Origin of the sequence: Priestia taiwanensis (genome assembly GCF_014638355.1) — a bacterium.
GTDB classification, from domain to species: Bacteria; Bacillota; Bacilli; order Bacillales; family Bacillaceae_G; genus Priestia_D; species Priestia_D taiwanensis.
Genome location: NZ_BMFK01000001.1, coordinates 263160 through 378502, shown reverse-complemented (window position 1 = coordinate 378502; position 115343 = coordinate 263160). Strand labels below are relative to the sequence as shown.

General features: G+C 38.2%; 127 protein-coding genes, 2 other RNA genes, 1 pseudogene and 1 riboswitch (1 of these 131 only partly in view). Of the genes and pseudogenes, 22 read left to right on the top strand and 108 right to left on the bottom strand.

Annotated features, from left to right (window positions below; genetic code table 11):
• Positions 1 to 281 carry the 5' end (the start) of a solute symporter family protein gene (locus tag IEV41_RS01960; protein WP_188386773.1) on the bottom strand. It extends 1270 nt beyond the left edge of the window, so 281 of the gene's 1551 nt are visible here — the first part of the coding sequence; its start codon is at positions 279 to 281; its stop codon lies beyond the left edge, outside the window.
• Positions 278 to 625 carry a DUF485 domain-containing protein gene (locus IEV41_RS01955; RefSeq protein ID WP_188386772.1) on the bottom strand — a complete coding sequence of 116 codons (348 nt, stop codon included), beginning with the start codon at positions 623 to 625 and terminating at the stop codon, positions 278 to 280. The genes IEV41_RS01960 and IEV41_RS01955 overlap by 4 nt, the downstream gene beginning before the upstream one ends.
• A gap of 343 nt (positions 626 to 968) precedes the next feature.
• Here IEV41_RS01955 and cspD point away from each other — a divergent pair, with 343 nt between their 5' ends.
• Both cspD and IEV41_RS01945 read left to right on the top strand, forming a co-directional pair.
• Positions 969 to 1166, top strand: a complete 198-nt coding sequence (gene cspD, locus IEV41_RS01950) for a cold-shock protein CspD (protein ID WP_188386771.1) — start codon at positions 969 to 971, stop codon at positions 1164 to 1166.
• A gap of 127 nt (positions 1167 to 1293) precedes the next feature.
• The gene (locus tag IEV41_RS01945; RefSeq protein ID WP_188386770.1) at positions 1294 to 1542 is read left to right on the top strand and encodes a DUF2564 family protein; all 249 of its coding nucleotides are present in this window, start codon (positions 1294 to 1296) and stop codon (positions 1540 to 1542) included.
• Between the two features lie 129 nt (positions 1543 to 1671).
• Here IEV41_RS01945 and IEV41_RS01940 read toward each other — a convergent pair whose 3' ends face one another.
• From IEV41_RS01940 to IEV41_RS01930, 3 genes are read right to left on the bottom strand one after another with little or no spacing between them, the layout of a single operon-like run.
• Positions 1672 to 2955 carry an alkaline phosphatase gene (locus IEV41_RS01940; RefSeq protein WP_188386769.1) on the bottom strand — a complete coding sequence of 428 codons (1284 nt, stop codon included), beginning with the start codon at positions 2953 to 2955 and terminating at the stop codon, positions 1672 to 1674.
• Between the two features lie 16 nt (positions 2956 to 2971).
• Positions 2972 to 3148: a zinc-finger domain-containing protein gene (locus IEV41_RS01935; protein WP_188386768.1), complete on the bottom strand. Its 177-nt coding sequence runs from the start codon at positions 3146 to 3148 to the stop codon at positions 2972 to 2974.
• A 17-nt stretch (positions 3149 to 3165) separates the two neighbouring features.
• Positions 3166 to 3825, bottom strand: a complete 660-nt coding sequence (locus IEV41_RS01930; RefSeq protein ID WP_188386767.1) for a reverse transcriptase-like protein — start codon at positions 3823 to 3825, stop codon at positions 3166 to 3168.
• A 139-nt stretch (positions 3826 to 3964) separates the two neighbouring features.
• On the opposite strand from IEV41_RS01930, the gene IEV41_RS01925 reads away from it, so the two are divergent.
• The 3 genes from IEV41_RS01925 to IEV41_RS01915 all read left to right on the top strand — a co-directional run bounded on the left by IEV41_RS01925 (position 3965) and on the right by IEV41_RS01915 (position 6034).
• Positions 3965 to 4651, top strand: coding sequence for a queuosine precursor transporter (locus IEV41_RS01925; protein WP_188386766.1), 687 nt, complete (start codon positions 3965 to 3967; stop codon positions 4649 to 4651).
• Positions 4652 to 4757: 106 nt separating this feature from the next.
• Positions 4758 to 5627 carry an aldose 1-epimerase family protein gene (locus IEV41_RS01920; protein ID WP_188386765.1) on the top strand — a complete coding sequence of 290 codons (870 nt, stop codon included), beginning with the start codon at positions 4758 to 4760 and terminating at the stop codon, positions 5625 to 5627.
• A gap of 17 nt (positions 5628 to 5644) precedes the next feature.
• Complete coding sequence (locus tag IEV41_RS01915; protein WP_188386764.1) at positions 5645 to 6034, top strand: reverse transcriptase-like protein; 390 nt, start codon at positions 5645 to 5647, stop codon at positions 6032 to 6034.
• A 297-nt stretch (positions 6035 to 6331) separates the two neighbouring features.
• On the opposite strand, the gene IEV41_RS01910 is transcribed toward IEV41_RS01915, so the two are convergent.
• The 8 genes from IEV41_RS01910 to IEV41_RS01875 all read right to left on the bottom strand — a co-directional run bounded on the left by IEV41_RS01910 (position 6332) and on the right by IEV41_RS01875 (position 16164).
• Entirely contained in the window at positions 6332 to 7201 is an 870-nt protein-coding gene (locus tag IEV41_RS01910; RefSeq protein WP_188386763.1) for a 5'-3' exonuclease, read from the bottom strand.
• 102 nt (positions 7202 to 7303) lie between these two features.
• Positions 7304 to 7484: non-coding RNA, 6S RNA (gene ssrS, locus IEV41_RS01905), on the bottom strand.
• Positions 7485 to 7547: 63 nt separating this feature from the next.
• The gene (locus IEV41_RS01900; protein ID WP_188386762.1) at positions 7548 to 8384 is read right to left on the bottom strand and encodes a sulfurtransferase; all 837 of its coding nucleotides are present in this window, start codon (positions 8382 to 8384) and stop codon (positions 7548 to 7550) included.
• Positions 8385 to 8397: 13 nt separating this feature from the next.
• Positions 8398 to 8661, bottom strand: coding sequence for a DUF2533 family protein (locus IEV41_RS01895; RefSeq protein WP_188386761.1), 264 nt, complete (start codon positions 8659 to 8661; stop codon positions 8398 to 8400).
• A 48-nt stretch (positions 8662 to 8709) separates the two neighbouring features.
• On the bottom strand, positions 8710 to 12126 hold the full coding sequence (locus tag IEV41_RS01890; protein WP_188386760.1) for a dynamin family protein: 3417 nt from the start codon (positions 12124 to 12126) through the stop codon (positions 8710 to 8712).
• 226 nt (positions 12127 to 12352) lie between these two features.
• On the bottom strand, positions 12353 to 13657 hold the full coding sequence (locus tag IEV41_RS01885) for a nucleobase:cation symporter-2 family protein (RefSeq protein ID WP_188388642.1): 1305 nt from the start codon (positions 13655 to 13657) through the stop codon (positions 12353 to 12355).
• A 17-nt stretch (positions 13658 to 13674) separates the two neighbouring features.
• Positions 13675 to 14244 carry a xanthine phosphoribosyltransferase gene (locus IEV41_RS01880; protein ID WP_188386759.1) on the bottom strand — a complete coding sequence of 190 codons (570 nt, stop codon included), beginning with the start codon at positions 14242 to 14244 and terminating at the stop codon, positions 13675 to 13677.
• 121 nt (positions 14245 to 14365) lie between these two features.
• A riboswitch (purine riboswitch) is annotated at positions 14366 to 14468 on the bottom strand.
• 184 nt (positions 14469 to 14652) lie between these two features.
• The gene (locus IEV41_RS01875) at positions 14653 to 16164 is read right to left on the bottom strand and encodes a carboxypeptidase M32 (RefSeq protein WP_188386758.1); all 1512 of its coding nucleotides are present in this window, start codon (positions 16162 to 16164) and stop codon (positions 14653 to 14655) included.
• Between the two features lie 131 nt (positions 16165 to 16295).
• Between IEV41_RS01875 and IEV41_RS01870 the strand changes: the two genes are divergently transcribed.
• A complete protein-coding gene (locus IEV41_RS01870) occupies positions 16296 to 16679 on the top strand; it encodes a YkvA family protein (RefSeq protein ID WP_188386757.1) in 384 nt (127 codons plus the stop codon).
• 517 nt (positions 16680 to 17196) lie between these two features.
• Here the strand turns inward: IEV41_RS01870 and IEV41_RS01865 are convergent.
• The 7 genes from IEV41_RS01865 to IEV41_RS20230 form a co-directional block, all read right to left on the bottom strand.
• Complete coding sequence (locus tag IEV41_RS01865) at positions 17197 to 19134, bottom strand: ATP-dependent DNA helicase (protein ID WP_188386756.1); 1938 nt, start codon at positions 19132 to 19134, stop codon at positions 17197 to 17199.
• A 67-nt stretch (positions 19135 to 19201) separates the two neighbouring features.
• Positions 19202 to 20344, bottom strand: coding sequence for a THUMP domain-containing class I SAM-dependent RNA methyltransferase (locus tag IEV41_RS01860; RefSeq protein ID WP_188386755.1), 1143 nt, complete (start codon positions 20342 to 20344; stop codon positions 19202 to 19204).
• A 102-nt stretch (positions 20345 to 20446) separates the two neighbouring features.
• Positions 20447 to 20840: RNase P RNA component class B (gene rnpB, locus IEV41_RS01855), an RNA gene on the bottom strand.
• A gap of 80 nt (positions 20841 to 20920) precedes the next feature.
• The gene (gene gpsB, locus IEV41_RS01850) at positions 20921 to 21223 is read right to left on the bottom strand and encodes a cell division regulator GpsB (protein ID WP_188386754.1); all 303 of its coding nucleotides are present in this window, start codon (positions 21221 to 21223) and stop codon (positions 20921 to 20923) included.
• A gap of 78 nt (positions 21224 to 21301) precedes the next feature.
• The gene (locus IEV41_RS01845) at positions 21302 to 21859 is read right to left on the bottom strand and encodes an SLOG family protein (RefSeq protein WP_188386753.1); all 558 of its coding nucleotides are present in this window, start codon (positions 21857 to 21859) and stop codon (positions 21302 to 21304) included.
• 58 nt (positions 21860 to 21917) lie between these two features.
• A complete protein-coding gene (locus tag IEV41_RS19910; RefSeq protein ID WP_188386752.1) occupies positions 21918 to 22316 on the bottom strand; it encodes a CotD family spore coat protein in 399 nt (132 codons plus the stop codon).
• A 130-nt stretch (positions 22317 to 22446) separates the two neighbouring features.
• On the bottom strand, positions 22447 to 23559 hold the full coding sequence (locus IEV41_RS20230) for a YppG family protein (protein ID WP_188386751.1): 1113 nt from the start codon (positions 23557 to 23559) through the stop codon (positions 22447 to 22449).
• Between the two features lie 227 nt (positions 23560 to 23786).
• On the opposite strand from IEV41_RS20230, the gene yppF reads away from it, so the two are divergent.
• Positions 23787 to 23984, top strand: coding sequence for a YppF family protein (gene yppF, locus IEV41_RS01830; protein WP_188386750.1), 198 nt, complete (start codon positions 23787 to 23789; stop codon positions 23982 to 23984).
• Positions 23985 to 24079: 95 nt separating this feature from the next.
• Here the strand turns inward: yppF and IEV41_RS01825 are convergent, their stop codons facing one another.
• The 4 genes from IEV41_RS01825 to IEV41_RS01810 form a co-directional block, all read right to left on the bottom strand.
• Positions 24080 to 24292: a helix-turn-helix domain-containing protein gene (locus IEV41_RS01825; RefSeq protein ID WP_188386749.1), complete on the bottom strand. Its 213-nt coding sequence runs from the start codon at positions 24290 to 24292 to the stop codon at positions 24080 to 24082.
• Positions 24293 to 24301: 9 nt separating this feature from the next.
• A complete protein-coding gene (locus IEV41_RS01820) occupies positions 24302 to 24781 on the bottom strand; it encodes a DUF2975 domain-containing protein (RefSeq protein WP_188386748.1) in 480 nt (159 codons plus the stop codon).
• A gap of 177 nt (positions 24782 to 24958) precedes the next feature.
• Positions 24959 to 25198, bottom strand: coding sequence for a hypothetical protein (locus IEV41_RS01815; protein ID WP_188386747.1), 240 nt, complete (start codon positions 25196 to 25198; stop codon positions 24959 to 24961).
• Between the two features lie 160 nt (positions 25199 to 25358).
• Positions 25359 to 26315 carry a DUF2515 family protein gene (locus IEV41_RS01810; protein ID WP_188386746.1) on the bottom strand — a complete coding sequence of 319 codons (957 nt, stop codon included), beginning with the start codon at positions 26313 to 26315 and terminating at the stop codon, positions 25359 to 25361.
• Positions 26316 to 26430: 115 nt separating this feature from the next.
• On the opposite strand from IEV41_RS01810, the gene recU reads away from it, so the two are divergent.
• Both recU and IEV41_RS01800 read left to right on the top strand, forming a co-directional pair.
• On the top strand, positions 26431 to 27042 hold the full coding sequence (gene recU, locus IEV41_RS01805; protein ID WP_188386745.1) for a Holliday junction resolvase RecU: 612 nt from the start codon (positions 26431 to 26433) through the stop codon (positions 27040 to 27042).
• A 64-nt stretch (positions 27043 to 27106) separates the two neighbouring features.
• Positions 27107 to 29632, top strand: a complete 2526-nt coding sequence (locus IEV41_RS01800) for a penicillin-binding protein 1A (RefSeq protein ID WP_188386744.1) — start codon at positions 27107 to 27109, stop codon at positions 29630 to 29632.
• Between the two features lie 10 nt (positions 29633 to 29642).
• On the opposite strand, the gene IEV41_RS01795 is transcribed toward IEV41_RS01800, so the two are convergent.
• The 8 genes from IEV41_RS01795 to dinG form a co-directional block, all read right to left on the bottom strand.
• Positions 29643 to 30164: a YpoC family protein gene (locus tag IEV41_RS01795; protein WP_188386743.1), complete on the bottom strand. Its 522-nt coding sequence runs from the start codon at positions 30162 to 30164 to the stop codon at positions 29643 to 29645.
• Positions 30161 to 30811: an endonuclease III gene (nth, locus tag IEV41_RS01790; protein ID WP_188386742.1), complete on the bottom strand. Its 651-nt coding sequence runs from the start codon at positions 30809 to 30811 to the stop codon at positions 30161 to 30163. The genes IEV41_RS01795 and nth overlap by 4 nt, the downstream gene beginning before the upstream one ends.
• A gap of 78 nt (positions 30812 to 30889) precedes the next feature.
• A complete protein-coding gene (locus tag IEV41_RS01785) occupies positions 30890 to 31594 on the bottom strand; it encodes a DnaD domain-containing protein (RefSeq protein WP_188386741.1) in 705 nt (234 codons plus the stop codon).
• A 130-nt stretch (positions 31595 to 31724) separates the two neighbouring features.
• A complete protein-coding gene (gene asnS / locus IEV41_RS01780; protein WP_188386740.1) occupies positions 31725 to 33017 on the bottom strand; it encodes an asparagine--tRNA ligase in 1293 nt (430 codons plus the stop codon).
• Between the two features lie 139 nt (positions 33018 to 33156).
• Entirely contained in the window at positions 33157 to 34356 is a 1200-nt protein-coding gene (locus IEV41_RS01775) for a pyridoxal phosphate-dependent aminotransferase (RefSeq protein ID WP_188386739.1), read from the bottom strand.
• 30 nt (positions 34357 to 34386) lie between these two features.
• Complete coding sequence (locus IEV41_RS01770) at positions 34387 to 34824, bottom strand: hypothetical protein (RefSeq protein WP_188386738.1); 438 nt, start codon at positions 34822 to 34824, stop codon at positions 34387 to 34389.
• Positions 34825 to 34909: 85 nt separating this feature from the next.
• Positions 34910 to 35080 carry a YpmA family protein gene (locus IEV41_RS01765; RefSeq protein ID WP_188386737.1) on the bottom strand — a complete coding sequence of 57 codons (171 nt, stop codon included), beginning with the start codon at positions 35078 to 35080 and terminating at the stop codon, positions 34910 to 34912.
• A 235-nt stretch (positions 35081 to 35315) separates the two neighbouring features.
• The gene (gene dinG, locus IEV41_RS01760) at positions 35316 to 38102 is read right to left on the bottom strand and encodes an ATP-dependent DNA helicase DinG (RefSeq protein ID WP_188386736.1); all 2787 of its coding nucleotides are present in this window, start codon (positions 38100 to 38102) and stop codon (positions 35316 to 35318) included.
• Between the two features lie 231 nt (positions 38103 to 38333).
• Between dinG and IEV41_RS01755 the strand changes: the two genes are divergently transcribed.
• On the top strand, positions 38334 to 38897 hold the full coding sequence (locus tag IEV41_RS01755) for a nucleoside/nucleotide kinase family protein (RefSeq protein WP_188386735.1): 564 nt from the start codon (positions 38334 to 38336) through the stop codon (positions 38895 to 38897).
• A 48-nt stretch (positions 38898 to 38945) separates the two neighbouring features.
• Here the strand turns inward: IEV41_RS01755 and panD are convergent, their stop codons facing one another.
• The 34 genes from panD to ndk form a co-directional block, all read right to left on the bottom strand.
• Complete coding sequence (panD, locus tag IEV41_RS01750; RefSeq protein WP_188386734.1) at positions 38946 to 39329, bottom strand: aspartate 1-decarboxylase; 384 nt, start codon at positions 39327 to 39329, stop codon at positions 38946 to 38948.
• Positions 39314 to 40198, bottom strand: a complete 885-nt coding sequence (gene panC, locus IEV41_RS01745; protein WP_188386733.1) for a pantoate--beta-alanine ligase — start codon at positions 40196 to 40198, stop codon at positions 39314 to 39316. Before panC ends, panD begins: the two co-directional genes overlap by 16 nt.
• Positions 40189 to 41034, bottom strand: coding sequence for a 3-methyl-2-oxobutanoate hydroxymethyltransferase (panB, locus tag IEV41_RS01740; RefSeq protein WP_188386732.1), 846 nt, complete (start codon positions 41032 to 41034; stop codon positions 40189 to 40191). The genes panC and panB overlap by 10 nt, the downstream gene beginning before the upstream one ends.
• A gap of 334 nt (positions 41035 to 41368) precedes the next feature.
• Entirely contained in the window at positions 41369 to 42778 is a 1410-nt protein-coding gene (locus tag IEV41_RS01735; protein WP_188386731.1) for an HD domain-containing protein, read from the bottom strand.
• A 93-nt stretch (positions 42779 to 42871) separates the two neighbouring features.
• On the bottom strand, positions 42872 to 43855 hold the full coding sequence (locus tag IEV41_RS01730) for a biotin--[acetyl-CoA-carboxylase] ligase (RefSeq protein ID WP_268235137.1): 984 nt from the start codon (positions 43853 to 43855) through the stop codon (positions 42872 to 42874).
• A complete protein-coding gene (locus tag IEV41_RS01725; protein WP_188386730.1) occupies positions 43840 to 45036 on the bottom strand; it encodes a CCA tRNA nucleotidyltransferase in 1197 nt (398 codons plus the stop codon). Before IEV41_RS01725 ends, IEV41_RS01730 begins: the two co-directional genes overlap by 16 nt.
• Complete coding sequence (gene bshA, locus IEV41_RS01720; RefSeq protein ID WP_188386729.1) at positions 45029 to 46165, bottom strand: N-acetyl-alpha-D-glucosaminyl L-malate synthase BshA; 1137 nt, start codon at positions 46163 to 46165, stop codon at positions 45029 to 45031. The genes IEV41_RS01725 and bshA overlap by 8 nt, the downstream gene beginning before the upstream one ends.
• A complete protein-coding gene (gene bshB1 / locus IEV41_RS01715; protein WP_188386728.1) occupies positions 46162 to 46869 on the bottom strand; it encodes a bacillithiol biosynthesis deacetylase BshB1 in 708 nt (235 codons plus the stop codon). The genes bshA and bshB1 overlap by 4 nt, the downstream gene beginning before the upstream one ends.
• A gap of 13 nt (positions 46870 to 46882) precedes the next feature.
• Positions 46883 to 47269, bottom strand: a complete 387-nt coding sequence (locus IEV41_RS01710) for a methylglyoxal synthase (protein ID WP_188386727.1) — start codon at positions 47267 to 47269, stop codon at positions 46883 to 46885.
• Between the two features lie 9 nt (positions 47270 to 47278).
• Entirely contained in the window at positions 47279 to 48079 is an 801-nt protein-coding gene (gene dapB / locus IEV41_RS01705) for a 4-hydroxy-tetrahydrodipicolinate reductase (RefSeq protein WP_188386726.1), read from the bottom strand.
• A complete protein-coding gene (locus tag IEV41_RS01700; protein ID WP_188386725.1) occupies positions 48072 to 48416 on the bottom strand; it encodes a nucleotide pyrophosphohydrolase in 345 nt (114 codons plus the stop codon). The genes dapB and IEV41_RS01700 overlap by 8 nt, the downstream gene beginning before the upstream one ends.
• Positions 48417 to 48547: 131 nt before the next feature.
• On the bottom strand, positions 48548 to 49228 hold the full coding sequence (locus IEV41_RS01695; protein WP_188386724.1) for a zinc metallopeptidase: 681 nt from the start codon (positions 49226 to 49228) through the stop codon (positions 48548 to 48550).
• A gap of 94 nt (positions 49229 to 49322) precedes the next feature.
• Positions 49323 to 50087 carry a sporulation protein YpjB gene (locus IEV41_RS01690; RefSeq protein WP_188386723.1) on the bottom strand — a complete coding sequence of 255 codons (765 nt, stop codon included), beginning with the start codon at positions 50085 to 50087 and terminating at the stop codon, positions 49323 to 49325.
• A gap of 111 nt (positions 50088 to 50198) precedes the next feature.
• Positions 50199 to 50966 carry a menaquinol-cytochrome c reductase cytochrome b/c subunit gene (locus tag IEV41_RS01685; RefSeq protein WP_188386722.1) on the bottom strand — a complete coding sequence of 256 codons (768 nt, stop codon included), beginning with the start codon at positions 50964 to 50966 and terminating at the stop codon, positions 50199 to 50201.
• A gap of 60 nt (positions 50967 to 51026) precedes the next feature.
• The gene (gene qcrB, locus IEV41_RS01680; RefSeq protein ID WP_188386721.1) at positions 51027 to 51701 is read right to left on the bottom strand and encodes a menaquinol-cytochrome c reductase cytochrome b subunit; all 675 of its coding nucleotides are present in this window, start codon (positions 51699 to 51701) and stop codon (positions 51027 to 51029) included.
• A gap of 5 nt (positions 51702 to 51706) precedes the next feature.
• Entirely contained in the window at positions 51707 to 52210 is a 504-nt protein-coding gene (locus IEV41_RS01675) for a QcrA and Rieske domain-containing protein (RefSeq protein ID WP_188386720.1), read from the bottom strand.
• Positions 52211 to 52352: 142 nt separating this feature from the next.
• Positions 52353 to 52808: a YpiF family protein gene (locus IEV41_RS01670; RefSeq protein ID WP_188386719.1), complete on the bottom strand. Its 456-nt coding sequence runs from the start codon at positions 52806 to 52808 to the stop codon at positions 52353 to 52355.
• Between the two features lie 173 nt (positions 52809 to 52981).
• On the bottom strand, positions 52982 to 53536 hold the full coding sequence (locus IEV41_RS01665) for a ReoY family proteolytic degradation factor (protein ID WP_188386718.1): 555 nt from the start codon (positions 53534 to 53536) through the stop codon (positions 52982 to 52984).
• 66 nt (positions 53537 to 53602) lie between these two features.
• Entirely contained in the window at positions 53603 to 54862 is a 1260-nt protein-coding gene (locus tag IEV41_RS01660; RefSeq protein WP_188386717.1) for a tetratricopeptide repeat protein, read from the bottom strand.
• Positions 54855 to 56159 (bottom strand): 3-phosphoshikimate 1-carboxyvinyltransferase, encoded by a 1305-nt coding sequence (gene aroA, locus IEV41_RS01655; protein WP_188386716.1) that lies wholly within the window; start codon positions 56157 to 56159, stop codon positions 54855 to 54857. The genes IEV41_RS01660 and aroA overlap by 8 nt, the downstream gene beginning before the upstream one ends.
• 98 nt (positions 56160 to 56257) lie before the next feature.
• On the bottom strand, positions 56258 to 57346 hold the full coding sequence (hisC, locus tag IEV41_RS01650) for a histidinol-phosphate transaminase (protein WP_188386715.1): 1089 nt from the start codon (positions 57344 to 57346) through the stop codon (positions 56258 to 56260).
• Between the two features lie 4 nt (positions 57347 to 57350).
• A complete protein-coding gene (gene aroB / locus IEV41_RS01645) occupies positions 57351 to 58433 on the bottom strand; it encodes a 3-dehydroquinate synthase (RefSeq protein WP_188386714.1) in 1083 nt (360 codons plus the stop codon).
• The gene (gene aroC, locus IEV41_RS01640; protein WP_188386713.1) at positions 58433 to 59605 is read right to left on the bottom strand and encodes a chorismate synthase; all 1173 of its coding nucleotides are present in this window, start codon (positions 59603 to 59605) and stop codon (positions 58433 to 58435) included. The genes aroB and aroC overlap by 1 nt, the downstream gene beginning before the upstream one ends.
• Before the next feature lie 250 nt (positions 59606 to 59855).
• Positions 59856 to 60629, bottom strand: a complete 774-nt coding sequence (locus IEV41_RS01635; protein WP_188386712.1) for a CheR family methyltransferase — start codon at positions 60627 to 60629, stop codon at positions 59856 to 59858.
• Between the two features lie 94 nt (positions 60630 to 60723).
• On the bottom strand, positions 60724 to 61038 hold the full coding sequence (hisE, locus tag IEV41_RS01630) for a phosphoribosyl-ATP diphosphatase (RefSeq protein ID WP_188386711.1): 315 nt from the start codon (positions 61036 to 61038) through the stop codon (positions 60724 to 60726).
• A gap of 12 nt (positions 61039 to 61050) precedes the next feature.
• Complete coding sequence (gene hisI / locus IEV41_RS01625; RefSeq protein WP_188386710.1) at positions 61051 to 61356, bottom strand: phosphoribosyl-AMP cyclohydrolase; 306 nt, start codon at positions 61354 to 61356, stop codon at positions 61051 to 61053.
• A complete protein-coding gene (gene hisF, locus IEV41_RS01620) occupies positions 61353 to 62108 on the bottom strand; it encodes an imidazole glycerol phosphate synthase subunit HisF (protein WP_188386709.1) in 756 nt (251 codons plus the stop codon). Before hisF ends, hisI begins: the two co-directional genes overlap by 4 nt.
• Positions 62102 to 62821, bottom strand: coding sequence for a 1-(5-phosphoribosyl)-5-[(5-phosphoribosylamino)methylideneamino]imidazole-4-carboxamide isomerase (gene hisA / locus IEV41_RS01615; RefSeq protein WP_188386708.1), 720 nt, complete (start codon positions 62819 to 62821; stop codon positions 62102 to 62104). Before hisA ends, hisF begins: the two co-directional genes overlap by 7 nt.
• Positions 62794 to 63423: an imidazole glycerol phosphate synthase subunit HisH gene (gene hisH / locus IEV41_RS01610; RefSeq protein WP_188386707.1), complete on the bottom strand. Its 630-nt coding sequence runs from the start codon at positions 63421 to 63423 to the stop codon at positions 62794 to 62796. The genes hisA and hisH overlap by 28 nt, the downstream gene beginning before the upstream one ends.
• Positions 63420 to 64013, bottom strand: a complete 594-nt coding sequence (hisB, locus tag IEV41_RS01605; protein ID WP_188386706.1) for an imidazoleglycerol-phosphate dehydratase HisB — start codon at positions 64011 to 64013, stop codon at positions 63420 to 63422. Before hisB ends, hisH begins: the two co-directional genes overlap by 4 nt.
• Positions 63976 to 65310, bottom strand: a complete 1335-nt coding sequence (gene hisD / locus IEV41_RS01600) for a histidinol dehydrogenase (protein ID WP_188386705.1) — start codon at positions 65308 to 65310, stop codon at positions 63976 to 63978. Before hisD ends, hisB begins: the two co-directional genes overlap by 38 nt.
• Positions 65311 to 65319: 9 nt before the next feature.
• Positions 65320 to 65955, bottom strand: a complete 636-nt coding sequence (gene hisG / locus IEV41_RS01595; protein WP_188386704.1) for an ATP phosphoribosyltransferase — start codon at positions 65953 to 65955, stop codon at positions 65320 to 65322.
• On the bottom strand, positions 65909 to 67177 hold the full coding sequence (locus IEV41_RS01590) for an ATP phosphoribosyltransferase regulatory subunit (RefSeq protein ID WP_188386703.1): 1269 nt from the start codon (positions 67175 to 67177) through the stop codon (positions 65909 to 65911). Before IEV41_RS01590 ends, hisG begins: the two co-directional genes overlap by 47 nt.
• Before the next feature lie 138 nt (positions 67178 to 67315).
• On the bottom strand, positions 67316 to 67762 hold the full coding sequence (ndk, locus tag IEV41_RS01585; RefSeq protein ID WP_205181455.1) for a nucleoside-diphosphate kinase: 447 nt from the start codon (positions 67760 to 67762) through the stop codon (positions 67316 to 67318).
• Positions 67763 to 67952: 190 nt separating this feature from the next.
• On the opposite strand from ndk, the gene IEV41_RS01580 reads away from it, so the two are divergent.
• On the top strand, positions 67953 to 68486 hold the full coding sequence (locus IEV41_RS01580) for a DinB family protein (protein ID WP_188386701.1): 534 nt from the start codon (positions 67953 to 67955) through the stop codon (positions 68484 to 68486).
• Between the two features lie 37 nt (positions 68487 to 68523).
• Here IEV41_RS01580 and hepT read toward each other — a convergent pair whose 3' ends face one another.
• From hepT to IEV41_RS01535, 9 genes are all read right to left on the bottom strand, one after another.
• Positions 68524 to 69486: a heptaprenyl diphosphate synthase component II gene (gene hepT, locus IEV41_RS01575; protein WP_188386700.1), complete on the bottom strand. Its 963-nt coding sequence runs from the start codon at positions 69484 to 69486 to the stop codon at positions 68524 to 68526.
• A 45-nt stretch (positions 69487 to 69531) separates the two neighbouring features.
• A complete protein-coding gene (locus IEV41_RS01570; protein ID WP_188386699.1) occupies positions 69532 to 70242 on the bottom strand; it encodes a demethylmenaquinone methyltransferase in 711 nt (236 codons plus the stop codon).
• 30 nt (positions 70243 to 70272) lie between these two features.
• Positions 70273 to 70998 carry a heptaprenyl diphosphate synthase component 1 gene (locus IEV41_RS01565; protein WP_188386698.1) on the bottom strand — a complete coding sequence of 242 codons (726 nt, stop codon included), beginning with the start codon at positions 70996 to 70998 and terminating at the stop codon, positions 70273 to 70275.
• Between the two features lie 245 nt (positions 70999 to 71243).
• Positions 71244 to 71810 (bottom strand): GTP cyclohydrolase I FolE, encoded by a 567-nt coding sequence (gene folE / locus IEV41_RS01560; RefSeq protein ID WP_188386697.1) that lies wholly within the window; start codon positions 71808 to 71810, stop codon positions 71244 to 71246.
• A 90-nt stretch (positions 71811 to 71900) separates the two neighbouring features.
• Positions 71901 to 72173 (bottom strand): non-specific DNA-binding protein Hbs, encoded by a 273-nt coding sequence (hbs, locus tag IEV41_RS01555; protein WP_188386696.1) that lies wholly within the window; start codon positions 72171 to 72173, stop codon positions 71901 to 71903.
• Between the two features lie 279 nt (positions 72174 to 72452).
• Positions 72453 to 73931: a stage IV sporulation protein A gene (gene spoIVA / locus IEV41_RS01550; protein ID WP_188386695.1), complete on the bottom strand. Its 1479-nt coding sequence runs from the start codon at positions 73929 to 73931 to the stop codon at positions 72453 to 72455.
• A gap of 203 nt (positions 73932 to 74134) precedes the next feature.
• Positions 74135 to 74854 (bottom strand): YphF family lipoprotein, encoded by a 720-nt coding sequence (locus IEV41_RS01545; protein ID WP_188386694.1) that lies wholly within the window; start codon positions 74852 to 74854, stop codon positions 74135 to 74137.
• 47 nt (positions 74855 to 74901) lie between these two features.
• Positions 74902 to 75090, bottom strand: coding sequence for a DUF2768 domain-containing protein (locus IEV41_RS01540; protein WP_188386693.1), 189 nt, complete (start codon positions 75088 to 75090; stop codon positions 74902 to 74904).
• Positions 75091 to 75343: 253 nt separating this feature from the next.
• The gene (locus IEV41_RS01535; RefSeq protein ID WP_188386692.1) at positions 75344 to 75610 is read right to left on the bottom strand and encodes a stage VI sporulation protein F; all 267 of its coding nucleotides are present in this window, start codon (positions 75608 to 75610) and stop codon (positions 75344 to 75346) included.
• Between the two features lie 227 nt (positions 75611 to 75837).
• On the opposite strand from IEV41_RS01535, the gene IEV41_RS01530 reads away from it, so the two are divergent.
• Positions 75838 to 76917, top strand: a complete 1080-nt coding sequence (locus IEV41_RS01530; protein ID WP_188386691.1) for a DUF3900 domain-containing protein — start codon at positions 75838 to 75840, stop codon at positions 76915 to 76917.
• A gap of 167 nt (positions 76918 to 77084) precedes the next feature.
• Entirely contained in the window at positions 77085 to 77624 is a 540-nt protein-coding gene (locus IEV41_RS01525) for a CatB-related O-acetyltransferase (RefSeq protein ID WP_188386690.1), read from the top strand.
• 353 nt (positions 77625 to 77977) lie between these two features.
• Here IEV41_RS01525 and IEV41_RS01520 read toward each other — a convergent pair whose 3' ends face one another.
• Complete coding sequence (locus tag IEV41_RS01520; RefSeq protein ID WP_188386689.1) at positions 77978 to 78622, bottom strand: Type 1 glutamine amidotransferase-like domain-containing protein; 645 nt, start codon at positions 78620 to 78622, stop codon at positions 77978 to 77980.
• 278 nt (positions 78623 to 78900) lie between these two features.
• On the opposite strand from IEV41_RS01520, the gene IEV41_RS01515 reads away from it, so the two are divergent.
• Entirely contained in the window at positions 78901 to 79398 is a 498-nt protein-coding gene (locus IEV41_RS01515) for a preprotein translocase (protein WP_308420321.1), read from the top strand.
• A gap of 190 nt (positions 79399 to 79588) precedes the next feature.
• Positions 79589 to 80092: a preprotein translocase gene (locus tag IEV41_RS01510; protein WP_188386688.1), complete on the top strand. Its 504-nt coding sequence runs from the start codon at positions 79589 to 79591 to the stop codon at positions 80090 to 80092.
• A 40-nt stretch (positions 80093 to 80132) separates the two neighbouring features.
• On the opposite strand, the gene IEV41_RS01505 is transcribed toward IEV41_RS01510, so the two are convergent.
• From IEV41_RS01505 to IEV41_RS01485, 5 genes are all read right to left on the bottom strand, one after another.
• Positions 80133 to 81152, bottom strand: a complete 1020-nt coding sequence (locus IEV41_RS01505) for an NAD(P)H-dependent glycerol-3-phosphate dehydrogenase (protein ID WP_188386687.1) — start codon at positions 81150 to 81152, stop codon at positions 80133 to 80135.
• A gap of 23 nt (positions 81153 to 81175) precedes the next feature.
• Positions 81176 to 82486 carry a ribosome biogenesis GTPase Der gene (gene der / locus IEV41_RS01500; RefSeq protein WP_188386686.1) on the bottom strand — a complete coding sequence of 437 codons (1311 nt, stop codon included), beginning with the start codon at positions 82484 to 82486 and terminating at the stop codon, positions 81176 to 81178.
• Between the two features lie 244 nt (positions 82487 to 82730).
• Positions 82731 to 82916, bottom strand: coding sequence for a capping complex subunit for YIEGIA (locus tag IEV41_RS01495; protein ID WP_188388640.1), 186 nt, complete (start codon positions 82914 to 82916; stop codon positions 82731 to 82733).
• Positions 82906 to 83847, bottom strand: coding sequence for a YIEGIA family protein (locus IEV41_RS01490; RefSeq protein WP_229722113.1), 942 nt, complete (start codon positions 83845 to 83847; stop codon positions 82906 to 82908). The genes IEV41_RS01495 and IEV41_RS01490 overlap by 11 nt, the downstream gene beginning before the upstream one ends.
• A 3-nt stretch (positions 83848 to 83850) precedes the next feature.
• Positions 83851 to 84444 carry a YphA family membrane protein gene (locus IEV41_RS01485; RefSeq protein ID WP_188386685.1) on the bottom strand — a complete coding sequence of 198 codons (594 nt, stop codon included), beginning with the start codon at positions 84442 to 84444 and terminating at the stop codon, positions 83851 to 83853.
• A 119-nt stretch (positions 84445 to 84563) separates the two neighbouring features.
• On the opposite strand from IEV41_RS01485, the gene IEV41_RS01480 reads away from it, so the two are divergent.
• Positions 84564 to 84698 (top strand): YpzI family protein, encoded by a 135-nt coding sequence (locus IEV41_RS01480; protein WP_188386684.1) that lies wholly within the window; start codon positions 84564 to 84566, stop codon positions 84696 to 84698.
• A gap of 48 nt (positions 84699 to 84746) precedes the next feature.
• Here IEV41_RS01480 and rpsA read toward each other — a convergent pair whose 3' ends face one another.
• The 4 genes from rpsA to IEV41_RS01460 all read right to left on the bottom strand — a co-directional run bounded on the left by rpsA (position 84747) and on the right by IEV41_RS01460 (position 87816).
• Positions 84747 to 85892, bottom strand: a complete 1146-nt coding sequence (rpsA, locus tag IEV41_RS01475; RefSeq protein WP_188386683.1) for a 30S ribosomal protein S1 — start codon at positions 85890 to 85892, stop codon at positions 84747 to 84749.
• 225 nt (positions 85893 to 86117) lie between these two features.
• Entirely contained in the window at positions 86118 to 86792 is a 675-nt protein-coding gene (gene cmk / locus IEV41_RS01470) for a (d)CMP kinase (RefSeq protein ID WP_188386682.1), read from the bottom strand.
• Positions 86793 to 86900: 108 nt separating this feature from the next.
• Positions 86901 to 87083 (bottom strand): DUF5359 family protein, encoded by a 183-nt coding sequence (locus IEV41_RS01465; protein WP_188386681.1) that lies wholly within the window; start codon positions 87081 to 87083, stop codon positions 86901 to 86903.
• A 79-nt stretch (positions 87084 to 87162) separates the two neighbouring features.
• Positions 87163 to 87816: a flagellar brake protein gene (locus IEV41_RS01460; protein WP_188386680.1), complete on the bottom strand. Its 654-nt coding sequence runs from the start codon at positions 87814 to 87816 to the stop codon at positions 87163 to 87165.
• 116 nt (positions 87817 to 87932) lie between these two features.
• Between IEV41_RS01460 and IEV41_RS01455 the strand changes: the two genes are divergently transcribed.
• Complete coding sequence (locus IEV41_RS01455) at positions 87933 to 88901, top strand: asparaginase (RefSeq protein ID WP_188386679.1); 969 nt, start codon at positions 87933 to 87935, stop codon at positions 88899 to 88901.
• A gap of 60 nt (positions 88902 to 88961) precedes the next feature.
• On the opposite strand, the gene IEV41_RS01450 is transcribed toward IEV41_RS01455, so the two are convergent.
• From IEV41_RS01450 to IEV41_RS01420, 7 genes are all read right to left on the bottom strand, one after another.
• The gene (locus IEV41_RS01450) at positions 88962 to 89405 is read right to left on the bottom strand and encodes a hypothetical protein (protein WP_188386678.1); all 444 of its coding nucleotides are present in this window, start codon (positions 89403 to 89405) and stop codon (positions 88962 to 88964) included.
• 120 nt (positions 89406 to 89525) lie between these two features.
• Positions 89526 to 90479: a TRM11 family SAM-dependent methyltransferase gene (locus IEV41_RS01445; protein WP_188386677.1), complete on the bottom strand. Its 954-nt coding sequence runs from the start codon at positions 90477 to 90479 to the stop codon at positions 89526 to 89528.
• Between the two features lie 538 nt (positions 90480 to 91017).
• Positions 91018 to 92004 carry a YpdA family putative bacillithiol disulfide reductase gene (locus IEV41_RS01440; RefSeq protein WP_188386676.1) on the bottom strand — a complete coding sequence of 329 codons (987 nt, stop codon included), beginning with the start codon at positions 92002 to 92004 and terminating at the stop codon, positions 91018 to 91020.
• 88 nt (positions 92005 to 92092) lie between these two features.
• Entirely contained in the window at positions 92093 to 93382 is a 1290-nt protein-coding gene (locus tag IEV41_RS01435; RefSeq protein ID WP_188386675.1) for a histidine--tRNA ligase, read from the bottom strand.
• A gap of 445 nt (positions 93383 to 93827) precedes the next feature.
• Positions 93828 to 94757, bottom strand: coding sequence for a manganese-dependent inorganic pyrophosphatase (locus tag IEV41_RS01430; protein WP_188386674.1), 930 nt, complete (start codon positions 94755 to 94757; stop codon positions 93828 to 93830).
• A 133-nt stretch (positions 94758 to 94890) separates the two neighbouring features.
• Positions 94891 to 95559 carry a GntR family transcriptional regulator gene (locus tag IEV41_RS01425; RefSeq protein ID WP_188386673.1) on the bottom strand — a complete coding sequence of 223 codons (669 nt, stop codon included), beginning with the start codon at positions 95557 to 95559 and terminating at the stop codon, positions 94891 to 94893.
• A 144-nt stretch (positions 95560 to 95703) separates the two neighbouring features.
• Positions 95704 to 96615: a DMT family transporter gene (locus IEV41_RS01420; RefSeq protein WP_188388638.1), complete on the bottom strand. Its 912-nt coding sequence runs from the start codon at positions 96613 to 96615 to the stop codon at positions 95704 to 95706.
• Between the two features lie 274 nt (positions 96616 to 96889).
• Here IEV41_RS01420 and IEV41_RS01415 point away from each other — a divergent pair, with 274 nt between their 5' ends.
• The gene (locus tag IEV41_RS01415) at positions 96890 to 97474 is read left to right on the top strand and encodes a kinase (protein WP_188386672.1); all 585 of its coding nucleotides are present in this window, start codon (positions 96890 to 96892) and stop codon (positions 97472 to 97474) included.
• 227 nt (positions 97475 to 97701) lie between these two features.
• Here IEV41_RS01415 and IEV41_RS01410 read toward each other — a convergent pair whose 3' ends face one another.
• From IEV41_RS01410 to IEV41_RS01395, 4 genes are all read right to left on the bottom strand, one after another.
• Positions 97702 to 98166, bottom strand: a complete 465-nt coding sequence (locus tag IEV41_RS01410; protein WP_188386671.1) for a 2-thiouracil desulfurase family protein — start codon at positions 98164 to 98166, stop codon at positions 97702 to 97704.
• A 51-nt stretch (positions 98167 to 98217) separates the two neighbouring features.
• Entirely contained in the window at positions 98218 to 98745 is a 528-nt protein-coding gene (locus IEV41_RS01405) for a peptidoglycan recognition protein family protein (RefSeq protein ID WP_188386670.1), read from the bottom strand.
• A 107-nt stretch (positions 98746 to 98852) separates the two neighbouring features.
• Complete coding sequence (locus IEV41_RS01400; protein ID WP_188386669.1) at positions 98853 to 100124, bottom strand: Glu/Leu/Phe/Val family dehydrogenase; 1272 nt, start codon at positions 100122 to 100124, stop codon at positions 98853 to 98855.
• A 261-nt stretch (positions 100125 to 100385) separates the two neighbouring features.
• Positions 100386 to 102575 carry a YhgE/Pip domain-containing protein gene (locus tag IEV41_RS01395; protein WP_188386668.1) on the bottom strand — a complete coding sequence of 730 codons (2190 nt, stop codon included), beginning with the start codon at positions 102573 to 102575 and terminating at the stop codon, positions 100386 to 100388.
• Positions 102576 to 102723: 148 nt separating this feature from the next.
• Between IEV41_RS01395 and IEV41_RS01390 the strand changes: the two genes are divergently transcribed.
• A complete protein-coding gene (locus IEV41_RS01390; RefSeq protein WP_188386667.1) occupies positions 102724 to 103392 on the top strand; it encodes a lysozyme family protein in 669 nt (222 codons plus the stop codon).
• Positions 103393 to 103531: 139 nt separating this feature from the next.
• On the top strand, positions 103532 to 104560 hold the full coding sequence (locus IEV41_RS01385; protein ID WP_229722112.1) for an endonuclease/exonuclease/phosphatase family protein: 1029 nt from the start codon (positions 103532 to 103534) through the stop codon (positions 104558 to 104560).
• A 47-nt stretch (positions 104561 to 104607) separates the two neighbouring features.
• Here IEV41_RS01385 and IEV41_RS01380 read toward each other — a convergent pair whose 3' ends face one another.
• Together IEV41_RS01380 and IEV41_RS01375 are read right to left on the bottom strand one after the other, a co-directional pair.
• Positions 104608 to 105078 (bottom strand): GNAT family N-acetyltransferase, encoded by a 471-nt coding sequence (locus IEV41_RS01380; RefSeq protein ID WP_188386666.1) that lies wholly within the window; start codon positions 105076 to 105078, stop codon positions 104608 to 104610.
• Positions 105078 to 105992, bottom strand: a complete 915-nt coding sequence (locus IEV41_RS01375) for a Nif3-like dinuclear metal center hexameric protein (RefSeq protein ID WP_188386665.1) — start codon at positions 105990 to 105992, stop codon at positions 105078 to 105080. The genes IEV41_RS01380 and IEV41_RS01375 overlap by 1 nt, the downstream gene beginning before the upstream one ends.
• A gap of 199 nt (positions 105993 to 106191) precedes the next feature.
• Between IEV41_RS01375 and IEV41_RS01370 the strand changes: the two genes are divergently transcribed.
• Positions 106192 to 106989 (top strand): PP2C family serine/threonine-protein phosphatase, encoded by a 798-nt coding sequence (locus tag IEV41_RS01370; RefSeq protein WP_188386664.1) that lies wholly within the window; start codon positions 106192 to 106194, stop codon positions 106987 to 106989.
• A 74-nt stretch (positions 106990 to 107063) separates the two neighbouring features.
• On the opposite strand, the gene IEV41_RS01365 is transcribed toward IEV41_RS01370, so the two are convergent.
• The 9 genes and pseudogenes from IEV41_RS01365 to IEV41_RS01325 form a co-directional block, all read right to left on the bottom strand.
• Positions 107064 to 107891 (bottom strand): DUF2785 domain-containing protein, encoded by an 828-nt coding sequence (locus IEV41_RS01365; RefSeq protein WP_188386663.1) that lies wholly within the window; start codon positions 107889 to 107891, stop codon positions 107064 to 107066.
• A 15-nt stretch (positions 107892 to 107906) separates the two neighbouring features.
• Positions 107907 to 108386, bottom strand: coding sequence for an NUDIX hydrolase (locus IEV41_RS01360; protein ID WP_188386662.1), 480 nt, complete (start codon positions 108384 to 108386; stop codon positions 107907 to 107909).
• 63 nt (positions 108387 to 108449) lie between these two features.
• Positions 108450 to 109199, bottom strand: a complete 750-nt coding sequence (locus tag IEV41_RS01355; protein WP_188388636.1) for a class I SAM-dependent methyltransferase — start codon at positions 109197 to 109199, stop codon at positions 108450 to 108452.
• 261 nt (positions 109200 to 109460) lie between these two features.
• Positions 109461 to 109682, bottom strand: a pseudogene (locus IEV41_RS01350) (helix-turn-helix domain-containing protein); the annotation flags it as partial.
• 127 nt (positions 109683 to 109809) lie between these two features.
• The gene (locus IEV41_RS01345) at positions 109810 to 111564 is read right to left on the bottom strand and encodes a M4 family metallopeptidase (RefSeq protein WP_188386660.1); all 1755 of its coding nucleotides are present in this window, start codon (positions 111562 to 111564) and stop codon (positions 109810 to 109812) included.
• Between the two features lie 337 nt (positions 111565 to 111901).
• Positions 111902 to 112900 carry an MFS transporter gene (locus IEV41_RS01340; RefSeq protein ID WP_188386659.1) on the bottom strand — a complete coding sequence of 333 codons (999 nt, stop codon included), beginning with the start codon at positions 112898 to 112900 and terminating at the stop codon, positions 111902 to 111904.
• A 54-nt stretch (positions 112901 to 112954) separates the two neighbouring features.
• Entirely contained in the window at positions 112955 to 113365 is a 411-nt protein-coding gene (locus tag IEV41_RS01335) for an NUDIX hydrolase (RefSeq protein WP_229722111.1), read from the bottom strand.
• Between the two features lie 16 nt (positions 113366 to 113381).
• Positions 113382 to 113843 carry a DinB family protein gene (locus tag IEV41_RS01330; RefSeq protein WP_188386658.1) on the bottom strand — a complete coding sequence of 154 codons (462 nt, stop codon included), beginning with the start codon at positions 113841 to 113843 and terminating at the stop codon, positions 113382 to 113384.
• A 1-nt stretch (position 113844) separates the two neighbouring features.
• Positions 113845 to 114342, bottom strand: coding sequence for a tetratricopeptide repeat protein (locus IEV41_RS01325; RefSeq protein ID WP_188386657.1), 498 nt, complete (start codon positions 114340 to 114342; stop codon positions 113845 to 113847).
• Positions 114343 to 114449: 107 nt separating this feature from the next.
• On the opposite strand from IEV41_RS01325, the gene IEV41_RS01320 reads away from it, so the two are divergent.
• Positions 114450 to 114953 (top strand): hypothetical protein, encoded by a 504-nt coding sequence (locus IEV41_RS01320; RefSeq protein ID WP_188386656.1) that lies wholly within the window; start codon positions 114450 to 114452, stop codon positions 114951 to 114953.
• A gap of 37 nt (positions 114954 to 114990) precedes the next feature.
• Here the strand turns inward: IEV41_RS01320 and IEV41_RS01315 are convergent, their stop codons facing one another.
• On the bottom strand, positions 114991 to 115206 hold the full coding sequence (locus tag IEV41_RS01315; RefSeq protein WP_188386655.1) for a hypothetical protein: 216 nt from the start codon (positions 115204 to 115206) through the stop codon (positions 114991 to 114993).
• Positions 115207 to 115343: the final 137 nt, after the last annotated feature.

Here is a 115343-nt window from a genome sequence, read left to right as displayed (position 1 = left end):
GGTTCTGCAACTAAATATAATACAACAATATATCCTACAAGAAATCCTACACTATAGAAGAAGCCATCAAAGCCATTTAACGCTACCATACCAGCTATACCAAGGAACGAAGCTGCTGACATGTAATCCCCGGCGATAGCAAGTCCATTTTGAAAACCTGTCAATCCACCCCCAGCTGTATAGAATTCTGTCGCATTTTTTGTCTTCTTCGATGCCCAGTATGTAATGTATAGCGTCCCTAATACGATAGCAAGAAAAAGTGCAAAGGCTGTCCCATTCATTTATACGAGCCCCCTTTTTCTAACTTCTCCAAAATCTTATCTGATTTCTCATCAAACGATGTAGCTTTCTTTGAATATAGAATACAAAGTGTCCACGTCATGATGAACTGTGCAAATGCAAATAACCATGCCCATGTAATAGAACCAACTGCTGGGGTATGAAGAATTTTTGTATAAGATGTTAATAATGGCAATGCGAGATAAAAGCAGAAAAAGAAAATACTAATTGGAACAATGAATTTCTTCTTAGTACGAAGCAATGACTGGAATTCTTCGGACTCGACAACTTTTTTGTAATCGGTTTCATTTTCTCCTACACGTTGAATCGATTGATTTCCTCCCATATGACACTCCTCTTTTCATTTTTGTCTACTTATTCGTATTCCATAGCATAATAAAAAACACATGCTACATATACTATTTACAAGATTCAATACATAAATGTTACAATTTTCTGAATCTTAAAATAATAATATATCCCTTTCCCACAAAAGAAAAGAAATAACTTTAGACACACTTCGTCAGTTTCTATAAAACATAAACCGCTTACTTGACAGAATTATCTAACGGGTGTATAGTTAATTTTGTTATTTAATGGATATGGATAGGAGTTAATTCCCACTATTTCTGTTAAATGATAGTATCATAATGCACATAGTATGTGGCGTTCTTAGGAGGAAAAGTAATATGCAAGGTAAAGTTAAATGGTTTAACAACGAAAAAGGTTTCGGATTTATCGAGGTAGAAGGTGGAGATGATATCTTCGCTCATTTCACAGCAATCGCTGGTGACGGCTTCAAGTCATTAGAAGAAGGCCAAGAAGTTTCTTTCGACGTTGTAGAAGGAAACCGTGGACCACAAGCAGCTAACATCGTGAAATTATAATTTTATTTAATATCAAAAAAGGGGCTATCAGCGTATAGTCTCTTTTTTATGTACATTACTCCTTCATGTATAGTAGACACAATGATGGAAAAACTACTTTCGAGCACACGAAAGGAGTTTTTTGACTATGTCGGGACATACAAATGAATTCGAACAAGCAATGTACAAAGTACAAGCCGCACAAAAGATGGTTGGCGCTTCAACAAGTAGCATGGACGATGCTTACTTAGAGCGAGCAACTACAAGTGTGGAAGAAGCAAGAACGCAATTAGAAAAAGTAAAGAGCAATGCCACTGATTTAGATGAAGTGTTTCTTCAAGAGCAAGAGCAACTACTTTCTCACGTAGAGGAACAATTACGAGAAGCAAAGCAATAATTGTATGTTACATACGAAGAAAGCGTACATCGGTTTATTCCATGTACGCTTTCTTCGTAGTATGCGATATAGTGCTACCTATTTTTCGGAACTTTATTAATTAGTAATTCATCAGATTTTTATCTTTCGTCACGTTTTCTGTAAAGAAACTCCCATCAATTTCGCAAGATGTAAGGCAACATCTGTATTTTGAATAAGTCCTCGAAACAACTCTCTACCCGGTCCATATGCATACACAGGGACATCTACACCTGTATGCACTGTACTTGTCCATCCAAGCAATAATTTTTTACTTATTGCTGTGTTCAATGCAATATCTTCTTTCTCTGCTCGAAGAATGGCATCAACTTCTTTTTTAGAGAACGAGATATTCGTATAGTGTTTAATAATCTCTTTTGCATGATTTTCATCTCGCTCAATCTCTTTCATCATACTATGTCCTGTCTTCTTCACTGTATGAAGAAGCTGAGGATTTGCTTCATATTTCCCATACCCTCCAACTGAAAAGCCACCCGTATCATGATCCCCTACTACAACTACTAACGTTTCACCGTCTTGCTTCGCAAATTCAATTGCCTTTTCTACTGCATCTTCGAATGCCTCAATGTCTTTCATTGCCCAAGCTGCATCATGATGATGTCCTGCTTTATCAATTTGGCTTCCTTCTACCATTAAGAAAAACCCTTGAGGATGTTTTGATAATTTCGTAAGAGCAGCAGACGTCATTTCAGCTAAGCTAGGTTCAATAGTATTGTCACGTTCTAACTCAGGTGCCATATCTTTTTCCGCAAATAATCCTAATACTTTCTCTTCTTGTGCCGCTAAGAGTTGGTGCTTATTGCGAACAAACGTATATCCCTTTTTCTTTGCTTCATCGATAAGATCCGTCTGTGACTCTCCTCCCTCTTTCTTCGGTATGAAATAAGCCAATCCTCCTCCTAATAAAACATCAATCTGTTGCTGTAACATCTGCGGTGCTATATCCTCTTCTTTCCACCTTGACGGAACATGTGCAGCGAAAACAGCAGGCGTTGCATGGGTAATTGTTGCTGTTACAACTAGTCCTGTCGCTTTTTTTTCTTCCTTCGCAGCTTCTAGAATCGTCTTTAGCTTCTTCCCATCTGGAGACATACTAATCATCCCGTTAGTTGTTTTTACTCCTGTTGCCATTGCCGTACCGGCAGCAGCCGAATCCGTTACTTTGCTACTTGCAGAATATGTACGTGCCATCCCTACTAAAAATGCATCCATTACGGTATTCCTTCCTTTATACCACCGGTAATTTGTTGCGTACGCTGTAGAGAACCCGTCTGGAATCATGAGAATTACATTTTTCACACGCGATTGTTCCGCTTGAACGTGTGGCGTATAGAAATAACAAAGCATTATACATAGTGCGATAATCTTTCTCATATGTTGTCAACTCCTCTTACGATAAGTACTTGCCATACTGCTGTAACTTCTCTCCGATTGTACAATGTTTCATACAAAAATTTTGAGCATAGTTTTGACTATGTACTTTACGAAAATGTTGATAGACAAAACATCCTTCACAATATGTTTCGATCATATCATTAACTTCCATGATGACTTGTTTACGCTCCATTCCGGATTCACCACCTATTATTCTTGTAGGGGGCTATGACTTTCAATTGTAGTCCCTTCTAACGCTTGTGTTGCTAATTGATGCGCTTCTCTATTTTCTTTGCGTGACAATACTTCATATTCGAAATCAAGGTGCTGCTTCTTTGCATATCGTTCAATCCGATTAATATAACGCTGAAAGGATTCCTCATAACAAGCCCACTCTCCCGACAACTGTTGCAGAACGACTTGGGAATCACCTTTTAACGTAACACGTTGATTTCGTACATTTAACACCACGAGCTCCTGCACCGCTAATTCAAGTGCTGCATACTCTGCCTCATTGTTGTTATCTAGCCCTTCTAATTGTGCATTTTTGCGGATACGGTAAGTTTCCCCATCTTTCTTATAATAGATACTACATCCTATACCTGCGATTCTCGTTTGCCTGTCAAATCCACCGTCAAAATAAACAATAATTTCATGCGGCTCTTCTTCTATTTTTGTTATTAATTTTTTTAATTCTTTCATTGACCATGTAGCACCTTTTTCATCTGTAAATACGAGGTCAGTTGCTCGCTTGGTACTTTCTACATCTTCCGCAAAATGTACTGCTTCTTCTAGTGATACTAAGTCTGATGTAAATGTGAAACTTTTCTTTTTCTTTGTTTTATACGTCCACTGAATATATACTTTCATGCTCATCCACCTTTTTTTGAATTTTTATACTTTAACAAAATATATTGTCATGTTTCCGCTTTCTATTTTATACTTTTATTTTTACACGAAATTTTTCTTACTATATATCATACTATTTTTCAAGAAGGAGCTAACGTTTATGTCAAACGAACTATTAGGTTTATGTTTTCTTATCGTTAACTTCCTATGCGTAGTAGCTGTATATCGATTTTTCGGTGTACAAGGTTTATTCGTATGGGTTGGTTTCTCTACTGTTATTGCGAACATACAAGTAGTGAAGACGATTGAAATATTTGGTTTAACTGCAACAATGGGAAATGTCATGTACGGTACACTTTACCTCGTAACAGATATTATGCACGAGAAATATGGAAAAGACGCAGCCCGTAAAAGTGTATGGCTAGGTTTCTTCACATTAGTTGCAACAACACTTATTATGCAATTTGCTCTGCAATTTACACCACACGAAACAGATATTGCACAACCCGCATTCGAAACAATTTTTGGGGTATTACCACAAATCGCTGCTGGTAGCTTATTAGCTTATATGATTAGCCAAAATACAGACGTGTATTTATACGGTTGGTTCAAGAAGAAATTCCCGAAAGACAACCAATTATGGATCCGTAATAATGGAAGTACAATGATTAGCCAATTCATCGATACACTCGTCTTCACGACTGTTGCCTTCTACGGCATGTTTGAGATGGATGTATGGATTGATATCTTCATTACAACGTACGCAATTAAATGGATTGTCGCACTAGCAGACACGCCTTTCGTCTACCTAGCAAAAAAATTCCATCCAACAAAATCCGTATCATAATGTAATTCGCCTCAAAAAGTTCCAAAACAACTTTTTGAGGCTTTTTTTATGCCTTTATATATTGCTATAATGAAGGAGAATATAAAACGAAACGAGGGAAAGTACGATGATTCAATTAGAAAATGAATACATACTTGTAAAAGCAAAACAAGCAGGTGCTGAGTTAACAAGCCTGTGCTTAAAAGAGGACGGTACAGAATATTTATGGCAAGCTGATCCTACTTATTGGGGACGCCATGCTCCTATTCTCTTCCCTATCGTCGGACAAATCAATGATAATACTTGCTATGTAGACGGCAAAGAATTTCACATGACACAACATGGTTTTGCACGTGATATGACGTTTGATATTGTAAAGCAATCAAATGACAGTGTATCATTTATCTTACATAGTAATGCAGAAACGAAACAAAAGTATCCATATGACTTCGCTCTTACCGTTACGTATACATTACAAGAGAAATCTGTTATCGTAACATACGATGTACAAAATAAACAAGATAGTACGATGCACTTCTCTATCGGCGCACACCCTGCTTTCAATGTCCCATTAGTAGAAGGAGAAACATTTGAAGACTATGTGCTAACCTTCCCACAAGAAGAAAAAATAGAAACGCATTTATTAAACGGTAGCAAACTCTCACTAGAAAAACGTACGTTAATGAATGATACGAAGAAACTTCCGTTAAATCGTGAATTATTTGATATCGATACAATCATTTTAGAAAATATGAGAAATGACGAAATAACACTTTCTTCTACAAAGAGCAACAAGCACGTTCGCATGCAATTTGCTGGATTCCCGTACCTTGGTATTTGGACACAGGCAGGGAACGCACCTTTTCTATGCATCGAGCCATGGTTTGGTGTAGCAGATGTAGTCGGTAAGCCTCGTGAATTGAAAGATAAAAAAGGTATTGAAATACTCGCTGCGAACGAAACTTTCTCTTGTACGTATACAATTACAATTGGCTAATAACGGAGGCAACTCGTATGATTGAAGTATATATTGACGGTGCAACAGCTGGTAATCCAGGTATATCAGGAGCTGGTGTCTTTATTAAAGGACACGGCTCTGCCGAAAACTACTCCATTCCACTTGGCAATATGTCCAATCACGAAGCGGAATATCATGCATTATTACATGCCTTACGCATATGTATCAAACAAAATTACAAAGTCGTTTCATTTCGTACCGACTCTCAACTAGTAGAACGCGCCGTCGAGAAACAATTCGCGAAAAACAAAGCATTTGCTCCGCTACTAGAAGAAGCGCTACAGATGATTGAAACATTTGATCTCTTCTTTATCAAATGGATCCCAAGTAGCCAAAATAGCGTAGCTGATGCCTTAGCACGAAAAGCAATTGAAGCTCAAAAATAAAACAAGCCATATGAGTGATGATTCACTCATATGGCCTGTTTCTTCTATTTATATATGTCCCTTCACTCAACAACACTTTTAAATCCAGCTTTCGTTTCGACTCTCTAATACTCTGTTAATACATTAACTTCTATAAAAAATAATACCTTCATTATCAAAAGATTAGGTGACTTATCACAGGGATTATTTGTGGCGGCCTATCACTCATGTTCAAATTCAAAAGAAAATACCAATAATTAAAGGTTATTCCATACAAAAAGCACCCCGTCTACAGTGTAACGAGATGCTTTTCTTCATTTATAATAGTTGTAAAAACTGCTCTCCGCGCTTCCACTCCATAGCACGAATCACCGCTTCTATACGTTCTTCATCCACTTCATGTACAGCTTTCTCTAGCGAACATTCGATTGGCACTTCACAATAAATAGCCGCTAATTCTCTCGACATGTGTAAATCATCTAAGCACTCGAGAATTTTCGTACGCTGTCCTTTCGTTAACGAATCTACATTTTCAAGTAAGGTATCAACTGTACCATGCTCCTGAATAAGCTTGTACGCCGTTTTCTCTCCAATACCTTTTACACCGGGATAGTTATCGCTACTATCTCCCATTAGTGCTTTTACATCTACTAATTGAGAAGCGTTAATACCTTTTGCTTCAACAAACGTTGCTGGGTCGTATACTTCGTAGTTACCAAGACCTTTTCTAAGCAAGGCAACATGTACTGTCTCGTCTACTAACTGCAGTAAGTCTGTATCCCCTGTCAAAACAAGCACATCATGAGCTTCCTTATATGCTGCAGCAAGTGTACCAATACAGTCATCTGCTTCGTATCCTTTGTAGCCAATGTTTGGAATATTTAATTGAGCTACTACTTCTTTCGCTAAATCAAACTGTGGAATTAATTCTTCAGGCGGTGCCCCACGATTCGCTTTATAGTTTTCATATGCTTCTGTTCGGAACGTTTCACTTCCCATATCCCAACAAATAATCGTATGTGTTGGCTTAAAATTCTGGCTTGCATATAATAAATGCTTCACTAAGCCGTGAATACCATTCGTCGGTGTGCTATCGCTTCTTCTCATGAAATTCCCATGTACACTCGTTGCATAAAATGCACGAAATAATAGGGCCATTCCATCTACTAACATAATTTTATTTCTCATTTTTTTCGTAATCTCCCTTTTGATAAAATGAAACTTCAACTAGTAAGGACTATGGAATTAATTATATTTGGAAATAAATAAAAAACCCCACAAAATTGTGAGGTTTGCCCCGCATATGCCGTCATCAAATTATGCCTTGAAAACCCGCCCTAATAAGGGGATGCCCTCACAAGCAATTTCATCTTCCTTACATAAAGGCATGATGTTATTGCTTAAATATTGAGCTTCCGGTTTCAATACGTTGGTTTAAGACATAACCATGTAACGTACATCGCAGGAATCGCTTATCGATGTCTTTATTGTATTACAAAAAACTTTCGCATGCAACTAAAGAAAATATGTTCGATTAATCTGCCTTTTTCGTAATTTCATTCTCTTCATATGAAATCCAATCGCTGAAACTACCCGCATATAACTTCACATTACGTAAGCCTACTTCTGACATGGCAATAATATTTGGACACGCTGTTACACCTGATCCACAATACACAATGACTTCATTTTCTCCTTGTAGGTGAGCCATATTCACTTGTAATTCTTCGGTACTCTTCCACTTTCCATTCTCATCTATGTTGCTTTTCCAAAATAAATTTGTTGCTGTCGGAATGTGACCTGCTACCTTATCAATCGGCTCTTCTTTCCCAACATAACGAATTGGTTCTCTGGAATCGACAAGAATGTATCCTTCAGCTCCGCTTTCAATTCTCTCACGGACCTCTTCCATATTAACAAGTAAATGATGCTGAATGCTTGCTGTATACACTTTCTTCTCAAACATTGGAATTTCATTCGTCGTTTCATAATGAGCTTGCTTCCATGCGGAGAAACCTCCATTTAGCACATATACCTTTTCATGTCCTATGTATGTTAACAGCCACCATAAGCGAGACGCATTTGCACCAGCTTGATCATCGTATGCAACAACAGTTGTCTTCTTATCAATGCCATATGAACTTAATAATTGTATAAACATTTCAATAGAGGGAAGAGGATGGCGTCCACCATGCTCTTTCACTTCACTCGATAGATCGTGATTCAAATCCATATACACTGCCGACGGAATATGATCTTGCTCATACTGTACTTTTCCACGTACTTTGTTGCTCATATCAAAACGACAATCAATAACACGTACGTCTTGCAAATGTTCATGCAACCATTCTACCTCGACAAGGTGTTTCATTTCCCCACTCCTCTTACTGAAGTCGTGTTACGTATTCTTGCACCATTTCAGGCGTTACATACTTGCGTACCGGTACGATTCCTGTTGTCCTTGCTAGTTCGTTCATTTCTTCCGTAATAACATTAATGTTACCTATAGAGAACTCCTCTCCATTTTTACATTTTGCGACCGCTGCTTCAATCGCATCTTCACGGCGATATTCTAATTCCACAAATCTTTTGACTATTTGATGTTGTGCTTGACTATGCTTTGAAATTGCTTCATGTACGTTACTCATCTGTATCCCCCTGTATGTGTTTCTTTACGTCATTGTATCATGTTTTGTCTATGAGATATATGCTATTATTTGTCGTAACTCTTTCTGTAATTTCTCATATAATTCGATATCTGCTTCTTGTAATAACACTTCCTCAAGACTTGTGTAGAATTGGTCAATCTCTTCTATTAACTTACGCTGCATCTCGTCATAGGCATTCGCATATTCCTCCATGTAATGAGAAACAAATTGCTGTTGTGTTGTCTCCGTATATAGAGAAAGTGGTTCTTCTAATTGTTGTTGTATTTCTTCTTCCATTAATGCTTTTTCATTGTTTTCAAAGAATGCTTTCGGATTTTTAAATAACGCTAATGCTTTTTGGAATCGCTTCATATCCATCTCTTCAAACGGCTTATGAAAAGTTGGCGGACGGAACGATACTTCCAAATCAAAAGATACATCACATTGCTCATTCCCTTTTTGTATATCCACTTTCAACTGCTCCTTCGTATATTGAAGGTTATCTTTCATATATTTCTCTAGACGTAAAGATGTTGCACGAATTTCTTGCACAATATCGTGTTCCAAGAACTTCAACAAATCCACTAAGCATGCTTGCAGAATCGTTTTATCTTTCTTTACAACACTTGGATTGAAGAATTCCACAAACACATCGTGTAGACGAACGAATACACGCTTCTTCACGTAGTACAATAACTCTTCACATTCCATACGGAAAGCCTTCTGTTCTGTCTCCGCGAGTGGTAGCATTACTTTCGCTCGTTGTTGTTCTCGCTCTTCTACTAATAATGCGTATTCACGTTGTTTTTCTTCTTCACTCGTTGTCATCATACGAATCATTGTTGTCACTTGCTTTTCTGTATGAACCATGCGGTCTTGCAGTACACGAAGTGACATATGAACGAGATCATGTAATAAGAATCGGTAGAATGACTCTTCAAAGTCTTCAATGCGGGATTTTTTTCGTTCACCTTTCATCGCTTGCTGGCTTGATACACCAAAAATACGTGGTTGTCTAATACCATATTGTAATAATTGTTGTTCGATATATATTTTCACGCTATGCAACTCATCTTCGTCTTTCGCTAAATCAATGGCGTTAATAAGGAAGAACATTTTATCAAGTTCAAACGTATTTTTCACACGCCCTAATTGAATTAAGAACTCGCGGTCCCCGCGTGAAAAGACGTGATTATAATACGTTACGAAGAAAATTGCATCAGCATTTTTAATATACTCAAACGCTACATCTGTATGCCGATTGTTCATTGAATCTGCACCAGGCGTATCAACTAACGTCACACCCATGTTCGTTAAATTACATGCATAATGAATGTCTACTCGTTCAACGTACTTTGCTCGTTCCTCTTTCGCTACGTATTCCTCTAACTCTGAAATATCCGTTGTAAATGTTCTATCTTTCTCATAAATTACAACTGTTCCGTGCGGATATTTATCCGTTGGTGCAGTAATACGATTAATCGTCGCAGTCGTTGGATTTGGCGAAGACGGCAGAATTTTCTCACCAACTAATGCATTCGCAAATGACGATTTACCTGCACTAAAAGCTCCAAACAGTGCAATGGTGAAGCGACGATTCTCTACACGTTCACGCTTCTCACCTAACGTTTGTTGCAAATGATGTAGCGCTGGAAACGGTGTTAATATTTCTTCTACTTTTTTCACTTCTTCTACGACACGTGTAATATGCCCCTGCATTTCGGTACGATTCGATTGTTTTATATCGTCTACGATCTGTGCTTCTACTACATCAAAGCTGTCATTTGTTTTCCAATCAACTTCTCCATTTGCCTCTTTTACCTCGTATTGTTTCATCACATCATCAACGGTTTTCTTGTTATTCGTTACATCTTCACCTTGCCACTTACGAATTAAAACGCCCTTTTCTTCTTCCCACTGTTGTTTCGCTTCTTTCAAGCATAAAAAATCCTGCAACACTCGTACTCGTTCACTTAATTCACGATCAACCTTCGTTATTTTCTCCTCTGTCGCCTGCATGAAATATTGCTTTTCTTGTTGATAGAACACCACATATTGTTCTTTGTATACTCGCTTTATTTCATTTACGACACTATCGCAATAAAATAGTACATACTCCCCTGTTAGTTGATCTGCACCGTTTGTTCGAACTATTAGTACGTTATCTGAAATAGGAATAGCTAGCTCGTATAATCGTTGCTCTACTCCTCGATTTGATACGTCCTGTTGTTTCATAAATTTCTTTACAAATTCCTTCATATGGACATCAATTTGTGTCTTCACTGCTTCTAGCAATGATGCCATTAACTCACGATAACGATGTTCTTTTTCTTTTTCTGTTTTTCCTTTTGCGAAGAATAAGCCTCCTACTTTGAAATTCGGTGATATCGATTCTAAATAACTTTTCACTAACTCACGTACCTCATACGACATAATGTACGCATTTTGCAAAATATCTGTTATCCCACGTTGGAACTGCTGTTCACTTTCTCGTAAAGAAGCGATATATCCTTCTTTTTCTTCATTATAGTTATTTATTATGCCTTCTACCTGTTGGACATCTTCTTCACGATAATGTTCAAAATTAGGTAATGACTCCTTTCGGTACTCCATATGTTGTTCAATTACATACATGCTTTCTTGCTCGTAATTGCGGAGACGCTCTGTCTCTTTCTCTTTATATAACGATTCCATTAACGCCTTTACTTTTTGTAAATCGTTATGTGGATGCTCTTTCTCATAAAGAGATAAGAAGAAAATCTCTTCTTCTGCAACACCTAACGCCGCGAATGCCTCTCTTGTCGATTGTTGATACGTATGAAAAGGTAATTCTTCTTCCTTGTGTTTATCAATTTGATTGACGAAAATATACAATTGTTTGCCACGTTTTTTCAACGTACGAACAAATTCTATGTTCACTGCTGCTTGCACATGATTATAATCCATCATATATAAAATACAATCTGCACTTGGCAATAATTTTTCCGTTGCTAATTTATGCGCATCGTCCGTTGAATCGACACCGGGAGTATCAATAAAGACAACTCCTTTTGCCAAATATGGATGTTTACGCTTCATTTCAATATGCAAAATTTGTTCTCCATTTTTGCACATCGCTTGGATATCTTTTTTCGTATATTCTCCTGGATAAACAACTTTTTCACCTGTATTTAAATAAAGACGAGTTTCCGCTTCTCCATATGAGAACGCTACTGTATTCGCACTCGTTGGTATCGGACTTGTCGGTAACAGCCCTTCACCGAACATCTCATTAATGAAAGATGATTTTCCAGCTGAGAAATGCCCACAAAGCGCAATGTATATATCATTATCTTTTGTTTTCTTCATTAAAGAAACGAGCGACGACGTTGTTTCTTGATCACTATGTCGTTGCACTTGCTCATATAACGAAACTAATCGTTCCCCTATTCGTTCATTAAGTTCTTTCCCCTGTAATGTGCTCAACCTTTTCTCCCCTTTTATTTCTATGAAGTTTCTTCTATTTTACTAGAAAATTCATCATTAATTAAATATTAAGACGTATTCTAATAAAAATAATGAAGACGCCAAAAAGCCTCCCCATCTAAATGGAGAGGCTTCGACGTTTTGAAGGTTAACTTACTGTTGTGCACTTATAGTATAACGCATTTTAACAAAAAAAGACGAGTGAAAAGTTGGAAAAATTATTTTATTACGATGCAACCTTCACATTTTTGCCTATTTTCACATCTTTTCGCGGGAATAAATTAAAAACAATATTTAATAAGACCGCCATAAATCCACCTACAACTATACCATTACTTGTTAAGATACGAAGGTTTTCAGGTAAATGTTCGAAAAATCCTGGTACAGCCGTTACTCCAAGACCAATCCCTACCGAACACGCAACAATTAATAAATTCTCTTGCTTCGCAAAATCAACTTTTGCTAACATTTTTATCCCGTATGCCATCACCATTCCAAACATCGCTAACATTGCCCCGCCCATTACTGGCTTTGGAATAACTGTCGTTAATGCCGCTACTTTCGGAATAAAACCAAGTGTAATAAGGATTCCTCCACACGTGTATATAACAGAACGCGATTTAACTCCAGATAACTGAATGAGCCCTACATTTTGTGAATATGTTGTGTACGGGAAAGCGTTGAAAATACCACCGAATAAAATGGCAATCCCTTCGGCACGATACCCTTTCGCGAAGTCTTTCTCTGTTAACTTACGGTTACAAATATCCGCTACTGCAAAATATACACCAGCCGCTTCTACAACACCGACTAATACAACGAGCAACATCGTAATAATTGGCGTTAACTCAAACGTCGGTGCACCAAAATGGAATGGTTGTACAACGTGGAACCATTCTGCATCTGCAACAGCTTGAAAGCTAATTTGTCCCATAAAGCCAGCAATAACCGTTCCGATAACTAACCCTAACAAAATCGAGATAGAACGAATAAATCCAGTGAAAAATTTATAAATACCAATAATAATAGTAAGGACTAGAAATGCTAAGCCTAAGTTCGAAAGACTACCGAAATCATCACTTCCAATGCCACCTGCCATATCGTTCATTGCTACCGGTACTAATGTAATTCCAATAATCGTTACGACAGATCCAGTTACAACTGGCGGGAAGAATTTCATTAGTTTTCCTAAAAATCCAGCAAACACAATTAAGAAAATACCTGCTACAATAATTGCTCCGTAAATAGCCGATATTCCGTACTGCGAACCAATTGCAATCATTGGCCCTACTGCTGTAAATGTACATCCTAATACAACTGGTAGACCGATCCCAAAGAAACGATTCGAGAATGCTTGTAAGATTGTTGCAACACCACACATTAAAATATCAACCGACACTAAATATGTTAATTGCTCTCCGGTTAAACCAATCGCCCCACCAACGATAAGTGGTACGACTACTGCCGCTGCATACATTGCTAATACATGTTGTAATCCTAATGAGAATACTTTCACTGGTTGTTGTTTCATCATTCTGTCCCCTCTTCTTATAAAAATGACACTTCGCCATTTTCTAACGAAGCAATTCGTGCTAACGCTTCTACTTGCAGGCCTGTTTCACGTAGTCTATCTCCACCTGGTTGGAATGATTTTTCAATAACGATACCAATTCCTGAAATCACTGCTCCAGCTTGATTCACAAGATCAATTAGTCCAAATGCAGCCTCCCCGTTTGCTAAGAAATCATCAATAATTAACACATGGTCATCAGCTGTCACATAATTTTTGGACATTGCAATTTCATTCTTCTCTTGTTTTGTAAATGAATATACTTCTGATACGTACACATCATCTTTTAACGTGAGTGATTTACGCTTTCTAGCAAAAACAACCGGAACTTGAAGTTGCAGAGCCGTCATAACAGACGGTGCAATACCAGATGATTCTAATGTCACGATTTTCGTAATTTCCTTGCTTTCAAAACGTCTAACAAATTCTAGACCAATCTCTTGCATTAATTGTGGATCAATTTGATGATTAAGGAACGAGTCTACTTTCAGTACTTCATTTGATAACACTCTTCCTTCTTCTCGAATTTTCTGTTGTAATAGTTGCATTTGTATATCCCCCCATGAAAAATAAAAAGAGCATAAAAAGAATAATCTCACTAATACATCGAGTGAGGCCATTCCTTTTACGCTCTTCTGCCTAAAAGTAAGTAGTCTATTATACATAAATAGACTACACGCGCTCACTCATAGTCCAGCTAATTTACGGTAGCTAGGTAGAAACTTGTAGGCCATATCCCTACGATTATATGAGTAGCTTCTTTATTATCGATAGGTGAAGTATACATCAATCTTTTTAATTTGAAAAGAGAATAGTATTAAAAAGCTGAATATTTTTTTCTTTCTAGCAATGAATGTTAAGTTTTAAGACTATTTCCAGTTCTTTGTTGTCTCTCTTTTTCGGATATTCCAAAACAAAAAAGTCGTAATGTACATCTGTACATTACGACTTTCCTTTTATAAGTTATAAATTTCTTTATATTTCGCTTCTAAGTAACGGATTAAATGCGTTGCATTTAATTCTTCACCTGTTACATCGCGTAAAATGTCTAGCGGCTTCTTCAATCTACCATGCTTATGAATGTTCTCTGTTAACCATTCACGAATTGGTGTTACATTCCCTTCCTCTAATAACGCATCAAAGTTCGGAATGTCTTTGATCATCGTATTTTTAAACTGTGCTGCATACATATAACCTAATGCGTAAGATGGGAAGTATCCGAAGCTTCCACCTGACCAGTGTACATCTTGTAGTACACCTTTGGCATCATTTTCAGGAACAATTCCTAAATATTCTTCCATCTTCTCATTCCATACTTTCGGCAAGTCTTTTACTTGAAGATTTCCGTTAAATAATTCTTTTTCGATTTCATAACGAACCATAACATGTAGTGGATACGTTAATTCATCAGCTTCAATACGGATGAATGATGGTTTACTTTCATTAATTGCTTCATAATATTCGTCTAGTGACAATGAATCAAATTGACCATCGCTATATTCTTTCAGACGGTCATAGTGACGTTTCCAGAATGATTTATTACGTCCAATCATATTCTCATAAAATAATGATTGTGACTCATGAATCCCCATTGACGTTCCAGCACTTAACGGCGTTCCCATTAAGTCACTTGAAATGTTTTGCTCATATACCGCATGTCCACACTCATGAATTGTACCGAATAATGCCATACGGAAATCATTCTCATCATAACGAGTTGTAATACGAACGTCTTTTTGACTTAATGTAATCGCAAATGGATGTACTGTCTCGTCTAAGCGACCAGCTTCGAAATCATAACCTAACTCTTCTACTAATTTCAATGTGAATTCTTCTTGCTTCGCTTTTGAGAAATGCTTAAATAATGCCTCTGTCTTTAATTCTTTCTTACTCTCGGCAATTTGCTTCACTAACGGTACAATACTTTCACGTAATTGACCGAATACGCGGTCTAATACTTCTACCGTTACGCCTGGCTCATATTCGTCAAGTAATCTATCATAAGGTGTTCCTTCATAGCCTAAGTATGTAATAAATTTCTTATTAAATGCCACAAGTTTTTCTAAATATGGCTCAAACATCGCAAAATCAGACGCTTCTCGTGCTTTTTCCCATGTACTTTCCGCAATCGCTTGTAGCTTCACATATTCTTGATATTCTTCTTTCGGAATTTTCTTATTGCGATCGAATTCTTTACGACATTCCGTTAACGTCTTCACTGTAATTTCTGATAATCCTTCTTTTCCTTCTAACTCCTTTAAGAAAGATTCCATCTTCTCTGACGTAGACATATCAAAAATATCTGCGGAAAGAATGCCAATTACTTCTGAACGTTGCTCTATCCCTTTCGAAGGTGCCCCTGTACGTAAATCCCAGAAAACAAGGCTTAATGCTTCACCATAACTACCCATTTTCTTCACATATGCTAAAAACTCTTGTTCGACTGTTTCAAGTTGTTGAACTGTCATACTACTAATCCCCCTCCTCTACCTTTATGGCTAACATTATATAATTCGGCATCTATATATGTAAATCCTTTTACTTTTGCATCACCATACGCTATCATTTTGTACAAGAATGTTAGTCGGGAGGATATTTCATGAAAGAAGAAAAACATTACTCAGAGCAAAAGTTATGGCAAAAAATAAAACGAGTTGCAAAAAAAGCAGGAACCTCTGTTATTTATGCCGTATTAATCCTATATTATGTATTGCAAAAACCCGAAGTACCAACGAAAGTAAAAGGCGTCATTATCGCTGCATTAGGATATTTCATCTTACCATTAGATCTTATCCCAGATATCGCCGTTGGAGTTGGTTACACGGATGACCTAGGTGTACTTGTTAGCGCAATTATTACTGCTTCGATGTACATTGACGAAGATGTGAAAGAAGAAGCAAAAGAGAAACTTCACTCATGGTTCGGTGATGATATTGATACGAGCGAAATTGATAATAAGTTAGGCAGTCCTTTGGAAAAATAACCGTTCTTCACTAAAAGATTACACTGCACTTCGAGTGGACGCTTTCCGCGGGCGAGAGTGAGCCTCCCTGGCAAAGCCTGCGGGGTCTCACTTCCCTCGCTTTTCCCGCAGGAGTCGCCACTCTCCGTTCCGTATACGTAACGTCCTTTATTTCTGAAAAATCAACTTCAAATGATACTACACCCAAATAATTTATACAGTGACTGAAGAAAGATAATGGTATTTCCGAAAGACACCTCTTAAAAACAGGAGAAAGTGTACGAAATTAGACATACGAAACTACATCTTTCAAAGGAGGAATTAAATGTCTAAATACTGGGTGTTTCAAATTCTAATCTTTTTATTTTTTGCGATAGGTTTTTATTTTTTTAATTTCCACTATAAAAACATCTACTATCTCATCGGATTTTCCTCCATCTATGGCCTTTTACTATATATAAACCATAAAGTTAACTATAAAAAGAACAAACAAAAAGAGGATAACACCTGCTAAGATAGCGTGTTATCCTCTCTTTCTTTATACGTATTGTGGTTCTACTGGAAGTACATCCACAACTGCATCTTTTACGTGCTTGTCGATATCCTCTGTTAATAAGATAGAAATCGAACCGCTATCTTCTGTCGTACGAATTAAACGACCAATACCTTGACGTAAACGAAGAATCATGTACGGCATATCTACTTCTTCATGCGGATTCGCCACTTGGTTACGCTTCGCTTGGAAGACTGGATCGTTTGGAGGGAATGGTAATGACCAGATGATTACTTGTGATAATGATTCACCTGGAATATCAAGACCTTCCCATAAATGTACAGCGCATAGAACGCTGTTCACATCATTTTGGAATGAAGAAACTAAGGAACTAATTTCTGCTTCCCCTTCAAATAAGAACGGTACATTCACATCCATTTTTGCCACTTCCGCTTGGAACATCGCTAATTCTTCAGTTGAACGGAATAATACTAATGTTTTTCCTTCTAACTTCTCAATATGCTCCATGGTATACGTAAACTTCTGTTCAAATGCATCGTCTGTCTTAAATGTCGGGATGTATACTTTCATATTCTCGTCGTAATCAAACGGTGATTCAACAGAGAATGATAAGTAATCTTTTACACCTAAGCTATTTGCCATATAGTCAAATGATTGTTTCTCTGACATCGTTGCAGAAGAGAAGATGTACGGCATTTTCTTCGAGAATACTTTCTCACGTAATACTTCTTCTACTGCTCGTGGCATAACAACTAACGCTAATGTACCTTGTTCATTTTCTGCCCACGTAATAACGTTCTCTCCGCGGAATAATAAGCGCAGTGTGTACTCTAACATATCTAAGTGCTCATCCACAATTTTCAAGTCGTATTGTTCGATTGTGTACATTTCACTCTCAAATACTAACCCATCACCAATATCAGCTAAGAAAGAATGAAGCTTACGTCCTTCCCTCATTAACTCTTCTGAAAGCTCTACTTCCATACGGTGCGAGCCAGATACTTCTGTCGTATAGTTGAACAACGTATCGAAGAATTGTGTGTTTTGCTCAATCGTTTCTTCTACAAGTGTTGCGAACTCTTCGCGAACATCATTTTGTAGTAATCGTGTTAGAAGTTCTTCTAAGGAGTTTTCTTTAATGCGGTGTGTTAATGCTTTTTGTGCTGCGTATTCTACTAAGTGTCCTTCGTCGAATACAACACAACTCGCTTCTGGTAATAATGGCATTTGACCTTCACGCTTACGTGCATCAATTGTCCATACGTGTTCCATGTAGAAATCTTGCGAACAAATGATTAAGTCTGTTGCTTTACGGTAGTGGTCGCGCGATAATGTTTGCCCACAACGATGGCGCTTGTCACACGTGAAGCAGTCTTGGTAGTAATCCCAACCAATTTCCTTCCACTCTTCATCATTTAATTCTGGGTATTCTTTACGATCACCGTAATGGTGGAATGATTGCATTCCTGCATTGCTCAGTACAAAATCAGGTAGGCTCTCATGTACTTGTTCAATTCTCTCTGAAGGTAGACCCGCTACCGCATCATCTAATTTTTTTAAACATAAGTAGTTTTCTTGTGACTTCGCAAGACGTACGTCCATCGTTAAATCCAACACTTGTGAAAGCTTCTTAATATCGCCCTCTTCTTTCACTAACTGTTCAATTAATGTTTCATCTGCACATGCGATAATTGCAGGCTTGCCAACGTAACGTGCATAGCATACAGCATATAGTAAATAAACGATTGTCTTCCCTGTTCCTACGCCCGCTTCAGCGAAGATTACGTTCTTTTCTTTAAATGCTCGCTCTAATTGGAATGCCATAAATACTTGTTCATCACGTAAATCGAACCCAGCGTCAGGTAAAATATCGTAGAAAACATCCCCAACCCATTCATTTAACTTATCAAAAAAATTATCTGTTTTTCCCACTTCAAACGGAAGTTTTTGACGTGTCAGCATACAATCCCTCTTTTTCTTTTCATAATAATAAAGGAAAGAAACTCGGCAAGCGCCGAGTTATACAACATTATTCTTGAATTCTTGGTGGTCTCTTCCCAAAGTATTGATAGTAATCCGTCTTAATGAAACCATTGAATAGTTTGCGTTTCTTTGATGCTGGTTTACCATAGAACTGTTCAAAGCCTTCATGGCTCGTCAATAAATACACAGACCATGTATCCAACGGACGAAGAACCTCTCCCATATCTGCATATAACTTCTCCACTAATGGTTTCTCACTTAAACGTTCACCATAAGGAGGATTCGTCACGATATACCCGTATTCCTCTCTCGTTGTGAAATCTTTCATTTGCATTTGCTTAAATTTCAACATATCACCGAAACCAATTTCTTCTGCGTTCTCTGTTGCAATCTTAACCATACGATGGTCTAAATCACTACCTGTAATGTTTAATTGTTGGTCGTAATTTGCTAAATCTTCTACTTCTTCACGAGCTCGATTCCAATTGTCTTTCCCAATCCATACCCAATCATCAGAAGCAAAGTCACGGTTAAATCCAGGTGCGATGTTTTGTCCAATTAATGCAGCTTCAAGCGCAATTGTACCTGAGCCACAGAAAGGATCAACAAACGGCTTATCTGGCGTCCAGTTCGTTAACATAACAAGTGAAGCAGCTAACGTTTCTTTTAACGGCGCTTCCCCTTGTGCAAGACGATATCCACGCTTATGCAGACCAACACCACTCGCATCGATTGTTAACGTCGCAACATCCTTTAGTAACGACACTTCAATACGATATAAAGGACCATTCTCCTCAAACCATGTTGTGCGCTTATATGTATGTTGTAATTTATTTACGACAGCCTTCTTTACGATACTTTGACAGTCAGAAACACTAAATAATTTCGATTTAACTGATTTACCGATAACAGGGAATTCTGCATCTTCTGGAATGTAATCACCCCAATTTAACGCTTTTGTCTTCTCAAATAGTTCGTCGAATGTGTGTGCTTTAAATTCGCCTACTTTAATTTTGATACGATCGGCTGTACGTAGCCATAAATTTGCACGACAAATAGCCTGTACATCCGCCTCAAACGTTACTTTTCCATTGTCTACTTGACACTCGTACCCAAGATTTCGCACTTCTCGCGCTACTAATGCTTCTAATCCCATAGCAGCCGTTGCAATTAACGTTACTTTTTTCATAGCCATTCTCCTATATTAAATGTTCTATCTTCTATTATGACAACAAAAAGCCCTCCTCATAACTAAGGAAGGCTTGAAGTTTCGAATTTATCATCCATAACGTTTTGTAAGCCATGTTCTGTACCATCGTACTACAAGCGGTTCTTAACCTCGTACTCAGGTGGTAACCATCTGTCTACAGAATGAACACTTCATCTGTCCTTCTCCTCCGTTCATTTCCGTGGAGAAAGTGCCCCTACCATTATTTGGGTTTCTCACTCGTGGGGTTTACCGCGTTCCACTCCCATCATTTCTTCTGGGACTACGTCACTGTGGCACTTTCAAGGTAGTAGGACCATATCCCGAGGGACTTAGGTCGGTTCCCTGCCGTTAGCTCAGTCGATACCAAGCTACCCTAGCTTATCTTTTCGCTAGGCACGAACACTACGATCATCACAGATCGTGTGAGCATGGACTTTCCTCTACAACAAAGCTGTTGCAGCGATTACCCAAACGTTATTGAATGCAACATATATCAGTATAGTAAAAAATAAATAAAGATGCAACCTTTATTTCGATGTTCTCATATCTAAAATATTATTCGTACAGTTTGCTACCGAATACATGCTTCTCTAAATTCGATAATCGACGTAAAATATCTGGATTCGTATTTGTAAATGGCGCTGCAGCTGGCTTCGTTACGGCTGGTTCATCCGTCGATTTCTTCAAGCGTTCATTTTCTTTCTTTAATAACTCAATTTCTTTGGATAACAATTCGTAATCTTTAATGATTAAATCTAAAAATTTGTCCACTTCTTCTTGGTTATAGCCTCTAATTCCAGTTTTAAATTCTTTGTCTAAAATGTCTCTTGTAGTTAAATTAAGTTTTCCTGATTGCATACTATCACCTCAAGTTCTTTTGCAGAAACTTTCAAGTATTAATTTTTTCAAAAAATCTGCGTTTTGTCAAATAAAGGGCTATTCTTCCCATCTATTCCATTGCTCTTCTTCTACTATGTCTTGAATATCTGCAAAAGTAATTGTCATTATTTCATATTCTGCTCGTTCTTTCTTCTTCATAGCCTCTGCTAATATGTATTTCGGCGAAGCCTCATGCTCGCTATCATACATTATAATCATACCATCACTCTTATCTACTAAAAAAGAGTTTTTCAAACGAAATTGCATTGGATTTTCATATTTTCTTTTTGTAATACTATCGACATGATCAGCATGAATTAATACTTCTTCATACATCATTTTATTATGCTCGTTCCAATTCTCTTCTTGTTCCAAAAATGGCGTGAATAATCCTAACTGCAAGTGTGGATGTTCTAACTGAATGTCCACTACAACTTGTGCTGCCCATAACTCGACTCCAAGCTGTCCACTAATAATTACCCACTCTAATCCAGCTTCAACTAACGGTACTAATCGCTTTCGAATAGCTTGTTTGATATATGTAACTGCTGGATTCTTTTCCGAAAAAACTCCTAATTCAGATGGCTTATATCCTGTAATAACAACAACTTTCACATTTTCAACTCCTATAGCAAACAGAAGAACTGGCGGCTATCACCAGTTCTTCATACATCTATTTATTACCGTATGGCTTTCCATACATAGGACCTTGAGGTGGCATTCCCATTCCTGGTGCTCCTCCAAACCCTCCTGGTGCTGCTCCAAATCCACCCGGTGCTGCTCCAAATCCGCCTGGTGCTCCGCCAAATCCACCCGGTGCTCCGCCGAACCCACCTGGCATTCCGCAACCAGGTCCTGCATCAACATTCTTCACTGTGTTTGCACAAGAAGTTGAATGTGGGAAATAGTGCTTATGCTCAAATACGTGATGGTTTACAAACGTCGTATGACTTGGGTGAACATGCGGTACTACCGTTTTGGAAAACGTATGCTCCTCACAACACTTAGTTGGATGAACAATTGGTGGTGCACACGGTGGAAAACATGGCTTACATGGATTACCGTAGAACATTTGTTTTTCCCCTTTCCATCTATCTGTTATTTATCTTTACACTGCTACAGTATGATGAGAAAGGTGTACATGACTAAACAAACACCTATTTTATACAGAAAAACATGTATTTATATCTTACTTTATCATATCATTTCACAGAAAAGAATGCGCCTACTTGTTTTACCATACCACTCAATTGATTCATCGTATTCATTACTGTCCCTGCTGTATTCATCATTTTATTAATATCATAGTTGCCATCAGATGCTTTAAATTGTGCTAACATATTTTGAAACTGCGATGGTTCCTTTTTTCCATTTTGATTTGGTTGTACAGGATAAGGAAATTGCGGTCCCATTCCACCTAACGCTTGAAAATTCGGTCCATCAGGTGGAAAGAATGGTACACTTTGTTCCTGTGGCATGTATACATGAAAAGGATTTTTCCCATTAGATTGTTGGTCATGCATCATTCCATGTCCTTCTTGTGCATATGCCTGTTGTTGATACGGGGATGGCTGTACCTCAGGCTGTTGATAAGCTGATGGCATAGATGCATGACCTTGTGGCTGTGTATCATATGGATGATTGGACGGCATCATCCCGTATAAGTTCCCTCCTTGTTGAGGAGATGAATGAATGGATGGATTACTTTGATGAGCTGGCCCCAATGGTGGGGTTGAATAAGGAGTTTGCGAGGATCCCTGCTGTTGATGTTGCATAATAGCCGGTGGAACTGGTGTCATCTGGGGATACGAAGGAACGAGATTTTCTTGCCCCATTCCTATATGCTGATAGCTTTGGTTATTTACATCGTGTTGTTGAGTCGAGGGCATCATCCCGTATGAATTATATGCTGTTTCTTCTTCCCTACGCGGTAACATTCCACGCCTTCCTCTCGGATAATGATGTGATGCCTGTATTGGATATGGATGAGGTGGTACTTCTGGTTGCCCATATGTCCCTTGCATACGATGTATATGCGTAGGCGAATTTGTTACTGTAGGAGATGTCCCTATTCTCGTGGGTTGGTGCCCACTCATTTGCTGGTGGCCGTTCAAATGATAGTACTCCGGTGGAATCCCCATCATTTGTTGCTGATCAGGCGACATGCCAATCCTTGTAAATCGTTCTTGATGCGGAATAGGTGCCCCTCCTCCCATTTGATGCATGGACGGCGGTACTCCCATCATTTGTTGTGGAGGCACGTGCATCGTATGAGAAGGATGATGTGGTATTCTTTCTCGTGGTTTATTAAACATCTGTACCCCTCTTTCATCATTGCATTTTCTGCTCCAGTATATGTGCACACGCCCCTAGATGTGTATCCTATAAAAAAACAGAATATTGTCTATTATTGTCGAAAGTTTAAATTTTTAGAAAAAAAGGAAAATATGTATTATATGCTACTATAAGTACACTACAGGATTTATTTACCATGTTTGAAGGAAATTGAGAGCACTATCGATTACTTAAGGAGGGGTTATGTATGACATTACAAGATCTGAAACGGGAATTTATCTTGCACAAACAGTACGAGGCAGAAGATCTAAATGAATTGATGGACTTTTTACGAATTTGCTATGTAAAAGGAGTCGTCGCTATCTCCACATACCGTAATCTCATTAAAGAATTAGAGCTACTCGGCGCAACTAAGCCAGCATACGAGATTGAGGCAATAAGTTAAGTATATCTCCCCATTTCCATCAGTCAGAGTTGAAACTTTTTCAAAAAGGGCAAATAAAAGGAACCTCCCATGAGGTTCCTTTTATTTATTAACATTTAATCTTCTTCCATTTTATACTCTAAAATATCTCCAGGCTGGCATTCTAACGCTTTGCAGATTGCCTCTAAAGTAGAAAATCTAATTGCTTTTGCCTTCCCATTTTTTAAAATAGAAAGGTTCGCCATCGTTATTCCAACCTTCTCTGAAAGTTCTGTCACACTCATTTTCCTTTTTGCTAGCATTACGTCAACATTAACTATAATCGCCATGTTATCACCTCAAACCGTTAAATCATTTTCCTCTTTTATATCAATAGCATTTTTTAATAGCTTTTGAAGAACAGCCGCAAAGACTGCAACTACCATTGAAGCAAATATAACAACCAGTCCAAGCACGATAAGACCTGGAGCGTCATCTGCGTCTGCTAAAAGGTATAAGAACGGCAGAACTAGTACATACAACATACTAAGTGAAACTGCACAATATTTTATACTCTTTAATGCCTTTACAGATAACTCTGAAAAAGCAATGTTTTTGTCAATATAACTTAACAATTTTAACGTCTGATACAACGCAAAGAAAAATGGTATGGCTGTTGCATACAAAATAATTAAAAAAGGATATTGTAAATACGCCATGTTAGGAAGTAACTTCGCGTAAAATCCAGCTAATTCAGGTAATATAACTATACATAAACCAAGTATTGGAATTCCAATAAGAAAAACGACTATCTTTAAAAAAAGTGTTTCTCGTTTCATAAAACAGCACCTCATTTATTCATTGTACCATTGAATCTAACACAATATTTATCGTTTAGCAATAATAGTTTAATCCTTTTTAATAAATACACCTACTATACACTTCATTAATCATCGCAAAATAAAAAAGCATTCCTTCTTATTAAGAAATGCTTTACAATACTTAACGCTATTTCATTAGCTAATTGCTCGTTCACATATATTCACATTCCGATCACACATATCATGTTGAGACGTTACGAACCTCTCTAAATGATTGATACGCATATCAACCTTATCTACTTGATTCAGGAGTACTTCAGATTGTTGTTTAATATGATGGTTTATCGTTAACGCAAGATTTGATTCTGTCAATTCCAGCTTTCCTACCAACGCATCGATTACTTGTAAACAATTCGTCTTACTTACTATAATCATACTCCCAGCCCCTTTACTTGGATACTTGATAATGTATTCTCTACACTCTTTCCCTATTCCTTTACATACGACAAAACTAGTTGTATTTCGGCAAAGAAAGTGCTAATTCTTCTTCCCTACTTTTAAAAGCGTCAAGTTTTGGCGAATATTGCGAATATATTTATCCTTGTAGATTTGTAAGTATATGTACGAGCTGTTGTTTGCGCGAGAAAGCGCCGCGTATATTTAAACCATCACCAATTTCTATTTCTTCAAACCAGTTCTCTTCATCTAACCCATCTTGATACCAATCTACCGTACAACTGCGCGTATGCGAAATCATCGGGTAAACAAGGTGTAATGGTAACGCTTGTTCTTTCTTCATGGGCGGACTATATTGCTCGTAATCCATTCTAGAACCAGTGGGAGGTGTTCTTGATGCAAATGCAATAAATAAAGGATACATCTCACAATGAAATAGTAAAGCAACTAACTTCTTCCCTAATCTAATTCGCTCACTTACCTCCTTGAATCCCTTCACAGCAAATCCATATAACTCTCCTCTTAGCGTTGGAAATACAACGTAACTAATCCGTAACCATTCCTGCACATGAAAATGGAAAGATTGAAACACTTCCTTCGAAAAGTATGGGTGATCGATTACTGGCTTTTGAATAATATGTTGCTCATTTATAATAAGGGCAACACATATTCGTGCGGTATCCCCACTCTCCATATATCTTTCCCATTCCCTTTTCATAAAGACCGACACATGGAAGAACGGAAGTAAATGTACAAATGATTTACCCCTCTTCTTACTAACTTCGTACAATAATAGTTGTGGATAGGCGTCTAAAAAAATAAGCCAATTCGCCCTTTCATATGTTAAGAAAAGACGTGTACGCTCTTCTTTATGTAGCCCATCAAGCACTCCACCTTGTGTCAAATCAGTCATATTCCACCCGGCATTACGGGAAACCATTCCCGCCAAGAACGACCACTTTATTTCATCATTTCGTTTGTAATACGCCTCATATGCTTTTGTCCTTGAAATATTATCGCAATTATATATCTCTGTTTCCTTCTGTATATATGCAATTAGCTCTCTCTCTTCAATTGATACTATATGTTCAAACATATCTCTCACCTCGTCTTAGCCATCCCCTTTCAGGTAAAAGTTTATAACCATTGCATCTAGTTTTTTGGTATAATCTCACTAGGCGAGAAAAGATGGTGGTGGAAAAAAAGATAAAATGACAATTCGATATCCTAATGGAAAAGTGTATGTTTCACCTAAAGAAACAACAAACACGCCAAAAGCACCGAAGAAACAAACGACATATAGTAACCGTGGAATGACACTTGAAGAATACTTAAATGAAACAAATGAATACTATCGTTCTAAAGGAGTAGCATGTGTTCATAAGAAACCTACTCCTGTTCAAATTGTGCACGTAGAATATCCAAGACGTAGCGCTGCTGTCATTAAGGAGGCTTATTTCAAGCAAGCTTCGACGACTGACTACAACGGCGTCTACAAAGGTAAGTACATTGACTTTGAAGCAAAAGAAACGAGAAACAAGACTAGTTTCCCACTACAAAACTTCCATGTACACCAAATTGAACATATGAAAGAGATAATACATCATGACGGTATAGCATTTGTTATTATCAAATTCACAACACTAGATGAAGTTTATTTACTCGAAGCTGTTCATCTTCTTCATTTCTGGAAAAGATATGAACACGGTGGACGTAAGTCAATCACAAAAGCAGAGCTAGAAGAAGTGGGACACCCTATCAAGTTAGGCTACCAACCACGTATCCCATATTTGAATATACTAGACACATTATACTTTTCGTGATAAATTCAATAAATACTTTTCTGCAGCTCTTTTGTGAATAATGTGAAAGGTAGGAGAAGACAGTATGTCAGAAAATTATCGTTCACGCGAAGAACGAAAAAAGATACAACAAGAGAAGAAGGCAAAACCAACTAAAAACAAAGCAAAAAAACCACTTTGGAAAAAAATTATGCTTATTTGTTTAAGCATCTTCGTATTCTGTATCATCGTTGGTGCAGGAACATTCCTTTGGATGATTCGTGATGTGCCATCCTTTGATGAAACACTTCTAAAAGATCCAGTTTCATCAAATGTATACGATATAAATGGCGATCTTATCGATGAAATCGGCGTACAAAAACGCGAACAAATTGAATATGAAGATATTCCGAAAGTGCTAGAAGAAGCTGTTCTATCTATTGAAGATAGCCGTTTCTATGAACATAATGGTTTCGATCCTAGACGCTTTATGGGCGCTGTCGTAGCGAACTTCAAAGAAAGATCCTTTGCAGAAGGCGGTAGTACCATTACACAACAAGTTGTGAAGAACTCTTTCTTTACAAATGAGAAAACAATTAAGCGTAAAGTACAGGAGCTTTACTTATCATTCCAGTTAGAACGTAAATTCTCAAAACAACAAATTTTAACAATTTATTTAAACAAGATTTTATATGGCGGTCGTATTTACGGTGCTGGAAAAGCGGCTGATTATTATTTCAGCTTACCAAAAGATAAATTACATGAGATGACATTAGAGCAGGCTGCATTATTAGCTGGTCTACCACAAAGTCCAAATAACTATAATCCAGAAAAGTATCCAGAAAAAGCAGAAGCACGTCGCAATACTGTATTAGCACAAATGCACAAAAATGGCTATATTACAGAAGCTGAAATGAAAACAGCACAAAGTAAGCCAGTCACAGAAACACTTAAAATCAACAATCCAGAAAGCGGAAAATATGCAGCTTTCGTTGATACAGCAATTGAAGAAGTAACAAATGCATTACCAGATATTAACGTGAGTGAAGCAGGATTAGAAATTCATACAACATTAGATCCAAAAGTTCAGCAAGCAACAGAAGATGTACTTGCTGGAAACGGTGGTGTGAAATTCCCAGATGCCAACTTCCAAGCTGGTATCGCTATTGTTGATACAGAATCTGGTCAAATTAAAGCAATTGGTGGCGGTCGTGACTACAAAAAAGGTGGACACAACAAAGCAAAAGATATTCGCCGTCAACCAGGTTCGACATTCAAGCCTCTTATCGACTATGCGCCAGCAATCGAGAAGCATAAATGGGCTACCTCACACGAATTAAAAGATGAGCCTTACACGTATAAAGACGGGAATGTTTTAAATAACTTTGATAAAAAGTTCAAAGGACATATGACGATGCGCGACGCGCTCGTACAATCTCGAAACGTACCTGCAGTTAAGGCATTAAATGAAGCAGGCATACCGTACGCACGTGATTTCGTTGCAAATTTAGGCATTTCTGTACCAGAAAAACTAACCGAGTCAGCTGGTATCGGTTCGTTCGATCCCGGAACATCACCACTTGAAATGGCCGGTGCATATGCAGCATTTGGTAACGGTGGTTCATTCACAAAACCATATGCTGTAACAAAAGTTGTCTTCCCTGATAAGACAGAACAAGACTTGGTTCCAGAAACGAAAAAAGCAATGAAAGACTCCACTGCATTCTTAATTACAGACATGTTACGTGGTGTAACGAAACACGGTACTGGTACAGCCGCTAACGTTTCGAAACTAGACATTGCAGGAAAAACGGGTACAACTAACTTTGCTGATGAAGACATCAGGAAATTCAAAATGAAAAACAGCCCAACATGGGATAGCTGGTTCGTAGGCTACACACCTCAATACTCAACAGCGGTATGGACTGGTTACGATAAGACATCTGAAACCGACTATATTAAAGGAAAAGATACTGTAATTTCTCAGCAAATCTTTAAAGCGATTATGAGTAAAGTTGGCACAGATACATCTTCATTTAAAGCACCTAACAGTGTGGAGAAAGTTGGAAATGAATATCGCGTTAAAGGTGGCGAAGAAATTAAAGCAGTTGAAGAAGAGAAACTAGCAAAGCCAAATGTAAATGCTAACTACGATGCAGCATCAAAGAGTATTAAAGTGAACTGGAGCTTCCAAGCACCAGAAAATGAAACAGCAACATTTGAAGTTTCTTACACAGTAGACGGTGCAACTACCCCTCTTGCTGTAAGTGGGAATAGTGCAAGTATTCCCAACGCTATCCCAGGAAAGAGTTATACAATTTCTGTTGTAGCCGTTACATCAAAAGGAAAAAGTGAACCTGGAACTATAACCGTTACGCCTACTGCAGCAGAAACACCAGATCCAAATCAACCGGATCCGAATAAACCAGATCCAAACAAACCAGATCCGAATAAACCGGATCCAAACAAACCGGATCCAAATAAACCAGATCCAAACAAACCGGATCCAAATAAACCGGATCCAAACAAACCGGATCCAAATAAACCAGATCCAAACAAGCCAGATCCGAACAAGCCAGATCCGAATAAACCAAACCCGGGTAACGGTGGGAATGGCAATAATAATCGCTAAACAAAAAAGCTCACAAATTGTGAGCTTTTTTTGATAAGATTTGTTGTTTCACTGCAATCTTTTCAAATTCCTCATATAACTCCCTTAACTGAACAAAAGAGTGATAATGATCAGGTGATTCTAAGATAAATTGCAAGCGTTCCTCAATATTCAACGGTTTAATTGGCAGCTCTTTCATAGATATAAGAATATCATCTATGCCCGCTACGTATCGTTCATTCAACCAGAATATACTACTAACGAAGTGAGCAATGTATCTCACCATAAAAGGTCGTGCCCCTTTACGATTACGATTTTTAAACAACTCCGCTACTTCTTCTATTGTTTCTTTCCATGATTCAATGATTTCTTGAATATGGACAAAACGATTTTCCCACGGACGTAATAACTCTACCTCTTCTATATACGCAATATCATATAAAAAGTACGGATTGTCCGTAATCCCGTTCTCTACTTTATATAATAAAACATGTTCCCCTACGTAAAATGGTACATGTTTGAAAGTAATTGGAATGTTTATGATCTGACTCATTTCTTCACCTTCATTCGCTTTTTACCTTCTCGACAAACTTCTACTAGTGGACAGCTTTCACATCCAGGGTTTTGCGCTTTGCAGTGATAACGCCCAAAGAAAATCATACGATGATGCGCCACAGACCATTCATCCATCGGAATTTTCTTCATTAGTGTCTTCTCTACTTCTAACACAGAATCCTTCCAACGACAAATTGCAAGCCGCTTACTAATTCTCTCTACATGTGTATCGACAGCGATAGCTGGTACACCAAATGCGACAGATACAACGACATTTGCCGTCTTACGCCCAACACCAGGTAACTTTGTTAATTCATCACGATCTTGTGGTACCTCACCACCATATTCATCAATCAATAATTGAGAAAGCTTCTGGATATTTTTTGCTTTATTACGGAATAACCCAATAGAGCGAATATCTTGCTGAAGCTCTTCTAATGGAACTGCCAAATAATCTTCTGGTGTCTTATATTTTTGAAAAAGTTTTGCGGTTACTTTATTAACAAGCGCATCTGTACATTGTGCAGATAAACTAACTGCAATGACTAATTCAAACGGATTTTCATGATTTAATTCACAATGTGCATCTGGAAACATTTCGCCCATTGTATCCAAACAAAAACGGATATCTTTTTTCGTTAACATCTTTCCCTCCACTATTCATTCGCCCTATATAGTATCTTCTTCACAACAGAGAAAATAGCGAGAGGAAGCCCCTCGCTATTATTGATCCAACCAATTATAAAACGGAATGGTGCCCTTATACTCTTGCTCCGCCTTTGCTGGTCGTTGTTGTTGGAACTGTCGAAACTTCTTCCCTTGTTGTTGTGCTTGTTCAATCGTTTTAATGTTATTCTTCTTCCATTCAAATAAGATACGATCGATATAACGGAAATTAAGCTTACCACTTATAACCGCTTCACGTAACGCCGCTTTAATTAATTCAGGCGCATGGCTATCTTGATCTTCCCACATTCGAAGTGTATCACACTCAAACGGTGATAATGGTCGTCCAAATTCTTGTTCGAAAATAGAATATAAATGTACTTGATTTGCTTCTTCTACTTTTTTCTTTTCTTGCACTACTTCGTTTGATAATGAGTACATCATTTTCTCCCATAATGGTTGCAATGTATATCGCTCCATTATAACAGGAGAAGCTACACTCTCTTGCTCAATCGCCAAAAAGCCTCGTTGAAATAATTGACGCAGTATATCGGTACAATGAACGGATGTAATCGTCATCTTCTCCGCAATTTCATCTGGTGTTGGAAATGGATTTCCGCTTTCGATAAACGTATGAATATGAAGAACAACCATCATTTCTAGTTCATTTAATCCGACCTTTTTGTAGTTGTTCATTAATAATTTCGGAATGGCAATGCTTCCTTCTTGTAACCATTTAATTAGCAAATGTTTGTTTTCCATGAGCAAGACACCTCGTTTTTTAGTATACCACGCAGATTAAAAAGGTGTGTAAAAGACATTTATTTCCCTCTCACCTAAACGGGGAAGAGGAAAGGAAGAAAATCCTCCATATGTATGGAGGATTTCTCTATTAAGGGTATAAACGATTTAACAGACGTGGGAATGGAATTGTCTCACGAACGTGTTCAACACCTGAAATCCAAGCTACTGTACGCTCTAGACCTAATCCAAAACCAGAATGCGGTACAGAACCGTATTTACGTAATTCTAAGTACCACTTGTATGCATCTGATGTTAAATCATGCTCTTTGTAACGCTCTTCTAATAATGCGAAGTCGTCGATACGTTGTGAACCACCAATGATTTCTCCGTATCCTTCTGGTGCAATTAAGTCTGCACATAATACAACATCATCACGTTTTGGATCTGGCTTCATATAGAATGCCTTAATCTTCGTTGGATAATGCGTAATAAATACTGGCTTATCGAAACTCTCAGCAATTGCTGTTTCGTGTGGTGCACCGAAATCATCGCCCCACTCGATATCATCAAAGCCTTTTTCGTGTAAGAATTTAATTGCATCATCATACGTGATACGTGGGAATGGTGCTTGAATGTTCTCAAGCTTCGAAATATCACGGCCTAATGTCGTTAATTCTAATTTGCAGTTTTTTAATACAGATTGAACTAAGTATGATACGTAGTTCTCTTGTACAACCAAGTTCTCTTCATGGTCACAGAATGCCATCTCAGGTTCAATCATCCAGAACTCGATTAAATGACGGCGAGTTTTCGATTTCTCAGCACGGAATGTTGGGCCGAATGAGAATACTTTTCCTAACGCCATTGCTGCTGCTTCCATGTATAATTGTCCACTTTGAGAAAGATATGCATCTTCATCAAAGTATTTCGTTGCGAATAATTCAGTTGTTCCTTCTGGTGCACTACCAGTTAAGATCGGTGGATCTACTTTCGTGAAACCATTTTCATGGAAGAACTCATATGTAGCACGAATAATTTCGTTACGGATTTTCATTACCGCATGTTGACGCTTCGAACGTAACCATAAGTGGCGGTTATCCATTAAGAAATCCGTACCGTGTTGTTTCGGCGTGATTGGAAAATCCACTGATTCAGAAATAACGTCCACATTAGTTACCGTTAACTCGTATCCGAATGGTGAACGCTCATCTTCACGAACAATACCTGTTACATATAATGATGTTTCTTGTGTGATTGATTTTGCCTTTTGGAAAATTTCTTCTCCTACTTCTTCCTTCACGACTACACCTTGGATAAATCCAGATCCATCACGAAGTTGTAAAAAAGCAATTTTACCACTAGAGCGTTTATTAGCTAACCACGCTCCGATAACGACTTCTTGTCCTACGTATTTGCTTACTTGCGATATAGTTGTTTTCACTTACAAGTTCCCTCCAACAATACTTCCTAATTCAACGGAATGTTACATAATAATACTCATTATACCTGCCCCATTCATATAGGGCAATGCTTTATGTTTAGCTTATAGAGAAAAACTTGGTAGTTAACCAAGTTTTTCGTCAATTCTTACTTAAAATGCTTGTTTTTTCTTTCATGAATTCATCCATACGCGAAACTGCTTTTTCTAATAAGTCTAATGATGTTGCATACGATAGACGAATATTATCTGGTGCACCAAATCCTGAACCAGGTACAATAGCTACTTTCTTCTCTTCTAATAGTGCCGTGGCCCACTCATCAACAGAAACATATCCACTTAACTCTGCTGCTTTTGACACGTTCGGGAATAAATAAAATGCTCCTTGCGGCTTAATACAAGAGAATCCTGGAATCTCTACTAACTTTGCATAGATGATATTCAGACGCTCTTCAAACGCTTGGCGCATTTCTTCTACCGTCTCTTGAGATCCTTCGTATGCAGCAATGGTTGCGTATTGTGCAATCGATGTAGGGTTCGATGTACTATGGCTAGCTAAGTTCGTCATCGCTTTAATAAGCTCTGCATTACCCGCCGCATAACCAATGCGCCATCCTGTCATTGAATGTGATTTCGACACACCGTTAATAATAATCGTTTGCTCTTTCAATTCTGGTGAAAGCTGTGCGATAGACGTATGTGTTGCACCGTCATATGTCAACTTCTCATATATCTCATCTGATACAATTAAAACGTTATGTTCTAAGCAAACTCCTCCTAACTCAGCTAGCTCTTCCTTACTGTAAATCATTCCAGTTGGATTACTTGGCGAGTTAAGAATAATTGCTTTTGTATTTGGTGTAATAGCTGCTTTTAACTGGTCTTTCGTAATTTTGTACTCATTCTGTTCTAATCCATCGACATAAATAGGGATACCACCTGCTAATTTCACTTGTTCAGGATAACTTACCCAATATGGAGTTGGGATAATAACTTCATCACCTTCATCTAAAATTGCTTGGAACAATGTGTACAAAATATGCTTTGCACCTGATCCTACAATTATTTCAGACGGTAAATATTCCAATCCTTGATCTGTACGAAGCTTATTACAAATTACTTTTCTTAGTGATAGTAAACCACCAGACGGTGTATACTTCGTATGTCCTTCATTCATTGCAATTACAGTTGCGTCGATGATGTGCTGCGGTGTATTAAAATCAGGCTCCCCCGCTCCTAAAGCAATAACATCATGTCCTTGATCTACCAACTCTTTTGCTTTTGCTGTGATTTCTAATGTTGCAGACGGTGTTAACGAAGCTACTCGTTTTGCTAACTTCATTCTTCTTTTCCCCCTAGATTCGATATGAACTTATTTCGGTAAAGCGTAACGACTACTCAATTCTCCAGTTTTGAAAATAACTTGACGATATGTCAAAAGACCTCGCGTATCTACAAACGTGAACTCCCAAATAGGTCTATTATGCACATCAATACCTAAACGAATTGACTTCATCTCAGCTACGTCGTCGTGTGCTGTTACAAGCGAAAGGGCTTTTTCTTCTGTAATTCCCTCATCTTTCTTCACACTAACAGCCTCTCCGCCTTCTTCTGGAATGAATACAATTACTTCTGCATCCTCATTATCAGCACCTATAAATACAGTATAGGCATTTGTCTCACCCGAGCAATTTTCACGTTCCTTAGCGCAAGTTCCATGATAATAATTTGTTGAATACACTTCTGTTATATTCGCCTCTTGTTTCGCACGATTCAGTGCTTCTGTTTCATTCGGGATTTTGCTATTCATGATATAGTAGTACATATAAACGGCGTACGTGATACTGCCTATAAGGATTATGCTAGAAATTACCACCCATTTTTTCATATCATCACTACGATTTATAAATTGTAAATACTGCCATGTCTTGGTTTTCTTTATCTAGCGCTAATCCAAATACTAAATCTTTATCCTTTAATGTACGGTTTAAACTGTCAACAAGCTTGTATAGATCTGATCCATTCTTCACCTTTACTGTTGACAATACCTCCATCTTATTTTCCATAACTAAAGCCTCCACATTTTACACAAATTTTCTACTTATATTTGTAACAACCTCGGCAAAAATAGTAGTACGTGATTTACCTTATCTGCTACTCATATGTGTAATATTATAGCATACAACTACTGACTTGACTTGTAGCAGTTGAGTACTTTCTTAAAAAATCTCCAACCCACATTCCTGCCTGAAAGCAACTGCTTCAGGCAGTTTCATTTTTTCTATCTAACAAGGAATACGTTCAACTTTTTTCTTCTCGTACGGACTCAATAATGTCATTCATCTCTAATTCCTGAATCGGTACATGTGGGATAGAGTGAAGAAAGTTTTTTCCATAAAAGGCAGTAGTAATACGTTTGTCTAATACTACAAACGTCCCCTTATCGTCTTTCGTTCGAATTAATCGTCCGAAACCTTGTTTAAAGCGAATAATTGCTTGTGGCAGAGAATATTCTTTGAACGGATTGCCACCTTCTCGCTTAATCTTGTCCATTTTCGCTGCACTAACTGGTGCATCGGGTGGAGCAAATGGTAATCGGACCATTACTAAGCAACTTAACCCTTCTCCTGGAACATCTATCCCTTCCCAGAAGCTCGTCGTTCCAAAAAGAATCGCTTTCTTAAATTGTTGGAAATTCTTCGTCAATCTCGTGCGACTTCCGCTATTTACACCTTGTGCTAATAAAACAAACTCTCCCATCGACTCCATTTCCTTCATTAACTGATACGTCTTTTTCAACATATCTGCTGCTGTAAAGAGAACGAGCATCTTTCCTTCGGTCACTTCCGCTAATTTAGCCAAATAATTAGCAACGTTCGTGACGTATGCTTCTTGAGAGACCTCTTTAATTGTTGGTATATCCGTCGGAACATACATATTCACTAGTTGCTTATACGGAAATGGCGATGGAATGGACATCGTTGTTACGTGCAATTCTTGTAAACCTAACGATTGTATCACATATTGAAAACTATCATGCACTGTTAATGTAGCAGACGTTAATACGACACTCTTCTTCTTAGCAAAGAAACGTGTTGCTAATTCGTTAGAAACATCAATCGGTTGACTATATAAAATTGTCGAGTGGAACGTCCCTTTCGCCTCCACTTCCATCCACGTTATATCTTCATTTCTAGTAAGTAACAATTTATGAAGGATATCTGTCATTTCATCAAGCGCGTCAATAACACGCATAAATTCTATCTGTTTGACTTGATGAACATCATCAGCCAGCACGAATGATTTCATTTCCTTCATTTTATCCAGAAGGTTTCGGAGCATTGTGTATACTCGATTTGCAACCTCTACGAGAATTGCCCAACGCCCATCACTATCATTCGTTGTATCATAACGGTATGTCATCCGATTTATATCCATCGCTAACTGTTTCTTATTTTTGTGCAACACGTATGCATGAAGCAATCGAAATAAATCATCACTCTCCATCTTCACATCACGTAGGAGCGCATCTACTTGTCCAAATTGTGCCGCATATGCTGATTTACACCACTCTTCTTTCAATTTACTTAACAATTCGCGTTGATCAAGTGTACCAATGCGTGTTAATAATTGATGCAATCGCTTCGCTTGGAATACCAAACCCGTAGAACGGCTTGCTACCTCTTCTATATGATGTGCTTCATCTAACACAACATGCTCATACGAACTTAACAAACCATCGTCCGAAAGATCCGTTAATAACATCGCATGATTCGTTACAATAAGGTCTGCCACGAATAAACGATGAATTGCTCGTTGATAGAAACAACGAGCATGCCATGGATTTCGCTTCGTTGTAGGATTATATGTATCACTACAGATACGATTCCATAGTAACTTACCACCAGTTGGCAAGTTCAACTCATCGACATCTCCCGTTTCTGTTTCTGTTAACCATACAAGAATCTTCGCTTTCGTCAATACAATGTCATAGTTTGTATCCTCTTCTTGAAGCGCATGCTCAAACTTATATAGACATAAATAATGATGACGTCCTTTAATTAACGCTACTTCAAAGGAGAATGGTACAATTTTTCTTAACATCGGAATATCTTTCTCCACAAGTTGATGCTGTAATTGTGTTGTTTGCGTACTCACAACAACTGGCATCTCTGTCTTCTTTGCAAAGAAAATAGCTGGAAGTAAGTATGCTAACGATTTCCCTATTCCTGTTCCTGCTTCAATCATTGCAACCTTCTTGTTACTGAAGGTTGCATTAACCATATCCATCATCTGAAGCTGCCCTTCACGTTCTTCATATACATCCATATGAGTAGACATAATGGCTGCTAACCGTTCTTTTTTGAATGTTTGGAAATCAGGTACGTCTTCCTCATCAAACTGCATTGTAAATGTACGGTTTTTGATGGCGATGCCACGATAAATATCATAGCGCTTCTCGTCCTCATTCACGCATAACATTTTGCGAATAAGTATACGTGAAATTAAATCATAAATATTACTTTGCAAGTATCTACTAAGTACCTGTAGTTGCTTCAACGTTGTAATTGGTAACGTATCTAACTTCTCTATGAACATCAATAGTAATTCTGCTGTAACGAGCGCATCACTATCTGCTTGATGTGGATTCTCATGGGTGAAAGCAAAATAGGAAGCAAGGTCACCCAATTTATAACTATCAATTGTTGGCAACAAAATACGTGCCAACTCTACTGTATCAATCGTTCGATATGCACCGTACTGAATTCCAATACGATTAAACTCATGATGTAAAAAATTCAAATCAAATTGAACATTATGTGCAACGAAATACGAATCCTTAAGCAATTCAAGTACGTCGTCTGCTATCTCTTCGAATAGCGGTGCTCCTTCTACCATTTCATCATGAATACCTGTAAGCTCCGTAATAAATGACGGTATCGGCTTTTCAGGGTACAAAAACGTCGAATATGTATGTACTATTTTACCTTCCTCAATTACGACTGCCGCAAACTGAATAATTCGTTCATCTGTTTTAGAAGCATTGCCCGTAGTTTCTAAATCAATAACAACATAGCGGTTTTTCACTCGCAACACCTCCACTTCAATACAAAAGGTATCTATTCCTTACTATACCAAATTTAACGGACATCAAACATAGAAACTTTGCCTTCTATATGAGAAAATTGCCGTTAGGTTGGTACTATTTAAGTTCATCGTTACTGCGATGAATCACCATTTATCTAAATAAGCATATTATTCGTATTTAGACAAATTATCATGATAACATGTATAACACCATTTTTAAGGAGGGATTGGATGGGTCAACGACCTACAGTCATTTCAATTGCCGCTGTTTCAGGAGGCGGAAAAACAACTATAACAAAACACTTAGTAAGTGAATTTTCTAGCGCAAAAGCGCTATATTTCGATAATTATTTATTCGACGAATATCCAAGTGATAGTTGTACAAACATAGATACAGGAGTTACGGATGACGAATGGGTATTAACATCATTTATTTCAGATTTGCAAACATTACTCCATATCTCCCCCTCGCTCGATTACATTTTTCTTGATTATCCATTTGCTTATTTACATGAAGCAATGAAACAATATATCGACCTCGCAGTATATATTGACACACCGTTAGATATTGCAATGGCAAGAAGAATTCGACGTGATTTCAAAGACTGTTCTATAGCAGAAATACACGATTACGTATTGCATTACGAAACATATGGACGAACAGCATACTTAGAAAGCATACATTCCGTGAAACCAAACTCGGATATCATCATTGATGGTACCTTTTCCGCTTCTGTCATTACAAAACAGCTAGTAGAAGAAATCAAACAAAGAAAACTAGCAAAGAGGCTATAAAAAACAAGCTCAATTGGTCTTTTTTGACCAATTGAGCTTGTTTTTCTTTTATTTAATTGTATGTGCTAACTCTTCGCCAGCTAGTTCGATGATTTGGTTCTGTTCATCCATAAAGGCAATCCTCGGCTTATGCTCATGTATCTTCTCTTCTGCTACCATTTTATACGCAATAATAATTACTTTATCGCCTACTTGTACAAGACGTGCTGCAGCACCGTTCAAACAAATAACACCACTACCGCGCTCTCCCTTGATAATATACGTCTCTAATCGTGCACCATTATTATTGTTAACAATTTGTACCTTTTCATTTTCTAGAACACCAACTGCATCCATAATATCTTCATCAATCGTAATACTACCAATATAGTTCAAATTTGCCTCAGTCACGGTTGCACGGTGAATTTTCGCGCTCATCATTGTACGGAACATGTTATTTCCTCCCCTTTATTCGCATGAACAACAAATACTGTATTATCTATTAGTCTAGCTTTAGAAAATCTCACTGCTAGTGCAATAATAAGCTGACCTTCTAACACATCAACTTGCTTCAATGTTGGATATGCATATATTTCGACGTAATCAACTGTACCACTCGTATTAATCACTATCTCTTTTTCGATAAACGAAATGATACTCTCTGCAGAAGTCTCACCACTGTGAATCATTTCCTGTGCTAACTCTAAGCTTCGTGATAAAACAACTGCTTCTTTACGCTCTTGATCTGTTAAATATACATTACGAGAACTTTTTGCTAGGCCGTCTTCTTCTCGCACAGTTGGCACACGAACGATTTCAACTGGAATGTTGTAATCATCTACTAATCCTTGCACAACCGCTACTTGCTGTGCATCTTTCATGCCCATATATACTCTATCTGGCAAGACAATATTAAATAATTTCGCTAATACTGTTACAACTCCGTCAAAATGACCTTCACGTTTCGCTCCGCATAGTACATCTACTCGATCTACTGCTGTCATTGTTGTAGCAAGAGGCATTGGATACATCTCTGTACTCGTTGGATAGAATAAATAATTAACACCCACAGATTGCGCAATACTTTCATCACGTTCACTATCACGAGGATATTGTTCAAAATCTTCATTCGGTCCGAATTGCAATGGATTAACAAATACACTTAAAACAACGATATCATTCTCCGCACGCGACTGCTTTAAAAGTGTCGCATGCCCTTCATGTAAATACCCCATCGTCGGAACAAATCCAATCGTTTTCCCTTCTTTGTGAAGGTCTTTCGCAATAGTTTGCATTTCGTGAATAGAATGAATTATTCGCATGATACACTGCCTCCATATAATGCTAACATTTGCTCTTCCTTCATTGTAAATGTATGTTTCTCTTCCGGGAATTTACGTGCTTTCACTTCCGACACATACTCAGCAATCCCACCTACAATTCGCTCATGTACCGACTCATATTGCTTCACAAACTTCGGCACATGCCCTACACCGTATCCAATTAAATCATGATACACAAGCACTTGTCCGTCCGTCTGGACACCTGCGCCGATACCAATTGTTGGTATACTTAACATACGAGAAATTTCTTCTCCTAATTGCTTCGGTACACACTCCAAAACTAACGCTATCGCTCCTGCTTCCTCACACGCTTTCGCATCTGCCAATAGCTTCCTCGCACTCTCTACATCTTTCCCCTGTACTTTGTAACCACCTAATACGTTCACAGATTGCGGTGTTAATCCTAAATGAGCTACAACAGCTACTCCAGCTTTCGTTAATGAAGAAATAACGTCAATGACATCATCTGCTCCTTCTACCTTAACTGCATTTGCACCACTTTCTTGCATAATACGTCTTGCATTTCGTAGTGTATCTTCTTTCGAAAGATGGTATGACATAAACGGCATGTCCGTTACAATAAACGTTTCTTTCGCACCTCGTCGTACAGCCTTCGAATGGTGAATCATCTCATCAACTGTTACAGGAATTGTTGAATCGTATCCTAGAACGACCATTCCTAATGAGTCCCCCACTAAAATCATGTCTACGTTTGCCTCTTCTGCAAATTTTGCAGAAGGATAATCGTATGCTGTTAACATGACAATTGGTTCTCCTATTCGTTTCATTTGCACAAAATCAGTTGTTGTTTTCATTTTCTTCCTCCTCTTTTGTAGAGAAGAGGTGATGATTCAACGATTATCTTGTATGTGTAAACAAAAAACTCCTTTTTCTACATAGAGAAAGAAGGAGTTAGCAACATCGTTCGTTATCATCCCTCTGTCCCCGTCCTATTTGTGGATCAAGGCAGAATCCGTATTATCTCGCATTAATGGATGGTCCATTAATATCCAATTAGGTCAACTGTTATATAGACAGTTTCCCCTTTCGCTTTTCTGCTTTACGATGAATGGTGTAGTTCCAATGCGGATACTACCCGATTTCGAATTCATTATACCAAATAGTAGCAAGTATTTACTACATTTTTATTTAGGAAACATCTTCTTCTGTCATTTCAAGTATTTCTGACAGAGTATGCATCGCTTTTGACGTATAGACGTGATGTAGCCACTCCCATCGTACTTGTTCTTGATTCTCCACAATTAACTCCACCACATCCATATTATGCAGCAACTCACCGATAGATTTATATATTCCGTTCACCTTCGCACCACCTATATGAGTGGCAACAGATGGATCAAATGCAAAAGCAAAATCAAGAACAGTTGCTCCCTCTGGTAACGAAACAACATCTAATTGCTTCGTAAAAACGTTCATTTCACGCTGAAATAACTCAAGTGAGACGAAATCATAAAATTCTACTGCACTCGTCGAGATTACTCCAGCTGAATAAATAGAGTCTTTCAATAATGCCGTACTCACATTTCTTACTTGCTCTTTCCCTTTTGCCTCCTGTAAAAAATTCCACACACCTGCTTCTTCAAACAGGTAGTCTTTTTCTGCTTGGATAATGACGGTTATCTCCATATCACAAATCATTACTTTCGTCTTTATATGTCTCGAAAATGGTGTTCGTTGTATCGCTAAATTGTCTTCAAATGAGGATGTAATTGGTTGAAATAATTGATGAAGCACTCCTAAGGTGGAATAACAAGCTAGTGGTGAGTCTGTCACTATTTTGATATGGAATAAGTCACTTAGCATATATTCTTCTTGCAGAAGTGAATACGCACGGTAAATCGGCTCTTTATCCCATACAATCATTTGAATAGAGCAAGTCGAATTATTTTGCAGACATAGCCTACACTGTTCTATTGCACGGTTAAATAAGTTTGTGTAATTGTGAATGAAGGTACACATCTTTTCATACATGGTAGGTTGTAACTGTTCAAACGCTAGCTCTTCTAATTCTGCTTGCATCTTCTTTAAACCTAGCTTTTCTGCTAGAGGAGTGAAAAATACGACTGTTTCATTCGCATATGAGATTCGCTTTTCTACTTTCTTGACAGATAGTGTTCTCATGTTATGAAGTCTATCTGCCAACTTAATTATTGCAACACGAATGTCTTGCTCCGCTGCTAGCAATAACTTCTTAAAGTTACTCGCTTTGTATTCATCTTCTTCGACGGATCCTTTCGCTGTTTTCGTTAATCCATCAACAAGAGAAGCTACTTCCTCACCAAATACACCCTGTAGCTCTTTCAAAGGAATAGATGTATCTTCTACGACATCATGTAATAGTGCAGCAATAAGTGATGAACAGTCTGCACCGTAATCCGCTAGTATGTTGCAGACTTGCATTGGGTGTGTCACATACGGTTCTCCTGTCGCTCGAAATTGACCTTCATGAGCATTCTTCGCAAATTGAATTGCCTTTTGTACGCTTTCATATTCTTCTTTCGTCAAATAATCCACTTTTTTTCGAATTACATTTTCCACCTCTAGCACCTCCATTTTCTATTCCTTACACAGAAATATAACATATTTTAACAAAAAAGAGTTTGTTCATTTTTTGAACAAACTCTTTCCTATTTATGAATTCACTTCAATATCAGCAGAGTAAACAAGATGGACATTTCCATAATTATCTTCCAACTGCAAGACTCCCTCATCCGTAATACCAAGTACTTTACCTTTTAACGTGCTTGATAACGTGCGAGCTGTAATTTCTTTTCCAACTGACAATGCAAAACTTTCCCATAAGAGTTTGATTGGCTTAAATCCATGTTCTAAGTATTGCTTATATAACTTCTCCATATGGAAGAAAATACGTTGAATCAATGTCGCTCGATTAATCTTTTCTCCTGATTCAATTCGGAGTGAGGTAGCAATATCTTTCACTTGTTCAGGAAAATCTTCCTCTACACTATTTACGTTAATACCCATTCCAATAATAACACTATTGATTTGATCTGCTTCTGCTTGTAATTCTGTTAAAATTCCAACAACCTTCTTACCGTTCATCAAAATATCGTTTGGCCATTTAATATCTGCTTGCACATGTGTCACATCACGAAGAGCAAGAACGATACTAACTGCCGTTAACAACGTTAATTGTGGCGCTTGTTGTGGCGGCATCTTCGGTCGTAAAATGAGGCTCATTGTTACAGCTTTTCCTTTTTGTGAATACCATGAACGGTTCATTCGCCCACGACCAATGCGTTGCTCTTCTGCAATAACGACTGTTCCTTCCGGCGCTTGTTCATACGCAATTTGGGCAGCAATCTTCTGAGTAGAATCGACTGATTCTTCGTATTGAACGTAACGGCCAATAAATTCCGTTTCTAAGCCCAACATAATCTCGTTTGCTGTCACACGGTCAGGTTTTTCAATAATTTTGTATCCTAGACGACGTACTGCCTCTACTTCATAACCTGCTTTGCGAAGCTCTTCAATGTGTTTCCACACAGCTGTTCTACTGCAGCCGAGTTCGTTACTAATTGCTTGTCCAGAAACATATCCTTCTTTTGCTTCCGAGAACATTTGAAGCAATTTTGTTCTTATTTCTGATCCCACATGTTCACCCACTCTCGTATTTTCTCCTGCTTATTCTGCAATCGACCACTTACTACTTCGCGTTCAATAACATGCAATAATTCTGCTACCCACGGTCCACCTTTTTTCGGTATCCATGCAAGAATATCACTTCCGTTTATAGCAAGCTCTTTACTACTCGTAATCGGTAAGGATGTATGTAATTTTTCGATACGCGTAATATTTGCTCGTATCGGTTCATTATGAAGAATTGTTCGAACGCGTTCAATAGACATAGCATCTTCTTTTCCAAGTGCATACAACGAGTAGATATTCCAATCATTCTCTTCAATATCATATACACCCTGAACAATCTTTTCTATTTTCTTTATTTCTTTATTCGACAGCTTCCACTTTCGTAACGTAGAGCCTGGATCTCTTACATCCATTAAATAAAAAAGTAACGCCCAATGTTCTTCTTTCGCATTAAGTTCCGTACATGCATAATTACATATGCGATACATCTCTTTTTCGTATGAGGCAAAGCCTGGTAAGAAACCATGAAGACCTGTATCGATAAGTAACCGCATCGCTTTTTGCATATACGACCCTGTTAACAACTTCTCAAACTCTACCGCAATGCGTTCAATTGCAATATGTTGCAGTAACTCACCGTGTTTCATGATAGCTTCTTTTGTCCGCTCTTCAAGAGAAAAGCCTAACGTACTAACAAAGCGAATACCACGCATCATGCGGAGTGCATCTTCAGAGAATCGCTCATATGCATCCCCTACCGTTTTGATTTCACGTTTCGCAATGCTCTCTTCTCCGTTAAACGGATCCAGTAACCTCCCTTCACGTGTCATCGCAATTGCATTCATCGTGAAATCACGTCGCTTTAAATCTTCATGTAAGGAACGAACAAATACGACAGAAGAGGGGCGACGAAAATCTTCGTAGCCCGCTTCTGTTCGGAATGTTGTAATTTCATAGGAATCTTCTTCGTGTAACACCATTACCGTCCCATGCTGCAATCCAATTGGCACATGCTTTGGAAAAAGAGTCATAATTTCTTCTGGCGTGGCAGACGTGGCAATATCAACATCGTTAATCTCACGTCCTAATACCGCATCACGCACACTTCCTCCAACAAAATACGCTTCATATCCTGCACACTCTATCTCACGCAAAACTGGTTTCGCTTTTTCAAAAGCACTATTCATGCGCGCAACCTAACACTTCTTTGTATATTTGTTCATACTCATCAACAATTTTCCCAGAACGGAATCGCTCTTCAACAGCTTGAATAGAAAACTCGCTCATTCGCATGCGTAAGACTTCATCAGTTAAAATCTCAATTGCTTTTGCGGCAACATCCTCTACATCACCTAGTTCACAAATATAACCGGTTTCACCATGTATAATTACTTCTGGTATACCTCCAATATTTGTACCGATACACGGAACACCACAGGCCATGGCCTCTAATATAACAAGTCCGAAGCTTTCTTTCTGCGACAATAGTAATTTCACATCGCTAATAGAAAGCAACTCTGCTACATTATCTTGTTTCCCTAAGAACAATACTTTTTCTTCTAACCCTAGCTGTCGTACTAATTTACAGACAAGCGTTAACTCCGGACCATCTCCTACTAACAATAACTTAGCAGGAACTTCTTTTTGAATAAGATGGAATGCTTTCACAACATCTTGAACTCGCTTCACTTGTCGGAAGTTCGAAATATGTATAACGACTTTCTCATCTTCTTGTATGCCATATTCTGCTTTTAAGTGCTGGCTGTCAACTTTTCGATACACACGCTCGTCGACAAAATTATACACCGTTTGAATCTCTTTTTTCGTCTCAATTAACTCATTTGTTTGCCCAACTAATTGATTCGAAACAGCTGTTACAACATCCGATTTCTCGATACCAAAACGAATTAATTCCGTTAACGATGGATCATGTCCAAGTACGGTAATATCTGTACCGTGAAGTGTCGTAACAATTTTCAAATGTTCTCCTACCATTTGTTTCGCAAGATACGCACAAACAGCATGTGGAATCGCATAATGCACATGTAATAAATCAAGATTTTCACGGTTTGCTACTTCTGCCATTTTCGCTGCTAATGCTAAGTCATAAGGCGGGTATTTAAAAACCGAGTACTGATTTACTTCTACCTCGTGATAATAAATATTTGGATATACTTTATTTAAACGAAACGGCATGCTTGAAGAAATGAAGTGAATTTCATGCCCTTTTTCAGCTAATAATTTCCCTAGTTCTGTCGCAATAACACCCGAACCACCGACAGTTGGATAACACGTAATACCAATTTTCAACTTCATGTTATCACCCCCACTAAATCATGTTGAACGAGCAACGGTTTATCTGTTATAAAACCTTCTCCATATGTTACGTTCACTTCTTTTCCGAACACTTTATCACGTGCAATAACCGAATCTACATAGCCTGTTGTTAATGGTGTCTCTACACCACTCTCTCCTGCAGAAAATTGGCTTGCATATGCTCGTAATGCATCCTTTTTCACTTCTACCTCATTCGTAATATCAATAATGAATGAGGTATGATGAAAACCATTAATCATGTAATAATGGAAAGCTTGCACACGATGCGCCTTGTATTCTGGTAGAAATTTGCGTACACCTGCTGAGAATAATGCTTCTCGTACAAGATTTGCACAATTCGCATGATCTGGATGGCGATCTTCATAATAAGGTGCGAACACAACTTTTGGTTGATACGTTCGAATGATACGAACTATTGCCGCGATATATTCTTCTTTCATGTATAACCCGCGGTCTGGCAACTCCAAATTCGCTCGTGCAGAAAGACCAAGCACTTCTCCCGCTTTCTTCGCTTCTTGTTTACGTAACTCAACATTCCCATTAGAAGATAACTCTGCCAATGTTAAGTCACAAATCCCTATTTTTGCGCCTGTTTTCACATATTTCGCAATCGTCCCGGCCATACCAATTTCCACATCATCTGGATGTGCCCCAAATGCCAATATATCTAAAGCATCTGTCATAATTTTACTCCCTCTATCTTTGAAAGATTCCTTTATCTTGCTTTAATGCATGTAAGAATACCGCTGCGCTCGTCTTGTTTGTTGCAACTGGTACTTCATATACATCGCATAAACGTAATAATGCATTCACATCTGGTTCATGCGGTTGTGATGTTAATGGATCACGGAAAAATACAACTAAATCCATTTTCTCATTTGCAATGTATGCTCCTATTTCTTGGTCTCCACCAAGGGGACCCGACTTAAAACGATGTACCTGTAAATTAGTTGCTTCCATGATTTTAAGTCCTGTCGTACCTGTTGCATATAATGTATGCTCTTGTAATACATGTTCATTCTCTTTCACAAACGTAATCATTGTTGATTTCTTCTTATCATGAGCAATTAAAGCAATATGCATGTTGGCCACCTACTCGATAATATTTTCTAATCCGTATACTAGCGTTTGTAGCTTCATTACTTGTTCAATTGATAATTTCACACCACTCATAAATGACCCACGGTTAAATGAATCATGCTTCACTGTCAGAATCTGACCGTCACCACCAAAGATTACTTGCTGATGCGCTACTAATCCTGGTAAACGAACACTATGTATATGCATACCATCTACATTTGCTCCGCGTGCACCTGGAAGCATCTCCGTTTCATTTGGATGACCTTGTACTTTCGCTGTACGTACTTCCTTAATCATTTCAGCTGTCTTCAACGCTGTTCCAGACGGTGCATCTAATTTACGATCATGATGTAACTCAATGATTTCTACATCATCGAAGTAATGTGCTGCCATTTTTGCAAACTTCATCATTAAAATAGCACCAATGGCAAAATTAGGAGCAATAATAGCACCAAGTTCTGCTGCTTCTGCTTTTTCACGTAACTCATGAATTTCTTCTTCTGTGAATCCAGTCGTTCCGATAACTGGACGTAAGCCGTACTGAAGTGCTAATGCAATGTGTTTCTTACCTGTTTCAGGATTGGTTAAATCAAGAAATACATCTGCTTCTACTTCTTGTACACACTTCTCTGCATCTGTATAAACAGGTGCATCAAGTGCCGGCAATCCTTCCATGTCACGCACATATGTATATTCTTCTTTACGGTCAATTGCCGCTACTAACTCAAAGTACTCTGTTTCATGAATTAACTTGCATGCCTCTCTTCCCATATTCCCTCTTGGGCCTGCAATAATAATGCGAATATTATTCATTTGTTACTTCCTCCTCAATTCTAGTCCAACGGTCTTTATCTCTCGTGTTGAACTTGTTCATCACCATATCATGTGCTTCTTGTAAATCAATATTTAAACTATTTGCTAAGCAAATAAGGACGAATAGCATGTCACCCATTTCTTCTTCGATTGCCTTTTCTTTCTCTGTCGATTTCTTCGGCTTCTCTCCGTAAGTGTGGTTCACTTCACGAGCTAGTTCTCCTAGCTCTTCTGTCAGTCTTGCTAGCATCGCAAGTGGACTGAAATAACCTTCTTTAAATTGGCCAATATATGTATCAACTTCTTGTTGCATCTCTGCCATTGTCTTTTTCGTCATCTCGTTTCACCTCTATCATTATATAAGACAAGCTTCATTCTAAGTATAGTGTACGATGTCCAAGTTTTCCACCATCTAAATGAGTGGAAACACGAAAAAACTATCTCCGTTATCAGAGATAGTTTTTTTCTTTAGTCATCGCGCTGCATACCAGTGTAAATAAGTACTAAACGAAGTAATTCAAGAACTGCTACTGCCGCTGCTGCTACATATGTAAGAGCTGCTGCATCTAACACTTTCTTTGCTTTACGTTCTTCTCCACTATTTAGCAAACCTAGGCTATTCATTTGTGCCATTGCACGACTAGACGCATTAAATTCCACTGGCAATGTAATAACTTGGAACAGAACACCCGCTGCTAGCAAAACAATACCTACTAAAAGCATGTTCGACATACTTGCAAATATGCCAATTAATACGAATATCCAAGAAAGGTTTGAACCGAAATTCGCCACTGGCACTAATGTATGACGGAATCGCAAGAACGAATAATCTTCTGCATCTTGAATGGCATGCCCTACTTCGTGAGCTGCTACCGCTGCTCCTGCAATCGAATTTCCGTAGTAATTATTTGTAGACAAGCGTACTGTTTTCGTACGTGGGTCGTAATGGTCAGATAATACACCTGGTGTTTCCTCAACAGCAACTTCGCTTAATCCATTTGCATCGAGAATCTTTCTAGCAACCTCTGCCCCATTCATGCCAACTGACGCGAATTCCTCGGAATATTTACGATAGGCACTCTTTACCTTCATTTGTGCATATAGAGGCACTAGCATAATTATCGCAAAGTAAATGATATAATATGTCATATCGCATCTCCAACTTTCTATTGTTATTTCATAGTTCTATTGTAGGCATATCTATTAGTTGCTGTCAATGGTTCATCCTATTTATCTAGCTCCTCTATATCGCTCCATTCTTTCTTATTGTCCGATATTTACGAAGCGATGCATATAACAACACTAATAGAATCATCCCTCCAATAATAAAACTAATCCATATAATTGAAAGAATTGTTTCATCTTTATGAGGTTCATCAAATAACGTATACAGTTCGTCCTTTAACATTTTAAATTGAGTATCAGCAAACGCATTATTCATCATATGATGACGATTTGTTTCTACATACGTGAGGTTCGTATCTAGTTTATCTAACTGCGCATCTTTCAAATGTAATACGAGACTCGGGTAAATAATATCCATTTGTGTAACAAACCTATTGTACGCTTGTTGAAACGCTTTATTATCTTTTTTTTCTAATGCTTCTTCTACTGATAAGAACGTAGACAACACTTGCTCTTTCCGTCCTAACCACATCGGATTATACTTCGCTGTCGTAGCATCAATCGCCAAACGTAGCCGGAGCACTTGCTCATACACTTCTTGTCTCGTCTTCGTCTCATCTTCCACTGCATATACCGCCTGCTTAAAGACAGTCGATAATACCTGTTCTTTCGTTCCTTTTATATCTTCTGCCAAACTAGCAGAGGACAATACATCTGATAATTGCTTTAACATTTTATCTGCTTGATCCAAACGATTTTGTTGCACGACTTGTAAAATATCATCTACACTTTCCCCGAGACTGTCTGCCTTACTTGCTGCTTGTACCCCGACTGGTAGAAGAACAGCAATCATGATGAACACACAAACTACTATCCGCTTCATCCTTCATCCCCCCATACTCTTCCTTCTATCGTATGAAAAAAGGGACAAGAATAGAACGTTCTATTCTACATAGAAAAAAGACTAGAGTACGTACTCTAGTCTTTTTTACGCTTATTTTTTACCGATGTTTGCAATGTACTCCGACATTTGTTTTAATTCTTCATCAGTACCTTTGAAAAGACCAGCTGGCATGCTTCCTTTACCTTCTTTTGCGATTTTCGCAATATCTTCTGGTTTTAAGTCTTTTCCTTGAAGGCTAGGTGCAGACGCACTACCTTCTAAGTTACCACCATGACAGCTAATACACGTACCAGCTTTAAGTAACGCATATTCTGGAGCTGCTTGATCAAGTGGAATGAACTCACGAATCTTCCCTTGTTCCTTCGCTTTATCCCAATCATGATACGCTACTGATTCCCATGTTAAGAAAATAATACTTGCCACTGATAATAACATTAATCCTGTTGCGATTGGACGCTTCGCAGGACGTCTTTCTGGACCACGATCGATAAATGGTGCTAATAATAATGCACCAAATGCGATACCTGGCATAATGAATGCACCGATAACCGTATACGGACCAGCTGCATATGTATACTTCAGTAATTGGTATAAGAACAAGAAGTACCAGTCTGGTAGCGGAATATATCCCGCATCCGTTGGATCAGCTACACGCTCTAGTGGTGATGGATGCACCACTGTTAAACATAAAAATCCAATTAAAAATACCGCACCTACCATCCATTCCTTTAACAGGAAGTTCGGCCAAAAGGCTTCTGTTTTCCCTGGGTATTCCGAATAGTCTTTTGGAATATTCGGCTTACGAACAGCAGGTATACGCGAATCTCCGACAAATTTCATCCCCTTGCCGCGATGCATAATTTCCCCTCCTCTTTGAACTCACAAATCATCTTTAAGTGTATAACTTTATACACGCCCTTACAGCGGACCTGAAACACCTTGCTTACGGATAATAACAAAGTGAGCTGCCATTAATCCGAATAATGCTGCTGGTAAGAAGAAAACATGAATTGCAAAGAAACGTGTTAATGTTTGTGCACCAACGATTTCTGCATCCCCAGCTAGAAGCGTCTTAATATACGGTCCAATAAGCGGTGTTTGTTCCGCAATTTGGATACCTACTTTTGTTGCGAATAACGCTTTCATATCCCAAGGTAATAAATAACCTGTAAATCCTAAACCTAACATAACGAAGAAAATTAATACCCCAACAATCCAGTTTAACTCACGAGGTTTCTTATAAGCACCTTGGAAGAATACACGTAACGTATGTAGGAACATCATAACGATAACTAAACTCGCACCCCAGTGATGCATACCACGTACGATTTTTCCGAATGCTACTTCGTTTTGTAAGTAATAAACAGATTCCCATGCATTTTTAATATCAGGAACATAGTACATCGTCAAGAACATACCTGATAAGATTTGGATAACTGTTACGAAGAATGTTAGCCCACCAAAGCAATAAACAAACGCTGAGAAATGATGAGCTGGGTTCACGTGTTCTGGAACTTCGTGATCCGCGATGTCACGCCAAAGAGGTGTAATATCTAAGCGCTCATCTACCCAATCATAAATTTTATTCAACATAGCCCTTACTTACCTCCCTTTGGTCTTGCTTTACCTAAATAAAGTGCACCGTCTTTCATATCTGAATCGTACACATCAAGTGGAGCAAGCGGAGGTGTTCCTGGAACATTCTTTCCATCTTTCTCATATCGTCCCGCATGACACGGACAGTAGAATTGATTTGGATGAGACGGATCACTATTCCAGTCAATTGTACAACCTAAATGCTTACAAACAGGTGATAACGCAACGATTTCCCCACTATCTGTTTTGTACACCCACGCTGATTTAGGCTCGTCCGATTTGTACCAACCATCTACTTGCTTGACTTTGAAGTCAACTTTCTTCGGTTCTGTTGTAATATCTTTCTCCAATAATCCAACTGGAACCATGTCTTGCTCTTTTGCAGGTTTTAATACTGGATCAACCGCAAAACGAACCATTGGCATCATAATTCCTGCTGCCATAAATCCCCCTACGCCAGTTAACGTATAGTTTAAGAACTGACGACGTGAAACTTTTCCACTCATGAAAATTCCCCCCTCTATAAAACATGAATGAGCTAATGAGTCTATATAAAGATAAAACTAGGACACTATCATAATATAATACTGAACACAAAACGGTCAATATCATACTACTCCCAATATTAGAAATAGTTAATTTACCGCATTATTCCCATTCTTTCTTCAATAAAGTCATCACTTCATCGATTTGGGCATGCAACAATTCCTGCTGTGTCTTCTCATCCATCATCGCTAATGGAAGCGCAGGAAGCCAAATAACTGTTCCTTCTACTTCTTTCTCCATCTCTTTATTAAGATGATCACTTGTTAAATAGAACACATGCTTAAGGCCTTCTTTCTTCAACACTTCTTCCCATGCACGTAGGCGTTCTTTCTTGCTGACTACCTCTTCATGCACTAAGTATGTAAATGGTGGTAACAACAGGATTCTTCCCTTGTACTTGTGTTCCATCGCCTTACTAAATAGTGAAATAAACTCACCTGATTTCACCGCTACCTTCGCTTCTTCGCCCCATGTAATAGGAACTAGAGGAATGATAGCTGTATCAACGTATTCTTTTGCGCTTAACGCAATTCCTATATCTTTTTCATTCCAATCCATTTTACTCTCTCCCTGTTGTTAGATGAATCCATATAATTCTATTAAAGCACAATCTTTCTTTTTTTCAAAAAGATAACCCTTCGTTTTAGAAATTTTTTTTAGCGATAAAGAAAACGCTTCCTCTCTTACAAAAACAATAAAAAAGAAAGTAAGGAATTTCCCTTACTTTCTTTTTAGGATGATTTACTACTAGACAGAGCCTTCAATCTCTCCGTTAACTGCTCAAACGCTTCTTTATCTTGGCGATCTAACGCCTCATCAATAAGTTGCAACACTTTCTTTCGTTGATACACTTGAATGCTTTCTTCGAGGACACGCTCTGCAATCATACGATCCTTTTCATTTCCTTCCAGATTCTTCGGCAAATACGGATTATCTTCCACTACTGCGACATACTGGGCATTTTTGAAAGAGTCTTTAAAATTCAACTGAATATAAATATCTTCTTCACGATTTAAACGGATATCATGAAAAGACTTTTCCGCATCAGTTGTCATCACATTTTGCTTGTAGAAATGAAATGGACTTTCTTTCACACAATTTGCTGACATTACAATTCCTCTCGGACAATACTTCGCATGCTCGACAAAGTGAACCTTCCTCATCAGTTGATCGTGGCTCATTAAGTAATTCAGAATCCACACACATTCACGTTGCTTCAACTGATAATTACCTAAAAACCATTTCACAAAGTCTTTCTTTTCATTCACAGAAACAGGGGTCGTCATTTTGTATTCCCTCCTCTGTTCATTTTCTTTAGTTATTTACATTCCATACGCACGTTATAAATTCCTTCATTCACCGTTCAAATCTTGAATAATTTCTTCTACATGCATAAGCGTAGGATCAATCTTTAATGCACGCTCAAATAATCGCTTCGCTTCTTCTCGTTCGCCTTCCTCTATTAAAAAGTATCCGTACTCCTCTAAGAAGCTGACATCATTCTTAAAAGAAGTATATGCTTCCTGATAATGTTTGTATGCCTCTTCATACATTTCCAAATGCCTTTTCGCCGTTGCGAAGTCCCATTCAAACTGTGGATCATGCTCTCCGTGCTTTTGTGTATCCTCTAATAATTGAACAGTTTCTTCATACTTCTCCTCATTAATATATAAGTGAGAAAGCATTAATGTTCCTTCTACATGACTAGGTTCTAAACTTAGCGCTTCACCTAACATTTTCTCTGCTTCTTCTGTCTTTTGTTGTTTTACTGCGATTTTTGCGGCTGCAACATATAAATCAATGTTATACTCATCTGTTTTCAATCCTTCTTGCAACGTATCATAACTCTCTTGTAACATCTCTTCATGCTCATAAGCTCGTGCTAATAAGATATAGATACCTGTGAAGTGCGGATCCATTTCTTTCAACTCTGTTAACACACTAACTGCACGTGTGTAGAACTCCGCTTTCACTAACGTCGTTGCATATTGGAACATTGCATATAATTCTTTCGTATCCTTTAAACCTTCTTCATAATACTCGATTGCCTCTTGCCATTCACCGATACCACTTAAACTTTCTGCTAAGCGTAGTGAAAGCGAAATGCCGTTCATTTCTTTATGTTCTTCTATCAGGCTACGGTAATACTGTGTGCTCTTGTAGAAATCTTCACGGCTTAAATAAAACTCGGCTAAACCGAACGTAATAATTGCTTCATCTGGCATTAACTCTTTCGCTTGTAGTAATTTTTGCTCCGCCACTTCATCAATACCTTGCATTTGATAAATATCTGCTTGTAGAACTAACGCTTGTACGTATACGCTATCCTCAGGTGCGATATCATTTAACACTTCCATTGCCTTATCTTCTTCATCAAGCTCTAATAAGATTTCTGCACGTAAGATGTTAATTTGCCCTTCTTCTGGATACTTCAATGCTAATTCTTCAACTAACTCCCCTGCTTCTTCCATAAAACCTAACTGCATGTAATAATTTGCTACGTAAAACTTCTCATCATCAGAAGCTGTCTTTACAAATCCTTTTAATTGTTCTAGTCCTTTTTCTGTTTCTCCATGCTCAATCCATGAAATGATTGTTTCTAAATTACTCATTTTCCTTTACTCCTTCTGCTAATTCCTTAAGTTGTTCAAAGAAATTCGGATATGATACCGCAACGCTATGCGCTTGTTCAATTGTCGTTTCTCCTTTTGCTAACAGAGAAGCGATTGCTAACATCATTCCGATGCGATGATCACCGTAACTATTTACAGTATTACCTGATAACGAAGAACCACCATATATTTTCATCCCATCTTCTGTTGCTTCAATATGTACACCTAATTTCGTTAACTCGTCCACAACTGTTTGAATACGGTCTGTTTCCTTCACACGTAATTCTTTCGCGTCTTTAATAATTGTTACACCCTCTGCTTGTGATGCAGCTAAGGCAATGATTGGGATCTCATCAATCAAGCGTGGGATAATATCTCCACCAATCTCAATCCCTCGTAATGAAGACGTTTCAATTGTAATCGTTGCAATTGGCTCTACTTCCTCATCTTCCATCTCAACATGAATGTTAGCACCCATTTGCTCTAATACGTCAATAATGCCTGTTCTTGTCGGATTCACGCCCACACCTTCTAACACAAGGCGACTATTTGGCACAACCGCACCTGCTACTAACCAAAATGCCGCCGATGAAATATCTCCTGGAACGACAATATCTGTAGCACGTAACGATTGTTTACCTTTTAACGTAACTGTCAATCCCTCTACTTCTACATCAACACCAAACGCTCGTAACATACGCTCTGTATGGTCACGAGATTTCGCTGGTTCCGTTACAATCGTTTCGCCTTCTGCTTGTAAGCCCGCTAACAAAATCGCCGATTTCACTTGGGCACTCGCAACAGGTGATGTGTAATGAATACCTATCACATTACCGCCACGAATTGAAACAGGCGTGTAGTTTCCACCTTGGCGCCCTTCAATTGCTACTCCCATTTCACGAAGTGGTTCTGTCACTCGCTTCATCGGGCGTTTTGCAATAGAGTCATCACCAATTAAGCACGAATGAAACGGTGTATTTGCTAATACACCGAACATAAGACGAATAGTCGTTCCCGAGTTTCCAACATTCAATATGTCTGTTGGCTCTATTAACCCTTCTAATCCATCCCCTTCAATTTCCACAAAACTCTCTTTTTGCGTAATCTTTACACCGAGTTTACGGAAACAATCGATTGTACTTAAGCAATCCTCACCTGGCAGAAAGCCTTGTACCGTTGTTTTCCCTTTAGCAATACTACCGAACATCACTGCACGATGTGAAATTGATTTATCTCCAGGTACCGTAATTGTACCGTTTAGACCTGTACGTGTAGAAGTTAATACTAGCTTCTCCATTTTTCCCCCTCCTACTTCATTATGTACTTCCTTTTCTATTAAATAAGGAGAAAAGGAAGGGATTTCTCCCTATCTACAAGAGACACCCCCTCCTATTCTCACCTTGCTTCATCTACAAGACGTTGAAGTTGTTCAATACATCCTTTATTCTCTTCTGCTGTTCCAATCGAAACGCGAATCATACTTGGAAATCCTAACGCACCACCCGAACGCACAATATACCCTGCACGAAGGAGCGCTTGAAATGCCATATCTCCTGAAATACCAAGCTCCATTAAAATAAAGTTCGTTTCAGAAGGATAGTAGAATAGACGATTCTTCCTACAAAAATCATAATAACGTTCTAATTCTTTACGGTTCTTCTCTCTACACTCTTCAACAAAAGCTATATCTTCTAACGCCACAACGGCACTCGCTTGTGCAAGACTAGACGTATTAAACGGCAGACGAGCTACTTCTAATTGCTCAATTAACTGTGCATTGGCAACAGCATAACCAATTCGTAAGCCCGCTAACCCATATGCTTTCGAAAATGTACGCATCACCATGACATTTGGATATTGATGAATAAGCGGTAATGTTTGAGGATAATCTGTTGCTACAACATACTCGTAATACGCTTCGTCTAGTATAACAAGTGTAGAAGGTGGAACTTCTCGTAAGAAAGATATTAATTGTTGTTCATTCACATACGTTCCTGATGGATTATTCGGGTTGCAAACCCATACAATCTTCGTATGTTCATCAATTGCCTGCAACATTGCAGGTAAATCGTGCACTCCGTCATATAAGGGAACTTCTCGTACTTCTGCCCCCTCTATAACAGCATGATGACTATATTGTGAAAAAGTCGGAGTCGCTTGCACGATATTATCTTCTTGTGTTAATAGTGCTCGACTCACTATTTGAATCACTTCATCTAGACCACTACCAAGTAGAATTTCATCCTTATTTACAGAAAGGTGTGTAGAAATCGCTTCTTTCATTCCTGTTCCTGCCCCATCTGGATACACAGATAGAGAAGCTTGTTCATACAGTGCTTGCCTTACTCGTTTTGAGCATCCATACGGATTCTCATTCGAAGCAAGTTTAACTACTTTTTCTAAACCTAATTCCCGTTTTACTTCATCAATCGGTTTCCCCGGTTTATACGCTTGAAGCAACGATAACTGTTGTTTTGCTTTCATGTCCCTACTCCCCTTTTATAAAAGTCGTTAAAACACGTAAAACATCCTCATCATTTACTTTCCTTACTTCCATCTGTCCAAGCTCTTTCATTAATACCATATGAATCGTATGCTCATATGATTTCTTATCTTTTTTCATTTTCTCCATTAAGCGATGTGCATCTAAAGAGCAATCAATCGTTGGATAATCAAATCGCTCTAGCAACGCTTGTAGACGCGAAACGTTTAAGTCTTTTCCATACACATGCTCGCTCATGCGAAGTGCAAATACCATTCCAATTGCTACTGCATCTCCGTGGGTAATTTTCCCATACCCTAACTCTGATTCTATTGCATGTCCAAGTGTATGACCGAAGTTCAAGAACGCTCGTACATTACTTTCCTTCTCATCTTTCGCAACAATTTGCGCTTTAACGTTAATACCTTCTTTCAACACATGAAGAAGTTTTTCGTCTTTCAAATCATCTAACGTACTAACTTCCTTCTCTAGCCACGACAGAAACTCTTCCCCTGATAAATACGCATGCTTAATTACTTCTCCATAACCAGAACGCCACTCTTCAACGGGTAACGTTGCTAAAAATGGTAAATGGTAAATAACAGCTTCCGGCTGATGGAACGCTCCAATAATGTTCTTCCCAAGCGGATGATTAACTGCTACCTTTCCACCAACAGCACTATCGTGTGCCAACAACGTTGTTGGCACTTGGATAAATCGAATCCCACGCATATACGTCGCCGCTACAAATCCAGCTAAATCACCAATCACCCCACCACCAAGCGCTAAAATGATTGAATTACGATCAAGACCAGACTGCAATGCAAATGTTTGACACTCATAATAGTTCTCAAATGATTTGCTTGCTTCTCCGCTTGGAACAACATAATGATAGACAGGTATTGAATCTTGTAAATTCGTTCTTACTTCTTCTAAATATAATTCTGCTACCGTTTCCTCACTAATGATGAATACACTGGAGACACGTGGTGTCAATCCGTCAATCACGTCACTTAACGAGTAGATTGCGTCATTGCCGATAAACAACGGATACTCTTTCGAAGCTGTCTTAATCGGTACTTCCACCATTAGAACAACCTCGCATGTTCACGATGCTTTGCAATATTTTCACGAATAACATCCATGTTATCCACGCCGAATTGTTCGATTAATGCGTTCGCTAATTCCCACGCTACAACAGACTCTGCTACGACACTTGCAGCTGGAACAGCACAGCTATCTGAACGTTCAATGCTAGCCTTATATGACTCTTTCGTGTTAATATCCACACTTTCTAACGGCTTATATAACGTCGGAATTGGTTTCATAACACCACGGACAATAATTGGCATTCCTGTCGTCATGCCACCTTCAAAACCACCTGCATTATTTGTACGACGCATATACCCTTCTTCTTCGCTCCACGTAATTTCATCATGAACAACACTTCCAGGGCGACGAGCAGCATCAAAACCAATTCCAATTTCAGCCCCTTTAAAAGCATTAATACTTACAATTGCACCAGCAACTTTCGCATCTAACTTTCGGTCATAATGAACGTAACTTCCGACTGCTGGAGGCATTCCTTCTACAATAACTTCCACGATTCCACCAATTGAATCTCCGTTTTCTTTCGCTTCATCAATTGCTCTCATCATCTTACCTTCTGCCTCTTTATCTAAGCAACGTACCGGTGATTCTTCTGTTCTATCTTTCATTTCTTCTAATGATGGATATGTATCTAACTCCGCCTTTACACCGCCAATTTCTAATACGTGAGAAGTGACATGAATACCTAGTTCTTCTAAGAACTTCTTCGCTACTGCACCTGCTGCAACACGAACTGTCGTTTCACGTGCAGATGAACGCTCTAATACGTTTCTCATGTCGCGGTGATTGTATTTAATTGCTCCGTTTAAATCCGCATGTCCAGGACGAGGTTTTGTAATTTGACGTTTCACTTCTTCTGCTTCATCATGTCCTACTGGTTCACTTCCCATAATTTTTGTCCAGTGCTTGAAATCATCATTGACAACAACTAACGCAATTGGCGATCCTAATGTTTCCCCATGACGTACACCCGCTGTAATTTGAACACGGTCTTTTTCAATTTGCATACGACGGCCACGACCATGCCCTTTTTGACGTCGCTCTAATTCTCTATTAATATCTTCTTCTGTTAATGACAACCCAGACGGAACACCTTCTAAGATCGTAGTTAATTGTGGTCCGTGTGATTCTCCTGCCGTTAAGTATCTCATATACTATTCTGCTACTAAAAAAACATAGACAACCATTCCTTTAATAGCAGGTTCACCACCTTTCTTTTCTCTCACTTTTTCATTGTTTTGAGCTATTTCTCCACTTGATTCTACCTATTTTTTCTATAAAAGCATGATTAATAATTTCCCCCATCAACCCATGCCCCATTACCTATATTCCCACTACTATACCACAAAAGAGGGATAAAAAATACTTATCCCTCTACTCTTTTCTAGCCGAAATATCCGCTTATTTCTTACGATAGAAAAACGTCTCTTCCGATGCGAATCCATATGTAGCTGCGTTAAAGATTTGCTCGGTACTTCCGACAAATAACACACCGTTGTCACGTAAAGAACGACTAAATTTATGATAAATTGTCGCCTTCGCTTCCTCTGTAAAATAAATTAACACGTTACGACAAACGAGTAAATCTACATTCTCTTCATAAGCATCCGCTAACAAATTATGTTTCTTAAATGTCACACAACGCTTAATACTAGGATCAATCTCATACATCGTCCCTTGCTTCTTGAAATACTTATCTCTCAGCTTCGGTGGCAATTCTTGCAACGATCGTTCTTGATACACTCCTAACCTCGCACGTGCAATGACATTCTCATCAATATCTGTTGCGATAATTTGAAATTTTGTCGTTGGTAAATGTTCACTCAAAACCATCGCTAATGTGTATGGTTCTTCTCCTGTCGAACAAGCCGCACTCCATATTTTCAGCTTCTCATTCGGCTTCATAATAGAAGGGAAAATCTTCTGCTCCAACACTTCCCATCGCTTTCCATTACGATAAAATTCTGATACATTAATTGTCATGCGATCTAAGAACTCATAATATAGTTCTTTATCTGATGCAATTCCATCAAAAAATTCCTTAAAGCTTTTATACCCCTTTTTTTCGTACAAGCTCTTTAAGCGTCGCTTCATTTGCGCCTCTTTGTACTGCAACAAATCAATACCTGTCTTCTTATAAATGAGTTTCGTAAATTCCTCGTATGTATAGTCCATCTTCTATTCCCCTGTTTCTCATTTTCTATTATTATATCAAAAAACAGAAAGAAGCGAATAGGCTATACCGCCCTCCTACAAAAGTCCCTTGTATCTATAATTGGTCAACAACTTTCCGTTCACCTATTTTCGATATTTTCCCTCGTCGTGCATGTAATTCCTCTAGTACTGCTTCAATTGGAATTTCTTTCTCAGCTAATAGAACAAGACAATGATAGGCCAAATCAGCTAGTTCTTTGACGATTTCTTCTTTATCATCATTCTTCGCTGCGACAATAATTTCTGTACACTCTTCTCCTATTTTCTTTAAAATCTTATCTTCTCCCTTTAGAAACAAGTAACTCGTATACGATTCTGGCTTAACATCTATCTTTCTCGCACATATTTCCTCATACAACTCTCGAATCATATTTCTACCCCCTTACACTATTTTTGTAAAGAAACATGAATACTCTCCCGTATGGCAGGCCACACCAATTTGTTCTACACGTACTATTAACGTATCCTGATCACAATCTATATACATTGACCTCACATGTTGCACGTGACCTGACGTTTCTCCTTTGTTCCATAATTGTCCACGCGAGCGTGAATAAAACCACGTCCGCTTCGTTTCTAGTGTCTTCTGAAACGCTTCTTCATTCATATATGCTAACATTAATACGTCATTCGTTTCGTCCTCGACAATAACAGCTGGGATTAAACCTTTCGAAAAGTCTAACTTCATCTCCTTATCTCCACTCCCTCCTCTGCAAGTGTACACTTCGTTTCCTGAATAGACGCTTCTCCGTAATGAAAGATAGACGCTACCAACGCTGCATCGACAGTTGTTTCCCGAAACACTTGAACAATATGTTGAATAGAGCCACATCCTCCTGATGCAATAACCGGAATACGAACAGCTCGTGATACAGACTCAAGCAATTCCACATCATAACCATTTTTTGTCCCATCCGCATCCATACTCGTTAGCAAAATCTCTCCTGCTCCGTATTGTTCTACTTCCTTTACCCATGCTAATACGTCTATACCAGTATCAATACGCCCACCACTAACATAGACGTGCCATGTATCTCCATGCTTCTTTGCATCAATTGCTACGACAATACATTGAGAGCCAAATATTGCCGCACCTTCTCGAATTAAATCTGGATTTCTAACAGCAGATGAATTAATTGATACTTTGTCTGCACCAGCACGCAGAAGAGCATGCATTTCCTCAATAGAATTAATCCCGCCACCAACAGTAAGTGGGATGAAGACGCGTTTTGCGACTCTTTCTACAAGGTCTATCATCGTTTTACGTCCTTCATGCGTTGCAGTAATATCGAGAAAGACTAGTTCATCTGCCCCCTCCTCATTGTAACGTTCCGCTATTTTGACAGGATCACCTACATCTTGTAAACCAATGAAGTTAATCCCTTTCACTACACGACCACTCTTCACATCGAGACACGGAATAATTCGCTTCGTTAACACTGATTCACAACCTTTAGTGCATCCTCTAACCGTAACCGTCCATCATATAACGCCTTTCCAGTAATAACTCCATATACACCCAATTCTTTTACTACTTCAATATCAAGAAGATTACTTACACCACCAGAAGCAATAAGTTGAACAGACGTCGCATCCTTTACTTTCTTCAATTTCTCCATATTTGGTCCCTCTAATGTCCCATCCCGTGAGATATCAGTGAAAATAATTGTTCGTACCCCTATTGCTTCCATCGACTTCGCAAATTCCACGTAATGAACATCACTAGTCTGTATCCAACCATGCGTTGCGACGTAATTTCCTTTCACATCAATTCCCACAGCGATCTTCTCACCATATTTTTCAACAGCTTCTTTCACTAACTCCGGCTTCAGAACCGCGGCCGTTCCGATAATAACACGAGACACCCCCGCTTCTATTAACTGATCAATATGACCAAGTGATCGCACTCCACCACCGACTTGAATAGGAATTGTAACATTCTTCGTTATTTCTTTAATAATTGGCAAATTCACCAACTCACCATCTAGCGCCCCGTCCAAATCGACAACATGCAACACTTGTGCCCCTTCTCGTACAAATGCGAGTGCTTGCTCAAGTGGATTTGTATTCACGACTGTTTCTTGCTGAAAATCACCTTGATACAACCTTACACATCGGCCATTCTTCAAGTCGATTGCTGGGAAAACGAGCATGCTTCCACCACCTTTTTAAAGTTTTGTACTATCTGTAAACCAATATCTCCGCTTTTTTCTGGATGAAACTGCGTGCCATATATATTTTTGTACGATATAATCCCAGGTACACGTACACTGTACTCACTCGATGCATCTATATAACAATCGTCGCATTCTACATAGTAAGAATGGACATAATACACGTAAGGATTTGCTCGCACACCAGTTAGCAACGGTGTTTCCTTCCGTTGTTCTAACATATTCCACCCCATATGTGGTACTTTATTCGTATAAGGTAAATGATGCACTGTACCTGGAATAATCTCTAATCCTTCTGTCCATTCTATTTCTTCGCTATTTGTAAATAACAATTGCATTCCTAAGCAAATCCCTAATAATGGTTTCCCATCGGCCACTTCTTCTCGTATACACACATCAAGTTCTTTCTCCTTCAATTGGTGCATAGCTTTCGGAAACGCACCGACCCCCGGCAAAATAATCCCCTTACTCTTCTTGATTTCATCTCTATCTGATGTTAAAACAGACGACAAACCTACTTTTTCTAACGCTTGTATCACACTACAAATATTACCCATGCCATAATCAATAACCGCTATCATGAAGAAAGCATTCCTTTCGTAGAATTGATCCCAACTATTTGTTCATTAATCGTTACAGCTTCTCGTAATGCCCTGCCAAAGGCTTTAAATAATGCTTCGATTTTATGATGCGTATTCGTTCCATCTATCACTTTCATATGCAAATTCATCTTCGCATTCATACTTACCGCTCGAAAAAATTCTTCCGTTAACTCTGTATCAAAGCTACCTAACTGCGGATTAGCAAAAGTGGCATTAAATACAAGATACGGCCTACCACTTATATCTAACGACACGAAGCCTAACGATTCATCCATCGGTACATAAGCTGTACCGTAACGATTAATTTGTCGCTTCTCTCCTAACGCCCCGTCCAGACACAATCCTAAAACAATCCCCACATCTTCAACGGTATGATGCGCATCAATATGTAAATCCCCATCCGCTTGAATCGTTAACCCAAAACGACCATGCTTTGCAAACAACGTCAACATATGATCAAAGAAGCCAATACCAGTTTGAATACTCGGCTCATACTGCTCATCTAAATCTAGATTAATCGTTATTGTCGTCTCATTTGTAATACGGGTATGTTTGTAACGCCTTGCCATCTTCCTTCTCCTCCTCTTCTTGAAAACGGATTGTAATAGCTTGGGCATGAGCATGAAGCCCCTCTGTCTCAGCTATTAGACAAATTGCTTCGTTCACTTCCTGCAACGCATCCTTTGAATAAGAAAGAAAACTAGATTTCTTTATAAAGTCATCCACACTAAGTGGAGATGAAAAGCGAGCTGTTCCACTTGTCGGTAATACATGATTTGGACCTGCCATATAATCACCCAACGCTTCTGGTGTATAAGGACCTAGAAAGATGGAGCCAGCGTGTTTCACAGCATGAAGGTATTGAATAGGATCTTGTACGTGGAGTTCGAGATGTTCTGGTGAGAGTTCATTTGCAACATCGATAGCAGCTTGAACAGTCGGAACAACGATAATTGCACCATACTGCTCTAATGCCTGCTTGGCAATTTCTTTACGAGGTAAATGTTCTATCTGAGAAATTAACTGCTCTTCTAATTCATTAGCTATATCCCTACTCGTCGTTACACATACAGCCATCGATTTTGTATCATGTTCTGCCTGTGATAGCAAATCGGCTGCAATAAACGCTGGGTTTGCTGTTTCATCCGCTACAACAATAATTTCAGAAGGTCCTGCATGCATATCAATATCCACAATACCGTATACCGCTCTTTTTGCTAAGGCAACGTATTCGTTTCCTGGACCGACAATTTTATCTACCTTCGGAATCGATGCCGTTCCGTATGCAAGCGCAGCAATAGCTTGTGCTCCGCCCACACAATACACCTCATCTACACCAGCTATTGTAGCTGCCGCTAATACTGCCGGATTTACCCCTTCTTTATGTGGCGGCGTAACGAGAATTATCCGCTTCACACCAGCTATTTTTGCCGGAATAACATTCATAAGTACAGACGAAGGATACGATGCGGTACCACCAGGCACGTATACACCAACAACTTCTAATGGACGAATCAACTGGCCACGAATAACTCCTGGCTGTTCCGCATCAATATACGATTGGCGCTTCTGGCGCTCGTGATAACACCAAATATTCTCCTTCGCTTTTTGTAAAGCTATTAACAATTTCTCATCTATTCGATTTAACGCCTGTTCCATCTCTTTCTCACTAACACGAAAAGAAGGAGAATCTACCTGATCAAATCGTTTCGTGAATGCTCGTAATGCCACATCCCCATCCCTTTTTACTGCTTGAATGATTTCTGTGACGAGTTTCTCTGGTACTCCCTTCTCATTAGCTAGACTACTTCGCCACTTCTTTATTTCTTGCACAATTGTTATAGCGTCACCATTCAGCCTTTTCATATTCTCACCTCACACTTTCGTTGATACGTATTTTTCAATGCTATCGATAATGCGGAATGTTGCTTCTTTTTTCATCTTCAATGAAGCTTTATTCACAATTAAGCGTGCTGAAATATCATACATTTCCTCTAATACGACCAATCCATTCTCACGTAACGTTCGACCAGTCTCTACAATATCTACAACCGCATCAGCCAAACCAAGCAACGGTGCAATCTCAACAGATCCTTCAATTTTAATAATGTCTACCTCTTCTCCTTTTTGTCGAAAGTAGGTAGATGCCACCGTAGGATACTTCGTTGCAATGGTCTTCCTTCTTGACGTATTTTGTTCGTATGAATCGATAGACGCCACACAAAATTTGCAACGACCGATATTTAAATCGAGCATTTCGTAACACTCTTTCTCATTCTCTAGTAATAAATCATTACCAACGACCCCAATATCTGCTACACCGTGCTCAACATACGTCAATACATCTGCTGCCTTTACAAGAATAAACGAAATGTTATACGTGTTACTTTGAAAAATCAACTTACGTCCTTGTTGCCGTAACTCACTACAATCGATTCCTACCTTTTCAAAAATAGAAATTGTTTCATCCAACAATCTCCCTTTCGTCAATGCTATTTGTATTCGTTCCACTGTCATCACCTTCTTTTTGTACCCATTCACTATTCCATTCATATACATGCACGTCTTCCTCTATATGAATAATCGTATGAATACGATGTTCACGTGCATAACGCTTTGTTTCATCTAATAATTCATACGGTGATAATTCCGCAACAACCCCTTTTGTGCGATATGTTTCTGCTACTATTTCAGCTCGTTCCATATCACTCAACTGATAATGAATTAACACTTCTTCACTAGGACGAAGCGCTTCATTACTCCCGTACTTCATACGTACAAGTTGATTCACTTGAAGTGCTAAACCAATCGCAGGTTGTGATGAACCGAATTGTTCCATTAACGTGTCATACCTACCACCACTTACAATCTCTTCGCCAATTTGCTCCGCATATCCACGGAAAATAACCCCTGTATAGTAATGAATATTTTGAACCATCCCTAAATCTACTGCCACATACTCGCCATACCCAAGTTGCTCTACTATGTCATAAATGATACGTATCTCTTCTAACGCCTCATGAATAGCAACATTCGCTGTCATTTCTTTCGCACGATTAATGACGTCTATACTACCAAAGAGGCGAGGCAAACTCTTCAAAAGCTCGATTTCTTCCATATAAGCATGAGATGATATGTTTTGAAAAAATTGACGTAAGCTTGAATAACTTTTATTCCCGATACACGTACGAAGCGTCTTCTCCTCTTCTTCGGTCATCTCCACATACGTTTTTAACAACTTGTATAACTTCGCATGGCCAATTTCAATTTTGAAATCATTAATCCCTACGGCTTGTAATGCACGAATCGCACTAATAACACACTCTACTTCTGCTCGTAAACTTCGCACACCGATAATTTCGATACCTGTTTGCGTTACCTCGTTTTGCTTCCCTTTCAAACTCGTATTTACACGATAAACATTCCCACTATAGGTTACTTTCAGTGGTAACGTTGTTGTCGTCGTACCAATTACCCTTGCAATTGGGATTGTCATATCTGGACGTAACACGACGATACGACCACGGTGATCAAAGAACTTAAACATCTTCTCTTCATCAATTCCGTTAAACGAAAACACATCATAAAACTCCATCGTTGGTGTACGAATTTCTTTGTACCCTCGGCTGCGGAATACACCTCTAAGCGTTTGTTCAATATCTACTTTTAATGAACATTGTTCGAACAAAATATCGTGTGTTCCATTCGGAATGGCTCGTTTCCATTTTGTCATGTTCGACACCTGACCTTTTATAAATCTATTAATTATTAACGATAAAACACGATGAGATAAAAAGTCAAACAATTTAGAAAATTTAACGTAAAAAAATTCACCTCTTTAGAAAAAGAGATGAATTTCTGATTATATCTATTAGTAAATCCACTCGTTCACTAATTTTGTATAAGGAACAAGTTCTTCTTCTTTAAAGAAAATTGCGATTTCACGCTCAGCACTTTCTGGTGAATCTGAACCGTGAATAATGTTCTTTCCAACTGTAACACCATAGTCACCACGAATTGTACCTGGTAACGCTTCTTTTGGGTTTGTTTTGCCCATCATTTGACGTGCTGTAGCGATTACTTCTTCGCCTTCCCAAACCATTGCAAAAACAGGACCTGATGTAATGAATTCTACTAACTCACCAAAGAATGGACGCTCTTTATGTTCAGCATAATGTTGGCCAGCAATTTCTTCTGTCACATGCATTAATTTTGCTCCTACTAATTGAAAACCTTTCTTCTCAAAGCGATTTACAATTTCTCCTACTAATCCACGTTGTACTCCATCTGGTTTCACCATTAAAAATGTTTTTTGCATCATTTTCTCTCCAATCCTTATGTATGGTTCATGTTACAAACCATATGTTACCATTATTTTTTAATAATTACAATTTTCTAGTTAGTGTAAATTATAAGAATTGTAAACGTTTTCTATAATGGAGGTTTTTTTACATGAAATGTCGAAATAAGTTACCTTAACTAAACAGAATGAAAAGGATGATGAAAAGATGTTAATCAAACCAGAAATTACAGAATACGCCCCTTATTATGAAACGTATATTTCATTATTGCCAGAAAATAATCTTATTCCTTTACTAGACAAACAACTAGAGGAAACAATCCATTTACTCAGTAACTTATCCGAAGAACAATGGTATTACCGCTATGCACCTAACAAGTGGAGCTTAAAAGAAGTAATTGGTCACATTGCTGATACAGAACGTATTTTGTATTACCGCATGCTCGCTATCGCTAGAGGTGAGACTATACCGTTGCCGGGATATGACGATGATGCTTATGTAGCGCAAGCATCGTTTGATAAACACTCTATTTCATACTTACTTGAAAGCCTCGCACTAGCTCGCCAATCAACAATTCATTTACTAAAAGGGCTCGATAACACAACGTATATTAATCATGGACATGCAAACAATCACCCTGTCACTGTTCGTGCGCTCGCTTATATTATCGCAGGTCACGAACTCCATCATCGTACTATTATCCACGAACGGTATCTCACGTCTAATCGTTCAGAAGCATAACAAAAAAGACAAGCAAAGTAACATTCTCTTTGCTTGTCTAAAATTTACGCTTACCAATATACTTCGCAACACTACGTAAAGCTAGCTTTGCTTGTCCTCTTGGTAATGGTTTAATGCTATGTAACGCTTTTTGTAAATAGCGCTCACTAACTTCAAACGCTTCTTCAATAGCACCACTCATTTTAATTCCTTCAATAAGTTCGCTCATCTCTTCTGTTGACGTCTGCTCCGTAACCTTTGTAATTTTATCGCGAAGTGTAGCCTCTTGCATCGCAAATAAAACTGGTAACGTCACATTTCCTTGCAGTAAGTCACCGCCAGCAGGCTTACCCAGTTGCTCTTCCGTTGCAACGAAATCGAGAATATCATCGATAATTTGGAATGACATACCAACATAATATCCATACCAATATAAGCTACGTTGTACTTCTTCTTTCGCTCCGGCAGCAATGGCACCAAGCTCACAACTTACAGCTATTAATAGCGCTGTTTTACGCTTAATACGACGTAAATAGCAACGCAAATTCTGCTCAAAGTCATACTTATCACGTATTTGCTCAATTTCACCTTTACATACTTCTAAAATTGTCTGTGCTAGCACTTGATGAGCTTTTGGATTTTCTATATTTGTAATACTTTGCAATGCTTGCGCAAATAAATAATCGCCTGTATACATCGCAAAACGATTTCCCCATTTTGCATTAATTGTGGGCTTTCCCCTTCTCATATTTGCATCATCAATAACATCATCATGTACTAATGAAGCCATATGAATTAATTCAAGCGCAACTGCAACATTTTTGATTTGATCAATATTATAATTACCGAACTTACCACCCAATAATACAAAAACAGGGCGTATCCTCTTTCCTCCTGACTGGAGAAGTTGTAAGGAGGCGTGAGAAAGAATCTCTTCTTTAGAGAACACAACACGTTCTAACTCTTTTTCAATTCGGTCAATATCTTTACTCAAAAAAGAATACCCCATCTGTAGCTTCATTAACGGCTCACCTTAACCTCTATACATTAATATACTAAAACTTGTCTATTCCGTCGGCTTATATCCGATATGCATTGCTGCTGCACCAAATGAAAATGCTTTTACTTTCACATTTTCTAATCCTGCTTTTTCAAACATACGTGCTAGTTCTTTCATTCCCGGGAACGTACTTGCAGACTCTTGTAACCAAGAATACTCCTTGTAGCTCTTCGCAAATAACTTTCCAAACAATGGCATAATGAAACGGAAATAAAAACGGAATAACTGATTAAATCCAGGCATGGTCGGCTGAGATGTTTCTAAACAAACAACCGCTCCACCCGGCTTCACAACACGTGCCATTTCACGTAGTACTTGCTCATAATCTGGAACATTTCTTAATCCAAAACCAATTGTAACATAATCAAACGTATTATCCTCAAACGGCAACTCCATCGCATTACCATGAAGAAGTTCAATTTGTGATAACGTAAGATCTTTTACTTTCTGTTCCCCAACAGATAGCATATTTTTACTGAAATCCAGTCCATATACTTTTCCGTTCTTTCCAACAGCATCCGCAAGTGCAATTGTCCAATCCGCCGTTCCACAACATACATCAAGTGCAGTTTGATTTTGCTGTACATCCATCACCTTCATCGTATATTTACGCCAAGACTTATGACGTTGGAAGCTAATAACAGAGTTCATCACATCATACTTCTCAGATATATTCTCAAAGACTTCGTGTACTCTTTCTTCTTTCGATTGTTGCATATTATAACCCACCTTCATCTGTGAATGTTCTTACTTAGCTGGAAATATCGCTGCCAAAATTGGCATATAATCTTCGTCCTGCAATGACTTCTCTACTAGTTCTCGTTCCCGCTGAATCGTTTCCGATAACATATGTATAATGCTACTCGCTTCTACTAATTCACTTAACTGACCATGTAAGCTAGACGTACCATTTTCTTTCATATGGACATATTCTTTTTGTAAGCGATTTAATAAAAACAATTTACTAATCTCCGTCCCGTTTGTCACAAAATCGAAGTGGATACACAACTTCTGAAGAAGCATAGACTCAATTAACTCTATGCTACTTAACCATTCATCATATGTTAATTCATGATTCGTATGAACCCGAATTTTGTGCTCATTTATTTCACTAATCCCTTCCGCAAGGGAACGAATTAAGGATATGTCCTTTTCTTTCGCTAAAAGATAATAATATAAGCCGCTATAGTAATCACCAGCTAAGACCGTAAGTTGACGATTTAATCTCGCCTCGTCACTCTTATCTACTACTTTCTCATGGGTATCAAGCGCAACTTGAATTAGCATAAGCGTTACAGCATAATGATGAACCTTCTCCTGTGGTATAGTCATTTGTTGCAACACAGTTTGTACAATTGCTAATTCAATATCATCAATCTCAACTTCATCAATATTCGCATTTAAAAAAGAATGATTCACTTCTTTGTACAATAGTGCTCTTGTCTCAGAAACCATCTCCTGTATATGTAACACGCTTATCCCCCCTTTTTTCTGACTGGTGATTTAATCCATAAGAACAATTATAACATATTATTAGCATAATTCTTAAAAAAAAATGTAATGAACTCCTACGAAACGTTCATTACATTTTTTCCGTTTCTCTGTTGTATCTCTTACACAACTTACTATCTTTTATTTCTCACAAAAAAACCGGTTTAATTTCCATCTAACATAGAAATTAAACCGGTAAAAAAATAAAAGCAGGAATTCCCCCGCTTTTAGCCTTTAATGAAAGATAATACTTCTTGACGAGCGCTTTGGTCTTTTGTAAATACGCCACGTACAGCAGATGTTACTGTCTTCGCACCAGGCTTCTTCACACCGCGCATTGTCATACACATATGCTCTGCCTCTACAACAACCATTACACCATGCGGCTCTAATACATCCACAAGCGCATCTGCAACCGTCGATGTAATACGCTCTTGTAATTGCGGTCTTCTTGCAACTGTATCTACTGTTCTAGCTAATTTACTTAATCCTGTTACTCGTCCACCTTTTGGAATGTATGCAACATGGGCAACACCGTAGAATGGTACTAAATGATGTTCACACATAGAGTGGAATGGAATGTCTTTCACTAACACTAGCTCTTCGTGATCTTCTCCAAACACTTTCTTTACGTGCTCTTTCGGATCTTCATGCATACCAGAAAAGACTTCTGCATACATCTTCGCTACACGCTTTGGAGTTTCTAATACTCCTTCACGATTTGGATCATCACCGATAGCCTCTAATATTAAACGAACTGCATGTTCAATTTGCTCTAAATTAACCTTCGTCATCTCTCAAAATCCCCCTAGTAAATATCAAATAGTATAAGAAAAGAAGGGCACCTACTAAGGTACCCTTCTTTTGGGGTTGCTATGTAAAAATTATTTTACAGCGTCCTTAAGTGCTTTACCAGGTTTGAAAGCTGGAACTTTGCTTGCTGCGATTTCGATTTCCTCACCAGTTTGTGGGTTACGTCCTTTACGAGCAGCACGTTCACGAACTTCAAAGTTACCAAATCCGATTAATTGCACTTTGTCACCATTCTTTAAAGCTTCTAAAATTGACTCAAAAACAGCGTCAACTGCTTTTGTTGCGTCTTTTTTAGAAAGCTCTCCAGCTTCAGCAACTGCGTTAATTAAATCCGTCTTGTTCATGCCATTCACCTCCTCCCAAATAATTGTTTATTAGGGAATTAGATTTGTCTTATTTTCATTTGTAGGCAAAAATCTACAATTTTATACTACAAACAATAAGATAAATGCAATATCAAGCCCTATATTATACGATTCTTCTCGATAATTCAATACATTTCATTAGAAAATGTGCACGAATCCACATTTTTAGCAAATTAGCCCCAATTAATGTAATAAAATGCCATTATTATAGCTCTTTTGAAGAAAAAAAAGAAGCAGGGATTGACCCGCTTCCTCTCGTTATAAAATAATGGCGATTAGGCCGCCTGAACCTTCGTTAATAATTCGTTCCAATGTTTCTTTCAATTTGTACCTTGCATTCTCAGGCATAAGTGATAATTTAGCTTGTATTCCTTCTCGTACGATAGAACTTAACGAGCGTCCGAATATATCTGAATTCCAAATTGACAGTGGATCATCCTCGAAGTCCTGCATTAAATAGCGAACAAGCTCTTCACTTTGCTTCTCTGTCCCGATAATCGGCTCAAAGGTCGATTCTACATCCACTTTAATCATATGAATAGACGGCGCCACTGCTTTTAATTTCACTCCGAACCTAGAACCGTGACGGATAATCTCTGGCTCATCTAAGCTCATATCCGCTAGTGCCGGCGCTGCAACACCATAACCCGTCTGCTTCACCATTCGGATTGCATCTGCTACTTGGTCAAACTCTGTCTTCGCGTACGTAAGATCTTGCATCAATTGTAACAAATGGTCACGTCCACGTATTTCAACACCAACAACTTCCTTCAACACTTGGTCATACAATTCGTCTGGTGCATATAAATCAATTTCGGCAACTCCCTGACCCATATCAATACCAGCTAATGTTGCTTGCTCAATAAACTCATATTCACCGAATTGTTGAACTACTCGGTCTACATCACGCAGACGCTTAATATCTTTCACTGTCTCTTCTACCGCTTCTTGATAGCTTTGACGGAGCCAATGCTTATCTTTTAATACCATTACCCAGCTTGGTAAGTTCACATTCACCTCTAACACTGGGAACTCGTATAACGCTTCTCTTAAGACGTTAAGCACATCTCCCTCTCTCATTCCCTCCACACTCATCGCCAATACCGGAATATCATATTTCTCAATCAATTCTTGACGAAGTTCCTCCGTGTTCGGATGGAAAGGTTGAACAGAGTTAATAATCATAATGAAGGGCTTTCCAACTTCTTTCAACTCTTCAATAACACGCTCTTCTGACTCAATATATGCACTTCTTGGAATCTCTCCAATTGAGCCGTCTGTCGTGATGACAACACCGATCGTTGAATGCTCTTGAATTACCTTTCTTGTACCGATTTCCGCTGCTTCATTGAACGGAATAGGTTCTTCATACCAAGGTGTATTAATCATACGAGGCCCATTTTCGTCTTCGTATCCTTTCGCACCTGGTACAGCATATCCCACACAATCTACTAACCGAATGTTTACATCTAACCCTTCCCCTACATGAAGGGACACGGCTTGATTCGGTACAAACTTCGGTTCCGTTGTCATGATTGTTTTTCCTGCTGCACTTTGTGGTAGCTCATCTTGCGCACGCATACGATCTGCTTCATTAGCAATACTCGGAATTACGACAGACTCCATAAATTTTTTGATGAAAGTAGATTTACCTGTTCGAACAGCACCTACTACACCTAAATAAATATCACCGCCTGTACGCTCCGCTATATCTTTGAAAATATCTACCTTTTCCAAGTGATCCCCTCCTGAATCATATATATGGGAATGTTCTTTTTAACAAGCTTATTCGCTAGGACAATATATATTTATGATGATAGGCTTCATACTTATGACTCTATTAAAAAATTTTTTATATATTATATCTATTTTCACCTTTAGTAGGACAAGCAAAAAACCTTTCTCCCTAGAATATATTCCTAAAGAGAAAGGTTCATGACTTACTTATTCAATAAAAAAACAGGTTCTCCGTCCTTCACCGTATACGGTAAGGAGAATGCCGGAACAAACGGCGAATCAGCTGTTAATAATGGACGAATGTCATCGCCCTCTTTGTATGTATGCTTACCTTCTTGTAGTTTCGCATATAAATCCATGCTGTAATCGATGTAAATGTTTCCTTCATTATCAATTACCAATGGCAAATGTTTCTCGCTATAAGGGCTAACCACTTGCGGTGTTTCTTTATACCCTAATTTCTCAAAATCTAATGCTAATACGTGCTCTGAAATTACCTCCTTAAAAGGTGGATATCCATGTTTTTCACGGTACATTTTCACACGTAAATTCAACTCTCTTACTTCTTCAACAGCCCGTAAATCTAATAACTTAACAGTCGGATTTGTTTCTACGTCTATTAATACATACTGAAACACACCACCGCTCTCATAACTGTTCCCAGGTGAATCTGACAAGTAGTCTGGAATTAGACGATTAAAATCAACTGGATACTTCTGATAAATCGGCGTATCCGGTTCACTATTCTTAATTGGCAACATACCACCTGTATTTTGCTTAAATGTATTAACAGCCGTCTGAACAGATTGTAGTTGGTCTGGATATGCTACTTGATTTTTCTTTAAATTATCCTCTGGATATAAGCAACCTGTCAACAAACTAACGGTGCAAATAAGCGTCACTAACATTATTATTCTCTTCATCTATGTTTCTCCTACCCCATTCTCCGCTCTTTGTTATATCTTGTCCACTAACTAAATAGGACAAGAAACACAACGAAAGAGGAATAAATCATTACCGCATATGCTACAAATGCAGTTGTAAATCGTAATACTTTATTTTTCAATTTGTGACGACTAAATAAAATAAGTACTACAGATATAAATAAACCGGCAATCCCCCCTAAAGATAGCCACATTTTCATTAATCCTTCTGACATAAACACAACTCCCCATTTTAATACTATTACTAATACGTTACTATTTTAACAAATACGAAAATGAAAGAAAAATAAAAAGAGAGCAAAAATGCTCTCTTTGTAGAAAACGAAGCAACATAGGGGGCGTTTGCTTCGTTTACAGACTATATATTCCCATTTAAACATTGCTCTACTGAACTCGTTACTTCATTGCTATAATATGCTCTTTTTTCACTGTTGTTTCAACGAACTACTATATCAAAGCCCATTTTTCTTACTTTTTAAACATATTGCTTAAGGAAGCAAAATCCAAAGGCATATTATTCGTCACAACTGCTTTGACGATTTGATCTTCTTTCTCTTTCGTTACCGCTTTTCCAGCTAATAAGGCAATTTGACGTACTAATTGACGTACCGTTTCTTCATCCTTAAAATTAGCATCTTTAACAGAATCCGCTAATTTAAAAATCGAATCTTTATTTACATTCGCTGATTGCTGTATTTTATCAAAAACATTTCCGTTACCGTTATTTCCAGTCATTCTCTTCTTCCCCTTTCTTGCTTCGTCTCCACATCGTATGCACAAGAACAAAAATGGTGAAAACACCTAGAAAAAAAGTGTATCCTCCTGTACACAACAGGGAAGTGTAACTCAGTAGATATATTCAATGCATATATTCAGACGTACAACATACCTTTTGAAATTGACGAACCCCGTCCCTCTCCCTATACTAAAAAGAGTTAATGACATGAAATTAGGTGATAAGCATGGATTATGATATTAATTTCCTCTCCTTCTATGTTGTCCACGTTGATGGAAAAGGGGAACAAGCAACAAAATACAACAAACACTTTCAAACGATAGATGCGCTGGAATATGAAAACAGCCCGTTAAAAGACTTTTTAGACGGAGAGCTTTTAAAAATCTCTAAGCGAAAAGTAGAACGTCATCCAAAGAGCGAACAAGTTCCAACAAAAATCGGTCGCTTTATTGTAGAAGGCGGTCATGATTACGACTCCAATCCAAACTACAATTTATTTGAACGTATTCGATTCGCCGATACAAAAGAATCGTTTAAAGAGGCAAATGAGCCACTCGTTCATACATACATTGATACAAGTGCCGTACGTGGCGGTGTTTTCCTTGTAGTTCAAGCAAAGCTACGTAAATATTTTGACGATCCGTTTGTTTTCGTCTTGAAATGTGATTTCGAGCCAAAAGTCGCATCAATTTCTGACGAAGCAACACTCATTCGCAACGTTGAAATGGCCATTACAACAAAAAATATGAAGTCCATTCAATACCCATATATGCCAGAAGAAGGAGTTATCGAAGTTGGTGAACTAAAAATCCACCAAGCGTCGCATGCCCGTTATTTCGAGGATTTCTTAAAATTCGTTGAATATGGCGAATCAATGCCAGAAATCATGAAAACGCAAGTGATGGATCTTGTATACGACCAAATTGATGATGTCTTTGAAGAAGGCTCTGAAGAACGGGAACAGTTCGACCAAGCGATGGAAGTCTGGGCAGCAAGCCCACAGCGTGAAATACAAGAACATTTTAGCAACGAAGAAGTCATCGAGGCGACCGCTCAAATGGTTGAACGTACACCAGAGGTTGAATTGAAGATGAAAGCAGACCACATTTCCATCAAGGCGCTGCTTGCTGACTTTGGAGAACAAATACATATTGCAAAAGTAAATAATCGCTATGTATTAATGATTGAGGCTGATACGCTCGCATTTGAGAAAGGTTTTTCGCCTATTGAGTTCTTAAAGCCAGATGAGTTGCACGTTACAGTAGATAAAATTGTGAAGAAAAGCTCATCCATGCCAGAATATTAAATACAATAAATGATGAAGAGTGCTATTTAATGCACTCTTTATTTTTTATACATATATGTCTGTCATTCTAAAGAAACATTCATTATACAAAAACACATTCACTATGCTCTTATTTCCTATTTCACACCATATATATAAACCAATGCATCCATAAGGAGGAGAGTAATTTGTTCTTAAAAGACGATCCGCAATTTGCTGCATATGAGATAGGAGAATGGTCTTACGGAGGGCTTCACGTTCGAAGTTGGGGAGAGGGTGCAACGCTCAAATTAGGGAAGTTTTGTTCTATAGCTGATAATGTGTCGATTTTTTTAGGAGGGGATCATCGAGTCGATTGGATTACAACATACCCTTTCAATGCCTTCTTCCCTGAAGCCGAGCATATCACCGGGCATCCTAAAACAAAAGGAGACGTCATTATTGGGCACGATGTATGGATAGGAAGTGGCGCAATTATTATGTCTGGTGTCACTGTTGGAAACGGTGCTGTTATTGGCGCAAGAAGCGTAGTATCAAAAGATGTGCCACCATATGGAATCGTAGTCGGTAATCCAGCAAGATTAGTAAAATATCGTTTTTCACCAGAAACAATAGACGAATTACAACAACTTTCTTGGTGGGACTGGGACATAGACGTAATTAAAAAGGCACTACCGCTCTTACTTTCTAACAACATGGATGATTTCATTCGTGAGTTTAAATGCTAAAAATTGTCGTCGTTTCATTGTCAATAATATCAGCCTATAGTAGCTTCATTATTACATTTGGCGGCTATTTATAGGCTATTCATTTTCCAAAGAAACCAATTACGAAAAACAAAGCATACATACGTCATCAACGAGTAATTAATCGAAAGAAAACGGTCACTGTTCTTGTTTCTTATGCACAAAGAAGTCAAAACATCACGATTTTCCATCTTCAAAAAAATCACAAATAGCACTAATGGAGAAAGAAATATTCGACTACCTTTACTCCGACATACATTAAGGAAGATCACGATTCCCAATTAACACTACTATAACTAGCTCAGAGAACTACCACTCTGAGCTTATTTCATCCCTCACTCACCATTAATAACTACAATATCACCTATCATATGAACGGTTCCATCTTCATCTACAATCAGCCCATCTCCATCATTGCCAGCATAAATCGTTACTCCTGTCATCTTAGCGTATAGAAATACCTCTCGCTTAAAATCATCATTCCAGCGATTATAATGAGGCAGAAATTCAAAGTCTACAAGATGTAGCGTATCAAATTCCTCATCATTACACTCTCCAATAAATAAGCTGTATAAGTTTGCAGATTTACCGAATTGTACCGCCCCTCCACTAACTCCGACAACCGTTCCTCCTTGCTGTACGTAACGTCGTAGCACCTCTTCCATACCACGTTCTTTAAGCGCCTCCCTACATATAATTGGATCTCCTGCAGAAAGATGAATAATGTCACAAGTAAGTAGTTCTTCTATTTTCAATGGATTAAACTCACTGTACAAGTCAAAAAAGAATATGTCCTGAATCCCGTATCTCTCATAATACTGCACTTTCTTCTTGAAGTACTCCCTCTCTTTATCCTCCGTAGAAGGTATGTAGCCAACCCTCACCTTTTCTACTTCTCTTCCGTCCAGCAGTAACACATCCAATCGCCTATTACGAGGACTCACCACGACTTGATCGCTATAAAAAAACATTTTTCCCATCTAAACACCCCATATGTATATTTTTTTGCTACTAAAACTACCCCTATTACATAAAGCTAAATCGTTATTACTATTGTATGTACTTTAACATATTCCTTCTCTCCATTTACATCTTTTCATTCCCACAAACTATTACACTACTATTTCTGTCATATAAACCTTATATAGACCTATTCACTGTTTTATCTCTAACTAGTACATCCTCCTATATCACTTCTTTCTTCTCGCATACACTATTCATGAAGCTATCAATTCTACGATAAGTGAGGTGTAATAGAATGGGTAAATCCTATTATTCAAATTCAGACTGCTGCCCAGATTGCGGATGCTTCCGCCCTGCATATGGTACATTTTGGAAAACGGAGTTTGTAACAGTTCCTTTTGCATCAGCATTCCCTTTCAATCAAACAGGACCAACAGCTGGAGGCGTATGCCTTTCCACAACAAATCCTACTCTTGTACATGTAACAAAAGCCGGTGATTATCGTGTTTCTTTCATTTCCACCATTAACACAACACAAAATCCTGTATTCCCAAATATTCCAATTATCTCTATTTTCCTAAACGGTGCAAGACTAGCAAACGCACAAGGTGAGTTTGCACTTCAAATTAATGATCCAGATGAAACTGGATGCCACCAGCTTTCTGGCGAGACAATTATTTCAATTCCTGCTAATTCGACTATCCAGCTTGTTAATAACAATCCTACTCAACAAATCATTACATGTGACAATGATATTAATGCGGTGGAACTAACAATTATTAAATTAAGTTAATAATACGAAAAAGAAGTGCCTCTATTACATTCGTCATAGAGGCACTTCTTTTTCCTTAAAAATCCAATGATTAAGATAGGCTTGTTCATCTTTTTTCGTTCGTATAGCATAAATTCCCTATCACTCTACTACCTCTTTACATACTCTATAAATAGAGCAAATAACACTACTAGAAAAGAGGTGTACTAACATGGGTAGATCAAACTATTCTGCTCCAAAGTTTTATCCACAACACGAAGCTAATTGTCCGGCTTACGGCACATTTTGGCAAACAGCATTCATCACCGTACCTTTTGGAGGGTCGTTCCCATTTAATCAAGTAGGACGATCTGCTGGCGGCATTTGTATCACAAATACAGATTTAAGTGTAATCAGAATTCCACAAGCTGGGGATTATCGTGTTTCCTTTATTGCTACAATTAATACAACATTAAATCCAGTATTCCCACATATCCCCGTCATTTCCATTTACGTAAATGGTGCTAGACTCGCTAACGCACAAGGAGACTTCAACATCCAAATTAACGACCCTGACGACACTGGATGTCACCAGCTCGTAGGTGAAGCAATTGTCTATATCCCGGCTAATTCAACACTTCGGCTTGTAAATAATAGCTTCTTCAATGATCAAAGCATTGTAACGTGTGACAACGGTATTAATGCGGTAGAATTAACGATTATTAAAGTAAGCTAACAAATAAGAAAAAGCGCTCTAATGTTAGAGCGCTTTTCCTTTAAAATATTTCAATATCTTCTACTTCATGGCGGCGAATGCGGCCCATTAAATAATCCACCGCATCTTTTGTATCCTTGCCTTCGAATAGTACACCGTACAAAGCAGATGTGATAGGCATTTCGACACCAATCTCTTTCGCAAGGTGATAGGCTGCTTTCGTTGTACGTACCCCTTCTACAACCATCCCCATGCTTTCTAGTACTTCTTCTAATGAATGGCCTTTACCAAGCATATTACCAGCTCTCCAGTTACGACTATGAACACTCGTACACGTAACGATTAAATCACCCATTCCTGTTAATCCTGCAAACGTTAGGGGATTCGCTCCCATTGCACGACCTAGGCGCGTAATTTCTGCTAGTCCACGCGTAATGAGTGCCGCTTTCGCATTATCACCGTATCCTAAACCATCTGTAATCCCTGCACAAAGTGCAATAATATTCTTCAATGCACCACCAAGCTCTACGCCCGTTACATCAGGGTTTGTGTATACTCGGAAATACGCATTCATAAATAAATCTTGCACTTTCTCTGCTGCTTTAACATTGCTAGATGCAGAAGTTACGGTTGTTGGATGACGTAATGCTACTTCTTCGGCATGGCTCGGTCCAGATAAAACAACAATATCATTCAGAAGGTGCTCTGGCATCTCTTCTGCAATCATTTCCGTAATTCGCTTTGATGTTCCAGGTTCAATCCCTTTACTTGCATGAATAATCGTTAATGGTTGTTTCGCAATCTTGCATACTTCCGCTAACACATCACGAATCGCTTTCGTTGGCACAACTAGCAATACATTCTCTACACCATCTAACGCTTCTTCTAAAGAGATATAAGCTTTAACACCTTCAGGTAACTTAATATTAGGTAAATAACGTTCATTCGTATGGTACGTATTAATCTCTTCAATCTGTTCCTGTCTATTTCCCCATAGACGTACTTCATGATGATTGTCTGCTAATACCATAGCTAAAGCTGTTCCCCAGCTTCCTGCACCGACAACCGCTATTTTCTCCATAAGTATCCCCACCTTTTTTACGTTTAGTTTCTTGTACGTGAAATAATCTTAATTGGTGAGCCAGTAAAGTCAAATGCTTCACGAATACGATTTTCTAAGAAACGCTCATACGAGAAGTGCATTAGTTCTGCGTCGTTCACGAATACAACAAACGTTGGTGGCTTCACCGCTACTTGTGTCGCATAGTACACTCTTAGACGTTGGCCATTGTGCGTTGGTGTTGGATTCATTGCAATTGCATCCATAATTACTTCGTTTAACACGTTCGTTGGAACACGTAAGTTATGGCTTTCACACGCTTTATTGATCATTGGTAATAATGTTTGCGTACGTTTTCTCGTCTTAGCTGATAAGAATACAATCGGCGCATAGTCTAAGAATTGGAAGTGTGCACGAATCTTCTCTTCGAATTCCTTCATCGTCTTCTCATCTTTCTTAACTGCGTCCCATTTGTTTACAACAATAACAACTGCACGTCCTGCTTCATGAGCATATCCTGCAATTTTCTTATCTTGCTCAATAATACCTTCTTCTCCGTCTAATACAACTAGAACAACGTCAGAACGTTCGATTGCACGTAACGCACGAAGTACACTATATTTCTCTGTGCTCTCGTACACCTTTCCACGCTTTCTCATACCGGCAGTATCGATAATTACGTAGTCTTGTCCGTCTTTTGAATATGGTGTATCGACTGCATCACGTGTCGTTCCCGCTACGTTACTTACGATAACACGCTCTTGTCCTAAAAGCGCATTTACTAATGACGATTTTCCGACATTTGGACGCCCAATTAGAGAGAACTTAATTACTTCATCACCATAGTTATCTCCCGCGTCTTTCGGGAAATGTTTGCTTGCTTCGTCTAATAAGTCACCAAGTCCTAATCCGTGAGAACCTGAGATTGGGAATGGCTCACCAAATCCTAACGCATAGAAATCCCAAATTTGCTCGCGCATTTCAGGGTTATCAATTTTGTTAACAGCTAGTACAACAGGCTTCTTTGACTTGTAAAGAATTTTCGCAACTTCTTCATCCGCTGATGTCACACCTTCACGACCATTTGTCATGAAAATAATTACGTCTGCCTCGTCAATCGCTACTTCTGCTTGTTGACGAATTTCTATTAAGAACGGTGCATCGCCAATTTCGATTCCACCTGTATCAATAATATTGAATTCATGATTTAACCACTCACCCGCACTATAAATACGGTCACGTGTTATCCCTGGAATATCTTCTACAATTGAAACTCTCTCTCCTACAATACGATTAAAAATGGTTGATTTTCCGACATTCGGACGACCAACAATTGCAATTACTGGTTTTGCCATCTATCTTCATCCTTTCTTGCTCATCTACTCTATATGTATCACTATGTTTTGTCGTACGGTCCTTATTCTCTCTATTTGCGTGAATAGAAAAGATAGTAAATATATATAACAAAAACAAATACATATGCGCTTCATATACGCACTCTTAGAAAAAAATCCCTTCTTATAGAAAAAAGAAGGGATCCTTTTCGTCATAACCACGTTATTTTATCAAATTTTTTCACTTTGCGCCACTACTGAACGGTTAATGTTTCACAATAATGAACATTTCATTACCGAGTTTATGTGCTGTACCGTCTAATATATACTCTAAATCACTCGTAACTTGGTGTACTTCTTCCGTTGTTTCACAGGCAAAAACAGCAACTCCTCCTGCAATCTTACTCGGATTCGTTGTGATAACCGCTAATATAAATCCATCAATGCTCAGCTTGTTCACGTTCCCTTCTTAATCGTTTCTTCGGTAAGCGAATTGCGTTCTCTAGTACTGGAACCCATCCAATAATGTCTTTCGCTTTCTCTACATTCCGATCAGATGGCAAAATAAAGACCGCTAACCTTCCAGTATCTAAATCACGCTTCGCTATCGGTACGAGCGACGGATTTCCTGTATCACGGTATACCCCAAGCGCGATGGCACAATCATGTAAAATTGCCTGGCGTTGCCCTAAATTGGCTAACGTTACTTTCACGTTATCGTTATGTGGTTTCAACACAAACCCTAACCCATTCTTCAAAATTTGTTCTTGTCGATCTGGTAATCCGATATTTAGCATATAAATATTGTCGATATATAAGCCTGCCCCTTCAAAGCGTAGCGGAATATGTTCAATCTCGACAAGTTCTTTAATCCGCTTTCCACTCATCAACGACTTGGAAAGGAGCAAACAAATAATTCCCGCGATGATACCAGCAATTGCACCAGTTATATTTCTCATATAGATACTCGTCATCGTATCAAACCAATGATAGCCTATAATATACACTAAGGTTGTTACAAATGACGTAAAAATAACGAGGTAATTTCTGCTTTCAAATACAAGCGCAATTCCCTCAATATACGTCGCACCGCGTGATACAAGCTCATAATTATCTAACTGTGTGAGCGTATTACGTTCCATATTACGTACTTCACGGAACTGAGACGCCGCCACAGTGAGAAATGTCACCGCTGTGAAGTTTTCTTCTAGAATAGAGGGTACTGCCACTGTCCCTAATGCCGCTGCAATAACCCCCGTCGCAACATGAATAATCTTCCCATGTAAATGTGTTGGGTACTGACGATAATCCGTTCTTAGCATGTATAATCGTGTTATTGTTCCAATGATGACTCCAGCAAGAATGGCGTATGTATAATTCACGACTTACTTCATCCCCTTTACATATGTGTGTGTAGTCTTTTTTGATGTTCTTAAAAACAGGAATATAGCATGGATGCATGCGAGAAATACCATTGCTACGAAACACGCATCTAAATGTGAAAAACCACCTACATAATTATGAAAACCATATTCTCTTAACGTTATCGCTAAAATAACTTCACCTTGCATTGTTCCCATCAAAAGCGTACCAACGCTAACAAATGGGTGATCTGAGTAAAAAAGGCTTCCCATCACAAGTATTCCGCCTAATAAAATTGTACGATGTACTTGAAGCCACACTGGATCATATATTTCAATAAAATGAAACATGCTATACATCATCCCAATCATCACTGCATACAACGAGCACAACAATTTACTTTTTGGTGATGCAGCAATGAAACTAACTCCAATGATAAACAATAGTATTCCACTGACATATACACGCACCCCTGCTACTTCTTGATACGAAGTTGACGAAATAATAAGTAATAATAGAAATGCCGACAAAACAAGTCTCATCTTCGTTTTCCTCATAAGAAACGTTGTCACAACCCAACTAACCCATGCAATTCCATAAAAAAATAATCCTTCCATCTTTTCTCCTCCTATTATTACCAGTATGGAATCTTTTTATGTAACTTAATCCTTCTTACGTATAGTTTTCTAATGAAAAAGAACACTATGAGGGAAGTTCAGTAAAGGAGGAAAACACAATGGGAAAAGACCGCCAAGAAAAGAAATTAAAGCAGTCTCGCAAGGTTGAATCAGATCGTGATCAATCGATTCATTATAAAGGAGCAACTCGACTTGATACACCAGAAGAGGCGAGGGAAACAAACCAACATTAACAAAAAAAAGATCGGGAGTATCGTACGATACTCCCGATCTTTTTCATTTTACTTGCCAAAATTCTTTAATTTATCACCAAATAATTCACCTAATTGGAAACCTGTCGTTTCTTGTGTAGGTTGGTATTTGCCTAAATCAACTTGAATTTCTTCTTCTTGTGCTTCTTTAATACTTAAAGAAATACGCTTCTCTGCTTTATTTAATTCAAGTACTTTCACTTGAACAATTTGTCCTAATTCTAATACTTCATTTGGATTCTTCACGTGTTTGTTTGCAATTTGTGATACGTGAACTAATCCTTCGATGTGTGGGAACACTTCGACGAATGCACCGAAATTAACTAAACGTCTAACCGTTCCTTTTAAGATTGCACCAACTTGTACTTCGTCTCCTAGTGTATCCCAAGGACCTGGTTGTGCATCTTTCATCGATAATGAAATGCGGCCATTCTCTACATCTACCGCTAATATTTTAACTTTCGCTGTTTGTCCTAATTCTAATACATCCGATGGCTTCTCTATACGCTTATGTGACAATTGTGAAATATGCACAAGACCGTCTACACCACCAAGATCAATGAATGCACCGAAATCTGTTAAGCGTTGCACTGTTCCTTCCATGATAGAACCAACTTTTAACGACTCAGTCGCGCTTTTCTTCTTCGTCTCTAATTCCGCTTCTACAACTGCACGGTGAGAAAGAATGACACGATTCTTCTCTTCTTCTAACTCAACGATTTTTACCGCTAACTCTTTTCCTTTGTAGTCACTAAAATCTTCCACGAAGTGTTTCTCTACTAATGATGCTGGAATAAATCCTCGTACTCCAAGATCAACAACAAGTCCACCGTTTACAACGTCACGTACTACTACGTTAAAGATGTCTCCGTTATTGAATTTCGCATGTAAATCACTCCATGCGTTTGCTGCATCAACTGCTCTCTTCGAAAGAACTAAATCATCTTCTTCTAATTTAATTACTTTTAATTGTAATTTGTCGCCTTCTGATGCAACCTCACTCGCTGTTTCAATATGAACGCTACATAATTCACTAATTGGTACCACGCCATCCGTTTTGTACCCTACATTAACTAATACTTGCTTAGCATCTACTTTTGTTACTTCTCCTGTTACAATGTCGCCAACTTGTAATGCAGTTGTATCAACAACTTCTTGGTTTGTTTTTTCAGTCATAATAACTTACCTCCCATTAAATTGAATATATGTCAGCCATATAAGCTTGTTCATGTATCTGCACTAGCGGACAATCATTATCCTATGACGAAAATACCGTCATACTCATCATAAATATGTAAAAAAAAACGAACAATGATGTATACGAACAAAGCATTTCCAACATCGCCCAAAAGCACTGTCCTCTTCATTCTATCACTGTTCGCTTAATTAAGATAGCAAAACCTATTTTTGCATAGTTGATTGGATAATATCTAACATTTTCTCCACTACTTCTTCTTTGCTGTATAATGTTGTATCAAATTCAATTGCATCATCAGCTTTCTTTAGAGGTGCTACTTCGCGCTCTGAATCAATCTTGTCACGAAGTGCAATTTCTTCTTTTAATTTCTCAAAATCTGACGGAAAACCTTTTTGCATATTTTCTAAGTGGCGTCGCTGTGCACGTTCTTCAACAGATGCAAGCATGAATATCTTCACTTCTGCATGAGGTAATACGTGTGTACCAATATCACGGCCATCCATGATAACGCCACCATTTAATGAAAACTCGCGCTGTCTTTTCACCATATCTTCACGAATTAACCCATGTTTCGCAACATGCGACACAGAATTTGTTACTTTAGGTGAACGGATTGCTTCTGATACATCTTCACCATCAACAAACATAAGTTGTCCATCTTCGCCATGCTTTAATTGCATATCTGTCTCTTCTAATAAGTGCATTAATGCACTTTCATTTTCTACGTCTACATTGTTCTCTAAAGCTTTGTATGTTAAAGCACGGTACATTGCACCTGTATCAATATATAAATACCCTAGTCTTTTTGCAATTACTTTAGCAACTGTACTCTTACCAGATGCTGCTGGTCCGTCAATTGCGATTGAAATATTATTCATAGTGCCTCCTTAATAATTCAAAACCTTCTCTGATTTATGTACATAGAAAAAGCAGGATACCCTGCTTCTGCTCATAAACATTTTCTATTGTACCATATCTATTTTCAATTAACGATGACTACTGTTATTTTTCCATATTTCTATCGCTTCTACCGGTGCTTCTTTCATTACACCCTCATAATGCGTAACCTTATTCATGTAGTGTACAGCATCTGTCCATGCAAATAATGCTTGGACAACAATCAACACAACGAAATGAATAACGAGCAACATAAGAAGAATACGATCCACATGCCTCACTCATCTCACCTACTTAACAAGAACTATTCTCGTTAGTTTGAATAGAAAAATGAACTTTATGCAAGACTTCCTACCTTTTTTGACGTAATAATAACTGTTGATCGAAGCAATAACGTACTAATGCTTGTCGTTCTCTTTCATGAATATCTTTAAATTCAACCGACAAGACTGGTGTTTGCTCCCCTTTTATTTCTCTTATATTTACTTCTATTCCGGCTACGTGTAACTCTTGTACAGATTTGTCACGCATTCCTAATTTGAATTGTAATGAAATTTCTCGTTCTGATAGAAATGTGTGTGCGTGTGGTAGACGAATAGCCATTCCCCCTGCACTAATATCCACTGTCGTTGTAGAAAACGGTACAAATTCATTTTTGGGAGATTGTACCTTTACATCTATAAACGTCTCTACTCGTACATATTTGCGTCGTTGTATTTGTATCGTATTCTTTTCTCCAGGAAAAGAAAATACTAATACTGGTATTTGTTGCAACTTTCGACCTAGCAGTTTAGATCCAAATTCAAATACTCGTTGATCTTTTGTTACAACAGATATCTTCACTTTTCTCCCATTCTCCACAATCATTAACTTCTTAGTTACTTCATGAATAGGATATTCTATAATAAACGTATCGTTTGTATACTCTACTAACTTACTACGGTATGTACCTAGTCCTTCTGACTCTAAATCCTCCAAAATAACCGTGTCTCCCGTGCAAAACATTCCCAATTCCCCCTACTTTTTACCTAATTGCTAAATATATTTTTTATTATATAATAAAAAAGAGAAAAAGAAAGGAATTTTTACCACAGATTCCTGAAATGAACGAGGTGTTATTTTTGAAACGAATCGCAGTATTTCATACAGGTGGAACGATTGCTATGGAAGAGGACAAAAATACAGGTGCTGTAAAGCCAAAGAAACAAAATCCTCTATTGCAATTCACTCCAGAACTTTCAGATGTAGAACTAGTAGTAGAAGATGTTTTTCAATTACCGTCTCCTCACATGACACAAAAGGAAATGAGTACGTTACAACAAATAATTGATCATAAAGTACAGAGCGAAAAAATCGATGGTGTAGTTGTAACACACGGTACGGATACACTTGAAGAAACAGCTTATTTCTTAGATTTAACCGTTCAAGCAAACATTCCAATCGTTATTACTGGTGCAATGCGTTCTAGCAACGAACTAGGTGCAGATGGCTTACCAAACTTTATTTCTGCTGTGCGAGTTGCTGCTAGCAATGACGCAAAAAACGCTGGCGTATTGGTCGTATTAAATGATGAAATCCACGCAGCAAAGAACGTAACAAAGACGCATACTAGTAATATCGCAACATTCCAAAGCCCACAGTTTGGGCCAATGGGAATTGTTACAAAAAGCGGTGTTCTCTTACATCAAACATTGATGCACCGTGAAAAATATAGCATAAATGGCATTTCAAAAAATGTTGTGTTATTAAAAGCATACTCTGGTATGGATGAATCAATCTTCGAAGCATTAGACCACATTCCTTTACACGGTTTAGTTATCGAAGCATTAGGACAAGGGAACGTACCACCCCGTACTGTTCCAGCTATTAAAAAGCTACTAAACAAAGGCATTCCAATCGTCTTAGTCTCTCGTTGTTTCAACGGAGTTGCTGAAGATGTATACGGATATGAAGGCGGAGGTAAACAATTACGTAACCTTGGTGTTATCTTCTCAAATGGCTTAAATGGACAAAAAGCACGTATTAAATTACTTGTTGCATTAGAAAACACAAACGAACTAGCGGAAATTCGCCACATGTTTATTCATTAAAAATAAAAAGAGTGCCACATCGTCTAATTTGACGGCGTGGCACTCTTTTTATACTCAAACCTATCTTTCTGCAATTTCCATTGCTAAAAAGAACGTTAATATTGGAAGGACTAGACTTATCATACTAATCGCCCACCCATACTCTTTTTCACGACGTTTCAAAAGTCGGTCCGTTATGAAAAATAATATCGATGCCCCGAGGCTAAATACGAACAGAACTAACCCAAAAATAATGTGCATAATAAAGGAAATAACTTCTTCCTTCCCTTTTCTTCTTCTTACATACACCTCTCCAATCTTGTCACTAAGAAGAGATGTCGAAACTCCATACACTAAAATCACAGGGAAGCTATACCACATATAAATAACAGTTGCATCAGCAACAGCACTTATATAATTCGAAACAGAACGGAAAGCATTCTCACCATAAGGTTCTATCATTGCTAATATAATAGCAAACAGCGGACCTGAAATAGACGCTGCAATTATTTTTCTCGGCAACATTAGCTTTTCTCTCCCTCTACCAATATATATTGACTTTAGCACATTTCGATTCAACTATCCCTTTCTAGCTGTTCCTTCTACTAAAAAAAGACGGAAAACATTCATTCTCCGTCTTTTTCGTTATTCACATACAAGAATTTCGCGCTTGAATGTTCCCTTTTTCGTTATACAACGATCGATAATCTCAAATCCATTCTCTTCTAACATATGGTCGATTGGTTCGATTGTTACAACTACTAATTTCTTTGTACAACGGCGTGCATGTTTAATAATATCAAACTGATCTTCTCGTGTTGCGTGCGTAAATAAATTGTACGGCATATCGATAATTGCTACATCATACGTTTCTGTAATTTCTTGGATTGGCCCTTTCTTTACATCCCCTTCAAATCCAAAATGGGCAATGTTCTCTCTTGACCCAATAACAACAAGAGGATTAATGTCACGGCCAACAATATTAATTCCCATCGAAAGTGCTTCTACTAATACCGTTCCGATTCCACAACACGGATCAATTGCTCGAACCCCCTCAGGATTAGGAACAGCAATATTTGCAACTGCTCTCGCTACACGTGTACTTAATGCCGTAGAATAACTACGTGGTTTCTTCACATGATGAAGCCACACAGCCTCACCTACCATGTATGGTCCAAAATACCAACGCCCACCAAACGGAACAATTCCAAAAATAAAATCTGGATGATGCATATCAGCCTCTCCGTCAATACACTCACCAATTTCTCGCTCCATCGCACGACGGTCCCAGTATTCTATTTTATTCGCTTCATCAAGGTCATTAATTTTCACAAAAATTATCTTAAATGTCGCATCGCCCACATCTAGTTGTCCAACTTGTGCTAAGATGTCTGATAATTCATCTCCCTCATACATAACATCAATGCGCTCTTTTATAAAGGGGCTACGACTCGGTTCTATCTTCGTTGTACTTTTCAAAATATAATTCGGAGACTCCATCCCAAACAGCGCACGCATTTCTAAATTGCATAAAGAACGCTCCTCCTCACGGAATGCATATGTATATATAAACTGTGATGCTTCGTTATAATTATTCAATCTATTCCCACCCTTTATTGTATCGAATTGTTCTTCTATTTAAGTAGTATCCATATCAATGAAAAAGGATCAATACAAAACGAGGAAAAGATGTCTCATTTTTTATCGATCCTTTTTCTATGAGAATTTATTTATACTATTCGTTATCTACATGTCATGCTATCTAAATGATAGCACAGGCTTCCTCTAAAATCTATTGTAGCTAGGTTGTCTTTCTTTATTCTATACGACTTCGGGGAACTGTCCTGAGTGAAGAAAATTAGTTATTCAATTTAGCCGCAACTTTTTTCCCGTCTACCAACACTTCTACGATTGCCACAATAACTTCAATAACCCTTTTCATTCCTCATCTCTCCTTCGTATCGTTGTTACATATAGTATAGAATGTCACCCTATGACGAGCCATAGAATTACATGACAGAAAGATTACAGTTATGTAAGAAATCGATTCTCTAACAAAAGAAATCCCCTTGCTATAAACAGTACTAGAACTGTCTATTACAAGGAGATATATTCTACACCACTCACATTATAGAAGTTATTTCTTCTTTTCTAACTCAGCAATTTTACTTGCAATTAAATCACCATGGAATCGGCCATTTTCAATGAAAATCTCATTCGCATTATTTCCTGCTGCAATAACACCAGCAATGAAAATACCTTCTACATTCGTTTCCATTGTCTCTTCCTTAAATAATGGGCGGCCCGTTTCAGCGTCAATTTGAACACCCATCTTCGTTAAGAAGCTATGATCTGGATGATATCCTGTCATCGCAAAGACGAAATCGTTTTGAATTTCATATTCTTTACCGTGTACCGTATATATAACACTTGTTTCTGTAATTCCCTTCACATGAGATTCAAATACCATCTGCACATCTCCATTACGAACAAGTCCTTCAAATTCTGGTAAAATCCATGGCTTAATGCTTGGTGAATATTCTTTCCCGCGATATAAAACCGTCACTCTTGCTCCTGATTTCTCCAACTCCAGTGCAGCATCGATACTCGAATTCTTTCCACCAATAACAACGACGTCTTTATCAAAATACGGATGCCCCTCTTTAAAGTAATGAGAAACCTTCTCTAAATTCTCTCCAGATACATTCATGTAATTTGGATGATCGTAGTAACCTGTCGCAATAATGACATATGTTGCTTCGTATACAGTTTCCTCACCTGTTTGTTTTGTCGTTCGTACAACAAACGAATTTTCTTCTTTACGAACTTCTTCTACTCGCTCAAATGCATGGACACGAATATCCTTCAAACGTGTTACGGTACGATAATAAGATAATGCTTGGTTTCGTACTGGCTTTCTACCTTCTATAATGAAAGGAATATCTCCTATCGCTAACTTCTCACTTGTACTAAAGAACATTTGATGTGTCGGATAATTGTAAAGGGCATTAACTATATTTCCTTTTTCAATGACAAGTGGATTCATGCCAATGTTTTGCAACGCAATTGCCGCTGCTAAGCCACAAGGTCCTCCACCAACAATAATTACTTTTTCTTTTTGCATCTTACTTCACACTCCGTTTCTCTCCGTACTTTCTATTGTAACGAAAAAACGAAAAGAAGCCAAAGGGATTTATTATTATCCCGAAATTCTATATTTTAAAGAATCCCTTCTCTATTTCTTCTAGTGGAATTTTCCTTTCCGTTTTATTGAACATATCTTTGCATACAATTTCTTTTTTCTCTAATTCATTTTCTCCAATAATGAACACATACCGGATATTTTCTTTGTTTGCATAGTTAAGTGCATTTTTCAAACGACGATTCATTTGCTCTACCTCTACTCGTATCCCTTGTTTCCTAAGTGTCATTGCTACTTGCAAACTTTCTTTCCATGTATCTAATGGAATAATATACACATCGACAAACACTTCTTCCCTTTGCAAACGATTCTCTAATACGGTAAAAATAGATTCTAATCCTAATGACATTCCAACTGTCGGGTACTCTTCTCCATCCCCTACATATTGACCAATAATGCGGTCATATCTTCCTCCTGAGCCAATAGAGGAAGAGAAAGAACCATCACGAACGAAAATTTCGTAAATCGTTCCTGTATACATGTTCAATCCTCTCGCTAAAAACGGATTGAACATACAACACTCGCGAATACATAAACAATCAAGAAAAACATTTAACTCTTCTAGTTCTCGTATCCCTTCTTGGACAAGTTCATTTGAAAATGTTTGCTTGAAATAATCAAATGTGAATGTCTCTTTTGCAAGCAACTCACTTATTTGACTAATCATGTCTTCCTCCACTTGCTTCTCACGCAATTCATCTTGTACACCCGTAATACCAATCTTATTAAATTTATCTACTGTCAAAATAACATCACCGATCAATTCTTCTCGTATGTTATATGCAAGTAGGATACCTTCTAATAACTTTCGATTATTATATTCAATGACTACATCGATGCCTAATGATTGTAATATTTCAGATGCCATCGCCATTAATTCCGCCTCCGCAGACATAGCCTTAACTCCAACAACATCCACATCGCACTGTGTAAATTCACGGTGCCTTCCTACTTTTACAGGACCATCTCGAAATACTTTTCCTATTTCATATCGTTTAAATGGAAAACGTATGGTATCTTTATTCATTCCAATATACTTCGTAAAAGGAATCGTTAAATCATAACGTAATGCTAGCTGTCGTCCACCTTGATCGGTTAATTGATATACTTCTTTCAAGATTTCAGCTCCACCACCGTATTTGTATGCCATTAAATCAAATTCATTAAAAATCGGTGTTTCTAACGGCTTAAAACCGTACAAGCGGAAGGCTTTCTCACACGTTTCTTTAATTGTATTTCGTAATCGTTGTTCACCTGGATTAAAATCTTTTGTACCTCTTACATTTTTCAGCTGTAGCATCATCATCTCTCCTTATTAGATAAAATAGAAAAAGCCATGTAGGTATACAACTACCCACATGGCTTTATAAGCAAAGTGGGTAAACAGGAATAACCCTGTATTACCCACTGTTTTTAAACAGGGAATACAAGGTTAGTTCCTATGATGATGTACCCAACTTTTTTGAATAAATAACATATCGTCATCTCCTTTTACAGGATATTACCATATATCTCTTATAAAAAGAAAGAAATTTCTGTTTTTATATATCACATACGGAGCGGAGAGTGGCGACTCCTGCAGAAATAGCGAGGAAAGTGAGACCCCGCAGGCTTGCCGAGGAGGCTCGCTCTCGCCCGCGGAAAGCGCCACTCGGAGTGAAGTATATATATCCCTGTATTTTGGTAATGAACCTATAAAAAAACAAGCAAGCGGAATATCTCCACTTGCTTGTCCGATGACGCTATTACGCGTTGAATGCTTCTGTTAATACAGGAACGATTTGTTTCTTACGAGATACAACGCCTTTTAGAAGAGCTGTATTGTTCTCTAATGTTACATTGTATGCTTTTTCTACTACGTTAGAAGATGCACCGATAGCTAAACCAACAGAATTGTTTGTTAAGATATCTGTTACAACGAAGAAGAATAAGTCTAAGTTCTTCTCAGCTACTACTTTGCCAATCACTTCTTCTAACTCAGCTTGATTCTTCAGAACATCATTTGTATCTACTGCGTTAACTTGTGCGATTTCTACTTTACGGCCACTCATCTCGAACTCTTTCGCATCAAGAGAGATAAGTTGTTCCATTGTTTTATCGCTTAAGTCTGCACCAGCTTTTAACATTTCTAAGCCGTATGCTTCTGCATCTACACCAGCAATTTCCGCTAATTCTTTCGCAGCCGCTACATCTTGCTCTGTGCAAGTTGGCGATTTGAATAATAATGAGTCAGAAATAATGGCAGACAGCATTAAGCCAGCAATTTCTTTACGAATTGCTACGCCATTTTCTTTATACATTTTATTTAAAATTGTTGCCGTACATCCTACTGGCTCACAACGATAGTATAAAGGATCACTTGTTTCAAAGTTTGCAATACGGTGGTGGTCAATAACTTCTAATACACGAACTGATTCAATATCAGTCGCGCTTTGTTGACGCTCGTTGTGGTCAACTAAGATTACAGCGTTTACTTCATTCGCTACTGTTTCAACAAAACGAGGAGCTTCTACGCCGAATGTTGTTAATGCGTATTGAGTTTCGCCGCTTACTTCACCTAAGCGTACAGGCTCTACATTCATGCCTAACTCTTCTTTTAATGCTGCATATGCAATTGCAGAACAAATTGTGTCTGTGTCTGGATTTTTATGTCCGAAAATAAGTACTTTTTCCATTAATATCACCTCTACAAAAGACAATAGCTTAAAAAAGACTAGAAGGCAATCATTTATTCCGCATTTTTTGCATTCATGCGAAACTTTTCCTACAAATTCGGTAGGATTACTAATTGCCTTCTAGCCTTTTTAATTAGTTCTTCACTTTGTGAATAATATCTTCCATTGGTCGTAACCAGTTTGCGCGCAATAATTCAATTGCCTTGTCCTTATCTTTTGCTTTTAGCGCATCAATAATTGCCAAGTGCTCGGTATATGATACCATTCCGTATTTGTAATCTTTAAAGAAAATATATTCCATTCGAGAAATATGTAAACGCAGTGTATCGATAAATGAGTTGATATACGTGTTGTGTGCTGCTTGTGTAATATGTTGGTGGAACTCAAAGTCATATTCAATGACTTTCTCTGTACTGTTCTCTTCTAACGCTTCCTTGAAATGTTCGTTCACTTCCACGATTTGTTCTATTTCTTTCTCATTAATATACTCCATCGCTGTCTCAAGCGCTAATACTTCTAACGAGGCCATAAGTGGATAAATTTGTTTCACCGCTTCTACAGAAATAGGTGAAATAATCGTTTCTTTTCCAGGAAACATTTGAACAAATCCTTGTAATTCTAAGATTTGCAACGCTTCTCGAATCGGCGTTCGGCTAACTCCAATTGCTTCAGCTAGCTCGGCATCGTTCACCTTTTCGCCTGGTTCTAACGTTCCTACGATAATCCATTGCTGTAATTGTGTTAATGCTAACATCTTCGCAGTATATCTCGTCGGTGTTTTCATTTTTTTAGGTATTGGCATAAAAAGACGCTCCTTCATGAAAATGAAACATCATGGAGAAGAAGCCTTCCCCATGAATGGATTTTGATTTCTAATATGAAATGTCTTTCTTTATTGTACCAACCTTCGGCAAAAGATGCCACACCTTGGAGACGAAAAGATACGTTATACCGCTTCTTTTGACCTCATACTCCCTTGTACTTTCTGACTTGCTGGTTTTCTTCCCATCATTACAACCATCACGATAACACAAAGAGCCCCTAACATTTGATAGTAACCGAACGGAATATTAATTAAGACGATAGACGCTAAAATTGCCACTAACGGCTCTGTACATCCTAGTAAGCTAGCTTCTTGCGCCGTTAAGTACTTCATACTAAGCATGTATAAATAGAATGCTAATAACGTTCCGAAAATCACGACGAAGAATACTTTGGAAAGCGTCGGTAGTGTCCATGCTACACCTTGCACATCAAATGGTGAATGAACGAAGCACATCCCAATTCCCCCAACAATCATTCCCCATCCAACAAGAACAGAAGCGCTGTAATGTTGGCGTAATTCCTTTGAATATAATGAGTAGAATGCTAGCGCTACTCCTGATAATACACCCCAAAACATAGAAACTGGTGACACTGTTAAATTATCAATTGATCCGTCCGTTAATAATAAGAACGTTCCTAATACAGCAATTGCAATCGAAATAACTTTGTTCGTATCTGGTAACTCTCTAAATTTCACCGTTGCATAAATAGCAATAAATACAGGTGCTAAGTATTGTAATAATGTTGCTACTGCTGCATTCCCTGTTTCAATTGATACGAAGTAGCAATACTGAATTCCAACCATTCCAAAGATACCGAATAACAAAATATGTACAAAGAACTTTGGCTTTTTCCAAACTCCAAAGACTTCCCCACGATTTGATGTACATAACGTAAATAACAGAAGTAATGCTCCCGATACTAATAAACGTATTGTTACGAGCCATCCCGCAGTAATTGTCGTTTCCTCAAATAACATCTGAGCAACTGCACCTGACAACCCCCAAAAACTAGCTCCAATAATAACCATCATGATTCCTTTTAATCTTTCCACGTTCCTCTTCCTTTCTGACTTTCTGATTCATCACTACAAAATGCTGTCACACTCCACTACTATCGATGAACCAGCTTTCCCCCACCTAAATAAATTCTCGTATCAAAGTGATATGCAATATATCGCATTCAATTAATATGTAATATATCGCATATTACATACGATGTAAACAAATAAATCTTCCTGTTTTTCGAGTTTCAAAAAGGAGTTTTTATCTATCCGCTCGAAATATGTGGTGAAAAGGGGGAACAATATGCTACATACATTCATGCAAATAATAGAAGAAAAACATTCATCGGGCCGATTTATACTAGGTATTGACGGCTTAGGACGTGCTGGAAAAACAACCATTACCGAAAAACTACGCGAAGAATTAACGCGAAAACAAATCCCATTCCACATCTTTCATATTGACGATCATATTGTAGGACGGGAAAAGCGATATAATACTGGTCATGAACAATGGTTTGAATATTATCATCTCCAGTGGGAAGTTGAATCGTTAGCAAATAACTTTTTGAAGAAATTACGTTCAGCAGAACAAATAACTCTTTCTTTTTATGATAAAGAAACGGATACTCATACGGTACGAGAAATTAAATTAACCCCGACATGTTGCATTATTATTGAAGGGGTATTTTTACAACGAAAAGAATGGCGGGAATGCTTTGATTACGTTGTATACATGGATAGTCCGCAACAAGCAAGATTTCTCCGAGAGGATACACAAACACAACAAAATATCGATAAGCTACAAGAACGGTATTGGAAAGCAGAGAATTATTATGTAGAAACAGAAAAGCCACACGAGCAGGCTGATATTGTGTTAAAGTCATAGTATAATGAAAGGTATTATACATAAACTATCATGAAATTCATTGCAGAAAATTTTTCTATTATCACAATTTGTTTACTCCTTTTTCTCGTTGCAGCTCCATTATTCCTAGAAGATACAAATACACCATGGCTATTTGTAATTCCTACTATGGTTATTATCATGCGAATTATAAAAAGCAGGTATTATGCTACACAAAGATAAAAGGCACGAGCCATCGCTCCTGCCTTTTATCTTTGCACTAATTCACTTAATTGATGTTCACTAATAACACGCACACCGTGACGACGAAGTAACGCAGTCGTCACACCAAATCCAACGATTTTCCCCCTTGAAAAGGTCCCGTCATAAATAGCTGAACTACCGCATGATGGGCTATTTTCTTTTAAGACAACTGTTGTAATACCAGCTTGTTGTACTCGTTCAAGCGCCATGTATGCACCTTGGACAAATGGTTCCGTTACGCCATTTCCTTGTACATCCATTACTTTCGCTACACCGTCTAATACATCATCACCATTTCCACCTACAATCTCGGCTGGTGGCCGTGGCGTCGGTAAACCTCCTAGTACTTCTGGACAGATAGAGACGATTTCTCCTTCTTCCATTAATTGATCTAACGCTGCACGTACCGAATTATGTCCCCCATCATACCGACAATTCTCTCCTAGTAGACAAGCACTTATTCCAATCATCATTATCCCCTCTCGAACTACGTATATCTTCTATTATTATAGGTCTACTCTTCATTGTCTACTAACATATTGACGATATACGTCTTTAATGAACCGTTCCCACTTAATCCCATTCGCTTTAAATACGCCTTCTGGATCAATCTTTCGTCCTTCATCTAACGTGCGATGTGAGACGATTTTTGTACGTGGATCTAGTCGATACGTCCGACATAGATATGCATGGTACCAAACATACCTGTCATATGCTTGGCGAAATTGAATAGAACCTCCATAACATAACTCCACTCCTATTGCTGCACTATTCGCATTTGCGCCGAATAATTCATTATCTGCTGGCTTTTGTGCCTGTACGTGGTAGGCCATCTCATCTAACGGAATAATCTCCATAATTTCCTGGTCATCAACAAATGTATGCGCCGATGACTTCGGTTGATTATCGTTAAAATAATTCCGATTCCCTATCGCAGTACTTCCTGGATTTCCTGTATCGTGACTTACGATAAACTTCACACCAACCAACTTCCGTCCATTGCGTGCATTCCCCATATTTATATAGTTGCGTTCAATCGGATATACCATCTTACATACACCCCCACCTCACTATATGACATGGAAGCTTTGTTCTATGTTTCATGTACAAAAAAAGCCTAGAGGTGAAAAACTCACACTCTAGGCTACTCGTTCTATTATACCCAACCTCTGAAGCGACTTGCTTCTGCCATTTTTCGTACACCGACCATGTAAGCAGATAAACGCATGTTCACTTTGCGAGCTTGAGATGTTTCATAAATATTATTGAATGATTTCACCATTACTTTCTCTAAACGTTCTTCTACTTCTTCTTCTGTCCAGTAGAAGCCTTGGTTGTTTTGAACCCACTCGAAGTAAGAAACTGTCACGCCACCAGCACTTGCTAGTACGTCTGGTACTAGTAAAATCCCTCTATCTGTCAAAATCTTCGTTGCTTCTAACGTTGTTGGGCCATTCGCAGCCTCCACAACGATTTGTGCTTTAATGTTAGGTGCATTCTCTTCTGTAATCTGATTTTCAATTGCAGCTGGAACAAGAATATCGCACTCTAATTCTAGTAATTCTTTATTCGTAATTGTATTTTTAAAGAGCGTTGTAACGGTGCCGAAGCTGTCACGACGGTCTAACAAGTATTCGATATCTAATCCATTTGGATCGTATAGCCCACCGTAAGCATCCGAAATACCAACTACTTTCGCACCTGCATCATGCATGAACTTCGCTAAGAAACTTCCTGCATTACCGAAGCCTTGAACAACTACACGTGCGCCTTCTAAGTTGATTCCTTTCTTCTTCGCTGCTTCACGAATACAAATCGTTACACCTTTTGCCGTTGCTGTTTCACGTCCATGTGAACCACCTAATACGATTGGCTTCCCTGTAATAAATCCAGGTGAGTTGAACTCATCAATTCGGCTATACTCATCCATCATCCATGCCATGATTTGTGAGTTTGTGAATACGTCTGGTGCTGGGATATCTTTTGTCGGGCCTACGATTTGAGAAATAGCACGTACATAACCACGGCTTAATCTCTCTAACTCGCGGAATGACATTTGACGTGGATCACAAATGATTCCACCTTTACCACCACCATATGGTAGATCAACGATACCACATTTTAAGCTCATCCAAATAGACAATGCTTTAACTTCCTTCTCTGTTACTTGTGGATGGAAACGAATACCGCCTTTTGTCGGACCAACCGCATCATTATGCTGTGCGCGGTAGCCAGTAAAAATTTTCACGTTGCCATCATCCATACGTACTGGAATCTTCACTGTCATCATCCGAATTGGTTCTTTTAATAACTCGAACACTTCATCCGGATAGCCTAACTTTTGCAGTGCTTCCCCAATAACTGTTTGTGTAGATGCTAACACGTCGAATTTTTCTGACTCATGGTTCTTTTGCTTTTCGGCTACCATTTTAATCCCCCTAAATTTCACTCTTTTAGATTTCTAAAACATTCCAAAACAAGTATACACCTACATACCTTTTCTGAAAAGTAAAATGTGTCGCTATATTTCGAATAATAATTTATTTTATTGAAAACGCTTTCAAATACTATTATATACCTTTATTTGCCACTGGGAAAGAAAAATGCACTCCTTTTATAAATGTTTTTTGTATAGTAATTCCCAATAAAAAAGAGAATACCTTGTCATATAAGATATTCCCTTTTCTAATTAATGAATAACCTTACTTTCTTTCGCTTTCTTTACAAATTTCTCACTTGATTTATTAATGCGTTCTTTTAGTAGCAGACCAATGATTACCATAATAATAACGAAAATAAATAAAATAGCTACGTCACGATATACAATGTCCCATAGTATTCCACCCGTTGCCTCACGCATTAAGCTAATTCCATACGTAAATGGCAAAAATGGATAAATCATTTGAAAGAACGGTGGTGTTACTTGAATCGGGAATGTCCCACCTGAACCGGATATTTGAAGCACTAACATAATAATCCCAAGTGCTTTACCAACATTACCAAAGACAGATACGAGTGAATAGACGATAAAGACGAATACTGCACTGTTCCATAGTCCAAAGAGAACGAACCACCACTTATCAACGACATATGTTCCTAATAAGAATATATCTCCCATCGTAATAATGAATGACTGCATTAGCGCAATTGTTAGAAACAACAAGAAGCGTCCAAAATAAATATGATAACTCTTATACTCCATTCCATTCGGTACTACTTCTACCGTTAATAATGACACTAACAGTAACGCTCCTACCCATAAAGACAACGTTGTAAAAAATGGTGACATCGCTGAGCCGTAATTCGGGATCGGGAATAGACGATTTTCCTTCAGTAACACAGGACGCATAAAGAAATCACTTTGCTTTTCTATATCATGTCGAAGCAATTCTAATACTTCTCCAATATCTTCTTTCGTTTCAAACGCACGAATTTTGTTTGCTGTCGCTTTAATTTGTTCTTCTATCGCAGGTAAGTCTTGCTGTATCTTAATAATTTCCTCTTTTCCAATTGCGACACCTTTTGAAGCATCTGTAAGTAACTGCTTCATAACAGGGATTTTTTCTTTTATGGTTGGCAATAACTTATCTGCTTCTACTAAGACGCTATTTACATCCTTTGTTACAGCTTTCCCCTTCTCAATCGCATGTTTCACAGCTGGTGCAATGGTGGAGTCATAACTACCAATCAGTGCTCCTAACACACTAGATGCTTCTTTTGATAATCGATTCATCTCACTAATGAGAGAATCACTTGGCTTCTCTCCTTTATTAATAACAGAGATGGCCGTTTGGATAACCTTCACTTGCTTTTGAAAATTCGCCTTCACATTGTTTAACTTTGTGATTGTTTGCGAAAACGCTGGAGAAGGTGCCGCATTATTTAATCGCTCTAGAAATGGTACAAGGCTATTAATAATCGTAATGCCTGTATTTAGTCGATCAACTAATCCATTTAACGTCGCAACGGTCTTCTCATTCAACTCTACTCCTAATAAAAGGCCACTTGCTTGTTCTGCTGATATCGCAATTTGCTGAAGCACAAGTAAATCTTGCTTGATTTTCGGTGACGCTTTCGTTAAAGCTTCATCACTTTTCACCAAAAAGTCAGATAAGCTTGTCGTCAGCTCTCCTCCGTTCTTAATGATAGACTCAATCGTTGGCAACTGGCTTTGTGCTACATCAACCGCTTGTTGCGTCGTACCAATAACGTCTTGAGCCTTCTCTACATCTACCAATGCTCTATTCACGAGATTTTTTATTTCTGGAAATTCTTTTTCAAGCTGAAAAATCATATCCTTTACCCGCTCAATAACAGGTAAGCTTCTTTCAAGCTCAATCCCAATCTCATTGAACACCGTAAAGATAGCGCTACTCGCTGATTTGACAAAATTATGGCTTACTTCCTCCTGTACGCGTGTTGCACCACTTGATGTAATCTTCGGTGCAATCGCATTAATTTTCTCATTAACCGTGTATGTTAATTCAGGCTTTTGTGGATTGTTCGTCAAAATAGTCGTAATCTTCTCAGAGAAATCTTCTGGAATCGTAATCGCCGCATAATATTCTCCGTGATTCACACCATCTAGTGCCTCTTTCTCATCAACAAATGTCCATCCTAACGCCTCATTTGCCTGCAAAGAAGCAACAATTTCATCCCCAATTCTAATCTCTTCTCCCCTTACTTCTGCACCTTTATCCTTGTTCACAACTGCAATGGCAATTCCTTTCGTATTTCCGTATGGATCCCATGATGCTTTAATATTGAACCACGCATATAACGATGGCAAAATCATCAAACCGATAATGACAATAAGTGCAGCCCAATTTCGTATGATACGGTGAATATCTGTCTTATAAATATGAAGAATTTCTTTCATGCATAGCCCCTACTTACTTTTTTTCTTAGTATTTAACTATTTAAATAATCCATACAACAATTCATCAAGTTCTTTCTCCATGTTGTCTCTCTTTCTTTCTATCTGTTATAATGAGCAAAATAGTAGCTTACTAGATTCGGAGGGACATATGCCTAAAAAGAAAGTGTACCGCAAAAAAAGAAAAATACGCTGGGGAAGAATTCTCTTTCTGCTCGTTTTCCTATATGTGCTATTCGTTGGCGCTAAGTTCATTGTCTCTCTATTCGATTCCACACCCACTGCAGCTGGACAACAACGGACATCGGCCATTAGTACAAAAGTAAAAAATCTTGAACCAAAAATACAAATAGAATTAAAAAAATACAACTTAGAACAACATTCCGATCTTCTCCTAGCACTTATTCAACAAGAATCACGAGGTGAAGGAACAGATCCGATGCAAGCAAGTGAATCTGCTGGATTAAAGCCAAATACAATTGACAACGTGGATTGGTCGATTCAGCAAGGTATAAAGCATTTCAATACAGTTGTGAAATATGGTACAAACAAACAAGTCGATTTCCCTACCATTGTCCAAAGTTACAACATGGGGAAAGGGTACATCGATTTCATTGCGGAAAATGGTCGTACCCATACAGAACAATTAGCGAAACAATTCTCCGAAATACAAGTGAAGAAACAACCAGATGTTTATACATGCAAAGGAGATAAAGAGAATTTCCGTTATCCATATTGTTACGGCGATTTCACATATACGACGAAAGTAATGGAGAAATATGATGCATTAACAGAAGAAAAGCAGGTAGTCCAGCGATAGGACTATCTGCTTTTCTATCTAGCTACTTTCAACCTCTACTATCTTAAAAAATACGATGTACAAAATGATCATAAAGTAGAACCAAATGGAGATATCTCTCATTTCTTATAGTATACAAACAATAAGGAGTGATTTATGTATGACGTGCAACAACTGTTTTGATAATCCATACTGGCTTCAAGCGAACTGCGACGATACTTGCCACGATTGTAACCCATTTCCACCATCTCCAACTATCACATTTATGACCTGGAACCTTTATTTAGGTGCTGATTTAACACCGTTCGTAACTGCTACTCCTGCACAAATACCACAGACAGTAACAAACGTATTTCGCCAATTCCTTGCAACAAACTTCCCTGTCCGTGTGGAAGCAATCGCAGATCAAATAGCTAGAAAGAGACCAGATATCATTGGATTACAAGAAGCCGAACTTTGGCAACTATTTGTCCCTAATTTTCCAACAGTCACATACGACTTTATAGAATTATTATTACATGCATTACGACAAAGAGGATTATATTATGAATTGGCTGCTTTCAATAACAACCTTTCCATTCAACTACCAAGCAGTACAGGAAACATAGTAGGGCGCTTAGATCGAGATGCAATATTGATTCGACAAGGCGTAGGATTAAACATTGTTCAACGACAAGAAGCAAATTTCCAAACGAATTTAACATTACCAATTGCTGGACAACCTATTACACTTCTTCGAGGCTGGTCTTTCCTTGACATTGTAAAACAAGGAAAAACATTCCGTGTAATCAATACTCACTTAGAGCCAGTTTCTCCTGCAGTTCAAGTAGCCCAAGGCAACGAGTTACTAGCAGGACCCGCAAATACGACCCTTCCATTAATCCTTCTTGGAGATTTAAACTCCAACGCTAACGGACCTGGTACACCCACTTACGGCAACCTTATTAACGCTGGATTCCAAGATACTTGGCTAGCAGTTGGACAAGGTACAGGCGCTACAGCTATCCAAGATGCAGATTTATTAAATGCTGTATCTTCTCTAAATGCACGAATTGATTTTATTTTGTTCAAAAATGGATGGCAACCTCTTCTAGCTGATGTAGTAGGCGACCAACAAAGCGACAGAACACCAACTGCACTTTGGCCATCTGATCATGCTGGAGTAGCAGCAGATTTACGACTTCTATGATGTAAATGAAAAGAATCTCCATCTTCCTAATAAGATGGAGATTCTTCTTATATCTTCTTCACGAATACTACTCTGTCATGTCCTCGCCCATCATAATTCTTTTGTACATGTATACCATCAAGCACTTTATCGCCTTCTTCTATACGAAATCCGATATTTATATGATACGCAATCGATACTGTATTCACAGGTGATGTAATGCACTTTACTGTATCACAACCTTTTGCACGGACACATGCGAAAAAGTGTTCATATAACTTCGTTCCAATACGCTGCTTTCGATAATTAGAATGCACACCTACGAAATGAATATATGCTTCGCTTGGCTTTGTTTGTGAAATGAAACCTACGATAAAGCCAACTATTTTTCCTTTGTCTTCGATAATGAAGCTCGTATCTTGGAAATGTTGAAAGAAGAGACGTGGTAGTAAATCAGACAAATCACGTCCTCCCCACCACTCTACTAGCACCTCAATTACACGTACATAATCTTCTTCTCTTACTGTTCGCATCAGCACTATAGCCACCACTTTTCTTGTGGAATTAAGTTCGTACCTACATCGAACTGTTGTTGGAACCATGTGTTCATCTCGTTTTTCTTCACAATGTATTCTGATGCAGAATGAGACACACCAATTAATGACATTGATGTTTCTTGAATGTATGCATCCATTTCTGCATAACGTTTCCTACCATAATCATTATCGATATGACAATGTATCTCTCCTGTCACGTATGCTTGCGCACCTTTTCCCTCTGCTTCTTTCATCCAGCTTACTTTATCTCCACAACCAGCAATTACTGCAATTCTATTAATATAGCCGTGCACCTTTCCTTCCACATCCACGTATGGAACAGCAAAGGTACTTTCTAATTGTTGAATAAGCGCTTCTGTCGTTGTATCCTCAATATCACAAATAAGTCCAAACGCTTTATCCCCTTCATAACAAAAAGAATCGACAATACGACCATTTAACACCTTCACAATAGCTTTACTCGTACTAATTGTTTCATTTAAATCTAAAGGATGATGACACGTATACACCGACAACTCCTTCTCCTTGATTGCAATTAAGTATTCTTCTTTCACAGGAACAAACCCTCGTCCCCACTCTCCGTGTGGATCGCCACATTCCATTAAGATTGGATGGTGCATGAAAAGCAAGTCCCCTCTATTTGCCTCACTTATAAATCTCTCTAACACGTTATCTGTTGGAAATACCGCTAAGTGAACACGCTCCACCTGCTCTGCTCCTCGTATCATTAACCCGTTGAAATAGGTCACGAAACCCGTTTCGAAGAAGGACTTCCAATCAAATTCAATAGCATCATACACCGTTGGGACAAAACGAGAGAATGCACTGTCTGGTCCAGACTCTTGTACCTGAAATAACGTATCTAATCTCTTCACAATCGTATTCAACTGTTCCATCGTATACTCTCCTTCATCATGGTGAGACGTACTATATCAAATCACTCCTAAAATAGCAATTAATAAGATGTAATATTCAGACTCCAACGCTTTTCTCTTGCAAACACATATCTAGTAACATATAATCCCAAGAAATATATACAAAAATAGGTTCACTTATGAGACAAGAAGAAATGCAAACGAATGAAGGAGAAGATGCATGATGGAATTTAGCTGGATTGGAAGTAAAAAAACATACGTAGATGAACCGGATTTCATCCATATTAACAATGTACTAATTGCAAGATACGGTGGAAATTCACAAGCTGGTGCACATAAAAATGAAGACGGGTGTCTAGTTTGGACGAGCCAAGAACAAGATTGGGAATTTCTGATGGTACTTGACGCCCATAAAACCGCGCAAAGTGCAGGATTAGTTATTCGGATGATAGAAGAACACAAAGAAGAAATCCAATCCACTCTCACTTTACAAGTAAAAGAATGTTTCACCAAACTGGATTCTCTTATTCTAGATTTATTCCAAGCACCACCATTCCTTGAAGCATGCCGTAATGTCCAAGGAGAAACAGCATGTCTTATTACTGTACGAAAAGGAAAATACATATGGTGGTTCTCCGTTGGCGATGTCATGCTTCATCTCTTCCATCCCGAATTACTAGCCTTCCAACAATATGGATTAACAGAGCGAAATTTCTATGAATGGGTTGGACAAGTGAATACATTCGAGCTTGACGTACCTTGCTATAGCACAGGACGACGAGAACTACGCCAAGGAACAACACATCTATTCTTAACGACAGATGGCTTAACCGAATGTCCAAATGCACCGTTTGAACACCCATATGCTATTTACAACACATTTGAAGGTATAACAAATGCTGAAGGTGCGATGAAATTAATCGATGTTATTCGGGAAAATGGTATACGTGACAGTACGACAATTATTTCCTATCACATCACAATTGAGGAAAAAGCAACGATGCCAAGTGACTTATAAAATAATGAATTGAAAAAAGAAGTGTGACCATATTTATCATCTACTTGGTCACACTTCTTTTAATTTACATAGAATCAATGCTTATAATACATATCCTTTATTTCTTCTATTAAACTATTCACTTCCAGCTCTACTTGTAGCTTCTTTTCCTTTTTGGCATATATAAGTAAACTTCGTAAGAAATTACGGCGATTCATATACTTCTTACTACACTCATTCATAGTAATGCTTTTCTCCCACATGTAGTGCGTTCGAATACATCGAAGTAATACCACCTCGTCTAATCCTCTTTCTAACATCGCTCCAATCGCCACTACCACTCGTTCCTCTTCCTCATCCATGTACACATCCGATACGTCACACATTTTCGCAACAAGAATATCGATGATTTCTTCATACATAGAAACATCTACATGGCAATTCTTCACCAATTCATCTAACGCATCGGCAACGTGAGCAATGCTATGTGCCCACCCTTTTCCTTCTACGTACCCTCTTACATCTTGTTCTTGTTGTACATAGATACATAATGCGTCCTTTACACGAAGAACACAGTCTTTCGGCAGGAAAAGTTTCTTGTTATCTGCGCCTATAATAAGTGCCACTACAAGCGAAGCAAACGAACGAGTAAAGACGGAATCATCTTTACTTAACCCAATCCCCGTCTGTAACTTATCTAAGCACGTATAAAGCAACTCCTCTAAGTATGCATTGCTAAGGTGCTCGTTCGTAATCAAATAATAATATGTATGATAAATAAGTTTATCTCGCAATTCACTATCTATCACACCTAAATACGGCAACATGTCATCACTTAATTGATGAACATCCTGTACTTCATCAAAGGGAAAATTACGTGCCTTAAGTTTAGTAAGTTTATTCTTTAACACATGTTCTTCCATCCTCTTTCTCCCTTCTTATTGATAAACGGCTGTGATTTCTTTTATGTTCACTCCTACTAACTCTTTCGTTGTATATGTACACTGATATTCATATATTCGTTCATCTGTCAGCATATTCGGCAAGAATTCACGAATATTACTTACAATTCCTTGGTTATCCGGATCAAGCAGCCATGAAATTTCTTTCCATGCTAATATCCCCTCTTCTGTAACACTTGGGACCTCTTGCTCTTCCGTCAGTTCTGCAAAAAACAAATACATCCCACCATAATAATCATTGTTTACATTCCAACTGACAATACCTTTATACATAACATCTTCCAATACAAGTGATGTTTCTTCTAACACTTCTCGTTTTATACTATCTTCCACACGTTCACCAGCTTCAATCTTCCCCCCAACACCGTTCCAAAGACCCATGTTAGGCTTTTTATCACGATTAAGCAATAATAATTTGTTGCCACATTTAATAAAACAGATTGTATATGCGTACATTTTTTTCCTATCCTTTCTAAATGACAAGAAGACCGATTTCACTCGGTCTTCTTATCTCTATCTTTACTTTTTCGCTATGATTAAAAATCGTTTTGAATTGGTGCGAATTCCTTTTGCTGTTTGATTCGTCTCTATGAAATGTTGCACTATCTCACTATCTCTTTCTTCTTGACCAAAGTTAGGAATAATTGGAGCATGTGTAAGCAAAAAGAGAATATCTTCCTGTCTTTCATAGTAATCGATGGCATCATACTCAAATGACTTTACTTCAGAAAAACCAGCTTCCTTCAGCTCCTGCATATATGCTTCTCGTAACGTACCATCTTCTTCACCGAAGGATTGTCCTCGTCCAAATGCTTCTTTTATGTTAAGTTTGTCTGCCTCACTTACTTGCTGCGTTAAGAAAATCCCACCATTCTTTAACACCTTGGCTATTTCTGTTGCCACAAACGGCGCATGGTTACACGAAACAACATCGAAGAATCCATTAGGAAACTGTAAGCAATCCGAAGACATGTGAGTGAATCGAACATTTTGTATCTCAGATTCTTCAAGATTCGATTGGGCTTTTTTTATCATTCCATGTGATAAATCAACCCCAACTAAGAAAAGACATGAAGAAGCGATATTTAATACATTTTCTCCCCCACCTGTTCCAACATCTAAAAGGATGTCAGAATGCGTGCACCTTTTCGTTACCTCTTCATAAAAGTTCCACTTAACTCCCTCAGATTGAACCCGTACGTTACTAAAATTCCATCCATTCACTTTTCCAACTTGATCATAAAATTTTTCATATTCTACTTCATTCATCATCATGGCCTACCTTTCTTGTTCTATGTCTCTATTTTCATAAAAAGGGCATACTATCCCCTTGATAGCTGGTACGCGTTTTTTCCAGCTCGGAAACTAGTTACTTCGAACAATACGATAAGCCATGACATTCACCCCGTTTACAATAATACTTTAACTATAAATTAAAAAGGAAAATTCGTCCAATTTATAATAAACAGCAAAAAAGACAGGAAAATACTATCCTGTCTTTTTTTTACTTTGTCCTCAATAGACTCAAACTCTATCGTTATTCGAATCCTCTAAAGTCTTATAGAAGTAAACAATAGACACATCCAATTTATTAGAAATACCATGTAAGATATACATACTTGGATGCACACTCCCAGCTTCAATTCTACTAATCTCTGATTGATGACAAATATTCTCTGCTAATTGTTTTTGAGTTAATCCTTTTGATTTTCTTAGTTTTTTGACTTCATCTCCTATGCTCATTTCTATCATGTTGTCTCACCCTCCAGCATAAAATACCTCTCCTATTTTTCAAATATTCGCTGTACTTTATATCGATTACTTCTGTCGTTTTTTTAGTATAAACGACAAAATTTTGCAAAATGAGTCTTAATATCTATTAATTAATTGTTGTAACTGCTTTTTCATTCTTGTCTAAATCTATGTCCGGATATCCATGCGCCTCGAATGCCTTTGCAAATTCTTCCGCCTCTTTATCTCCGTATAACTCAGTTGCTGATTGGAGCATATGCACTTGTAATGTCTCAAACTCTTCCCCAGCTGTCGCATAGTTTTGTAATGTATGCATGACGATTTTACTAACTTTGTCATGTCCTAACGCTTCTGTCGTTACACCATTATGCGTTTTTCCTTCTACTAATTGATATAGAACATGGCTAATAATACCTGAATTCATATGAGATTCTTGCTCGTTCACTGCTGTATTATAGAAATCGTTTAAGTTCGTATATAACTTATGACCACCGTCACCAATTTCCTTTGGAATATCACGAATAACTAATCCTTTTAACGTGTTTCCCATTACCCAATCCCAGTTCTTCTTGTCAACATAGCGCTCTACTTGTACTCCCCAGAAATCGGCAAGACCTTCGTTAATCGCACGTGTTGCTTTGCTTGGGTACTTCACCACATTATTTTTTGTATTCCCACTGAATACAGCATGTCCAAACTCATGCGCTGTTACGTCGATAGAAGAAGTAAGTGTACCATTCAACCCATCACCGAATACCATCTGCTTCCAACCTGGATGCCAGAATGCATTTACCCATGAACTTGGTTTTGCATTTTCTTCTGTACCATCTGAATCGAAACCATGTACACTTGCGACTACTTTTGCATCTTTATTATCATAGCTTTTTAAATTATGTTCTTTCTTGAAGTAATCATAGATGCTACTCATATTCTTCATTACACCAACTGCTTCTTTATCTTCGAATTTCGTTGTTGGACTAGAAATCAATGTCCCTGGATAACCAACGTTACTACGCCCACCTTTTGCATCTGCATAATTCGCGTTATAAACATAAATTCCATTACCACGAGATAAGTCTGCTAAATAATAGTTTTGGTCTGTTCCTTTTGAAATGTTAAACAGCATATTCGTACCCAATGCGTCCGTCCCAGATCCAAGCTCCTTTGTTGTTAATAAGCGAAGAGCGTTGTTCGTTGGTATTTTGCTTACTTCTTTCTTCTTTGAGATATGATCAATAAATAATACCTTTCCATCTGTTAAATCAACGATTGCATTCCCGCTTATTACGTCTGTTTTACTTTCATATGCGAATTGAACGACTGCTGCTACTGTATATGTGCCGTCCTCTTTTTGGAAAACAACATTCTCTCTCTTAAACTCTTTTTCTACTGCTTGGAATGGCACCCCTGTAGCTTGTCTGATGACAGACTTTAGTTTACTCACTGTGATAGATGCGCTTCGTCGTAAGTTAGCTTGCTTGTCTAGCGTATTTGCTACCTTTCCACTAACTGTTGTTACAACGCCTTCTGAATCAACTTTAACAATTACATCTTGTCCATATACTTTCATGTTTTTATACGTTTGAGAGAGACGAACCTCCGTTTCGCCATCTTTCTTTTCTTTACTATTGATGACAAAATTTGTTTGTTCCTCTGTAGAGATTTGTTCAGGTTGTGCTTTTGCGCCTGATAGTTCTCCTTTCAAATAATCTTTGACGATTTTTTCAATCGTACCTTGCTGCGGGCTCGTTAGTTTTCCAATTGTCAAACCAGCTTGTGCCACCTCTACATTCACTTCTCCTTTTTCTGCATACGCTTGCACAGGAAGCGACAAACATATTCCCATTGCACAAGCTAACGCCATTGCCTTCTTGCTTTTCATCTAGAAGCACCTCACTTTGAATTTTCTGAATTTTAGTGTAATAGAAAAAGCTCGAAAGGTGTAGGCTTTATGCATAATTGCATATTTTTCGTATGTACATTTCTTTTCTCTACATAGAAAAGAAGGAGTAAGAACTATCCCTCCTTCTTTATACCTATCCGATTCGTTAAGAAAAATGATAAACACGCTGATAAGCTAAAGAAAATAGCGCAAACGATATACACCGTTTTTACTCCAAATGTATCAACGATAAATCCCATCAATGTAATAGAAAAACCTGAAACTGTCGATAAAATAACCCCATATGTGGCATACACATTTGGAAGATTTGTAGCATCTATACTGTTTTGCATAATTGTTGCTGGGCAACATCTCGCATTTGATATACCGGTCCCATCCCCACACACAACAACAATGCAACAAGTGGAATTGTATTAAATGCATAAATGAATGAAAATACTCCGAACAGAAACGAACCAATCATCATACTTTTAATTAAATTTGCTTGAATGAATTTCGACATGCCAATGATACATAATCCACCTATAATCGTTCCAACGTAATAACTTGCATTTATGTACCCATACCAATCAGGCCCTTTTTGTAAGATTTCCGTTACATATGCTAATGTAATGGCTCCCATCCACGTTGCTCCTGCAATCCCCTCTAACAAATCCATCGTCGTAATAATACGTAACGATCGATTTGACCAAAGCAGCTTCCATCCGTCTACTAATACACTCCATTTCATATCTTGACGTTTTTGTTCTCTCAGTTCGATACGTCTAAATAAAGCAAGGAAACAAAGCAAGCCCATAACTAATAAACCAATAATCACTATAAGTACTGGGACTGCTCCGATATATAGAAATAATACACCGCCTATTGTATAACCAAATATTTGAATGGATTGGTTAACGATAGAAACAATACTATTTCCTTTCACTAGCTTCTCTTTCTCTATTACTCTAGGTAAAAGGGACGATATAAGAGGCGCTCTCCCCCCACCCATTAAGCTCATACCAAAAAGGATAGCAAGCAAAATAATGATATGCTCCGCCATAAAAGGAAGTACACGTGCAAACAGAACTAGCAACACAATGTTTACACTTGATGTCAATACAAATAGCTTCCGAAATCCAATACGTTGCAACAGAAGAGCCGTTGTAAATCCAGTAATCAATCCCGCTATCGTCTGAGTAAAAGGAAACATCGTTGCATACAAAATAGAGCCTGTTTCCTCATACACGTATAGCGTGATAAATATCGTAAGTAACACACCCGACATTGCGGGCATGCTACGTCCGATTATGTATATATAGAATGGTTTATTCACTTACATCCGCCTTTCTAGTAGACGTAATATTCCGTTAATTACATGTACATAACCTTAGTAAGAGAAGCAAAAAGGATGTTCCCCTTTCTTTAGGCATTGACATAACTCTTGACGAAAATTCTCATTCCCCATGCGATATAACGCCTCTTCCACATCACAAAAAACGACTTCTAGACTTTCTTCACTCGTTTTTGTTTCATCGTTTAATGCTTTTGCTAGCCACCACATGTTACAGATGTGATTCGAGATTTCTTGTGATACACCACAAAATGATAGGACTTCTATATCTATCCCTGTTTCCTCTTTCACTTCTCGTATCACTGTCTCTTGGAATGCCTCACCTTCTTCTACTTGTCCACCAGGTAATTCCCAACCTCTTTTTGGATCTTTCTTTAACAAGATTTCACCATTCGTATTCATCACCACTGCACCAGATGTAATAACATACTTCACTAACATCGTCATCGGCTAATTTCCTCTCTTATTCAAACAACTGCACCCTCACATCTCGAATATGCTCCGTAATCATTTGATGCGCTTGTCCTCGATGATGGTAGAAATGTGCAACTATCTCTACTAACCATTCATATCGACTATACGATACTCCCCAGTAAGAAGTTGTGTTATCCGTTAGTTCTTTTTCCGTATATGACTGAAATAGAAACACCACATAGTTCATATTCTCTTGCAACATCGATTTCATTTCTACTAACGTCCTTGGATTGTTCTGCTCATAAAACATCGTCATTTCTTCCTCTGTCGCCTCGTTCATAAGACAGAAATCTGCTACACACGTATGAGCTAACACTTCTCGTAACGAACGTCTCGTATCGATTGGTTGTATATCAATCTCTTCTTCTTGCAATGTATCTAGTATCTTATACATGGACTTCACTGCCACTTCTAATTGATGAAGCGTTGCTTGGACAAAAATATGTTCCATTCTATTTCTCTTCCAAGAAGACATCATTTAAGTGACTACTATAAAAGGATAACGCGCGCTTATAATCGAGTATACGTGGCGATGACGTATGATGAATTAATAATTGTAATAAGATTTCTACTGCTTTTTCATGATTTTGTAGATTATGTTCTGTCATAGCTAGAAATGTAAACAATGCTTCATCTTCTGGAAATGCGAGTAACCCTTCCTGTAATACCGCCTTTGCTTTCTCATATTTTCCAACACAGCGATACGAACTCCCGAGGTGAATATACGCACGTCGCAAAAAATCGCCATTTAATCCGAGTGCCAATGCTTTTTCATAGTATATAATAGCTGTTTCTTCTTTTCCCATGCCATCATATGTGCAAGCCCACTGGTAGTATACTTCCCCATCAAACGGTGTCTCTTCTGCAAGCTTACGCAAAAGCTCGAAGATTTCCTCATACTGTTGATTCGCTTCATATATATTAATTTGCTTAACATACTTCTGATCCATTCCATCATCCCCTGTCTGCTAAACTATGATTTAAAAATACCACACTTTTACAAAAAAGAGAAAAATTCATGGTATACTAGAACAAACAGTTGCAAAAGGAGATGATGATGATGAAAGTAACTTCCTTTATTCTCGGTATAGCTATCCTCGCTTCTCTATTCATCTTTTTCCGACCATCTAGTACGATAGACGGTGATGAGCAAGTGACAGAAGAAATGAACAATGTTATCTCCAACTATATTCAAGATAAATATAAACGAGAAGATACTCCTTCTTCCAAAACATTTGAAGTACATAAAGTATATGGAACGGAGGAGATAGACGGGATTATATCCTTATACCTTTACACACAATATGGAGAGTATGAGGGTGATGAACTTATTCAAGGACACTCCTATCCAGTACGTATTCGTCTAGAAAAGTCTGGTTCTTCTTATACGGTAACTGAATACACGAAACCTGAATCTGGCTATTACTATCCCTCATCTATTGAAGACATGTTCCCAAAGAAATATGCTCGTAAGGCACTCAAAGACACTGGAAATGTCCATGATTTAAGCGAACAAATGGATAACAAAGTGAAGGACTGGCTTGCAGAAAGCAAAAAATAAAGAAAGGATTGGCGAAGAGGCCAATCCTTTCTTTATTTCACACTCTTTTCTTCGTATGAGCAAGCAAATCAACTACTCTTTCCGAAATAATAGAAGAAAGTGGTACACAAATAATAGCAATAAACACAAATGAAATAATACTTGTTACCATATCATACGGTATGAACTGAGTTACCATAAAATAAAGTATCCCTCCACACATTACAAATGAAACAGTGAAAAAAACGAAAAATAAAATGCGATGCTTGTTCATTTTTCTCACCCCTTTCCAATAATTGCACTTTTGTGATACACGGTAAATGTATGTACAATATATTCGAGAACATCATCATATATTCCTTTCCAGTATACGTCCTCTTTATACAATTAAATAGCTACATATACATATGT

What these genes read in the sequence shown, in the direction of transcription:
- IEV41_RS01955 (WP_188386772.1), bottom strand. Translation starts at nt 625, where the DNA reads ATGGGAGGAAATCAATCGATTCAACGTGTAGGAGAAAATGAAACCGAT.
- cspD (WP_188386771.1), top strand. Translation starts at nt 969, where the DNA reads ATGCAAGGTAAAGTTAAATGGTTTAACAACGAAAAAGGTTTCGGATTT.
- IEV41_RS01945 (WP_188386770.1), top strand. Translation starts at nt 1,294, where the DNA reads ATGTCGGGACATACAAATGAATTCGAACAAGCAATGTACAAAGTACAA.
- IEV41_RS01940 (WP_188386769.1), bottom strand. Translation starts at nt 2,955, where the DNA reads ATGAGAAAGATTATCGCACTATGTATAATGCTTTGTTATTTCTATACG.
- IEV41_RS01935 (WP_188386768.1), bottom strand. Translation starts at nt 3,148, where the DNA reads ATGGAGCGTAAACAAGTCATCATGGAAGTTAATGATATGATCGAAACA.
- IEV41_RS01930 (WP_188386767.1), bottom strand. Translation starts at nt 3,825, where the DNA reads ATGAAAGTATATATTCAGTGGACGTATAAAACAAAGAAAAAGAAAAGT.
- IEV41_RS01925 (WP_188386766.1), top strand. Translation starts at nt 3,965, where the DNA reads ATGTCAAACGAACTATTAGGTTTATGTTTTCTTATCGTTAACTTCCTA.
- IEV41_RS01920 (WP_188386765.1), top strand. Translation starts at nt 4,758, where the DNA reads ATGATTCAATTAGAAAATGAATACATACTTGTAAAAGCAAAACAAGCA.
- IEV41_RS01915 (WP_188386764.1), top strand. Translation starts at nt 5,645, where the DNA reads ATGATTGAAGTATATATTGACGGTGCAACAGCTGGTAATCCAGGTATA.
- IEV41_RS01910 (WP_188386763.1), bottom strand. Translation starts at nt 7,201, where the DNA reads ATGAGAAATAAAATTATGTTAGTAGATGGAATGGCCCTATTATTTCGT.
- IEV41_RS01900 (WP_188386762.1), bottom strand. Translation starts at nt 8,384, where the DNA reads ATGAAACACCTTGTCGAGGTAGAATGGTTGCATGAACATTTGCAAGAC.
- IEV41_RS01895 (WP_188386761.1), bottom strand. Translation starts at nt 8,661, where the DNA reads ATGAGTAACGTACATGAAGCAATTTCAAAGCATAGTCAAGCACAACAT.
- IEV41_RS01885 (WP_188388642.1), bottom strand. Translation starts at nt 13,657, where the DNA reads ATGAAACAACAACCAGTGAAAGTATTCTCATTAGGATTACAACATGTA.
- IEV41_RS01880 (WP_188386759.1), bottom strand. Translation starts at nt 14,244, where the DNA reads ATGCAACTATTACAACAGAAAATTCGAGAAGAAGGAAGAGTGTTATCA.
- IEV41_RS01875 (WP_188386758.1), bottom strand. Translation starts at nt 16,164, where the DNA reads ATGACAGTTCAACAACTTGAAACAGTCGAACAAGAGTTTTTAGCATAT.
- IEV41_RS01870 (WP_188386757.1), top strand. Translation starts at nt 16,296, where the DNA reads ATGAAAGAAGAAAAACATTACTCAGAGCAAAAGTTATGGCAAAAAATA.
- IEV41_RS01865 (WP_188386756.1), bottom strand. Translation starts at nt 19,134, where the DNA reads ATGCTGACACGTCAAAAACTTCCGTTTGAAGTGGGAAAAACAGATAAT.
- IEV41_RS01860 (WP_188386755.1), bottom strand. Translation starts at nt 20,344, where the DNA reads ATGAAAAAAGTAACGTTAATTGCAACGGCTGCTATGGGATTAGAAGCA.
- gpsB (WP_188386754.1), bottom strand. Translation starts at nt 21,223, where the DNA reads ATGCAATCAGGAAAACTTAATTTAACTACAAGAGACATTTTAGACAAA.
- IEV41_RS19910 (WP_188386752.1), bottom strand. Translation starts at nt 22,316, where the DNA reads ATGTTCTACGGTAATCCATGTAAGCCATGTTTTCCACCGTGTGCACCA.
- IEV41_RS20230 (WP_188386751.1), bottom strand. Translation starts at nt 23,559, where the DNA reads ATGTTTAATAAACCACGAGAAAGAATACCACATCATCCTTCTCATACG.
- yppF (WP_188386750.1), top strand. Translation starts at nt 23,787, where the DNA reads ATGACATTACAAGATCTGAAACGGGAATTTATCTTGCACAAACAGTAC.
- IEV41_RS01825 (WP_188386749.1), bottom strand. Translation starts at nt 24,292, where the DNA reads ATGGCGATTATAGTTAATGTTGACGTAATGCTAGCAAAAAGGAAAATG.
- IEV41_RS01820 (WP_188386748.1), bottom strand. Translation starts at nt 24,781, where the DNA reads ATGAAACGAGAAACACTTTTTTTAAAGATAGTCGTTTTTCTTATTGGA.
- IEV41_RS01815 (WP_188386747.1), bottom strand. Translation starts at nt 25,198, where the DNA reads ATGATTATAGTAAGTAAGACGAATTGTTTACAAGTAATCGATGCGTTG.
- IEV41_RS01810 (WP_188386746.1), bottom strand. Translation starts at nt 26,315, where the DNA reads ATGTTTGAACATATAGTATCAATTGAAGAGAGAGAGCTAATTGCATAT.
- recU (WP_188386745.1), top strand. Translation starts at nt 26,431, where the DNA reads ATGACAATTCGATATCCTAATGGAAAAGTGTATGTTTCACCTAAAGAA.
- IEV41_RS01800 (WP_188386744.1), top strand. Translation starts at nt 27,107, where the DNA reads ATGTCAGAAAATTATCGTTCACGCGAAGAACGAAAAAAGATACAACAA.
- IEV41_RS01795 (WP_188386743.1), bottom strand. Translation starts at nt 30,164, where the DNA reads ATGAGTCAGATCATAAACATTCCAATTACTTTCAAACATGTACCATTT.
- nth (WP_188386742.1), bottom strand. Translation starts at nt 30,811, where the DNA reads ATGTTAACGAAAAAAGATATCCGTTTTTGTTTGGATACAATGGGCGAA.
- IEV41_RS01785 (WP_188386741.1), bottom strand. Translation starts at nt 31,594, where the DNA reads ATGGAAAACAAACATTTGCTAATTAAATGGTTACAAGAAGGAAGCATT.
- IEV41_RS01775 (WP_188386739.1), bottom strand. Translation starts at nt 34,356, where the DNA reads ATGAAGTTAGCAAAACGAGTAGCTTCGTTAACACCGTCTGCAACATTA.
- IEV41_RS01770 (WP_188386738.1), bottom strand. Translation starts at nt 34,824, where the DNA reads ATGAATAGCAAAATCCCGAATGAAACAGAAGCACTGAATCGTGCGAAA.
- IEV41_RS01765 (WP_188386737.1), bottom strand. Translation starts at nt 35,080, where the DNA reads ATGGAAAATAAGATGGAGGTATTGTCAACAGTAAAGGTGAAGAATGGA.
- IEV41_RS01755 (WP_188386735.1), top strand. Translation starts at nt 38,334, where the DNA reads ATGGGTCAACGACCTACAGTCATTTCAATTGCCGCTGTTTCAGGAGGC.
- panD (WP_188386734.1), bottom strand. Translation starts at nt 39,329, where the DNA reads ATGTTCCGTACAATGATGAGCGCGAAAATTCACCGTGCAACCGTGACT.
- panC (WP_188386733.1), bottom strand. Translation starts at nt 40,198, where the DNA reads ATGCGAATAATTCATTCTATTCACGAAATGCAAACTATTGCGAAAGAC.
- panB (WP_188386732.1), bottom strand. Translation starts at nt 41,034, where the DNA reads ATGAAAACAACAACTGATTTTGTGCAAATGAAACGAATAGGAGAACCA.
- IEV41_RS01725 (WP_188386730.1), bottom strand. Translation starts at nt 45,036, where the DNA reads ATGAATAGTGCTTTTGAAAAAGCGAAACCAGTTTTGCGTGAGATAGAG.
- bshA (WP_188386729.1), bottom strand. Translation starts at nt 46,165, where the DNA reads ATGAAGTTGAAAATTGGTATTACGTGTTATCCAACTGTCGGTGGTTCG.
- bshB1 (WP_188386728.1), bottom strand. Translation starts at nt 46,869, where the DNA reads ATGACAGATGCTTTAGATATATTGGCATTTGGGGCACATCCAGATGAT.
- IEV41_RS01710 (WP_188386727.1), bottom strand. Translation starts at nt 47,269, where the DNA reads ATGCATATTGCTTTAATTGCTCATGATAAGAAGAAATCAACAATGATT.
- dapB (WP_188386726.1), bottom strand. Translation starts at nt 48,079, where the DNA reads ATGAATAATATTCGCATTATTATTGCAGGCCCAAGAGGGAATATGGGA.
- IEV41_RS01700 (WP_188386725.1), bottom strand. Translation starts at nt 48,416, where the DNA reads ATGACGAAAAAGACAATGGCAGAGATGCAACAAGAAGTTGATACATAT.
- IEV41_RS01695 (WP_188386724.1), bottom strand. Translation starts at nt 49,228, where the DNA reads ATGACATATTATATCATTTACTTTGCGATAATTATGCTAGTGCCTCTA.
- IEV41_RS01690 (WP_188386723.1), bottom strand. Translation starts at nt 50,087, where the DNA reads ATGAAGCGGATAGTAGTTTGTGTGTTCATCATGATTGCTGTTCTTCTA.
- IEV41_RS01685 (WP_188386722.1), bottom strand. Translation starts at nt 50,966, where the DNA reads ATGCATCGCGGCAAGGGGATGAAATTTGTCGGAGATTCGCGTATACCT.
- qcrB (WP_188386721.1), bottom strand. Translation starts at nt 51,701, where the DNA reads ATGTTGAATAAAATTTATGATTGGGTAGATGAGCGCTTAGATATTACA.
- IEV41_RS01675 (WP_188386720.1), bottom strand. Translation starts at nt 52,210, where the DNA reads ATGAGTGGAAAAGTTTCACGTCGTCAGTTCTTAAACTATACGTTAACT.
- IEV41_RS01670 (WP_188386719.1), bottom strand. Translation starts at nt 52,808, where the DNA reads ATGGATTGGAATGAAAAAGATATAGGAATTGCGTTAAGCGCAAAAGAA.
- IEV41_RS01665 (WP_188386718.1), bottom strand. Translation starts at nt 53,536, where the DNA reads ATGACGACCCCTGTTTCTGTGAATGAAAAGAAAGACTTTGTGAAATGG.
- IEV41_RS01660 (WP_188386717.1), bottom strand. Translation starts at nt 54,862, where the DNA reads ATGAGTAATTTAGAAACAATCATTTCATGGATTGAGCATGGAGAAACA.
- aroA (WP_188386716.1), bottom strand. Translation starts at nt 56,159, where the DNA reads ATGGAGAAGCTAGTATTAACTTCTACACGTACAGGTCTAAACGGTACA.
- hisC (WP_188386715.1), bottom strand. Translation starts at nt 57,346, where the DNA reads ATGAAAGCAAAACAACAGTTATCGTTGCTTCAAGCGTATAAACCGGGG.
- aroB (WP_188386714.1), bottom strand. Translation starts at nt 58,433, where the DNA reads ATGGTGGAAGTACCGATTAAGACAGCTTCGAAAGAGTATCCGTTGTTT.
- aroC (WP_188386713.1), bottom strand. Translation starts at nt 59,605, where the DNA reads ATGAGATACTTAACGGCAGGAGAATCACACGGACCACAATTAACTACG.
- IEV41_RS01635 (WP_188386712.1), bottom strand. Translation starts at nt 60,629, where the DNA reads ATGGACTATACATACGAGGAATTTACGAAACTCATTTATAAGAAGACA.
- hisE (WP_188386711.1), bottom strand. Translation starts at nt 61,038, where the DNA reads ATGATTCGAGAGTTGTATGAGGAAATATGTGCGAGAAAGATAGATGTT.
- hisI (WP_188386710.1), bottom strand. Translation starts at nt 61,356, where the DNA reads ATGAAGTTAGACTTTTCGAAAGGTTTAATCCCAGCTGTTATTGTCGAG.
- hisA (WP_188386708.1), bottom strand. Translation starts at nt 62,821, where the DNA reads ATGCTCGTTTTCCCAGCAATCGACTTGAAGAATGGCCGATGTGTAAGG.
- hisH (WP_188386707.1), bottom strand. Translation starts at nt 63,423, where the DNA reads ATGATAGCGGTTATTGATTATGGCATGGGTAATATTTGTAGTGTGATA.
- hisB (WP_188386706.1), bottom strand. Translation starts at nt 64,013, where the DNA reads ATGGCAAGGCGTTACAAACATACCCGTATTACAAATGAGACGACAATA.
- hisD (WP_188386705.1), bottom strand. Translation starts at nt 65,310, where the DNA reads ATGAAAAGGCTGAATGGTGACGCTATAACAATTGTGCAAGAAATAAAG.
- IEV41_RS01590 (WP_188386703.1), bottom strand. Translation starts at nt 67,177, where the DNA reads ATGACAAAATGGAAACGAGCCATTCCGAATGGAACACACGATATTTTG.
- ndk (WP_205181455.1), bottom strand. Translation starts at nt 67,762, where the DNA reads ATGCAAAAAACATTTTTAATGGTGAAACCAGATGGAGTACAACGTGGA.
- IEV41_RS01580 (WP_188386701.1), top strand. Translation starts at nt 67,953, where the DNA reads ATGTTAATCAAACCAGAAATTACAGAATACGCCCCTTATTATGAAACG.
- hepT (WP_188386700.1), bottom strand. Translation starts at nt 69,486, where the DNA reads ATGAAGCTACAGATGGGGTATTCTTTTTTGAGTAAAGATATTGACCGA.
- IEV41_RS01570 (WP_188386699.1), bottom strand. Translation starts at nt 70,242, where the DNA reads ATGCAACAATCGAAAGAAGAAAGAGTACACGAAGTCTTTGAGAATATA.
- folE (WP_188386697.1), bottom strand. Translation starts at nt 71,810, where the DNA reads ATGACGAAGGTTAATTTAGAGCAAATTGAACATGCAGTTCGTTTAATA.
- hbs (WP_188386696.1), bottom strand. Translation starts at nt 72,173, where the DNA reads ATGAACAAGACGGATTTAATTAACGCAGTTGCTGAAGCTGGAGAGCTT.
- IEV41_RS01545 (WP_188386694.1), bottom strand. Translation starts at nt 74,854, where the DNA reads ATGAAGAGAATAATAATGTTAGTGACGCTTATTTGCACCGTTAGTTTG.
- IEV41_RS01540 (WP_188386693.1), bottom strand. Translation starts at nt 75,090, where the DNA reads ATGTCAGAAGGATTAATGAAAATGTGGCTATCTTTAGGGGGGATTGCC.
- IEV41_RS01535 (WP_188386692.1), bottom strand. Translation starts at nt 75,610, where the DNA reads ATGACTGGAAATAACGGTAACGGAAATGTTTTTGATAAAATACAGCAA.
- IEV41_RS01530 (WP_188386691.1), top strand. Translation starts at nt 75,838, where the DNA reads ATGGATTATGATATTAATTTCCTCTCCTTCTATGTTGTCCACGTTGAT.
- IEV41_RS01520 (WP_188386689.1), bottom strand. Translation starts at nt 78,622, where the DNA reads ATGGGAAAAATGTTTTTTTATAGCGATCAAGTCGTGGTGAGTCCTCGT.
- IEV41_RS01515 (WP_308420321.1), top strand. Translation starts at nt 78,901, where the DNA reads ATGGGTAAATCCTATTATTCAAATTCAGACTGCTGCCCAGATTGCGGA.
- IEV41_RS01510 (WP_188386688.1), top strand. Translation starts at nt 79,589, where the DNA reads ATGGGTAGATCAAACTATTCTGCTCCAAAGTTTTATCCACAACACGAA.
- IEV41_RS01505 (WP_188386687.1), bottom strand. Translation starts at nt 81,152, where the DNA reads ATGGAGAAAATAGCGGTTGTCGGTGCAGGAAGCTGGGGAACAGCTTTA.
- der (WP_188386686.1), bottom strand. Translation starts at nt 82,486, where the DNA reads ATGGCAAAACCAGTAATTGCAATTGTTGGTCGTCCGAATGTCGGAAAA.
- IEV41_RS01485 (WP_188386685.1), bottom strand. Translation starts at nt 84,444, where the DNA reads ATGGAAGGATTATTTTTTTATGGAATTGCATGGGTTAGTTGGGTTGTG.
- IEV41_RS01480 (WP_188386684.1), top strand. Translation starts at nt 84,564, where the DNA reads ATGGGAAAAGACCGCCAAGAAAAGAAATTAAAGCAGTCTCGCAAGGTT.
- rpsA (WP_188386683.1), bottom strand. Translation starts at nt 85,892, where the DNA reads ATGACTGAAAAAACAAACCAAGAAGTTGTTGATACAACTGCATTACAA.
- cmk (WP_188386682.1), bottom strand. Translation starts at nt 86,792, where the DNA reads ATGAATAATATTTCAATCGCAATTGACGGACCAGCAGCATCTGGTAAG.
- IEV41_RS01460 (WP_188386680.1), bottom strand. Translation starts at nt 87,816, where the DNA reads ATGTTTTGCACGGGAGACACGGTTATTTTGGAGGATTTAGAGTCAGAA.
- IEV41_RS01450 (WP_188386678.1), bottom strand. Translation starts at nt 89,405, where the DNA reads ATGTTGCCGAGAAAAATAATTGCAGCGTCTATTTCAGGTCCGCTGTTT.
- IEV41_RS01440 (WP_188386676.1), bottom strand. Translation starts at nt 92,004, where the DNA reads ATGCAAAAAGAAAAAGTAATTATTGTTGGTGGAGGACCTTGTGGCTTA.
- IEV41_RS01435 (WP_188386675.1), bottom strand. Translation starts at nt 93,382, where the DNA reads ATGCTACAGCTGAAAAATGTAAGAGGTACAAAAGATTTTAATCCAGGT.
- IEV41_RS01430 (WP_188386674.1), bottom strand. Translation starts at nt 94,757, where the DNA reads ATGGAAAAAGTACTTATTTTCGGACATAAAAATCCAGACACAGACACA.
- IEV41_RS01425 (WP_188386673.1), bottom strand. Translation starts at nt 95,559, where the DNA reads ATGCCAATACCTAAAAAAATGAAAACACCGACGAGATATACTGCGAAG.
- IEV41_RS01420 (WP_188388638.1), bottom strand. Translation starts at nt 96,615, where the DNA reads ATGATGGTTATTATTGGAGCTAGTTTTTGGGGGTTGTCAGGTGCAGTT.
- IEV41_RS01415 (WP_188386672.1), top strand. Translation starts at nt 96,890, where the DNA reads ATGCTACATACATTCATGCAAATAATAGAAGAAAAACATTCATCGGGC.
- IEV41_RS01410 (WP_188386671.1), bottom strand. Translation starts at nt 98,166, where the DNA reads ATGATTGGAATAAGTGCTTGTCTACTAGGAGAGAATTGTCGGTATGAT.
- IEV41_RS01405 (WP_188386670.1), bottom strand. Translation starts at nt 98,745, where the DNA reads ATGGTATATCCGATTGAACGCAACTATATAAATATGGGGAATGCACGC.
- IEV41_RS01400 (WP_188386669.1), bottom strand. Translation starts at nt 100,124, where the DNA reads ATGGTAGCCGAAAAGCAAAAGAACCATGAGTCAGAAAAATTCGACGTG.
- IEV41_RS01395 (WP_188386668.1), bottom strand. Translation starts at nt 102,575, where the DNA reads ATGAAAGAAATTCTTCATATTTATAAGACAGATATTCACCGTATCATA.
- IEV41_RS01390 (WP_188386667.1), top strand. Translation starts at nt 102,724, where the DNA reads ATGCCTAAAAAGAAAGTGTACCGCAAAAAAAGAAAAATACGCTGGGGA.
- IEV41_RS01385 (WP_229722112.1), top strand. Translation starts at nt 103,532, where the DNA reads ATGACGTGCAACAACTGTTTTGATAATCCATACTGGCTTCAAGCGAAC.
- IEV41_RS01375 (WP_188386665.1), bottom strand. Translation starts at nt 105,992, where the DNA reads ATGGAACAGTTGAATACGATTGTGAAGAGATTAGATACGTTATTTCAG.
- IEV41_RS01370 (WP_188386664.1), top strand. Translation starts at nt 106,192, where the DNA reads ATGATGGAATTTAGCTGGATTGGAAGTAAAAAAACATACGTAGATGAA.
- IEV41_RS01365 (WP_188386663.1), bottom strand. Translation starts at nt 107,891, where the DNA reads ATGGAAGAACATGTGTTAAAGAATAAACTTACTAAACTTAAGGCACGT.
- IEV41_RS01360 (WP_188386662.1), bottom strand. Translation starts at nt 108,386, where the DNA reads ATGTACGCATATACAATCTGTTTTATTAAATGTGGCAACAAATTATTA.
- IEV41_RS01355 (WP_188388636.1), bottom strand. Translation starts at nt 109,199, where the DNA reads ATGAATGAAGTAGAATATGAAAAATTTTATGATCAAGTTGGAAAAGTG.
- IEV41_RS01345 (WP_188386660.1), bottom strand. Translation starts at nt 111,564, where the DNA reads ATGAAAAGCAAGAAGGCAATGGCGTTAGCTTGTGCAATGGGAATATGT.
- IEV41_RS01335 (WP_229722111.1), bottom strand. Translation starts at nt 113,365, where the DNA reads ATGACGATGTTAGTGAAGTATGTTATTACATCTGGTGCAGTGGTGATG.
- IEV41_RS01330 (WP_188386658.1), bottom strand. Translation starts at nt 113,843, where the DNA reads ATGGAACATATTTTTGTCCAAGCAACGCTTCATCAATTAGAAGTGGCA.
- IEV41_RS01325 (WP_188386657.1), bottom strand. Translation starts at nt 114,342, where the DNA reads ATGGATCAGAAGTATGTTAAGCAAATTAATATATATGAAGCGAATCAA.
- IEV41_RS01320 (WP_188386656.1), top strand. Translation starts at nt 114,450, where the DNA reads ATGATGAAAGTAACTTCCTTTATTCTCGGTATAGCTATCCTCGCTTCT.
- IEV41_RS01315 (WP_188386655.1), bottom strand. Translation starts at nt 115,206, where the DNA reads ATGAACAAGCATCGCATTTTATTTTTCGTTTTTTTCACTGTTTCATTT.